General features: G+C 53.5%; 89 protein-coding genes and 1 tRNA gene (2 of these 90 cut by a window edge). 48 read left to right on the plus strand and 42 right to left on the minus strand.

The features are described from left to right. Together C5Y83_RS21025 and C5Y83_RS21030 are read left to right on the plus strand one after the other, a co-directional pair. Positions 1-284 carry the 3' portion of a DUF1501 domain-containing protein gene (locus C5Y83_RS21025; protein ID WP_233207302.1) on the plus strand. The gene continues 1,186 nt to the left of window position 1, outside the view, so the window shows 284 of its 1,470 coding nt (coding positions 1,187-1,470); its start codon lies beyond the left edge, outside the window; its stop codon occupies positions 282-284. Between the two features lie 78 nt (positions 285-362). Beyond that, positions 363-635 carry a hypothetical protein gene (locus tag C5Y83_RS21030; protein ID WP_105331697.1) on the plus strand — a complete coding sequence of 91 codons (273 nt, stop codon included), beginning with the start codon at positions 363-365 and terminating at the stop codon, positions 633-635. Positions 636-681: 46 nt separating this feature from the next. On the opposite strand, the gene C5Y83_RS21035 is transcribed toward C5Y83_RS21030, so the two are convergent. The 11 genes from C5Y83_RS21035 to C5Y83_RS21085 all read right to left on the minus strand — a co-directional run bounded on the left by C5Y83_RS21035 (position 682) and on the right by C5Y83_RS21085 (position 16,124). Next, the gene (locus tag C5Y83_RS21035) at positions 682-1,845 is read right to left on the minus strand and encodes a TlpA family protein disulfide reductase (protein ID WP_105331698.1); all 1,164 of its coding nucleotides are present in this window, start codon (positions 1,843-1,845) and stop codon (positions 682-684) included. A gap of 204 nt (positions 1,846-2,049) precedes the next feature. After that, positions 2,050-3,240, minus strand: coding sequence for a TlpA family protein disulfide reductase (locus C5Y83_RS21040; RefSeq protein ID WP_199195084.1), 1,191 nt, complete (start codon positions 3,238-3,240; stop codon positions 2,050-2,052). Between the two features lie 237 nt (positions 3,241-3,477). Further along, positions 3,478-5,652, minus strand: a complete 2,175-nt coding sequence (locus tag C5Y83_RS21045; protein WP_105331699.1) for an alpha-amylase/4-alpha-glucanotransferase domain-containing protein — start codon at positions 5,650-5,652, stop codon at positions 3,478-3,480. A gap of 165 nt (positions 5,653-5,817) precedes the next feature. Next, positions 5,818-6,837, minus strand: coding sequence for a galactose-1-phosphate uridylyltransferase (gene galT, locus C5Y83_RS21050; protein ID WP_105331700.1), 1,020 nt, complete (start codon positions 6,835-6,837; stop codon positions 5,818-5,820). A 26-nt stretch (positions 6,838-6,863) separates the two neighbouring features. Then, positions 6,864-8,345 (minus strand): glycogen synthase GlgA, encoded by a 1,482-nt coding sequence (gene glgA / locus C5Y83_RS21055; protein WP_105331701.1) that lies wholly within the window; start codon positions 8,343-8,345, stop codon positions 6,864-6,866. Between the two features lie 407 nt (positions 8,346-8,752). After that, positions 8,753-9,418, minus strand: a complete 666-nt coding sequence (locus C5Y83_RS21060) for a potassium channel family protein (protein ID WP_105331702.1) — start codon at positions 9,416-9,418, stop codon at positions 8,753-8,755. 7 nt (positions 9,419-9,425) lie between these two features. Continuing rightward, on the minus strand, positions 9,426-10,805 hold the full coding sequence (locus tag C5Y83_RS21065; RefSeq protein WP_105331703.1) for a TrkH family potassium uptake protein: 1,380 nt from the start codon (positions 10,803-10,805) through the stop codon (positions 9,426-9,428). A 101-nt stretch (positions 10,806-10,906) separates the two neighbouring features. Next, positions 10,907-11,563 (minus strand): DUF6580 family putative transport protein, encoded by a 657-nt coding sequence (locus C5Y83_RS21070; RefSeq protein ID WP_105331704.1) that lies wholly within the window; start codon positions 11,561-11,563, stop codon positions 10,907-10,909. Positions 11,564-11,726: 163 nt separating this feature from the next. After that, positions 11,727-14,153, minus strand: coding sequence for a VIT domain-containing protein (locus C5Y83_RS21075; RefSeq protein WP_105331705.1), 2,427 nt, complete (start codon positions 14,151-14,153; stop codon positions 11,727-11,729). A gap of 239 nt (positions 14,154-14,392) precedes the next feature. Next, positions 14,393-15,073, minus strand: a complete 681-nt coding sequence (locus C5Y83_RS21080) for a hypothetical protein (RefSeq protein ID WP_105331706.1) — start codon at positions 15,071-15,073, stop codon at positions 14,393-14,395. Positions 15,074-15,830: 757 nt separating this feature from the next. Next, positions 15,831-16,124 carry a hypothetical protein gene (locus C5Y83_RS21085; protein WP_105331707.1) on the minus strand — a complete coding sequence of 98 codons (294 nt, stop codon included), beginning with the start codon at positions 16,122-16,124 and terminating at the stop codon, positions 15,831-15,833. 469 nt (positions 16,125-16,593) lie between these two features. Here C5Y83_RS21085 and C5Y83_RS21090 point away from each other — a divergent pair, with 469 nt between their 5' ends. The 3 genes from C5Y83_RS21090 (at position 16,594) to C5Y83_RS21100 (ending at position 18,112) form a co-directional block, all read left to right on the plus strand. Continuing rightward, positions 16,594-16,941, plus strand: coding sequence for a hypothetical protein (locus tag C5Y83_RS21090; protein WP_146117859.1), 348 nt, complete (start codon positions 16,594-16,596; stop codon positions 16,939-16,941). A 142-nt stretch (positions 16,942-17,083) separates the two neighbouring features. Continuing rightward, on the plus strand, positions 17,084-17,662 hold the full coding sequence (locus C5Y83_RS21095; RefSeq protein ID WP_105331709.1) for a hypothetical protein: 579 nt from the start codon (positions 17,084-17,086) through the stop codon (positions 17,660-17,662). Positions 17,663-17,713: 51 nt separating this feature from the next. After that, positions 17,714-18,112: a hypothetical protein gene (locus C5Y83_RS21100; RefSeq protein ID WP_105331710.1), complete on the plus strand. Its 399-nt coding sequence runs from the start codon at positions 17,714-17,716 to the stop codon at positions 18,110-18,112. A 13-nt stretch (positions 18,113-18,125) separates the two neighbouring features. On the opposite strand, the gene C5Y83_RS21105 is transcribed toward C5Y83_RS21100, so the two are convergent. The 6 genes from C5Y83_RS21105 to C5Y83_RS21130 all read right to left on the minus strand — a co-directional run bounded on the left by C5Y83_RS21105 (position 18,126) and on the right by C5Y83_RS21130 (position 24,751). After that, positions 18,126-19,520 (minus strand): PhoPQ-activated pathogenicity-related family protein, encoded by a 1,395-nt coding sequence (locus tag C5Y83_RS21105; RefSeq protein ID WP_158262435.1) that lies wholly within the window; start codon positions 19,518-19,520, stop codon positions 18,126-18,128. A 272-nt stretch (positions 19,521-19,792) separates the two neighbouring features. After that, a complete protein-coding gene (locus C5Y83_RS21110; RefSeq protein WP_105331712.1) occupies positions 19,793-20,647 on the minus strand; it encodes a transporter in 855 nt (284 codons plus the stop codon). 144 nt (positions 20,648-20,791) lie between these two features. After that, positions 20,792-21,916: an HlyD family secretion protein gene (locus C5Y83_RS21115; RefSeq protein ID WP_158262436.1), complete on the minus strand. Its 1,125-nt coding sequence runs from the start codon at positions 21,914-21,916 to the stop codon at positions 20,792-20,794. A 29-nt stretch (positions 21,917-21,945) separates the two neighbouring features. Continuing rightward, entirely contained in the window at positions 21,946-22,275 is a 330-nt protein-coding gene (locus C5Y83_RS21120; RefSeq protein ID WP_105331714.1) for a DUF3302 domain-containing protein, read from the minus strand. Positions 22,276-22,421: 146 nt separating this feature from the next. Next, positions 22,422-23,990, minus strand: a complete 1,569-nt coding sequence (locus C5Y83_RS21125; protein ID WP_199195085.1) for an arylsulfatase — start codon at positions 23,988-23,990, stop codon at positions 22,422-22,424. A 410-nt stretch (positions 23,991-24,400) separates the two neighbouring features. After that, a complete protein-coding gene (locus tag C5Y83_RS21130; protein WP_105331715.1) occupies positions 24,401-24,751 on the minus strand; it encodes a hypothetical protein in 351 nt (116 codons plus the stop codon). Between the two features lie 123 nt (positions 24,752-24,874). Here C5Y83_RS21130 and C5Y83_RS21135 point away from each other — a divergent pair, with 123 nt between their 5' ends. From C5Y83_RS21135 to C5Y83_RS21145, 3 genes are all read left to right on the plus strand, one after another. Then, complete coding sequence (locus C5Y83_RS21135; protein ID WP_105331716.1) at positions 24,875-25,141, plus strand: hypothetical protein; 267 nt, start codon at positions 24,875-24,877, stop codon at positions 25,139-25,141. Between the two features lie 517 nt (positions 25,142-25,658). After that, the gene (locus tag C5Y83_RS21140) at positions 25,659-25,889 is read left to right on the plus strand and encodes a hypothetical protein (RefSeq protein WP_105331717.1); all 231 of its coding nucleotides are present in this window, start codon (positions 25,659-25,661) and stop codon (positions 25,887-25,889) included. A 179-nt stretch (positions 25,890-26,068) separates the two neighbouring features. Further along, positions 26,069-28,204 carry a hypothetical protein gene (locus C5Y83_RS21145; protein WP_105331718.1) on the plus strand — a complete coding sequence of 712 codons (2,136 nt, stop codon included), beginning with the start codon at positions 26,069-26,071 and terminating at the stop codon, positions 28,202-28,204. Positions 28,205-28,310: 106 nt separating this feature from the next. On the opposite strand, the gene C5Y83_RS21150 is transcribed toward C5Y83_RS21145, so the two are convergent. Then, the gene (locus tag C5Y83_RS21150) at positions 28,311-28,766 is read right to left on the minus strand and encodes a hypothetical protein (RefSeq protein ID WP_105331719.1); all 456 of its coding nucleotides are present in this window, start codon (positions 28,764-28,766) and stop codon (positions 28,311-28,313) included. 60 nt (positions 28,767-28,826) lie between these two features. After that, positions 28,827-29,792 carry a DUF1559 domain-containing protein gene (locus C5Y83_RS21155; RefSeq protein WP_105331949.1) on the minus strand — a complete coding sequence of 322 codons (966 nt, stop codon included), beginning with the start codon at positions 29,790-29,792 and terminating at the stop codon, positions 28,827-28,829. An 835-nt stretch (positions 29,793-30,627) separates the two neighbouring features. Between C5Y83_RS21155 and C5Y83_RS21160 the strand changes: the two genes are divergently transcribed. Both C5Y83_RS21160 and C5Y83_RS21165 read left to right on the plus strand, forming a co-directional pair. Further along, on the plus strand, positions 30,628-32,622 hold the full coding sequence (locus C5Y83_RS21160) for a PAS domain-containing methyl-accepting chemotaxis protein (protein ID WP_105331720.1): 1,995 nt from the start codon (positions 30,628-30,630) through the stop codon (positions 32,620-32,622). Positions 32,623-32,845: 223 nt separating this feature from the next. After that, positions 32,846-33,964, plus strand: a complete 1,119-nt coding sequence (locus tag C5Y83_RS21165; RefSeq protein ID WP_105331721.1) for a GTP-binding protein — start codon at positions 32,846-32,848, stop codon at positions 33,962-33,964. Between the two features lie 46 nt (positions 33,965-34,010). On the opposite strand, the gene C5Y83_RS21170 is transcribed toward C5Y83_RS21165, so the two are convergent. Both C5Y83_RS21170 and C5Y83_RS21175 read right to left on the minus strand, forming a co-directional pair. Further along, on the minus strand, positions 34,011-35,306 hold the full coding sequence (locus C5Y83_RS21170) for a TonB-dependent receptor (RefSeq protein WP_158262437.1): 1,296 nt from the start codon (positions 35,304-35,306) through the stop codon (positions 34,011-34,013). Next, positions 35,260-36,258, minus strand: a complete 999-nt coding sequence (locus tag C5Y83_RS21175; RefSeq protein WP_199195086.1) for a TonB-dependent receptor plug domain-containing protein — start codon at positions 36,256-36,258, stop codon at positions 35,260-35,262. The genes C5Y83_RS21170 and C5Y83_RS21175 overlap by 47 nt, the downstream gene beginning before the upstream one ends. Before the next feature lie 401 nt (positions 36,259-36,659). Between C5Y83_RS21175 and C5Y83_RS30185 the strand changes: the two genes are divergently transcribed. The 18 genes from C5Y83_RS30185 to C5Y83_RS21265 all read left to right on the plus strand — a co-directional run bounded on the left by C5Y83_RS30185 (position 36,660) and on the right by C5Y83_RS21265 (position 61,997). Continuing rightward, complete coding sequence (locus tag C5Y83_RS30185) at positions 36,660-36,839, plus strand: hemin uptake protein HemP (RefSeq protein WP_105331951.1); 180 nt, start codon at positions 36,660-36,662, stop codon at positions 36,837-36,839. A gap of 146 nt (positions 36,840-36,985) precedes the next feature. After that, the gene (locus C5Y83_RS21185; RefSeq protein ID WP_158262438.1) at positions 36,986-37,687 is read left to right on the plus strand and encodes an energy transducer TonB; all 702 of its coding nucleotides are present in this window, start codon (positions 36,986-36,988) and stop codon (positions 37,685-37,687) included. Positions 37,688-37,881: 194 nt separating this feature from the next. Continuing rightward, entirely contained in the window at positions 37,882-40,812 is a 2,931-nt protein-coding gene (locus C5Y83_RS21190) for a CHASE domain-containing protein (RefSeq protein WP_105331724.1), read from the plus strand. Positions 40,813-41,186: 374 nt separating this feature from the next. After that, entirely contained in the window at positions 41,187-42,155 is a 969-nt protein-coding gene (locus tag C5Y83_RS21195; RefSeq protein ID WP_105331725.1) for a DUF1559 domain-containing protein, read from the plus strand. Continuing rightward, a complete protein-coding gene (locus C5Y83_RS29630) occupies positions 42,155-44,662 on the plus strand; it encodes a cytochrome-c peroxidase (RefSeq protein ID WP_199195088.1) in 2,508 nt (835 codons plus the stop codon). Before C5Y83_RS21195 ends, C5Y83_RS29630 begins: the two co-directional genes overlap by 1 nt. 317 nt (positions 44,663-44,979) lie before the next feature. Next, positions 44,980-45,684 (plus strand): hypothetical protein, encoded by a 705-nt coding sequence (locus tag C5Y83_RS21205; RefSeq protein ID WP_105331726.1) that lies wholly within the window; start codon positions 44,980-44,982, stop codon positions 45,682-45,684. Between the two features lie 44 nt (positions 45,685-45,728). Continuing rightward, positions 45,729-46,304 carry a DUF1572 family protein gene (locus C5Y83_RS21210; RefSeq protein ID WP_105331727.1) on the plus strand — a complete coding sequence of 192 codons (576 nt, stop codon included), beginning with the start codon at positions 45,729-45,731 and terminating at the stop codon, positions 46,302-46,304. A 142-nt stretch (positions 46,305-46,446) separates the two neighbouring features. Further along, complete coding sequence (locus C5Y83_RS21215; protein ID WP_105331728.1) at positions 46,447-48,021, plus strand: DUF1549 and DUF1553 domain-containing protein; 1,575 nt, start codon at positions 46,447-46,449, stop codon at positions 48,019-48,021. 27 nt (positions 48,022-48,048) lie between these two features. Further along, on the plus strand, positions 48,049-49,383 hold the full coding sequence (locus C5Y83_RS21220) for a DUF1501 domain-containing protein (protein ID WP_233207303.1): 1,335 nt from the start codon (positions 48,049-48,051) through the stop codon (positions 49,381-49,383). Position 49,384: 1 nt separating this feature from the next. Further along, complete coding sequence (locus tag C5Y83_RS21225; protein ID WP_105331730.1) at positions 49,385-51,325, plus strand: hypothetical protein; 1,941 nt, start codon at positions 49,385-49,387, stop codon at positions 51,323-51,325. Positions 51,326-51,699: 374 nt separating this feature from the next. Beyond that, the gene (locus C5Y83_RS21230; protein ID WP_105331731.1) at positions 51,700-52,671 is read left to right on the plus strand and encodes a PstS family phosphate ABC transporter substrate-binding protein; all 972 of its coding nucleotides are present in this window, start codon (positions 51,700-51,702) and stop codon (positions 52,669-52,671) included. A gap of 195 nt (positions 52,672-52,866) precedes the next feature. Continuing rightward, on the plus strand, positions 52,867-55,521 hold the full coding sequence (locus tag C5Y83_RS29635; RefSeq protein WP_199195089.1) for an ABC transporter permease subunit: 2,655 nt from the start codon (positions 52,867-52,869) through the stop codon (positions 55,519-55,521). After that, a complete protein-coding gene (locus tag C5Y83_RS29880) occupies positions 55,518-58,010 on the plus strand; it encodes a phosphate ABC transporter permease PstA (protein WP_233207304.1) in 2,493 nt (830 codons plus the stop codon). Before C5Y83_RS29635 ends, C5Y83_RS29880 begins: the two co-directional genes overlap by 4 nt. Before the next feature lie 49 nt (positions 58,011-58,059). Then, positions 58,060-58,914 carry a phosphate ABC transporter ATP-binding protein PstB gene (gene pstB, locus C5Y83_RS21245; RefSeq protein WP_105331732.1) on the plus strand — a complete coding sequence of 285 codons (855 nt, stop codon included), beginning with the start codon at positions 58,060-58,062 and terminating at the stop codon, positions 58,912-58,914. A gap of 35 nt (positions 58,915-58,949) precedes the next feature. Beyond that, a complete protein-coding gene (locus C5Y83_RS21250) occupies positions 58,950-59,792 on the plus strand; it encodes a hypothetical protein (RefSeq protein WP_105331733.1) in 843 nt (280 codons plus the stop codon). Positions 59,793-59,838: 46 nt separating this feature from the next. Then, positions 59,839-60,534 carry a phosphate signaling complex protein PhoU gene (gene phoU, locus C5Y83_RS21255; protein ID WP_158262439.1) on the plus strand — a complete coding sequence of 232 codons (696 nt, stop codon included), beginning with the start codon at positions 59,839-59,841 and terminating at the stop codon, positions 60,532-60,534. Between the two features lie 87 nt (positions 60,535-60,621). Beyond that, positions 60,622-61,356 (plus strand): response regulator transcription factor, encoded by a 735-nt coding sequence (locus C5Y83_RS21260; RefSeq protein ID WP_105331735.1) that lies wholly within the window; start codon positions 60,622-60,624, stop codon positions 61,354-61,356. A 362-nt stretch (positions 61,357-61,718) separates the two neighbouring features. Then, positions 61,719-61,997, plus strand: coding sequence for a hypothetical protein (locus C5Y83_RS21265; protein ID WP_105331736.1), 279 nt, complete (start codon positions 61,719-61,721; stop codon positions 61,995-61,997). Between the two features lie 97 nt (positions 61,998-62,094). Here C5Y83_RS21265 and C5Y83_RS21270 read toward each other — a convergent pair whose 3' ends face one another. Together C5Y83_RS21270 and C5Y83_RS21275 are read right to left on the minus strand one after the other, a co-directional pair. Continuing rightward, on the minus strand, positions 62,095-63,957 hold the full coding sequence (locus tag C5Y83_RS21270; protein WP_105331737.1) for a sodium:solute symporter family protein: 1,863 nt from the start codon (positions 63,955-63,957) through the stop codon (positions 62,095-62,097). A gap of 3 nt (positions 63,958-63,960) precedes the next feature. After that, positions 63,961-64,248 (minus strand): DUF4212 domain-containing protein, encoded by a 288-nt coding sequence (locus tag C5Y83_RS21275; RefSeq protein ID WP_105331738.1) that lies wholly within the window; start codon positions 64,246-64,248, stop codon positions 63,961-63,963. 65 nt (positions 64,249-64,313) lie between these two features. Here C5Y83_RS21275 and C5Y83_RS30005 point away from each other — a divergent pair, with 65 nt between their 5' ends. Continuing rightward, entirely contained in the window at positions 64,314-64,445 is a 132-nt protein-coding gene (locus C5Y83_RS30005) for a hypothetical protein (protein WP_261341467.1), read from the plus strand. 380 nt (positions 64,446-64,825) lie between these two features. Here the strand turns inward: C5Y83_RS30005 and C5Y83_RS21280 are convergent, their stop codons facing one another. Continuing rightward, entirely contained in the window at positions 64,826-65,644 is an 819-nt protein-coding gene (locus tag C5Y83_RS21280; protein ID WP_105331739.1) for a formylmethanofuran dehydrogenase subunit C, read from the minus strand. 67 nt (positions 65,645-65,711) lie between these two features. Here C5Y83_RS21280 and C5Y83_RS21285 point away from each other — a divergent pair, with 67 nt between their 5' ends. Together C5Y83_RS21285 and C5Y83_RS21290 are read left to right on the plus strand one after the other, a co-directional pair. Continuing rightward, a complete protein-coding gene (locus C5Y83_RS21285) occupies positions 65,712-66,347 on the plus strand; it encodes a molybdenum cofactor guanylyltransferase (RefSeq protein WP_105331740.1) in 636 nt (211 codons plus the stop codon). Positions 66,348-66,399: 52 nt separating this feature from the next. Then, on the plus strand, positions 66,400-66,909 hold the full coding sequence (locus C5Y83_RS21290) for a DinB family protein (protein WP_105331741.1): 510 nt from the start codon (positions 66,400-66,402) through the stop codon (positions 66,907-66,909). Between the two features lie 8 nt (positions 66,910-66,917). On the opposite strand, the gene C5Y83_RS21295 is transcribed toward C5Y83_RS21290, so the two are convergent. Further along, a complete protein-coding gene (locus C5Y83_RS21295; protein ID WP_158262441.1) occupies positions 66,918-68,273 on the minus strand; it encodes a DUF1593 domain-containing protein in 1,356 nt (451 codons plus the stop codon). A gap of 348 nt (positions 68,274-68,621) precedes the next feature. Here C5Y83_RS21295 and C5Y83_RS21300 point away from each other — a divergent pair, with 348 nt between their 5' ends. Beyond that, the gene (locus C5Y83_RS21300) at positions 68,622-70,100 is read left to right on the plus strand and encodes an arylsulfatase (protein WP_105331743.1); all 1,479 of its coding nucleotides are present in this window, start codon (positions 68,622-68,624) and stop codon (positions 70,098-70,100) included. 375 nt (positions 70,101-70,475) lie between these two features. Beyond that, positions 70,476-71,609: a hypothetical protein gene (locus C5Y83_RS21305; protein ID WP_105331744.1), complete on the plus strand. Its 1,134-nt coding sequence runs from the start codon at positions 70,476-70,478 to the stop codon at positions 71,607-71,609. An 86-nt stretch (positions 71,610-71,695) separates the two neighbouring features. Here C5Y83_RS21305 and C5Y83_RS21310 read toward each other — a convergent pair whose 3' ends face one another. Next, the gene (locus C5Y83_RS21310; protein WP_105331745.1) at positions 71,696-72,040 is read right to left on the minus strand and encodes a histidine triad nucleotide-binding protein; all 345 of its coding nucleotides are present in this window, start codon (positions 72,038-72,040) and stop codon (positions 71,696-71,698) included. Between the two features lie 397 nt (positions 72,041-72,437). Between C5Y83_RS21310 and C5Y83_RS21315 the strand changes: the two genes are divergently transcribed. From C5Y83_RS21315 to C5Y83_RS21325, 3 genes are all read left to right on the plus strand, one after another. Then, entirely contained in the window at positions 72,438-73,019 is a 582-nt protein-coding gene (locus C5Y83_RS21315) for a hypothetical protein (protein WP_105331746.1), read from the plus strand. Between the two features lie 377 nt (positions 73,020-73,396). Next, a complete protein-coding gene (locus tag C5Y83_RS21320) occupies positions 73,397-73,711 on the plus strand; it encodes a hypothetical protein (RefSeq protein WP_105331747.1) in 315 nt (104 codons plus the stop codon). Positions 73,712-74,113: 402 nt separating this feature from the next. Next, entirely contained in the window at positions 74,114-78,049 is a 3,936-nt protein-coding gene (locus tag C5Y83_RS21325; RefSeq protein ID WP_105331748.1) for a family 10 glycosylhydrolase, read from the plus strand. Positions 78,050-78,055: 6 nt separating this feature from the next. On the opposite strand, the gene C5Y83_RS21330 is transcribed toward C5Y83_RS21325, so the two are convergent. The 4 genes from C5Y83_RS21330 to C5Y83_RS21345 all read right to left on the minus strand — a co-directional run bounded on the left by C5Y83_RS21330 (position 78,056) and on the right by C5Y83_RS21345 (position 83,113). Beyond that, positions 78,056-79,291, minus strand: coding sequence for a sulfatase (locus C5Y83_RS21330; protein WP_105331749.1), 1,236 nt, complete (start codon positions 79,289-79,291; stop codon positions 78,056-78,058). A gap of 85 nt (positions 79,292-79,376) precedes the next feature. Next, on the minus strand, positions 79,377-80,168 hold the full coding sequence (locus C5Y83_RS21335) for a WecB/TagA/CpsF family glycosyltransferase (protein ID WP_105331750.1): 792 nt from the start codon (positions 80,166-80,168) through the stop codon (positions 79,377-79,379). A 5-nt stretch (positions 80,169-80,173) separates the two neighbouring features. After that, positions 80,174-81,574, minus strand: coding sequence for an O-antigen ligase family protein (locus tag C5Y83_RS21340; RefSeq protein ID WP_105331751.1), 1,401 nt, complete (start codon positions 81,572-81,574; stop codon positions 80,174-80,176). A gap of 63 nt (positions 81,575-81,637) precedes the next feature. After that, complete coding sequence (locus C5Y83_RS21345; protein ID WP_105331752.1) at positions 81,638-83,113, minus strand: hypothetical protein; 1,476 nt, start codon at positions 83,111-83,113, stop codon at positions 81,638-81,640. A 447-nt stretch (positions 83,114-83,560) separates the two neighbouring features. Here C5Y83_RS21345 and C5Y83_RS21350 point away from each other — a divergent pair, with 447 nt between their 5' ends. The 7 genes from C5Y83_RS21350 (at position 83,561) to C5Y83_RS21380 (ending at position 90,488) form a co-directional block, all read left to right on the plus strand. Beyond that, positions 83,561-84,661, plus strand: coding sequence for a GNAT family N-acetyltransferase (locus C5Y83_RS21350; RefSeq protein ID WP_158262442.1), 1,101 nt, complete (start codon positions 83,561-83,563; stop codon positions 84,659-84,661). Positions 84,662-84,770: 109 nt separating this feature from the next. Further along, positions 84,771-85,640 (plus strand): polysaccharide deacetylase family protein, encoded by an 870-nt coding sequence (locus C5Y83_RS21355; RefSeq protein ID WP_105331754.1) that lies wholly within the window; start codon positions 84,771-84,773, stop codon positions 85,638-85,640. After that, positions 85,637-87,166 (plus strand): lipopolysaccharide biosynthesis protein, encoded by a 1,530-nt coding sequence (locus tag C5Y83_RS21360; protein ID WP_105331755.1) that lies wholly within the window; start codon positions 85,637-85,639, stop codon positions 87,164-87,166. Before C5Y83_RS21355 ends, C5Y83_RS21360 begins: the two co-directional genes overlap by 4 nt. A gap of 20 nt (positions 87,167-87,186) precedes the next feature. Beyond that, a complete protein-coding gene (locus tag C5Y83_RS21365) occupies positions 87,187-88,413 on the plus strand; it encodes a glycosyltransferase (protein WP_105331756.1) in 1,227 nt (408 codons plus the stop codon). 119 nt (positions 88,414-88,532) lie between these two features. Further along, the gene (locus tag C5Y83_RS21370; protein WP_105331757.1) at positions 88,533-89,144 is read left to right on the plus strand and encodes a lysophospholipid acyltransferase family protein; all 612 of its coding nucleotides are present in this window, start codon (positions 88,533-88,535) and stop codon (positions 89,142-89,144) included. Between the two features lie 14 nt (positions 89,145-89,158). Continuing rightward, complete coding sequence (locus tag C5Y83_RS21375; protein ID WP_105331758.1) at positions 89,159-90,205, plus strand: phosphatidate cytidylyltransferase; 1,047 nt, start codon at positions 89,159-89,161, stop codon at positions 90,203-90,205. 200 nt (positions 90,206-90,405) lie between these two features. Next, a tRNA-Ser gene (locus C5Y83_RS21380) sits at positions 90,406-90,488 on the plus strand. Between the two features lie 126 nt (positions 90,489-90,614). Here C5Y83_RS21380 and C5Y83_RS21385 read toward each other — a convergent pair. From C5Y83_RS21385 to C5Y83_RS21405, 5 genes are all read right to left on the minus strand, one after another. Next, positions 90,615-90,827, minus strand: coding sequence for a hypothetical protein (locus C5Y83_RS21385; protein WP_105331759.1), 213 nt, complete (start codon positions 90,825-90,827; stop codon positions 90,615-90,617). A 21-nt stretch (positions 90,828-90,848) separates the two neighbouring features. After that, positions 90,849-91,592: a hypothetical protein gene (locus C5Y83_RS21390; protein ID WP_105331760.1), complete on the minus strand. Its 744-nt coding sequence runs from the start codon at positions 91,590-91,592 to the stop codon at positions 90,849-90,851. A 291-nt stretch (positions 91,593-91,883) separates the two neighbouring features. Next, positions 91,884-92,429 carry a hypothetical protein gene (locus C5Y83_RS21395; protein ID WP_105331761.1) on the minus strand — a complete coding sequence of 182 codons (546 nt, stop codon included), beginning with the start codon at positions 92,427-92,429 and terminating at the stop codon, positions 91,884-91,886. After that, positions 92,426-94,063, minus strand: a complete 1,638-nt coding sequence (locus tag C5Y83_RS21400; protein WP_146117862.1) for a hypothetical protein — start codon at positions 94,061-94,063, stop codon at positions 92,426-92,428. The genes C5Y83_RS21395 and C5Y83_RS21400 overlap by 4 nt, the downstream gene beginning before the upstream one ends. Before the next feature lie 8 nt (positions 94,064-94,071). Beyond that, complete coding sequence (locus C5Y83_RS21405; protein WP_158262443.1) at positions 94,072-94,881, minus strand: ABC transporter ATP-binding protein; 810 nt, start codon at positions 94,879-94,881, stop codon at positions 94,072-94,074. Positions 94,882-95,268: 387 nt separating this feature from the next. On the opposite strand from C5Y83_RS21405, the gene C5Y83_RS21410 reads away from it, so the two are divergent. Both C5Y83_RS21410 and C5Y83_RS21415 read left to right on the plus strand, forming a co-directional pair. Then, positions 95,269-97,047 carry a sulfatase-like hydrolase/transferase gene (locus tag C5Y83_RS21410; protein ID WP_261341468.1) on the plus strand — a complete coding sequence of 593 codons (1,779 nt, stop codon included), beginning with the start codon at positions 95,269-95,271 and terminating at the stop codon, positions 97,045-97,047. 59 nt (positions 97,048-97,106) lie between these two features. Then, positions 97,107-98,852 carry a sulfatase-like hydrolase/transferase gene (locus C5Y83_RS21415; protein WP_105331764.1) on the plus strand — a complete coding sequence of 582 codons (1,746 nt, stop codon included), beginning with the start codon at positions 97,107-97,109 and terminating at the stop codon, positions 98,850-98,852. An 18-nt stretch (positions 98,853-98,870) separates the two neighbouring features. On the opposite strand, the gene ppc is transcribed toward C5Y83_RS21415, so the two are convergent. From ppc to C5Y83_RS21440, 4 genes are all read right to left on the minus strand, one after another. Further along, positions 98,871-101,591, minus strand: coding sequence for a phosphoenolpyruvate carboxylase (gene ppc / locus C5Y83_RS21420; protein ID WP_105331765.1), 2,721 nt, complete (start codon positions 101,589-101,591; stop codon positions 98,871-98,873). Positions 101,592-102,307: 716 nt separating this feature from the next. After that, on the minus strand, positions 102,308-102,820 hold the full coding sequence (locus tag C5Y83_RS21430) for a hypothetical protein (RefSeq protein ID WP_146117863.1): 513 nt from the start codon (positions 102,818-102,820) through the stop codon (positions 102,308-102,310). A gap of 175 nt (positions 102,821-102,995) precedes the next feature. Next, complete coding sequence (locus C5Y83_RS21435; RefSeq protein WP_146117864.1) at positions 102,996-104,798, minus strand: GxGYxYP domain-containing protein; 1,803 nt, start codon at positions 104,796-104,798, stop codon at positions 102,996-102,998. 51 nt (positions 104,799-104,849) lie between these two features. Beyond that, positions 104,850-106,643 (minus strand): ABC-F family ATP-binding cassette domain-containing protein, encoded by a 1,794-nt coding sequence (locus tag C5Y83_RS21440; RefSeq protein ID WP_105331769.1) that lies wholly within the window; start codon positions 106,641-106,643, stop codon positions 104,850-104,852. Between the two features lie 655 nt (positions 106,644-107,298). Here C5Y83_RS21440 and C5Y83_RS21450 point away from each other — a divergent pair. The 3 genes from C5Y83_RS21450 to C5Y83_RS21460 all read left to right on the plus strand — a co-directional run bounded on the left by C5Y83_RS21450 (position 107,299) and on the right by C5Y83_RS21460 (position 109,412). Then, positions 107,299-108,276 carry an HD-GYP domain-containing protein gene (locus C5Y83_RS21450; protein ID WP_105331771.1) on the plus strand — a complete coding sequence of 326 codons (978 nt, stop codon included), beginning with the start codon at positions 107,299-107,301 and terminating at the stop codon, positions 108,274-108,276. Continuing rightward, entirely contained in the window at positions 108,246-108,722 is a 477-nt protein-coding gene (locus C5Y83_RS21455) for a PilZ domain-containing protein (protein ID WP_114304694.1), read from the plus strand. Before C5Y83_RS21450 ends, C5Y83_RS21455 begins: the two co-directional genes overlap by 31 nt. A 108-nt stretch (positions 108,723-108,830) precedes the next feature. Then, on the plus strand, positions 108,831-109,412 hold the full coding sequence (locus C5Y83_RS21460) for a phosphonate degradation HD-domain oxygenase (RefSeq protein WP_105331773.1): 582 nt from the start codon (positions 108,831-108,833) through the stop codon (positions 109,410-109,412). Positions 109,413-109,484: 72 nt separating this feature from the next. Here the strand turns inward: C5Y83_RS21460 and C5Y83_RS21465 are convergent, their stop codons facing one another. The 3 genes from C5Y83_RS21465 to C5Y83_RS21475 all read right to left on the minus strand — a co-directional run. Next, positions 109,485-111,428, minus strand: a complete 1,944-nt coding sequence (locus tag C5Y83_RS21465; RefSeq protein WP_105331774.1) for a prolyl oligopeptidase family serine peptidase — start codon at positions 111,426-111,428, stop codon at positions 109,485-109,487. Positions 111,429-111,563: 135 nt separating this feature from the next. After that, a complete protein-coding gene (locus tag C5Y83_RS21470) occupies positions 111,564-112,562 on the minus strand; it encodes a DUF1080 domain-containing protein (RefSeq protein ID WP_105331775.1) in 999 nt (332 codons plus the stop codon). A 98-nt stretch (positions 112,563-112,660) separates the two neighbouring features. Further along, positions 112,661-115,343, minus strand: the 3' portion of a protein-coding gene (locus C5Y83_RS21475; RefSeq protein WP_105331776.1) for a DEAD/DEAH box helicase. The gene runs 1,727 nt beyond the window's last position; the window shows 2,683 of its 4,410 coding nt (coding positions 1,728-4,410); the start codon falls outside the window, past its right edge; the stop codon is at positions 112,661-112,663.

Below are 115,343 nucleotides of genomic sequence, written 5' to 3' on the forward strand. Positions count from 1 at the left end.
CGAAGCCTGGCTCGAATGCCGGTAAGGTAAATGGTCGCGACCACAATCACTACGGTTTCACTTGCTGGTTGGCTGGCGGTGGGATCAAGGGTGGACAAGTCTACGGTTCGACCGACGAAACCGGTTTCAAAGCGGAAGAAAACCCCGTCCACGTCCATGATCTGCACGCCACCATGCTGCACGCATTGGGCTTCGATCACAAGAAGCTGACTTACCGCTACGCCGGGCGTGACTACCGGCTGACCGACGTGCATGGCAACGTGATCCACGATTTGCTTTCGTAGCTGACTGCGAACGGACTGTTTACCGCGCGTGTCTGCCGAAAATGATCGATTCGATCTCGATGCGAAAGGTACGTGGCAATGACATTGTGTGAACTATGCGGAGATGAAGCTTTCAATGAGCATCATCTTATTCCACGTCACTGTCATCGCAAATCGTGGTTTAAGAGTCGCTTCTCCAAAGAGCAGATGCAACAAACGATCGATGTGTGCAACATGTGCCACAAGATGATCCATCGTTTGATCCCTGACGAAAAAGAGCTTGGACGCAACTATCGCACCGTCGAATCCTTAACCGCCCATCCCGAGTTACTCAACTATCTTGAGTGGAAACGAAAACGGGTTCGCACCTAACGCACGAACCCGTTTCCTTTTTGGTGGTAAGCTGGCCGCGGGGCGGTTACTCGGTGGCGGCGGGTTCCGTTTGTTCTGCAGGGACTCTGACATCTGGGAATGCTTCGGCTAACAGTTCTTCTAGTCGCTCGCCGCGAGCTTCGGTATCGATGACGATACCGTCCTTGCCGACGAATATCATTTGCGGGATCGCATTGATCCCGTAGTAGCGAGCGTTTTCATCAGAAAAGCCGCGATAGTCGTCTCCCTCGGCGTTACAGACAATCGTCCAGGGAAGTTCACGGGCGGCGACAAACTGCTCGACATCCGTTTTGGAATCGTCCAGGCTAATGCCGACAATCTCGAAGCCATGCGGATGATAGGCTTCGTACAGCTTCTTCATATTCGGGAACTCGCCGATGCATGGACCGCACCAGGTGGCCCAGAAGTCGACCAGCACAACTTTCCCTTTGTAAGAGGCCCAGTTCAAGTCTGCGCCATCGAGCTTCTTGCCAACGACTTTCATCGTGTTTCCGACAAGGTTAATTCGGCGTGCGAAGCCTTGCATGTCGGTGGCAATCTCTTGGATGGCTTCGTCGGACGACTTCGCGAAATGATTGGCTAGGCTCTCTACGATTAACGAGGCCTGATCGTTGTCTTTGACAATCTCTAGATTCTTGGCGAGTGTCATGCCCAGTTTTGCGGAAAGCGGGCTGATTTCCATCGCTTCGATCTCCTTCGCCTTCTGCTTTACGAACGCGAGTCGCTGCGGAACTGTTTCCTCACGAAGGAGCATCAACTCAAGCGTGAGCGAAGCATCCTTCGCCTCGGCTGCGACTTCCGGATTGTCGATCTCGCCAGCCTTCTTTAGTTCGGCAGCCAATTCGGTGAGGCTTTCCTCTTCGCCCATCCGCGTTAGAGCCATGCGCAGCGAGAATCGCATCCAAATGAGCTTCTTCTTCGGTTCTGCTTCCGAGTCAATGAGCCAGATTTGGTCCAGCATTTTGATGCCCTGTTTCAGGCGATCTTGGATCGAGAAGCTTTCGTCGGATTGGTCACGAAGATAGGCATCGACTTGCGTCAGCCCTTCCTCGACCGAAGCAGGCGAAAAGCCTTTCTCTGTGGTAGCGGAATCTTGATTGGCCACTTCATCCGCAAAAACGGGTGAGCTGATTCCGATCGCACCGATGTAAAGCAGTGCCAATGTGAATACGTTCCAACCGCGTGTCATCGTCTGTTCCTGGGTTGCGTGAAAAAGAGTTGCGAAGGAGCGGAGGCAAATCGAATTGGATCGTGATCTACCGATGCGCTTCGTGTTGCTTGGAAATCTATTCTAAATCACAAAAAATGGCTGCCTATTTTCATAAGCAGCCATTTGAATTATCAAATTGATGCATCGAGGTTTCGCAATCGCGAAACGTCGATTGGGGCGGAATTATTCGCCAGCCCCTTCGGCCTTGGCTTCCGGTTTCTCGTCTTCCAGTTTCACGTCTGGATAAGCTTCTGCCAGAAGTTTGTCGAGCTGGTGACCGCGAGCTGTGATCGATTCAACGTTGCCATCCTTACCAACGAAGATCATCGTAGGGATACCGGTGATTCCGTAACGAACCGAGTTGACATCGGACCAACCTCGATCGCCACCCTTGTCGTTCCAAACGATTGTCCAAGGGATTTCACGTTCTTCAACGAACTTCTCGACGACGGGTTTGGTGTCGTCAAGGCTGATGCCGACGATCTCGAAGCCGTGTGGGTGGTAGGCCTTGTACAGCTTCTTCATGTTCGGGAATTCTGCGATGCACGGACCACACCAGGTAGCCCAGAAGTCGACAACCACGGTCTTGCCTTTGAAGGCCGCCGGGAAGTTGAGGTCTTTGCCGTCCAGCGTGGTGCCGGTCAGTTCGATTGGATTGCCTGGCAGGTTGAAGCGTCGTGCCATGCCGATTAGGGAAGCAGCGGCCTTTTCAACTTCTGAGTCGCCAGAGTCTTTGAAGTGGTCGGCTAGATCGCCAATTTCCTTCGCCGCATCTTCTGGCTTCAGCATGTACGACAAGCTGCTCGCCAACTGGGAGGCGAGGTCGGCCGAGCTCACGGTCGGTTCACCTTCCATGATCTCACCCTTGATCTCGTCGATCGCTGCTTGTTGTTCGGCAGGTGCCATCGAGCGAATTTTACCGATGCGGATGCTGAACATCATTTTGCGAGCTTGCGAGGCGAGTTCGGGATCACTTCCTTCGCTGGTCTTGGTCAGGAATTCACTGGCTTGCTTGCCGGCTTCCGCGTCACCCATTCGTTCAAGTGACATCAGCAATTGAACTTTCAAGGTGAACAGTTGCTTGGATTCGGCAGGCGTGCGATCCATGCCCCACATCGTCTCGACCATGTCGACCGCTTTGGTATAGCGTTCCTTCGGCGGAAGCTTGGCGTCACCACCAGTACGAAGGAGCGAAATCAATTCTGTCGTACCTTCTTCGACCGACGTCGGAGCGAACTCTTCCGTCTTTTCTTCGGTGGCTGCCGGTGTGTCTTCGGCTGCTGGGGCTTCATCTGCGGCCCAGGCTGGGCTGACGTTTCCGACGAAACCGACGGCTAAAAGTGTTGCTAGTCCGATCTGCCAAGCGAATTTCATCGCTAACTCCCTGTTATGTGTGTGGGTCGAATTCCGCGCTAATTGATACGTATTTTAGACTTCTCAGAGGGCTCGGAAAACCGAAATCTCGCCATCCGCTGTCAGATTACGGTCAGAATTCGACAAGATGTTAATCAGCTTACAAACAAAAACAGGTGCGGATCATTTTGTGACCAGCACCTGTTCGGATCATTTAATATTGATGCGTTTAAGGCAACTTGGCGGGTGCCAATTCACTTAACCGGCGTTCACGCTCTCGCGAACCACTTTCGGCATGCGGCTTTCGGCCATGGCCGTGTCGATTTCGAGCTGCATGACAACGCTCCAGCGGCCTTCGGCGTCGCCCTGAACCCACCAGTGTGGCATCATGCAAACACTTTGATGGACCATCTCAAAGCCACCTTCGGACTGGCTGACCGTCGAGATCGGGAACGTCCACAAGCTTGTTGGGCGATCGGCACTCCAGCGACAATCGATTCCGAGCCATTCGTCCTTTAAACCCAAGTCTTGGACTTCGTGCAGGTCCAGTTGCGTGCCTAAGTGGCCCAGTTTTTTGCCGTCGGCTTGGTGGAAGTAACGATCATCCGCACCCGATGGCAGGCCCGCCAGATTCATTTCCACGGCGAAGTGCAACGCCTGATCTTGTGGGAGGCCTTCCAGCAGGTAGGCAATCTCAAGCACGCTGCTACCAGCGGTCATGGTTACACCCTTGGTGATCGTCAGCGGAATGCCCCAGGCATTGCCGGCTCGCGACATTTGAACCTGGATACGATCAGGATTGCGACGCAGCTTAGCTTCGTAAGGCGTTTCGACAAAGTCGCCACGTTCCATTGCGTTGTTCAGTGCGACTTGCTCCAGCGAAGCGTTGTTGTCGAAGAAGTGATCGACCAACGTCTTACGCTGATAGGTGTCGTACTGGAGCATTTTGTCGAGGCCTTCCTGCTTGAAGACGACTCGATCGTGAATCGAGGCAACTTCGCCACCGGCTGCGGAAGGTCCTGCCAACACCTTGCGGTGATAAGCTTCTGGGCGACGTGACAACGTAGCCAGCAAGTTGTGGCAGATCGAGCGAACGTCGAGTTCGTACAACGTGCCGCCGGTGGCGGGTGCCAACAAGGCGATCAGCTTCTCGTCTTCCAGGCGAACTTCCTGCCGGGCATCCAGGTTGAAGTCGGCCACCTCAGCTTCGATAAACGAAGCAGGTTTGTGTTCGGCTTGGTCGAGCAGGTTGTCCGCTGCGATCAAGTGGTTGTAAACCGCATTTCGAAGGTGAGGCAGGTAGGTGCCGCCGAATGCTCCGTGCCAGTAACTGCAGTTGCATTGACCGCGGTAAAGTTCACGCTTCGCCAATTCAAGCAGACGTGAATCGCATCCGTTGGCTTCGGCAGCGGCCAGGCGATTGCTAATGCTTAACGCACGACTATACATCTCGTCTGTTTCTGGGTAGCGAACCTTGAAGTTTCGCCAGTACCCGCCACGGATGTAACGCTTGATCTTGTCCCAGCGTTCGTCATGCTCCATTTCGTGGACCAGATCTTCGTAGTCCATCTGCTGCTGAGCAGGCATTGCCCACTCCGTCATTTCGCGATAGCTACCTTCTGGGATGTAAACCTTGCCAACGGGCGGCAACGCTTCGGTCGCTTCGGCTAGGGTGGTCGTGATCAGCCAATCTTTATTGGCCGTCAGCAGCTCGAAGAACTGGGCTAACCATCCGCGATCGTAGACGTGAGCCTTCGTATCGGGCCAGGTACCGAACTTCTCGCCGTCGTCACCGAACACGATGACCGAATTGGGGAACTGATCGGCGATACCACGCAGGTAGTTGATGGTGTCTTGGGCGGGAGCGAACGGCAAGAGATATCGCATCTTCTCGCTGCCTGGGAATACGGAAAGCAGCTTGCCGTATTCTTCGGTCACGTAGTAGCCGTACAGTTCGTCTTGCGCGAGTCCAGCATTCTTGAAATGGAAGTCGTCCAGGATCGTGTATTGAATGCCAGCGTCGGCGATGTCGGCGGTGAGCTGTTGTTCCCAGACCCGCTCGGGCATCCACATGCCTTGGATCTTGGCACCCAGGCGATCGGTTAGCCATTTGGTGTAGCTGGCGATTTGTCCAACGCGATCGCGCGGTGGAATCATCGGCAGGATGGCTTCGTAGAAGACACCGCCAATGATCTCGATGCGGCCGCTCTTCACGTGCGCCGCAAGACGATCGAGGTATTCAGGATGATGTTCGTCCAGCCATTCCATCAACGGGCCGCTAGTGTGCAGACCGATCTTGACGTCGGGGTAGCAATCAAAGACATCCAGGAAGGGAAGGTAACTGTCCTGGTAGGCCTGCTCGAAGACGCCATCAAAATTGCCGATCGGTTGATGATTGTGCAGGACCAAGCACAGACGGATCGTATTGCTCATGTTTTTCTCGGGGGGAGTAATCCTGGATTTGGGGAGGTAATGCGGCGGTGTTCGCCTGGGAAGATACAGGACGAATCGGCAGAACCGGTACCCTTTAGCTAGCTTTTCCAAACGACTTTTAAAGCCGGACGGCGGTGACCTGACGGATTATGTCATCCGTATCGATCAGACCGAATTGCGGAGGATCTGAGCAGCTCGCTCGGGAGAGAGAGGGTTCACATAGAGACCCGTCCCCCACTCGAATCCGGCCCTCACCGTCACGCGCGGCAAAACCTCTACATGCCAGTGATAGTGATCCTTTGCGAATGTGTCAAACGGCAACGTGTGAATCAGGTAGTTATATGCCGGGAAATTTAATGCCTTTTCCATTCGTACCAGGAGCGAGCGTACCAATAAGGCAAGCTGTTCTAACAGCGTAGAATTTGCACCCCCGAAATCGGCTTGCCCAGAGCGTGGCAAAATGCAGAGCTCAAACGGCATTCGAGAGGCGAACGGACAGAACGCCACCAAGTTCTCGTCGGCGTGAACGATCCGCGATCCGTCTGCCAGTTCACGCTCGATGAGGTCGCTCCAGTACGACCGATCATGTTTGCGAAAATAGGCCTCACTGGCATCTAGTTCATGCTGGACAATTGGCGGCACAATTCGCGTAGCCATGAGTTGGCTGTGCGAGTGTTCCAGTGAGGCTCCGGCCGCCGGTCCATTGTTCTTGAACAGCTGAACGTAACGGCAACGACCATCCGCCCGCATCGTGTTGAGACGCTGCTGATAGGCTTGGAACGTGAGAATCGCATTCGCTTCCGGCAGTTGGGAAAAGGAGGTAACGTGCCGTGGCGATTCAACGATCACCTCTTGGACGCCACTGGCCGTCTCGACTTGGTAGAACGGATCTTGGTGAGTGGGGACTTCGTCGCTGAAGTCGGGCGAGAGGGAAGGGTAAATGTTTGGCAGAACCCGAACTTCCCAGGGCATTTGATCGGTTGACCGAGATGAATCGGCCGGAAGAGCTAGGCGTTCGTGAGGAGTGGCATCCTCGTGGCCTCCGCAGAAGGGGCATCGCATGGCGGAGGGAGGCGGGATTGATGGCTTCCATTGCTGTGGGCGGTCTTCGCGACCTTCGGCAATGACGACCTGATAGCCGAGCAGAGGATCTCGGCGAAGCTGATTGCCGGAACTAAGACTCACGGCGACTTCCTTGTCGGCGTCCGACGCTACATACTGCGGCGAGCCTTGATCGTTTTCTCGTAGAGTTCGACGTACTGCTGGGCACTACGATCCCACGACCAATCTTGCGACATACCTGTCTCAACGATCTGTTTCCAAGTCTCAGGGTTTTCCCGATAGGTGCCTAGTGCTTGTTCCAGGATATCCTGCAACGCCTCGGCCGAGTACTCACGGAAGCTGAAGCCATTGGCTGTGCCAACTTCTAGCGAGGCGGGCGTCACGTTCGTGATAGTGTCGGCTAAGCCACCAGTCTCACGAACGACCGGAACGGTACCGTACTTGAGGCTGTAAAGTTGATTCAAGCCACATGGTTCATACAGGCTAGGCATCAGGAACATGTCGGCGCCAGCTTCGACCCGTCGAGCCTTACCTTCGCAGAACTCGACCTTCACGCCAATCTTGTTGGGGAACATCGAGCTGAGTTCGCGAAGCATGGCTTCGTGATGCGGTTCGCCGGTTCCGAGGATGACCCATTGGCAATCGCAATTCTTGGCTCGATCGCGAATCACCTTGGCTACCAAATCGAAGCCTTTTTGATCGGCCATTCGACCGACCATCCCAATAACGGGAGCCTTCGGATTGACTGGCAGGTTGAACTCCTCTTGGAGAGCTTGCTTGCACTTCGGCTTGTTGGTTTGCCAACTGCTCAAGTCGTACGTGGCTGCCAGAGCGTCGTCGGTCGCGGGATTCCAACGGGTGTAATCGACGCCGTTCACGATGCCTGCGAGAACCTTACTTCGTTCACGCAGAGCACCTTCTAGGCCGCAACCCATGGGCTGCGATTGGATCTCTTCGGCGTAGCGAGGGCTGACCGTGGTGATCGCGTCAGCGAAGACGATCCCCGTCTTGAGGAAGTTCAGATGGCCGTAGAACTCCATCTGATGCATGTTGAAGTACTTCCAGTCGAGTCCCGTCAGCAGCATGTCCCAGTGCCAGAAATTGCCCTGGTAGGCCATGTTGTGAATGGTCAGCACGCTGGCGATGTTCTCGTAGCCATGCGTTGCCCGGTACTCGATATTCAGGTAGGCCGGGATCAGGCCAGTCTGCCAATCGTTGCAGTGGACCAGGTCAACCTTTAGGTCAAGCAAGCGAATCGCTTCCAGCACGCTGCGCGAGAAAAAGACGAATCGTTCGCAGTTGTCTTGATAGTCGTTCCCAGCTTCGCGGTAAAGTTCGGGCCGATCGAAGTATTCGTCGTTCTTGACAAAATAGATCGGAACATCCGAATTCGGGAGATGCGATTTAAGCAGCTGCCCCGAGGCAATCCGTCCGCCAACCGGTACGTCGAAGTAGATCGGTAATTCTTCGATCGGCAGGCCAGATTTGTAGATATGTCGAAATGCTGGAAGGATCACCGTAACGTGATCGACTAAGCTGCGCAAAGCGACCGGCAGAGCTCCGCCCACGTCCGCCAAACCCCCGGTCTTGGCGAATGGATAGATCTCACTGCTGGCAAAGAGAACGTTCAAGGGGGAGTCGCTCCGTGGCGTTGGCTATCTTCCATTAATCAGCAAGGTTGCGTCAAATAATAACACACAGAAAGTGCGCCCGGGATAGCCTTGTGAAAAAAGGAGGTTTTCGTTGATTGTGGCGATTAGGATCTCTTGGCGATTGGGGCGCAGGCCCCGTTATTAACTCGCATTGCGGGAAGTTCGCACCCCGCAAGGGGTTTAGGTTGTCAATCAAAATTCTTCAGGAAGAGCGGCGAATCGGATTAATCCGACCATTCGGGTGGGGGATAGGCTAGAGACGATCCAGTTTAAGAAATGTGGGCCGTTCTAAGCTGAAGGAGGGAATCGTGGGACTGGCGATATTCTATAGGACACTAACTTATTAGACAAACATTCCGGGCTCGTGCATTCCGACGTTTGTTCTCTTACGATTCGTTACGTAACTGCTCGAGCGAGCTTTGTTTGCCGACGACCAAAAGAAGCTGATCGAGTCCCAGCGAGTAACCGCCATCGGGGAACATTGCCAACTTTCCAGTCATCGGATCTTTCACACCAACAACCCACACGCCGAATTGCTGACGAAGGTTGAGATTCATCAGCGATTTGCCAACCATCGCGTCAGGCACAGCGACTTCCATAAAGCTGTACTCAGGGTCGATCGGCAGAAAGTCAATGATGTTCGGCCAAGTCATGCGATCAGCCAACGTCTCGGCAATTTCTGCTTCCGGGAAGATCACACGCTCGACTCCCAAACTCTTTAGAAGCTTGCCGTGATCCTTCGTAACGCCTTTGACGATGATGCGTTTAGCGCCTAGTTCTTTCGCGTGCAATGTGGCCAAAAGAGACGGTGTGATATCTTCACCCATGCTAATGAAGACGCCGTTTGCTTCTTTCAGATTGAGGTGCTGTAGTGATTCGTAGTCAGTCGCATCGGCGATGATCGCTTCGTACAGATCGTCCTTGATTTCTTCAACGTTTTCACGCGAGCTATCGACTCCGGTAACCCGGCAGCCGTTCTTTTTTAGCTTCCTAGCCAATGCGCCTCCGAACGACCCGAGCCCAAGGATATAGAAGTGTTTCATGGCGGGCATAGCGTACCTATCCTATAAGTGGTTCTTCTTTCGGGTATTCAACCGGAGTCTGTCTTTGGGTGTGCGAAAGCGCAACGAACACCGAGATCGGTCCCAGCCGTCCTAAAAACATCAGCACGATGATGATCATCTTGCCGACGGTTGAGAGCGAACCGGTAAATCCTGTCGAAAGGCCCACGGTTCCCAGGGCTGAAACGACCTCGAACGCCGCGTCCAGGAACACTCCTTGGCTTTTCGGGTGCGGAACGCTTGACTGTTCAAAAACCAGCAAGGCGGTCAGGGCTACGATGGCGACAACCGTAAACAGCAGAGCGGTGGCGGTCGCTTGCTGGATCACAATCTCGGGGATTGTTCTTCGTGCAAAGTTGATCCGGCTCATTCCGTGAAAAGTTTTCCATGCGTGAACGGCCATAACCATAACGGTCGAGACTTTAAAGCCACCCCCGGTCGAGCAAGGGCCTGCTCCGATCAACATCAGCAGCATCGAGATAAAGAGCGTGGCATTGGTCAGCGACGCTAAGTCGATCGTATTGAAGCCCGCCGTTCGACAACTTACCGAATGGAAGCCAGAAACGAGTAGTTTCTTCCATAGCGGCATCTCTTGCAGGACGCCGTCCCACTCAAGCACCAATGTGCCGAGAAATCCACCCAGCAGAAAGAAGGCAGTTCCAATCAGCATGAATTTGGAATGGATGTGCAAGCTCGCCCACCCTTCGAGTACCCCTTTCCGCCAATTCTTGTTCAAGTCGAGTAGAACGGGAAAGCCAATCCCTCCCACGATGATCAGGGCGGAGATCGTCAAGTTGACAATGATGTCTCCCTGAAAGCCGACTAGGCTATCGTTATGAAGCGCAAAGCCCGCGTTACAGAATGCAGAAATCGAGTGGAACAATGCGTGCCAAGCCGACTCGAAGAAGCTGTCGTAAAGATTGAGGTTGCGAGCCAAAAGAATGAAAAAGCCTGCCCCTTCGCTGAAAGCTGTAACCAGAAGGACGTGTCGCAAGATCCATTTTAAATCGGCGTCGTCGCTAGCCCCGAGGGTTTCTGTGAGGATCGCCCGGGCTCTGAGGCTCGGTTTGCTCCCCAGGTTAAACAGCGTGTAAGTCGTAATCGTCATGATCCCAATCCCACCGATTTGGATCAGGATTAAGATGACCAACTGCCCTAGAAAGCTGAAGTCATCTGGCGTGGAACGTACGGCTAGGCCGGTAACACAGCTGGCGCTAGTCGCCGTGAAGCAGGCATCCAATCGCGAAATCGATTCCGCACCTTCGCCCCGGCAGATCGGAAGCGTCAGCAGAACGGTGCCGATCAAGATGAGGGCCAAATACCAAACGACCAAATTCCGGGCCGGATACTTAACGATCGAGCCTGTCAGTTGTGGCATAGCGGCACTGCCCAATAGAGACGAATCTTCGCGACGCAGCTTTGAGGGGCGATCTCTTTATCGAGCACCCGCTTGTCGCCGTCAACGAGGGAAAGACGTAACTACCGCGATGGCGCCTGGCCTGGGCGAGAAACGATTTCGTCCGACTTCGTCGCTGGAGTTGCCAAGGACAAAATCGCCGGGCTAAACAGAATTGCGGAGTAGAAGATCGTTCCCATCAGCATATTGCGGAAGAAAGGAATCGCCATCACGTAGCATTGAATCAATCCGTTGACGTCCTTGGTGTATTCAGGCAAGGCGATCCAGCTAAAGAAGTTCGTCACTACGAAATAGCCAACACTGGCGAAGATTCCCATGGTGATCCCACCGGCCCAGGTGCTGCCAGATCGCATGGTGTAGCCCAGCACGACGATCGCCAAAACGCAGCAATACATTACCGGCAGCGTCGGATAAAACGCCCAACTGAATTGGCCCGTGATGCCCCAGATCGCCAAATCACTTAAGAGCAGCGAGCCTAGAACCACACCACATGCGGCCCAGCGATTCCCGAGCATCGCGCCAACGAACAAGCAAACGGCCAAATAAGGTGTGAACGACCAGAAAAAGCTTTGCGAGAACCACTCGGCTTGCATCCCGGTGGCGGTCATTAAATAGGGGAGCAGCTTTACGGCGATGGCAAAAGCCAAGCACGAACCAACAAGGGCCCAGATGCGTGGCGAGTGAATTCGGTCAGTCGTGGATTGGGGTGCGTCGGCCATACTACTACTTTTGAGGCGTCAACATTTAGGGAACGAATGCCTAAAGTATCGCCCCGAAACATCCCAAACGTCAACCTCGCCACGTTTTCCAACGAAAAGGTGGCCTGAATTTCAAGGATTCAGGCCACCCAAATAGAAAAATCAGCAGTCTTCGAGCCATCGATTAGCGAATGCGGTAGACTCTTCCTCGCAGCTTGACTACCAACGTTTCGTTGTCTTGCTGCTGCGAAAGCACGGCGTTTTCGGCCTTAGTATTCTTTGCCACCAAGTCGAAGTACTCATCACTGAATCGCTTCACTTCGACGTAATCGGGCTTCGACTTCTTCGCCTCCTCGGCGGCTTCCTCGTCGATCCACATTTTGTCGCGATAGAACAACGTGCGATTGCCGACGGTACGAACCGAATTCACGACGCGTACTTCGTCGGTTTCGGTGTCCTCGACCGTCACGCTATTGGACGGGCCTGACATGGCGGCCGGTGCTTCAGCAGCATATCCTCCGGCACCGCCGTAACCACCACCAAATCCTCCACCTCCGAAGCCGCCGCCTCCTCCACCAAAGCCACCGCTTCGGCCCCGCGAGCTGCTAGGGGAAGTCGCCAGTCGGTCGGCAGCCGGCTGGGCTTGCGGTAGGTTCTGGGCATTTTGGTATCTTGCCTTGGCACCTCGCTGCGAAAAGGCCGAGCGACCGGAGGTCTCCGACAGCTTTTGGGTCGCGTCTCGCAACCGTTGCAGGCTCATGTGACCACCAGCGCGAGCATCGGCTAAGGATTCGAGCGATTGGTTCTCGTCGGCCAGGAAGGATGTGTACGGAGTAAGGATTCCGTGGTCGGTTGAAAGCCGAACAAGTTCTTCCATCAACTCGTCGTTCTTTCCTTGAAGATCCATTTCGTCAATGATCTCGCCAATCCTGCGAATCGCCCACAGTTTTTCTACAAATGAATTCGATTGGTCCTTGCTCTCATGGACGAACTCGGCTGGAAAATCGAACTTCTCGACTTCGCCGTTCACTTTACCTCGAACAGTAATCTTGGCATCTCCCCAGGCCTTGTAACGCCCAACCAAGACCAGTTGCTCCCCTTCAAACAGATCGACTACTTCTTTCGGGAGTACGCGATTAACGGCCTTCGATCCACCACGTTCTAAATCGAACTTGATCTTGACGTCGGTCATCAGTGGTGCGTTGATCTTGCGATACAGTCGAGCCACATGCTCTTCGAGATCTTCGTCAGGACGGACGTATTGGCTTTGCCCTTGGATTGCGTTCGAGAGGCGATCCATCAGTCGACTATTGACGTCGTACCCAACACCAAAGTTGATCATCCGGGCATGATGGGCGTTGTGCTTTTTCGCATTCTCGACGATCTGCATCTCGTCAACTTCGCCCGTTGTGGGACGTCCATCGGATAGGAATAAGACGTAGCAAGGGCGGTCGTCGTCTTGCACCATATTCATCGCGGTCGTCAAAGCGCCGTCGATGTTGGTGCTGCCGCCCGCGTAAAGTCCGTCGACGAAGCCGATCGCTTCGGTGACACTCTTTTTGTCGGCTTTCTGGAGTTCGGGTTGAAAGCTTTCGACATCGCTGTCATAGGCAATGATGTTGAACAGATCTTGATCGTTCAGATTATTCAATACGTATTTGGCGGCTTCGCGTGCTTGTTCGATCTTCTCGCCACTCATGCTGCCAGAGCGGTCGACGACGAACAGTACCGTCTTCTTGGGCGGCTCCTTCATGGTGTCTCGTGGGGGTGGTGTGGCCAGCATCAGGAAGAACCCCTCTTCCTCCTTGTCGGGGCGATAACTGATCACGCTGGCTGAGAGTTTGTCGTTGTTGCTCTCGAAGAAGAGACGGAAGTCGCTGTCTGGAATCACGTTGTCGGCTTCATACTTTACGACAGCACGCTTGTTACCGTTGCGAGTGATATCGACGTTATGGGTTGGACTGTAGATGCTCTTTAGTTTCTCACCACTTTCCAAGGCCAACCGAACTTTGATTTTCTCGACAGGGCGATCGGTGTACTTCGCCGTCGACATCGGGAACAAAAAGTCGGTCAGCCGTCCATCCTTCTTCAGCAGTTGGCTGTAAGTAATGGTCACCTCGCGCGACGCCCCAGCTGGGACGGGAAAGACGCTGGTCTGAAACATCCCGGTGCCAGTCCATTCCAACAAGGCAGGGTCTTTGTTTTGGCGGACGATCGAGTTGTAAATCTCGCGAGCCTTCTCTTTTCGAAGTAGCTTCGCGGGGAATTCCTTTCCATCGACCATCAGCGTTAAGCTGTCGATCGCACCGTCATAGGGTAGCGGGAAAAGAAACGAGACCTCCATCTGGCGGCTGCCGGTGTTCTGAAACTGCTGGGCAACTTGAACTTGAGCGACCTGATCTTTGATGTTGGCATTCACCTCGAGCTTGGTGATCTTGTACGACTCGGTCGGCGAGGGCTGTGGCGTAGGACGCGGGATCGGCCGGGGAAGGGGGACTGGCCGGATTGAGTTATGGATTACGATCACGGCCTGAGCCGTAGCGACGTTCGTCGCGAAAAGCGTACAAAGTGTTGCCAGCAAGCAACTTGCAAGAAGAGCTGTCCGAGTCATTGGGGATCTCCCATCCGCTGAAAGGGCGAAGCATGTCTTCCGGTGAGACGAAAGCAACCAGCCAGCGGTTTTCGATCCGCACAGAAAACTTCGCCCGGCAGGTTAAATGACGCTTTAACGTACCTCTTTAGTGTGAGGCAATTCCTCGAAACCGTCGACGAATTGGTGGCGTCCGAATAAGAAGTTTTGTGGGGGACAGAAACCGAACGTGTTGTGGGGCGGCATTGAAGAAGAGCGATCTAAGCTGCCTGTCGGCGGGTCGTCTTTTGATAGATGATCGAATTGCCTTCCTTGCCGACCACGCCTAAAGCGCCGGTTTTCCGCAATGTGTAGACCATTTTCTGGCAAATCCAGCGAGGTCGTTCCAGCTTTTCGGCTAAGAGGCCCGTGTGAAACTGGCGTGGCAGGCTGCGGGGAAGCAGCTTTAGCAGGTCCGAGGCTTTGCGGAAGCGGTGTGAAGAAACGATCTCGGTCAGCGTTTGATCTTCGACAACAAAGTCGTTCTCGCGTCGTCGGCGTCGTTTGCCATGCCCTGGGTAGCGGATCTCTTCGATCTCGATCAGCGGGATCTCAAGCGTCAGGTTGTCATGCGGGAAGACGTTGGTGAAGTGGACCAACTCTTCAAACACGCTGAACACGTCGCCACGCTTTGGGCTATAGCGAGCCGAAACGATTTCGCCCCCCTTTTTATCGCGGCGAACGACCTTCTTGCGAGCGACAATCGGCTTCACAACTCGCACCTTGTGCGAATCGCACAGTTCGCGAATCTTGTCCCGAATCGCCGCCAACCCTGACCACTGCACCTCAATCAATTGCCCACGCGCGACGGCGTCAATGATATACCGCCCCAATCGAACCTCCGTCTCGGCCTTCTTGCCGGCGTAATGTTCCTTCAGGGCTTTGTGGAGTGAGGTTTCCATGAACTAAGGCAAGCAGGGGATTGGATTGACGAACGCGGAAGGCATCTTTTACAGAATGTCGACAATGTGCGGTAGTCGAATCCACTGGGATGCCAAAGTTGGCCGTTTAGGAGGAATGCAATGATTGCCTCACTCTAGGTCCTTAAGAGCCGTAAATCATCTTTGGAAGTCGACTCGCCGCTCCAATCTTGATTACTACGATCGATTTGTCAGGCGACGCGATAGTTGCCGTCGACAATGCTTCTTAAGAGTTTTTCCCTGCAACCTCTGCCAGTACCGTGGCGCCGATACGGTAACTCGCCCCAACGCTCAGTAGGAAAAAGGAAAACGCGATCATCACTGCGGGGAAGATCATCGGAAACTGTAGCAGCATGAGGATGCTGGCTACCAAGCCGAAGCCGCGCAGAAGTAGCAGATGGTCTCATTGGATTTCAGGCGATTGCATTCGGTGGGCAAGCCGCGTGGTTGGTTGTCAACGTTAACCGCGGCGGATTGATCGGCCAGCGGAGCGATGCTGGTCAAGCGAATTCCATTCGTGTCAGCTTAGGCCCGCACGGCAGCTTCGTCGGCGAAATCCACCACGAGGTTAATGAGCATGCCATCGGCACCGATACCTTCGATCGCGTATTTCACCAAGAGTGCTTTCTATTCTGACTTGCGTTTGCAAATCGATATTATTTTTCTTCAAGCGCTGCCACGATGCTGGAGCCGACGCTGTACAACGCTCCGAGCGGGAATAGAAAGAAGGCCAGCGAAATTAACCCCAAGCCAAGAGGTGGAAAAAAAGCGTAATCAGCCCGCCGATTAAGAGAGCCCAAGCCCAGGTAAAGAGGCCACTCGAAACCGATCGCATGCGACCAGAACGGGTTGCAGTGTGGCGAGGCGTGTTCGAGATGGGAACATTCACCGACTGATCTTCCAGCAAGCGAATCCGAGAGAGTGTGATTCCTCTTGAGTCGGCGTAAGCCCGCACCGCGGCTTCGTCTGGTAAATCGACAACTTCGTTGACTGGCATTCCGTTCGATGCAGTGCCAGAGATCGAGTATTTCATGCGATAGTCTTCCTAATGCGACGATGTGCCAAACCATGTGAGGCCGTCGCATAAAGTTAACTGTTGGCCAGCAGCCGAGCAATAAGTTGATGATGATTGGCTCGCTGATAGTGGACGCGGTACACTTCTATTAGCGTGCAAAAGTTACCATGTTTGCGGTTAGCATAGGACCCATTTGTTAGACGGGAAGAAGCAAGAGCCATGAGGACGGATAGGAAAACGCTGAGCTGATTCCCGCGGTGCCACGTAGCACTCGGTAAACCGAGGAACCGGAAGTTGAGTTGTAACAAGCAAAGCAATGTCCGTTAATGTTTCAACCCGTTTTCGCCCTTATCATAGGGTTGTCATCTTCATAGCGGTTTTGTTGCTGCTATCTCTGATCGTGCCGCTCGCGTGGGTTTCGTGGGGGAGTGAGGTCGATATTCACTCTGGGCGCGTACGAAAGTCGGTGTGGGTAATTGGCATCCTTGTGAAACGCGAAGTCGAAGAAACCTGGGTTTCGTCAGCGGCGGAGTCAATCGGTGAGCCGGAGTGGCACTTCGCTGTAACGGATCAATGGTGGGGCGGTGGGCATCCGCATTGGAATTACCATGCCGCGGTGAATCAGATCGAGAGCATCGAGAAAACGTTCGATGTCTTTTCCTGGGAGGAAGAGGCCCGGAGGGGAGCCGCCGATGAGATCTTACGGCGGTGGCAAGCCAGGGACGATCGTGACGCAGATGCCTATGTTCGAATGCTTCTCGACATGCTTTATCAAGAGATACCTGATCAACGGGAAGGGGATCGGATTTCGCGAGATGATCTGCCAGGTTGTTAGATAAATCAGTCCAGCGATACCATGAGGATTATCGTGTTTTGCTTTAAGAAATGGACCGAGTCAGCGAATACATGTTGAGCAGAATGCTGAACCGTTGGAGACGGGTGGATGATGCTTGGTGTTAACGAAATTGAAAACTCCGATGAAATTGATTCCCCTGACTTGTCGCCAGTGCAGCGCTCCTTTGAATGTGCCTGAGAACGTCTTGCTTGTCACGTGCTTGCACTGTGGATCACAACTGGCCGTCGTTCAGGAAGGGACCACCGTCTATACCGAAAGTTGCGACCAGGAGCAGAACGTTTCGCTAGGCGATGCGGTGCAGACGAAAGAAATGGACTGCCAGCTGATCGAGGAGAGCAGGCAGCAGCGGGAGCTCGCCGCGTTAGATCACGAGTGGAAGCAAATGCGTCGGCGATACATGCTGATCGATGCCGACGGGAATGCCCGCGTGCCTAGTTCGGATACCGCGAACAATATGGCAATTATTACGATAGTCAGCGGTGTTTTGTGGATCCTTCCTGCGTGGATAATTACCGACAACTGGTCGCCGTTCCTTGTACTCTGCCTTTTGATTGGAGTGTTCGTCGTCATCGGCCTTGGGCTCAGCCGTTTACATTACCAAAGAGCCGTCGCCTACCACGAGGCCAAGCGGTGCTACCTCCGGCGTCGGCTTGAAGTGACCGAGGTGGCGGAAGCGTATCCAACTAAGGGTTGGGGTTAAGCTGAGTTAGAGGCAAGTTGCGAATGTCTCCGGAGAAGAGCAGTGACATCGATGAAACTGATTCCCTTGAATCGCCGAACGACTGAGGTGGAAGCCAGAGTCGACTCGCTGCAGCGGCAGCAACTGGTCAACCAACTGGACCAAGCTTGGTACAAGGATCGCGAGCGGTACTTCATTCGGACAAAAGCGAGAAGAACCTATTTGCCGTGGAAAATCGAGGCCGTAATCTCTGCTGGCGTTACGTTAGCCATTGCGAGCTTGGTGGCCTGGTTATCCGTTTCTGCCCCCGGGCCGCTAGGAGCCCCACAGGGCATTGGGCTCTCTTTTGCCGCACTAGTTGGCTTGGTTGGCATGAGCAGCAGCTTTCAGCTTTACCGAAAGCGCACCAGTCACGACCTAGCGGAACAGCGCTACCTCCGACGCCGAGCCGAGCTTACCGGGGAAGGTTGAAACGCGGGTTCGATTACTCTCCGCCGCCGGCCATCTCGGTCTCTTTCGCGCCCAGCACACGCATTGTGGTGCTCAAGTAAAACGGCACCTTGTCGTGACTGTAGGTCACTTCGGCGAACGCGGCTCGATAACCGGTTGCAGGTCGAGCGATTTCGCTGATGGCCTTGCCTGCTTCGTCACGAGGAACGACCTTGCTGGTCCACTTCGATTGGCGGAAGTCACGGGTCGGAGCGTCAGCCATCCACAGCTTGACCATGGCCGCTTTCTCGTTGGGGGAAACATCCAGCGTCAGTGGTTTATCACCAGTCGCCTCGGTGTAATTCCAGTCCAGATTTGGGAGCGGCTTCTGGTCGTCAACGTGACGACGGAGTGCGCGGAGGCCGCCGAAGATGCGGAGCCAGTCATTGGCCAGATCGTGATCGGCGTTGGGAACGTAGACTACATACTTTTGCCCCTTCAAATCGTCCCAGTACAAGTTCAGCGAATCGACTGTCCAGTAGGCATCGTTCGTACCGAGGAAGATCAGCTTCGGCTGGGTAATTTGATCGCGATAGCTGTAAGGATCGACGATCTTGCGGAGGTTGACTCCTTCCTCGCTCATCATGCGATGATGCAGGTCAAGCTCGGTGTAATCTTCAATCTGCTGCGAAGGTTTGCCGTAGGAGGCCAGTTGATGCTTCAATTGGGCATCCATGTTCAGCGTGTCGATCACCATCGGGGCAAGACCTTTTACACGCGGATCGACTGCCGAGACTAGCCAGGTTGTCCAGCCACGTTTCGAGGCCCCCGTGACGGTGAAGCCATCAATCTTGATGTCGAGCTTTTGGGTGGCGTATTCTTGCATCGCATCCATCGCTCGGACGGCACTCTTGACCATCGGTAACAGAAGCGGCCAATCACTTTCGCCCGTCTTCAGGTATTGATCGAATGTGAGCGCGATGATCTCGTCTTCTTTTCGGCCATCGAAAATCGGTTGACGCGGGACATTCAACAACACCGCCACTGGGCAACCAATTTGCTGCGCGTAAATCGCCAAGAGTGAAGCCTCTTTCGGGAGCGCTGGTTCGCCATTGGCAGGGGCGTTGGCGTACTCTTCTTTCCACGATCCACCCCCGATCACCAGCACAGCGTCCGTTTCTTTAGCGACGCCCTCGGGTACGATGACGAACACTCGATGTTGCCAAACCAGATCCCGCCAGGTTTGTGAGGTGACCGTCAATTCCGAGACCGAACAGGTCCCGACCTTCGTCTGGGAGCGCACTTTCCAGCCGTAGCTATCGTCTGCTTTTTGTACATAAGTTGCCAATGCCTCGGCAGGTTCGACTGCCTGAGCAAAGTTGACGGCGATAGTAACGGAGAGACAGGCAAAACAGCCGATCAGCAGACGACAAACAAACGAGGAGGGCATCGAGGGTGATCTCCAATCGAAGAAAGGGGAGGAGTAGCCAAGGCGCAGGCTCTTAGTACCTACCATGATTCGCCGTGAGAAGTTTCACCGATTTAGGGCCTGGGGGAACATTCTCGATTACGCGAATCTCAGTATCAAACAAGATGATACCTGATTCGAGTCCAATTGCCTCGTTAAGAAATCAGACAAGTCCGATTCAGGCGTATCAAGTCGATATCAGCATACGCCTTACGACACAGAATCAGCTTTGAGTGGGCTTGGTCACCAATCGATTAGAATCGCACGCCACCACCAAAGTTGGTGAAGAAATTGGGCGATTGGTCGTTTAGGCCCCAGCCGACACGGACACCGATCTCCAGATCAGGTGTCAGCAGGTAATGGATGCCAGGGCTGAAGAAGTGCTGAACGCTATCTGACTCGCGGCCTTCGGTGAAAATACCGAAGTACTCGACGTGTGCTTTATATCGTTCGCCGACGGGAATCTTGAGCACGGTGGAAGGGGCCCAGATGTTGAAGTGGTCTTCGTCCAGACTACCAGTGCTAAAACGAAGTGCAGAGTCCCAGGTCCATCCGTTTTCGTAAACCCAGCCGCTGACGAAGGTAGTCGAGAAGTTACTATCGTTAGCGAGGCCGCTGGTTGGCGTAAAGCCTTGCACGATGATCGAGCTCTCAGGTAGCCAGTCGTCTTGTTCGTTGAGATAAAACTTGGCTCCGTATAGTATTTTGCTCTCGCGCTCGAGCCCGACCTCTTCTTCGTCAGGGCTTTCCGATACGTTTCCTGAAATCGGATTAGCTGCTCCACCCACTTCGTAATTCCAGCCGACACGAAGCTCGATGTTATCAGTAAGGCCGAAACGTGTGACGATCTCAGGGAAGCTATGCGTTTCTGGAACGCCGCGATTGTCGACGAATGAATACGCGGACTCGACGACGGTTCGGTGGTAGCCAACCACGGTCGTAGCTGGCGTAAACGAATCGCGGTCGGTCTCAATTTCGTCCGTTTCTCCCCCTTCTTCAAACGCGTCGTCTGAGATTCCACCGAACGGGAAGAACTGCGCAGATGCCAGGCTGGGCATGCCAAGCAGACAGAACAGGACGATACCTGTGATTCGTTGATAATGCGACATCGTTCTATACTTCGTGGAAAACGCGCGATCATGAGTATAGAAGTCAGTTTCGACCCACCTAGGTTAGTGCGTGAGTCGAATTGTTATCGGGCGCAAAGTCGCCGTAATCGAAGCGACAAAAGAACGTGATGCTAGCACTTGAACTTAAAACGGGATTAGATAATACATCCACGCTTTGATGCGAACGGTGACTTTACTGATGACGTGAAACGGCGAACCGGTCTTAGTGTAGACGGTGCACATGCCCGCGGTACCCATCGGGATAGATTGCATGAGGCTTTCGTCTTCCAGCTTGATCTTCACGGCAAATTTACCACTGGAGTGAATTGCGTCGGGGGTGGTCAGCACGCCGCTAGTGACAAATTGGCCTTCGCCGGTGGCGGGGATGATTGAATCGACCTTTCCTTTCAGGACTTGACCGGGATAGGCTTTCAAGGCGAATTCCACTGCGTCACCCGGCTGAATATTCTTGGTCACATTCTGGCTGAAGACCGCTACGATATCGACGGTCGACGTATCGATAAACGTTCCCATAGGTGCCAGGGGAAGAGGAACCGCCATCGCGCCTTCGCGTACCTGCCAATTGGTAACGAAGCCATCCGCGGGGGCATAGACGGTGCACTGGCTAAGATCGAACTTTGATTTGTCGAGGTTGGCTTGTGCCAGGTCGACGTTCTGCTTGGCGATTTCGAGGGCGACTACCGCTTCGTCCTGGGTTGCTTTCGATTTCGCGACGGTGGCCTGAGCGGCATCGTAACGATCGGTGAGCTGAATGATCTGAATCTTACTCACGGCCCCAGGGGACTTTTCGTTCGTTTCATTCTTCGCATCGAGTTCTGACTTAGTGGCTGCCGCGTTTGCTACCGCCTCGGTGACGGTGGCTTCCGCAACTTTGATGGCGGCCTCCGATTGAGTAACCGTTTGTTGAGCCGCGCCCAGGGTGGCTTCGTTTTGGCGAACGGCGATCTCGTAAAGATCCTTTTGGATCTCGAACAAGATATCTTTGCCCTTTTTAAGTGGTTTGTTCGGCTTGGCATTCAGGCTGACAATCGGCCCTTTGACTTGGGGGACGATCTGAATCGTGTAACGCGACACGACAAGTTGGCCCGATGTTGGCGCCGAGAATTGCCACAGAATGACAATCGCACTCACGGCGACAAACCCAATTACGGTTGCCACGGCCAAGTTAATCGGATTCGGCTTGACCTTGAGCTTGATATAAAAAAGCCAGATTCCGAACGTGTAGAGGATGACAAACAACGCGATCATGGCGGCACCTTTTTGCGGAGAGCGATTCTCTAGGCGGATTGGGCAAGCTGGCTTTTCAAGGCAGCAACTTCCGCCTGAAGATCGGCGATCTGTTGTTGGAGCGAATCGTTCTGTTGGGAGGCGGCTTCTTGCGAATTCGTGCCGCATGGCATCAGTGCCCAGACGAAAGCCACCGCCCAGCCAAGTCCGCCGAAAAGCAAGCCCAGCCAACTGGCCGCCGCGATCGCTGACGCATGTGGATGATTTCGCTTTTGGGCGATGCTGCCTGGGAGCGAGCCGATCGCCACAATCGCCGAGACAATCACGGCGAATAAGACCGTTATTACAAACCAGGCGAACAGCGTAGCGAAATCAATCATGGGATCGGCCTTCCTATAAAAACAAGCAGGACGCCAACCAAAGTTTGGGGCGACCTGCTTGATTTGAAACGAGATTGAGCGCTAGATCAACAGAGCATGTTGTCCGGCATGTTGTCACCGACAACATGCATCTGTGATGCAATCGTCTATTTCCCAGAAGCAGCGTCTTCGATCTGCTTCTGAATTTTCTCGAGGTTGAATGAACCAGGCGTTTGACTTGGCGGATAGTCGGCCATCGTCTTCAGGAACTTACCAGCAACTTGTTGCATTGGCACCAAGACGTAGGCTCGTTCCAGGAACCAGTCATCGTAAGTGTTCGAGTTATGCTGGGCTTTCTCAAATGGATCGCGACGCAAGTTGAACAGCAGCGGAACACGCAGTTCGGTAAAAGGTTCACGCCAGACCCCGAAAGCCTGACCGCGGTTTTCCAGAAACACACCCTTCCATTGATCGAGTCGTAAAGCAACAACCTGCCCGTCATCATTGACGTAGAAGAATTCCTTCCGAGGAGATTTATCGGTCTTGCCCATGAAGTAATCCAGCATGTTGTAACCGTCTGGGTGATTGCGATACTTGCGGCCGTTCAGCTCCACCCCTTCCATCAATTTTTCTTTGATGTCGGGAGCGCCGGCGGCAGCGGCGAAGGTCATCATCCAGTCTTCGTGAGCCACGATGCCGTTCAGTGTTTTACCGGCAGGGAACTTGCCTGGCCAACGAACGAAAGCAGGCACGCGGTAAGCACCTTCCCAGTTCGAGTTCTTCTCGCTGCGGAACGGCGTGGTACCAGCGTCGGGCCACGTGTTGTAGTGCGGACCGTTGTCGGTCGAGTAGAAGACAATGGTATTGTCCGAGATCTTTAACTCATCAACCAAGTCTAGCAGCTCGCCGACCATCATGTCGTGTTCGACCATGCCGTCATGGTATTCGTCACCGGAAGGGCCTGAGATACCTTTGTGCTCTTCCTTGACGTGCGTGCGGAAGTGCATGCGTGTCGCATTCCACCAGCAGAAAAACGGCTTATCGGCTTTCACTTGACGCTGGATGAAGTCCTTAGCTGCCGCGTTGGTTTCTTCATCGATCGTTTCCATCCGCTTCTTGGTCAGAGGCCCCGTGTTTTCGATCGACTGCGTACCGTCGCCGTTGGCTTTGCACTTCAGCACACCGCGCGGCCCATATTGTTCCCGGAAAGTCTTGCCGCTCGGCAGGACAAGGTCGTTGGGGTAATCGCGATTCTCAGGTTCTTCTTCCGCATTTAAGTGATAGAGATTACCGAAGAACTCATCGAAGCCGTGCATGGTGGGCAAGTGTTCGTCGAGATCACCGAAATGATTCTTGCCGAACTGACCAGTCGCGTAACCTTGGCTCTTAAGGATCGTCGCGATCGTCACGTCCGTCTTCTGCCAACCTTCTTTGGCCCCGGGTAGACCAACCTTGGTCATCCCCGTGCGTACGGGAACGGTGCCGCCCATGAATGCGGCACGACCAGCCGTGCAGCTTTGTTGACCGTAGTAGTCGGTGAAGTAAAGGCCTTCGCGAGCGATCCGATCAATATTAGGCGTTTGATAACCCATCATCCCACGGCTGACATGACTGACATTCCAAAGTCCGATGTCATCACCCCAGATAACTAGGATGTTGGGTTGTTCGGCAGCTTGGGCGAAGGTCGTAGTGACCAACGCGCATAGCACTGCGAAAAAGGTCCGTGGCAAATTCATTGCGAGCCTCTCAATGGTGGTTTAAGCGAGCGATGGGTTGAGACAATTTCAATTGCGATAATTCGATTGGGAGTTGCGCTACGATAAGTAAAGAAAGAAGAGTAAGGTCAATCATGACCGCTTCGCCAGGGCATTCCTTGAACTGGAGTCGCCGCGCAGTCCTGCGCGAAGCATAACGTAAATATCGTGAATCGAAGGACCAACTGCAATGAACTTCTCAAGAAATACACAAATGAGGAAAAATGTATTTCATTGATGCGGATTGCAATCTACGCATCACTTCGGTTCTAAGGCGAAGAAGTGCAAGTAGTTCATTGAAAGAGGGGCGTATCAAGAGGTTTTTATGAGATTGTAATGTTTTTGCTCTATACGTGGACTGTGAACGAGAATTGCTTGCCGTGAAGCTTTGACTAAGAATTCTCTTCCTCATGGCGAGCAACGATCACGCGTCCTTGATAGGTCACTTCGAACCCCCGCGCGAAGGCCATCTCGGGCAGCGCCAGGATTCGTTCCATCAGCAAATGGACGCGTTCGTCTGAGAAGTCGTTGTGATGACGGAACTCGATATGCCCGGGCTTCACGATTCCAGCAATCGCATTCCCCTTGGAATCTGGCACGTAGTGAATGTCCTCCTCGCTGATCTCTTCGTGTTCCGTTTCACGAGGGAAGAGGATTAATCCATGGTCGTTCACGGTGATTTTGAAGAGATAACTCTTTTCGTGAAGTAAGGGCTTGATGGACTCGCGGCCGAAAACGTGCATGGTGTTTCCTCTGAGTGTGGCAGTGGTTGCTTCAAATCGATGATATGCGGAAATTAAGACGCGAATCTAGTCGATTGCTACACTGAAAACAGGTTCAGGTGACTTGTCGAAAGGGTACCATCCATGGCCGATCTGAAATCTCCCACGTTGATTTACCTGAAGGGAGTTCTTTTCCTTGTCTTGGGACTGATCGCGGCAGGCATGCTGTTAGCAATGGTCGGTAACTTGCAGATTGCCTTGTTACTGGGAATCGCCATTTGGGCATTCTGCCGAGCGTACTACTTTGCCTTCTATGTCATTCAGCACTACGTCGACCCACGATACAAATTCGCAGGCCTCGGCGCCTTCTTGGTTTATCTGTGGACCAAGCGTCTTCCTCGCTCTGACTAGACTCTTGTCTCATTTGTCGGAGTGGCTAAGGAGACCAGGTAACAATTGCGTTCGCTGCTCGATTATTCTAAACGTACTGCTGCGGGCCTATCTCTAGCAAGCGATCCATGACGTCCTTCTTGGACAAATCGTGGCTGCCGAGTGCTCCGATTACCTTTGCTACTTCCCACCGTCTAACCGGCTTAGGAAGCCGTTCGGCGAATGCGATGTACCAATAATTGTGAATAGATCGGCCTCGGGATGTACAATACTCCGATGCGGCCTTCGACGATCTTTAATCGCCAGTAGATACCTGGGGCGTGTACGAAGTCGCTTTTCCGCAGTCAGGCGAAGTGCAGTCGTCCTAATTCCAGAATGAATTCGTTGCGCTAATTTCTAGCGCGATCGATCCATAATTCGTGCAACCGAGTTCGATTTCCCTCGATGACCTAAATGTGGAGAGGAAGTAGAAGTCACGGCAAGGATGTCCGGAACAGGGATAGGCCCATCAGGGGTGTAAGCGTAAAGGTCCGGTACGATGGATACGATCAGATTTGGTGATTGGGAGGAAACGGTACGAACCTCGTTGGGGCGAGGTGGTCAACTTTTGGCCATGGTCGTCGCCATCTTTCTGGTAGCCGTTTATATGTGTGGTGGTCAATTATTGGAGAATCCCGCCAAGCTGGTGATCGGCGGTTTCTTCATCGGAGCGATGCTCGATTTCACTGTTAGCACAACCTGGCGTCATTGGCTCGCTGTCAAATTCTAGACGAACTCTTCTCTTCTTTTGGTGCTGCACGCATACGTTCTTTTTCTGAAAAACGTGTGATTTGTCTCTTCTCGCGGCAGCCAGATTCCTCGACGCGAAACCAGTTCTCGTTCGGTCGACGATTGATTACGATAGGACATTCTCCCGCCTATCTCCCCCGCCAAGCTAGAAAGCCGTTCATGTTAACGCGTCTCTCTCTCGCCCTGATTGCGAGCTTGCTGAGTTGCTGCTCGGTCGTTGCTCAAGAGCGATTGCCAGAATTCAATGTCCCAGGCCAGGAGTCGATTACCAAACCGCTCGAAGCGATGTTTCAACGCCACCATAGTGCGCGAACGAATTGTTCGTTGTGGGATTCTTGGCTACCGATGTCGACCATGTGGCCATCAATCGGCGACGATCCTTCCGCTCGCGACTGCCGCGAATTCTATCGGCGGGTTTATCTGGGACGCGAGATCGATTCCAGTGGATACGTCACGATGAACCAGCATCGTGGCCACGCACATCCAGGAGGTTGGCCATTTCCGTTGTGGGAGCAAGCTGGCGGGGCCGGTTGGCATTTCACCGTACAGCATGATCCGTATCGTGAAATGATGCAGATGCAAACGATGGATGCTAAGGCAGTCGAATTCGTCGGAGCAGATGCCATCGAGCAAAGCGATCGCCATGGACTTCAGCTGACGACGCGTGGAGAGACGACGTCGCTGACACTACCTGTCCGGCCATTTGATAGTATTGTGGCACCATTTGTCGTGATTGAATGGTCGAGTGACAAGCTGGCGAATGATGCTGCCGTGCAGCTTCAATGGCGTCATCCCGACGATAGCCAGTTCAATGCAGCACAATCGATCGACGTGGTGAGAAACAGCGGTCTAGGCGGTCAATACGGCGCTGGACTCAAGTTGAGTGTTGTGCCCGTTTACACGCACGAGCGATGGAATGGTCGGATCGAGCAGTTGCGTTTCACTTGGACAAACCAAGAGCCACAAAGAATCACGATTCGCAACATTCATACCGCGACCGACTCCCGGCATCCGATCACAAATGCTCTCTATGTTCGCGGTTGCTGCGAGTATTTCGGCTGGACGCAGGACATCGATTTTCTACAGCAGAACATTCAGCGAATGCGTAAGGCGATTCAGTACAGCCTAGATGAATTTCACGTTCGGGAAGAAGGAGCCATGCTCGTAACTTGGCCGGGGCACGATGGGCGTGCTGGCTTTACACGCGATGCCGTGGGACACAAGCTGATGCATCATGGGCATGGCGTGGGAAATAACTACTGGGACTTGTTGCCGTTTGGCCACTACGATTGTTACGCCTCGATAGTCGAATTCGACGCGCTTCAGGCGATGGCAAAACTGGAAAAGGCAGTCGCGATGCATCCCGAATGGGAATTGCCCACGCCATCGATATCGAGTGAGCAGCTACGCGATATTGCCGACAATTTGAAGCAAAGAGCAGGGGAGCGTTTTTGGGACAAGGACAAAGGTCGCTTCGTTGCGTGCATTGATGCCGATGGCATCGCACATGATTATGGATTCACGTTTCTAAACTTGGAGGCGATTTACTACAACTTCGCTACGCCGCAACAAGCGAAGCAGATTCTCCGTTGGATCGATGGCGAGCGGATTGTTTCGGGAGATACTTCGACCGGCGACGATATTTACCACTGGCGTTTCGCACCCCGAGCAACCACCAAGCGGAATACCGATTGGTATTGCTGGGTATGGAACAATCCGGAATCGATCGCTTGGGGAGACCAAGTTCAAGATGGCGGAGCAGTGCTTGGGTTTTCCTATCACGACCTGATGGCGCGACTGAAGATGTTAGGTCCAGACAATGCTGCTGGCCGGTTAAGTGAGATTGCAAAGTGGTACGCTGAAATTGAAGCGGAAGGTGGCTACCGTGCATATTACGCGAAACCAGGAAGAGGCTCGCTGCAGGGAGGCGGAACGCCGGGTGGCTTAGGGGTGGATCACGAATTCTTCGAATCGATTCTGGTGCCACAGGTCATGTTATATGGCTTCCTCGGATTTCAGCCGACCATGGACGGCTTCGCAATCGATCCACAGTTGCCCTCTAGCTGGCCCAGTTTAGAGGTGACTCGCATCGCTGCGGTAGACCACGTTATCGACGTCAAGGCAGCACGTGATTCTGTCGAGGTTTGTTTTCGGAAGGTAGGCGAACAGCCTTTGAGAATCCAACTCCCGAGCGGTTCATGGGTTGCGATCGAAGGCAAAGCAAGTATCGATGGAGACGTGATGTTGATCAATCCAGCCGACGCACCCAAGTTGATACGGATCGAGAAACAGTAGTGCGGACTGACGGATGGAGATCTGTTTGATGTGATCGCTCCGCGCATAAAAACGGGTGGCCAACCCTGCCAAGTCAGCCACCCGATCCGTGCGAATGTTGGTCGGACTAGTTGCCGGCCGACATCCCCTCTGGAACTTTTCCGTCCTTCGTCAATGCGAAGTCGAAGGTCGTATTCTCTGGACTAATTTTGATCCGCAGCTTGGAAGCACTGTTGTAAGCTGGCGGAACAATTTCGTGGCGTTCGGTATCGAGGCCACGCTCGACTTGCTCCTTCGTAGGATTCGGAAGCTTCACGATTTCGTGACCACGAATTTGAACGGCCATCTCTCCCGCGGCAGCCCGGGTCGAGAAGGTCCCATCTTCAAAGGTGCCGCCACCAACTTTGCTGCTCCCGTCGACCGGCGTTAGAGTGATTGATCCTGATTGAACGGGCTCGCCATCCATCGTGACGGTGCCATTGATATCCATCATGCCGTCGCTCGGGCCGCATCCGACCAAACCGACCACAATGCCCAGGATCGCGATGACCTGGAATGCTTTCACAATTTGCTTAGTAACCATAGTTACGATAACTCCGCTTCTTCTTTTGATCTTCGGTACTGTTCCGAAGCCAATCTGGCCTTAGTTGTTGTTGACGACTTCACCACCGTGAGGGGAAGTACGAGCACGCCAAGTCCAGATATCAATCGTTTCTGGAACGAAGCTAACCGAGGCATCGAAGTTAGCGGCATTCACGCCACCTGGATGCATGCTGAAAGCAGCGAACGTGGCGGTGCGCCAGTTATCGCCGGCAGCTTGGTGGCAAGGAATCTTCTGGATGTAATCGTTTGAATTCCAGCAACGCCGTCCACCGTCGACCGAAGCACGGGTGTTCGGGCCGAGGTAGCCAGTGAAGCCAGCTCCCGAAGCATAGATACCGGCAGCGTACATGCCTTGCCAGCCCTGGTTATTGGTGTTCATCGGCAATTCAGAAGCCATGACGGTGTTGCTGGTACCATCGGTGACGATGTTCAAACCGAAATTCTTGTAGCCCATCTTGAAGGCCGTTCCGCCGTTCTGATATGTCCAGAGACCATCCCAGTTGTTGGCATTGTCTTGGTTGTAGTTGGTGTTGCCAACGCAGACACCGTAGCTGTAACGCTGGTGCGACCATTGGTTGTTCGCGCTGTTGGATTCACCCAAGGTGACCTGCTCGGAGGGGCAAGAGTAGACGTCCAGTGGCGTGGTGCGGTACAGCGTGTTATTGCCGTTGTTGGCTTGCTTGTTGTTAAAGTTGATCGTTTCGTACAGGGCGGTCTGTTCGATGAACGGCAAGATGCGTCCGAAAACGGAAACCGTGTCACCGTTGTAATCGTCGAACCCGAGGAATGGCAGCTTCTTGTAAGTATCGTGATAGTTGTGCAAGGCTAACCCGATGTTCTTCAGGTTATTGGTGCACTGCATACGTCGAGCAGCTTCGCGAGCCTGCTGGACGGCTGGTAGTAGCAATGCGATCAAAACACCGATGATGGCGATGACCACAAGGAGTTCGACGAGGGTGAAACCGCGACGAGCGGATCGACCGGAGACAAATTGGGACGGACACATATTCATAGGGTGCCTTTCACCGCCACGCGGTACACAACGGGGGTCGTAGATAAGTGAGGGGGTAAAATGGATGAGCAGAGAATAATTTGCGTAATAGCAAAAACCTATTTTCCGCACTTTTTTCGGCTAAGTGAATGAGAGACTGCGTTTACTTTTTGAGAACTGTTTCGCTATCTCAAATCGGCCTACTGAAGCATAGCGTGAAATTATCCTAGTTAAAGTCGCGGGTTGACGAGACTTCGTTCGCCTTACCGCAGAATCACCAGTTTCTGGTGGAAACTTCGGGTTTGTTGTGGGTATCGGTCTGGCTGCAAAAATAGGGGTTTGTCTAGGTCTAGTATGGCTATTAAGCGGCCTTTTGCCGCTCGTTCTGGTGGTCCACGGCCGTAGTTCTAGAAACGCTGGTGGTTAAATTGAGACACGTTGCTTGCCACTTTGAGCGCTAAGCGATCACCCGAATAAAGACAAAAATTCAGACTTAGTTTGAAATTTCCTGGCTGCTGAGTTTGAATTCTCGAAGCGTTCTGCTGCTTCGACGAGGACACTTAATCGGTACTTCCAGCAATGCTGATAAATCAGGATTATGTGGATCATGACGTATGTGTTGATGTAATTAAGTCCTTTGATGGATGCGGGTTATCGCTAGTGGTGAACCTGCCGTATCGAGAAAGCAACGGTTATCGGACCCCTTCTTTTCGGGAAGATGGTTTGACAATGGATGGGTGAAACGTAAATAGCTGCAAGACTTCGCTGAACCACTCTGTTTCGTTGAAAGTGATTTGTCGGCAAGTCGACTCATTCAGTCATTGCCATCCTGTGGCCCGGAGACATACCCATGCCGAACACCGCAACCATCGAAGCTCCTAGTAGTCCGTCCAAGTCGACACGCACCAATGCGAAAAGCACTGCCAGCCGCCGAAATGCGGTGGAAGCAGAACTTCGTCAGGAAATCGAGCTGCTCAAAGCGGAGAACGCCGCAATCAACCGATCGCAAGCTGTGATCGAGTTCAATCCTGATGGAACGATCCTGACCGCAAACGGCAACTTCCTGGAAGCCGTCGGTTACACCTTGGAAGAGATCCAAGGTCAACATCACCGCATGTTCGTCGAGCCAGAATACGCCAAGAGCCCTGAGTATCGCCGATTTTGGGATAAGCTGGCGGCTGGCAACTTCGACTCGGGACAGTACAAGCGTCTTGGTAAGGGTGGCAACGAGATTTGGATCCAAGCCAGCTATAACCCGATCCTGGATGACAGCGGTAAGACTGTGAAGGTGGTAAAGTATGCCGCCGACGTGACTGCACAGAAGCTGGAATCCGCTAATTTTGCTGGCCAGATGGAAGCCATCAATAAGGTGCAAGCCGTCATCGAATTCAACATGGATGGCACCATCATCACGGCCAACCAAAACTTCTTGAACACGGTCGGCTACGCGTTGAAAGAAATCCAAGGCCAACATCACCAGATGTTCGTCGACGGTGAATATGCACGTAGCCCAGAGTACCGAAAGTTTTGGGAAAAGCTTAACCGTGGCGAACATGAAGCAAACGAGTACAAGCGATTCGGTAAGGGTGGCAAGGAGATTTGGATCCAAGCATCGTACAATCCAATCCTGGATTTGAACGGCAATCCATACAAGGTGGTGAAGTACGCTACCGACGTCACCGATGCCAAATTGAAGAACGCGGACTTTGCCGGTCAGCTGGAAGCAATCAGCAAGGCACAGGCCGTGATCGAATTTAACATGGACGGAACGATTCGTACGGCCAACGACAATTTCCTCAATACGCTAGGCTATTCGCTGAGCGAGATTAAGGGACGTCACCACCAGATGTTCGTCGATAGCGACTTCGCGGCGAGCGCCGAGTATCGCGACTTCTGGGCGAAGTTGAATCGTGGCGAATACGAAGCCAAAGAATACAAGCGTCTCGGCAAGGGTGGCAAAGAAGTCTGGATTCAGGCTTCCTACAACCCAATTCTCGATCTGAACGGAAAGCCGTACAAGGTTGTGAAGTACGCCACGGATGTTACTCGCCAGGTTCGCCTGCGGATGGAAATGGCTGAGTTAATTGCCAATGTCAACGAGAGCGCCAACCAGTTCACTGACAGTGCAACCACCGTCAGCGAAGCCTCGCAGACGTTGGCCGAAGGGGCTCAAACCCAAAGTGCCGCCGTTGAAGAAATCAGCGCCTCGGCCCAAGAGCTGACTCGCTCGATTCAGGGGGTTCGCGATCGAGCGAACGAAACCGACAAGCTCGCTGCGGAAACCAATCGCATCGCGGTTGATGGTGGCCAGGCTGTTACCAAGTCGGGCGAAGCGATGGACTTGATCAAAGCTTCGTCGGAACAGATCGGTGACATTATCCAGGTCATCAGCGAGATCGCCAGCCAGACGAATTTGCTGGCCTTGAATGCGGCCATCGAAGCAGCTAGGGCCGGAGAGCATGGCCTTGGATTCGCGGTTGTGGCAGATGAAGTTCGTAAGTTGGCCGAACGAGCCAGCGATGCAGCTAAGGACGTGTCGGCGTTGATCAAGGAGTCGACCGCTCGCGTTGCAAATGGCGTGGAATTGAGTTCGCAAGCCGGTTCCGCTTTGGAAAAGATTGTTGCAGCTGTCGAATCGACGTCCGCCAAGATTGCCGAAATCGCCTCGGCGACCGACGAGCAAATTAGCATGGCCAACGAAGTCTATACTTCGGTCCAGCAAGTTGCCGGGGTCACCGAGCAGTCGACCGCTTCCAGCGAAGAAATGGCCGCAAGTGCCGAAGAATTGGGAGCTCAGGCTCGCTCGCTGAAGGACTTGGTCGAAAGCTTCGATATGCACGGCTAAGCCGATTGCAACTCGTAAGCTGAATAGTAATTAGTGGGGGCTGATTGCAAGATCGCTCAGCCTTGGGTGGCGGGAGCCCATCTTAACGATGGTCGCTCCCGATCGCCGATTCTTGATCCGCGTTTGCCTGCTTGCTTGAAGTCGCGCTGCGTAAGCATTATTCTTAACTGCGTAAGAATGTTGATTCGCCCGCACGCTCCTACTTCCTGCACAGGTTTTCTTTATGACGACTGCTTCACCCAAGATTCGTTTCGTGATGATTGGTGGTTTTCTGGGAGCAGGCAAGACGACCACGATCGGTCGCTTGGCTAAGACCTACCAAGATCGGGGGTTGAAGGTAGGCGTCGTGACCAACGATCAAGCCGCTGACCTGGTCGATACGAATCTTCTGCGATCGCAAGGGCTTCAAGTTGGGGAAGTCGCTGGCGCCTGCTTCTGCTGCAACTTCAACGAACTGACTTCCACGGTCGATAAGCTTTCGGCGAGTGATCGCCCTGACGTTGTCATTGCGGAACCGGTTGGTAGTTGTACTGATCTCGTTGCTACCGTGGTCCAGCCATTGTTGCGGCTGTTCGATGCGCAGTTCGATGTGGCGCCGTACGGTGTGATTCTCAAGCCGTCGCACGGCCTCCGTATTTTGAGAAAGGAAAGTGGCACCGGGTTCTCGCCGAAGGCGGCTTACATCTTTGAGAAACAGTTGGAAGAAGCTGACTTCTTGATCATCAATCGCATCGACGAATTGGATGCTGACAAGATCGAAGAGCTTGATGGATTGCTAAAAGAGTTCGCACCAAATACGCCTGTCCTGCGACAATCTGCCAAGACGGGGGAAGGGTTCGAGGCATTGGTCGACATGCTCGATCAGCGAGGTGCATTTGGGCAAAAGATCTTAGAACTCGACTACGACGTTTACGCTGAAGGGGAAGCCGAGTTAGGTTGGCTCAACAGCAGTATGAAGGTCACTGCGACGGCGCCGTTCGCTTTGGATAAAATGCTGCTAGGTATCGTTGAAGGCTTACGAGAAGAGCTTGCAACGGCAAAAGCAGAAACGGCCCATCTGAAAACGATCGGACTGTGGGAGGGAGCATACGGAGTTGCCAACCTGGTTAGTAGTGATACGCCTGCCGTGATGTCGCTGCCTTCAAACTGTGAGACGAAGGAGGCCGAAGTCGTGGTTAACGCACGCGTCGCAATTGATCCCCAAATCTTGCAGACGCAAGTCGAGAAAATAGTTCACGCAGTCGCTGCCCAGCATGGCTTGCAGATTGAATTCCACCAAACCCAAAGCTTCCGTCCAGGCCGGCCAGTGCCAACCCATCGCTTTGCGGAGCCCCACGCATGATCGTCGGCTCCGTTGGGAAACCGACGATCCGTGGCCTGACCGGGATTTAGTGCGTCAGCTCGTAAGAGAGCAAGGCATTAATCCCTGGCCCGTCACTGCCGGAGCCATGGACTCGGTACTGTTCATCGAAGATGTTCTCGACATTCAGGGAAAGCCGTTGGCGTGGCGAGATCATTCGGCCATAGCGGAAGTTGAGTGTTACGAAGCCAGGGGTTCCGCCAGCTGGAATGCGGTTGGTATCGGACATGTCGCGTGCCGAGAGAAGGTCCTGTTTGTCGACGATCCAGGTATAGGTATCAAACCAGTCACGACCATTATTCCATCGCTTACGAATACCGAGTGTCCCTTGTTGAGGAGGGATACGCGATAACGGTTCGTCTTTATCTAGGTTCTGTCCGTAGGTATACCAATAATTGCCGTACAAACTCCAGTTGTAGCTCAGCTGGTATTCCGCAGAGAATTCGACGCCGTTTAAATAGGCGTGCCCGTTCGATCGATCCAGCAGTTGCATCGTATTCGGGGCACTGGTGTCGATGTAGTTCTGGAGGTCGTTCCACCAGACGTACGTCTCGGCGCGAAAACGATCCGTATTCATCTTGGCGCCGATTTCGTAGGTAATACTGTTCTCCGGCATCAAATTAGGATTCGGAAGCTGCGTTCCAACGAATACGTTGCCATTGATCGCTGCTAGATCGTCGATGTTTGGCGCTCGAAACCCTTCGCTGATCGAACCGACCAGATTGATTTTCTCGGTCAGCTTATAAGTTAGTCCGATGTTTCCAACCCAGTCCTGGTACTCAGGATCGATGTGATCCGTCACCATGCCTGCGGTGACGGTGGCACCCGCTGTGATATGTTCGTATCGAATCCCGCCAGTAAGCAGCAGGTTGTCGGTTAACCAGCCGTCCCACTGCACATAGCCACCGTAGCGCGAGTAGAACGAATCATCAGGGATCTCGCCGGCGCGATTGTCGATGGTGGGAGGTACCGTGCCGTAATCGATATCGCTGCGAGCCGATCCGATTTCGTCATGATACCAATCGAGCCCATAGGAAACGGTTCCCCAAGAATCGAGCGACTTCATAAATGAGAACGTTAAGCCAAACTGTTCGTCGAAGAAGCTGCGTTCGCTGACAATATTTGGGTCTCTGCCGACGCGATAGTCTCGATCTTTTCGAAGTTCGTCCGTGCGTTGGAACGAAGTCGTAATCTGATAAAAGTCTGCCAGACCGACGTCGCTGACGCCTTGATAGCGAAGGTAGTACAAGTCACGAACTTGCGGATCAAAGATTGACTCACGATCTGCTGGATAGCGATCCGTTCGAAAGATATCCTCCCCCACGATAATGTTGTAGGCCGAAAATCAGTTCCGAAGAATCGTCCACCAGATAGGTCACTTTCAAGTCGGCGGCATTGTAACGCCAACTCGTCGCTGGTTGACGGCCCACATCGAACCCCGCTGGGGCATCGGGCGATCCACCAATGTCCAGGTTGTTGTAGTTTCCGTAGGTTCCGCCGCCATAGAAACCTGTCGATTCGGTGAAGCCTTCGACGCTGACTCGCCCGGTATAACCAAGATCGGCCGAACTGAATCGCTGGATCGTGCCGCCGGTCAGATAGTTAGTACTCGTGTAGTTCGCGCTTTTGGTGACAACGTTGATGACGCCGCCAATTGCATCGCTTCCGTAAAGAACGCTCCCTGGTCCACGTATCACTTCAATGTGATCGACGGTGTTGGGATCAATCGTATTGAAGTATTGGTTGGGGCCACTCCGAAAAGTCGCGTTCGTCATCCGAACGCCATCAACCATGATCAAGACTTGCTGTCCGGTGAGACCTCGAACGTAGGGTGACGATTGGCCACGTCCCGTTCGTTGCACCATCACGCCGACTTCGTTCTCCAGGGCTTGCCCCATGTCCAGAGGCGACTTCTCCATCAAACGCTGGTGCGAGATGATGTTGATCGCACGGGGATTGTCGAAAAGCGAAATCGGGGCTCCCCGCGTTCCATCCGTCCAGCTTTCTAGCATTTGGTCTGACAGCGAAGGAAACAATGCGTCGAACTCGGCTGCGTCGTTGAACAGTGAGTCCTCGTTCAACAGGCTTGGCAATGCTTCCTGAGCGGGCTCCGATTCCTCGTTAGGAATGACGTCAACAGGGGGGAGGCGAGGCGTCTCTGCTCCCTCTTGCGAGACAATCGGCTGAATGTTGGGATCGAAGATCGGTTCGTCGCAGAGCGCTGAATGGGTAGCGACCCCCAGCAGGATCAATGAGAACAATCGAATTCGAAACATCACGAGTTTGTTGACTCCAGGCGAACCCAGATCCCATTGGCTATGCAGCTAGGGAATACCGGATTCTGGTGGTGGTGGGGTATCTGTCACCTTCGGCATCAAAGTCGGACGAATTCGGTGGAATGCGTGAATCCGTTAAGAGTTGCCTAGATTGCCGAGTGGGAGTGTCGTCCCAAGCGACATTGGTGTCGTGCGGTGCGACATGAAACGTGCCCATTCGAGTCAGAATCGCGGGAATCAGGGCTGGCGCGCGAATTGCAAGTTGGGGGGATGATCCCGTACACCGAATCGCGGAGACCCGGGGTTTCATCGAAAAGCGATCTTCCGCCAAACCCCACGTAGGGATACGTCCGATTCCTTTAGCAGAAGTGTTCAGTGCGATGCATGGTAGCTATGATGGCATGAGCGGTACTCAATTAACCGAACGACCGCATGAGTATGTTTCCAACGATCGAAGCACTGATTTGCCGATCGCCTCGCAAGATTTGCTGCAAGGCCAACGGCAAGTTTGGATTGATCACGGTGGCACACTTTACTGCCTCAAGGCGACCTCCAATGGGCGCCTTTATTTAACGAAATAGAGTTCTCACCAAGCTTGTTAGTTAAGTTTGGGGGACTCGTTTAACTGGGCCAAATTCCCTCGGTTGTCGGTGCCGTGGTGTGGTCAATTTACATGCGGCTATTAGCAACCCGACAATTTGCAATCCAATTTTCTGTGTGGACGCATATGGTGTTCTTGCTGGCGATTGGGTGGCAAAGTTCTTCCAATTGGGTTCACACCGAATTTACCGGCGAACGTCAAGCAGTAAATATCTCGGCCACGTTTGTGCCACCAACACCTCTCAGCGAACCTGAGCCGGTGGAGTTCTTACAGAGCGAAACGGACGCGGAGAAGTCGAGTGCCGACGTCGCTCCTGATGCAGAAGTTGCGAAATTGTCACTCGATTTGCGTCCAACCGTCCAGGTCTCAACACTGCTAGTCGAACAGGCGGCAACACCAGACGTTCAGATGGCGGAGCGACGGGAGTTCAAGCATCAGCCCGAACCTGTCGAGCCAACGGCAAAGCCTCTCCAGCGGAAGTCACGTACCTTGGCAGTTGCCTCCTTGGCTCAAGCCAAGCCAGTTGCACTGGGTACGAGTAAGAAGACGCCCCCTGATTTCTCGATGAATCGTCCACCCAGCTATCCAGCAGAAGCATTGCGCAAGGGTTGGAAAGGGGAGGTTCTACTGAAATTAACGATTCACCTGGATGGAACCGTCACGCAGGTTTCGATTGTGAAGAGTAGCGGCTACCCAATTCTCGATGAAGCCGCAGTGCGGGCCGTGAAAACTTGGCGCGGCGTCCCCACCATGCAAGGTGGCGAACCCATTATCGCTCAATGGGAGCTTCCAATTCGCTTCCGCTCAACGCCCTCTAGTTCACGTTAGGCGAGTCTCTGCAGCTTCGCAAAACCGGAACAATCGCACCAGCAGTGCGCGCTAACGTTTGCGAACCACCTAAGAAGACCACGACTGCGGTAAGGCGCGATAGAGATTGCTGGCTAGGGAGTCGATAAGGTGTAGGTTGACTGGGTAGAGTAGCCCGATTTAATGATCAACTAGCGACAGGGGCAACTTAGGAAATGCACTCCGGCAAATTCCTATTGCGGGTCGTCGTCGAATTGGTTTTGACGGTTGTCCTGGCATTTTTCCTCTCCGGTATTTTGCTGCCCTTTGTGGCGCCGAAATTCCCGGAAGGTCCAACTCGAATCATCTTTATTTGCCTGGCCGTGTTGCTGGCTGGGCCGGTGTTCGCCTATCGCGGATTGACCTTTTGGTCGCAACGAGAGAATGGTGACAAGCTTTCCGTAACGAGTGATGTTGTCCGTCCTTTCATGGGCATCATGATTTTCGGCGTGATCTTAACTACCTTGGCGACCGTCTGGATGGCGAGTGAATCTCGCTCGGATTCCGAAACCCGGTTCGATGCGCTCGCTGAACGTGTAAAGGTGGAAGTTGCTCGCCGTATGGCAAATTTTGAGTATGGCTTGAAGGCTTTACGCGGTTTGCACGAAGCTAGTGAAGAGGTGAGTCTCGACGAGTTTCGTGACTATTGCCAGGTGGTGGATCCCGTAATCAACTTCCCTGGGGCGATGGGGCAAGGTTTTATCCGCCGGGTTCATCGCGATCAACGCGATGCCTTCCTCGCGTGGGCGTCGGAAAACTTGGGCGAAGACTTTCAGATCAAAACAGCTGGCAAGATCAATGATCGCGAAGATTACTACGTAATTTGTCACATTGAGCCGATTGCGAATAATCTAGCCGCTTGGGGACTTGATGTTGGTTCGGAAAAGAATCGCCGTGAAGCTGCTAACAAGGCGATCGCATCAGGGCTACCAACACTCACCGCAAAGATCAATCTGGTACAAGATCAACTGGACCATAACGGCTTTCTCTACTATCTGGCAGTCTACGAAATTGGAATGCCACGCAGCACGCCGGAAGAGCGAGAAAAAGCGTTCCTCGGTTGGGTCTATATGCCAATTACGTCAGAGCTTGCTCTGGAAGGAATCATTCAATCCGCCGACGACCTCCTCGATGTGGAGGTCTACGATCATATGGCATTAGATCCCTCGGCAAAACTGTTTTGTGGTCATGGTTATCACTTCGCAGAATCGGATCGAGCCAAGGCAAGTTATCGCCCTCAGTTCGTGAAAGCGTTTCCGGTGAAAGTCGGTGGACGAAATTGGACGGTTCAGATCAGCAGCAATCCGAATTTCGATTCGACGAGCACATTTTTGCCACCGATCTTGACCATCATCTTCGGTGGTTTGCTTACATTGTTGATGGCTGGCGTTATCTGGAACATGGGAAGTTCGCGACGACGGGCAATTCAGTTGGCCGAATCGATGACCGTCGACTTAAAGATCGCGAAGGATGAAGCTGAGGAGAACGCACATCGCTTCACTGCCATCTTTATTAACGTGCCGGTCGGTGTAGCCCTCCTGGATACCGGCGCTCACGTGCTCAATGCAAACCCAGAAGGGCTGAAGTTGTGGGAAGCTTATTCGCAGCGACAGTTGCGAGGTTGCTCACTATTGGATCAAGTCCCTCAGGAGGCTCACTCCGATGTTCTCTACGCCCTGGAAGAGGCAATGAGCGGACGCGATGCCCAGGTTGAGTTCCAGATGGTGGGCTTGCGCGGAACCGTTCGCCTAATTGAAATGCACGCGGTGGTCGTAGGTAACGTCAAGCAAGACGGTACCACGATGCAGATTCTCACGGCGATGCGTGACATTACGAGTCAACGTCGAACTGAAAACGAATTAAGAGAAGCGAGTAGCCGAGCCGAGACTGCGAACCAGACCAAGAGCGAGTTTCTCGCAAACATGAGTCACGAAATTCGCACGCCAATGACCGCGATTCTCGGGTATACAGATCTCCTCGCCGAAGAACAGTATCGAGATGTCTCGCTGGATGACCGGATTGAATACATCAATACGATCCGCCGAAACGGCGAGCATCTTTTGATGATCATCAACGACATTCTCGACTTGTCTAAAATTGAAGCGGGCAAGATGACGGTCGAATCGGTGCCAACCCGTATCGATACCGTCGTGCGCGAAGTCATCGAACTGATGCAGGTCAAAGCTAAGGGTAAGGGCCTGGCGCTCGATGCAACTATTGAAACCAAGATCCCGAAGGTGATCGCCAGCGATCCCATTCGGTTACGGCAGATTTTGGTCAACTTGGTTGGTAATGCGATCAAGTTTACCGAGATCGGACGAGTTCGCATTCAGTGCCGCTATGATCAGTCTACTAAATCGGTTCTGATCTCGGTCGAAGATAGTGGCATCGGGATGACCGAGATGCAAATGGAACGACTGTTCCAAGCCTTCGTTCAAGCGGATAACTCGATGACGCGCCGCTTCGGCGGAACCGGCCTCGGGTTGCGAATTAGCAAACGTTTGGCAGAAATACTCGGGGGTGATATCACGATCACCAGCGAAGTCGGGATCGGTAGTACGTTCTGTTTGTCTCTTATGGTCGAGAACGTTGGTGAGAACAATTGGCTGGAACCAACGGACCACCTCGAGACGATCGAAAAGGCGAGTTCGAGCGACAAAGCTAAAGCGAAGTCCGACAAGCGACCACTCAAGGGAATGAAGATCTTATTGGCGGAAGACGGCCCGGACAACATCCGCCTCATTTCGTTCCATCTCCGCAAAGCAGGTGCTGAAGTAGCAACGGTTGAAAACGGGAAACTACTCGTCGAACAAATGACCGACGACGGTACGATCGATGGTGAACTGAAAGATCCGCCACCCTGCGATGTCGTGCTGACCGACATGCAAATGCCTGAAATGGACGGGTACGAAGCGGCTCGACTTCTTCGTGATAAAGGAGCGACGCTGCCAATCGTTGCTCTGACCGCCCATGCAATGTCTGGGGACTTAAAGAAGTGCTTGGACGCGGGATGTTCCGCTTATGCTACAAAGCCAATCGATCGCGACCGGTTAATCAAAGCCGTCCAACGCTTTCATCCTGACACGATCACCTCTGCCGCGTTATAGCATCGGCAGTGCGAGGAATCAGATTTCCTTGTACCCTCCTGCGTGCCACTCGCGCCGCCATTCTGTGGGTGGTAATGTCACGCTCTGATTACTGCTTAAATCTTGTTTCGTTGTACAGCTAAACCTTAGAAAGCCTTTTGGCTGCCCTTCGACAATTCCTCAGACAGGTGGCGAACGGATAGGGTGCCGTCGTCTAGGGCCCCTTTCTTGGCAAATTGAAGCGGTTTTACTGCGATAGGGCGTTGATCTGATTTAAAAAGGTTCGTATTCTAATTAATTCCTGTTGAGACTGTGTCTCTGTATTGGTAAGCCCGCATTTGCCAGCCAACCAAATCCCACCCACCTGCTTATTTACCTGCCTTGGGATTGCACAAATGATTTACCGCAAAGGGTTTACGCTCGTTGAGCTATTGGTCGTTATTGCCATTATTGGAATTCTAATCGCCATGCTTCTCCCTGCTGTGCAGCAGGCTCGGGAAGCAGCTCGGCGGATGCAGTGCTTGAATAACCTTAAGCAGATTGGCCTGGGCATGCAGAATTTCCACGCTGCTCATAACTGTTTCCCGACAAGCGTCTCCGGCGACGGTGCGGCTCACTATTGGTGTGCTCAGCTGCTCCCGTACATGGAACAGAATCCGCTGGCCAACATCTACGATTACACCGTTCGGTTCAACGACATTAAGAATCGCGAGGCGGTTCAATATCCAGTGCCGTTCATGCTTTGCCCGAGCACTCCTGGCGGTCCAATTGAGCATCCCAAGTTCAAGCGATCGACCTCGTCGAGTCCGGATGAATGGAGTTCAATCGGAACCGATTACGCTGGTTCTGCTGGACCTCTTTCCAGTTTATGGAATAGCCCATCGGTGATCTCGTATCCCAAGCCGGGAAGTATTGACGGACTGTTCAAAGGTTCGGTGAAGCCGGGAGAAAAAGGGCGACGTATCCGTGACGTAACCGATGGGACTTCAAACTCCATCGGATTTGTTGAGTCGGCGGCGCGACCGCAGAAATGGCAAGGTAATAAGCAAGTTCCGGAATCGGGGCTCTACACGAGCGCTTCATCGAATTACGTTTCTGTTTGTAGTTGGGCAGAAGGCAATCTGTTTGCCGTTCGAGGATTTGAGTTTGATGGGAACGAGCCCGACGAGACCAAGCAGTGGAGTTACCCAGGGCCGGTTATGGTCAACGGTTCCAACTACTACGGTATCTACGCATTCCATTCTGGCGGGGCGAATGTCGCCTTGGTGGATGGTTCGGTACGATTTCTCGCCGAAACGACGAGTCCTGATATCGTCGCTTCCTTGCTGACAATCGCCAGTGGCGAAGTGGTAGGAGCCTACTAATGCGTTACGATTCGACAGACGCGATTCGAGCTCGACGTGTCGTATTGTTTGGTGCTCTGGTGTTGCTCGTGCTTTGTGGTGAGAGACTTTTTGCCCAGGCAACTTCGGCAGCGGTTTACCCCGTAGGACATACCTGGGAAGGCCTGCCAACTTCGGGCAAGCCACAGCCGGTGTATCATGCAGACAAAGACCATCCCGCAAACCGCCTTCACGCTCTGTTGTTTCTTGAGCATGTCGTACCGGCAGAAATTCAGTCGCAACTTCCCGCGGAAATGGAGCGTAGCGGTCTAACTGCGGAAGCTTTCTATCAACCGAAGTGGTACTTCGGTAAACGAGAAGGAACCAAGGAAGATCGAAAGTGGTTTGGGGGCGATGTTCGTGTCAGCCCGGTCCGTGAGTTCGAGGGTGAGCGGCGTGCCGAACTCCTGAAGCTATTGAAGCAACTTGTCGCCCTTGATCCTGCCGAACGTAAGCAGTGGTTCGCGCAACCACTGCATCAAGTGCTAATGCAGTGGGATTTGATGAGCGTCTGGTGGCAACTGGAAAAGAAGGGCACCGACGATCCTGAATTACTTGCTGCGTTTGCCAAAACGATTCAGGTATTGGCTCTTCCAGCCAAAATATTGCAAGAGTTGCCATCTGGATATGAATCCTTGCAGAAGCATTTCGCTTCGGACCAGTTACCGGTCTCTACAAAAGAATTCTATCTGCCACGCGATCTGCAACTTGTGGATCGATCTTCTGATTCCCCGTGGGTCGAGATTGCTCGAAACAGTTCCGTCCTGTTTCAAGCTCATCGTTCTCTTCATGCCTCACGTGTTTATTTGAAGGCTGGAAGTCGCAGCGAAGCGGAGCAGTTGGTTGCTGCGGTTGGCGAAGTCGATACGAAAGAAATCGCTCAACGGCTTCTGGACGACGTAAAAACTGCCTTGGTGCAATCGATCGTCGTTGTCGATGACCAACTGAAACCAGTGGCGACGCCCGTAGTGGACGAAGTCCGCGTGCGCGTAGTTAACAAACCATTCGAGCTTACGGCAGATAATAAGAGTAGTAGTCGCGATGGCTCCTCGCATTGGATCTATCATCGCACTCGCGCCGGTTCGGTACTTGGGTCAGAGCAGCCGTTTCGTTTCGTGCCAGATACAGGTCAATCGCTATTCGTAGAATATGGCAGCTTGAAGCACGCGACCTATGCAGCTCAATGTGCCTTGTGTCATCGCATGACGAATAATGGAGGCCAGTCTCCGTTCTCGATTCGCTCGTTGTCGACGCACATGCAACCCCGCGTCGCCGAGCCAAACCAGCGATTTCAATTGGCCGAAGCCGAGATGTCGGACGTGGTCGAAGCCCTTAAGAAAAGACTGGCAGGCTCTTCACCAATTCAACCAGTTGCGAGCAATGGACGCCTGAAGCCTCGTCCCGAAACTTCCGAGCAGGAGCGAACCAAGCGAGCTGCAGAGCTCCGAGAGATTTACACGCAACCATCGGATAAGTGGCCGGCACCAAATGTCGATGCTGACGTGTCATGGAAGGAAATCGGTTTGCTGCCGGAGGTCACCCATCCAGAAAGCAATCCCTACAACGAAGCGAAAGAAGCCTTGGGACATGCGTTGTTCTTTGATCCTCGCCTATCAGGCAGCGGACAGATGGCGTGTGCATCGTGCCACGATCCTGACTTGGCTTGGAGCGATGGACGCACAACCAGCTTCGGTCACTCGCGGAAGATGCTTACTCGCAACGCGCCAACGACTCGTTTCGCGGCCTTTCAAGATCAGTTCTTCTGGGATGGTCGCGCATTGACGCTGGAAGAACAAGCGGTGGCGGTACTGTTGAATCCTGATGAAATGCACGCCAGTCCCGATCATGTGCGAAACGTCGTCGCTTCGATCACGCCGTATCAAAAGCTATTCGGTGAAGCGTTCGGCAACGAGGAAGTTACCATCGAGCGGGTCGGTCAAGCGATTGCTTGCTTTGAACGGATGGCCGTGCATGGACGCACGCGATTCGATGCATTCATGAAGGGTAAGACCAACGTGATGTCAGATGCGGCGATTCGCGGGATGGATCTCTTCCGTCGTGATGCACGCTGTATGAACTGCCATCACGGGCCACTGTTTAGTGACGGCCAATTTCATGATGTCGGGCTCAGTTACTACGGTCGCAAGTTTGAAGATTTGGGACGCTACAACATCACCGGCCAAGCCGAGGATGTCGGACGCTTTCGTACGCCAACATTGCGCGATGTCACCGCGACGGGGCCGTTGATGCACAATGGTCTTTTTCAGTTGGCTGGCGTTCTGAATATGTATAACGCTGGGATGCCAACACTGAAGCGGAAAGATCATCAGCAGGACGACGACTTGTTTCCGACGAAATCACCTCACTTGAAACCGTTAGGCCTGAACAAGCACGATTTGGAAGACTTGGCCGCGTTTCTATCGACTTTAGAAGAACCGAAGTTACGTGTGCGACCGCCAGAATTGCCTGGGTTGCATCCAGCTCCATAAACGTATTTGTTCCAGCGTACTGCCGAACCAATAGCCGCTTTGTCGTTCGATCAAGCGGCTTTTCTTTTTGCTTGGTGCTTATCTCGTGGAACTTCGAGGGCTCGTTACCATGGCTCCTCTAATGGATTGTTTCCAAGAAGAGTCTCCATGACGCGAATACACAGATGAGCCGAATGCTTTATCGGTCAAGGGAACTCACGGAAGGCGCAATCGCAAGAATTCACAGAGAAATCGGTGTTTCTTCATGCGTGTGACTCTAAAATCGATGCAGCGGCGTTCCCCATTTTGTGCGGTTTGTTTTTGGAAAGGCCGAAGTCATGTCTCGCCCGGTAGCTTGTTTGTCCCTGTTTATCTTGGCGTTATTTGTGTTCTCGCCTCCTGCCTGGGCGCAAGACGAGTCAACGCCGGAAACCCCTTCCACGCCCATGGTTGAAGATGCTGCAGCACCGGAAGCTGACACGGCCGAGGAAGTGGCGAAGGAGCCTGCGGCAGAAGTTGAAACGGATGCTGAGGTTGCTGCCCCCGAACCTAAGGAAATCAAAGAGCCTCCAACGGAGATGCCTAAGGATATTGAAGATTTGGCCGACAAGGTGGATGGATCGACGACAGCCAAAGAGACATCCGCGGGAATCTTAACACCGATTTACATGTTGGCCGAAGCATTTTCGTTTCCGCTGTTCCACTGGGTGGCGTTCTCGTTGATGTTTGCTGGTGTGGTCAGCTTTGCACTCCAGTTGGTAATCGGTAAGCTGGTCGTCATGGCTCACCTTGGATTCAGCCCTCGCGAGATCATTTCCGATGTGTTTGGTTTCGTAATCAGCGTGATTGGTTTGGTACTGACAACGCAGGCAGCCGCTGAGAATTCAAGCTTTACGCAGAGTCCTTTCCTTGTGATTTCAGCGAGTATCGTCGGTGCGATCTTCGGTTTGTTGATGTACTTCTGGGGGCAAGCTCAGGAAGTGGAAGCTGTTAGGGGCCGTAAAGCGGTCGCTGCTGAGCTTAAGGCGAAGCAAGCAAAGTAAGTTTTTGAGTTACGCGAGAAAGTATCGGTTGCAGGTTTTGCTGAATGAATGATGTTAATCCCTGGACAGATGCTCTTCGCGAATCGGTCAACTCGTATCGTCAAATGATCGATGCGACCCTTGATCAGCTAACCGACGACGAATTCTTTCAACGTCCCGCGGCGGAAGTCAATTCCGTCGCGGTTTTGCTTCGTCATCTCGGAGGGAATCTTGCCAGCCGTTGGACCGACTTTCAGTCAACCGACGGCGAAAAAGAGAGCCGTAATCGTGACGAGGAGTTCACCGACTGGCCGGGCGACCGACCGTCGCTCATTGCCTATTTCGACGATGGCTGGCAAACGCTGCTCTCCGCGATCGACGAGGCCAACTCTCTTGATCCACTCACGCCGATCTTTATTCGTGGTGAATCGCAAACGCTAGCAAGTGCTTTCGTGCGATCTCTGACGCATCTCTCATATCACGTTGGGCAGATATCGCTCATTGCTCGTACGGTGCATCAAGGAACCTGGCGTTGGCTGACGATCGCACCCGGCGAAAGCCAACGGCACAATGAGCAAACTTGGGGAACTCCGCAAAGTCGCAACATTCACGGCGAGAGGAAGGACGAGCAGGGGAATTGAATCCCGAGAAAGAGGGCATTTTTCTTACAAGATCGATGCCAGATTGGTAGAATAACGTTCCGCTGGGTGGTGTCCGCTACCTGCGGAATCTTGTTCGGCACGCTTCTTCTCACTGAATTCTCTCGTATCACAAGGCGGAACGATGTTTCGCAAAACAAATACGGCGGCAAGTTGGGGGTTTGCTTTCAGCTTGTCTTGGTTCGTTATTGGCTTCCCTGCTATGGCCGGCGCGGAAGAATTGTCGTCGGACGAAACTGCCCAAATGCACGCGATGGCGGCACGCATCGACGAGTTGATCCTGGCAAAGCTGAACACGGAAAAGACCCCGCCTGCACCACTGGCCAGTGATGGAGAGTTCGTCCGTCGAGCCTATCTCGATTTAGTAGGTAGTATTCCATCGGTCGCTCAAACCCGAGCCTACCTGGAGGAGGCTTCACCCGACAAGCGGGAGAAGCTGATCGCTCAACTGTTGAAATCGCCCGCCCACCCAACCCACTTGGCCAACACATGGCGGGCCTTAGTTCTCGAACCAACTGACGACCCGGCCAGTTTGCAGAATGAACAAGGGCTGCAGCAGTGGCTTCGTGGAAAGTTCAGCGAGAACGTCCGGTACGATCGCCTGGTCGAAGCGTTCCTCACGGCTACCCAAGGGAACGACGGTCCTGGCTATTTCTATGCCGCTCAGGAACTGAAGCCAGAATTACTCGCTGCGGAGACTTCGCGAATCTTTTTGGGGCTCCAGCTTGAATGTGCCCAGTGTCACGATCACCCATTCGATCGCTGGAAGCAGCGTGACTTCTGGGGAGTTGCCGCGTTCTTCGCCCAGCTGGAACGACCTAATAACGACAATAACCTAGGATTGGGACGGTTCGATATTGTCGACCGCAGCAGCGGCGAGGTGACGATTCCGGAGACGGAAGAAGTGGTGAAGCCGTCGTTTCCTGGGACCGACGCCGACTATGCTTCGTTTGGTGGGACGCGACGCCAGCAATTGGCGATCTGGATGGTTTCGCGAGACAACCCGTTCATGCCTCGCCGAGCGGTGAACTGGGCCTGGGCGCACATGATGGGGCGTGGAATCGTTCATCCAGCCGACGATATGTCGCCGCAGAATCTTCCGAGCCATCCTGAACTTCTCGACGAATTGACAACTTATTTCGTCAAGTCAGGTTTCGACATGCGATTGCTCCTTCAGACGATCGCGATCACCGACACTTACGCTCGCAGTAGTGAGGCGGTTTCCGAATCGGAAGCCCCGCCTGAACTTTTCGCCCGAATGGCGGTCAAGTCGCTCACGCCCGAGCAGCTTTACGATGCCTTACTCAAGGTGGGCTTGTTACGGACTGGTGTCGAGGCCAACCTCAATGATGGCATGCGGGTGCAGTTCGTAGCTCGGATGCGAACTTCGGGGAAAGATCGCACGACATTTGATACTGGTATGCCTCAGGCTTTGGCGCTGATGAATGGTCCGCCAGTTTCCACGGCAACCAGCCCGGAAACGAGCGGACTGTTGAAAGCGATGTCGGCTCCTTTCCTATCGGATGAGCAGCGATTGAACGTCGTGTTTCTGGCAGCCTATAGTCGCGAACCGAATCAGCAAGAGCTTGCTCGTTATCAAGAATTTCTCAAGTCAGCTTCTCCCTCAGAGAAATCCAAAGCCTTGGGTGATGTCCTGTGGGTTTTGGCGAACAGCGCCGAATTCATGTTGAATCACTAACTCCATTCTTTCAGCCGAGTAATGCGGATGAACGTTTCCAACTTCTCCAGGCGACGGTTTCTTCAGACTTCTGCAGCCATGCTGGGGGCAGCCAGTTGTGCTTGGTTGCCACAGTTTGCCGCAGCGGCAGGACCAGATCCTTCCCGCAAACGAAGCTGTATCTTGCTGTGGATGGCTGGTGGACCAACTCAGACCGATACCTTTGATATGAAGCCTGGACATGCCAACGGGGGTGAATTCAAAGAAGCTGAAACTAACGTTCCCGGTTTGCGATTTAGCGAGCACTTCGGTGGCCTTGCACGTCAGGCCGACAAGCTGGCAGTTCTACGTGGAATGAGCACCAAAGAAGGAGATCATCAACGCGGCACCTACTTGATGCACACCGGGCAGCGGCCTGGCGGGCCGCTTAATTATCCGTCGATCGGAGCCTCGCTGGCCAAGGCAATGGCCAACCGTGATACCACGCTGCCCAACTATGTCGCTGTAAATCCAGGGGCGTTCCTCAGTGGCGCGGCCTTAGGACCAGGCTTCTTAGGACCACGTTACGCGGCCGCAACCGTCGGTGCACGGGGAAATCGTCCGACAGGTCCTCAGCCGATAGAAGATTCAGATCAACTTGCTGATCTTGGCGTTGATTTCCTCTCGTTACCTCCAGGCATTGATCAAGATCGGCACGATGCTCGACTGGCGTTGTGGAAGCAGCAGCAACAACAGTTTCTCTCCGGTCATCCTTCCGGAGCCGCGGAAGCTCAAGCAACCATTTTTCAATCGGCCGTGAAGATGATGCATCCCGAAGCAGCCTCTGCCTTCGATCTGTCTCAGGAACGCACCGAGGTTCGCGAATCGTACGGTCGTGGAACTTTCGGACAAGGCTGTTTGATCGCTCGCCGCCTGGTTGAGCGTGGGGTTCCGTTTGTAGAAGTCACCTTGGGCGGTAACGGGTTAGGCTGGGATACGCATCAAAACAACTTCAATACGGTCAAGCGTTTGTCAGAAGAGCTCGACCAAGGTTGGAGTACCCTGATGACCGAGTTGGCAGATCGTGGCTTACTGGAATCGACCACCATTTGCTGGATGGGTGAATTCGGGCGGACGCCGAACATCAATAACAACGCAGGACGTGATCACTTCCCTGACGCATGGAGCTGCGTGCTTTCCGGTGGAGGTATTGCTGGTGGCCAGGCATACGGTAAGACGGATGAAGCTGGCATGGAGGTGACCGAGAACAAGACAGAGGTGCAAGATCTGTTGGCGACCCTTTGTCGAGCCGTTGGCGTTGATCCAACCACGGAGCATTACTCACCCCAGGCTCGGCCGATCAAGATATCGGAAGGGTCTCCGATTGATCAGGTGTTGGTCTAACATGCTTCGTTCTTCTTCTATTCGTTCCATCGTTTCGTTGATGCTCGGCATGCTCATAGTGGCGATCACAGCCATGGGATGTCGTCCGCAACCTGTCGGTAAACCTGTCGCCTCAAACACGACAGTTAATGCGCCCGTGACCGAAATGCCTGTTGATGAGGCGGTCGTAGACAAACTCAACGCGGAAACGTCCGCGGAGACTCCGTCCGAAGAGGGATCGCTCGAGGAGCCGAACTCGCCGAAAGAAGACGAGGCCGAGGAAGTCGCAACCGAAACAGCCGAGCCGACTGAGCCCGCGAAGCCTGAGGTTCCTCCCCAAAAGTTGATTGTCTTCACCACCCACGGACCGATTCGGGTTGATGTTCGCTTGTGGATCGACAATGAAGCGTTTGATCATGCGCTAGAATCGTTGGTTGACCACGTCATCGAAATCGCCGACACGAACAAGGATGGAACAGCGACCTGGGAAGAACTGGCCGATCAGCCCGACTTGAAGAGCGGCCAATTCGGCAATCTTTCCTTCGAGGACCCGAAGGAGCGAAAACGACTGATCAATCAGTACGATACTAATCGCAACGGTTGGGTGGATCGGAGTGAAGTTCCTCGCTTGGTCAGTCGCAATCGGGGCAATTCCGAGGCATTCTCGGTTCGGCAAACTTCTTATGCTGCGGAACGAAGTCGTGCGGATTCACCCCTGCGGCAGTTAGTCGACGAAAATGGAGATGGTACGATCCAGGCCAGCGAAATGGCCTCTGCTTCGCAGCGAGTTCGTTTGCATGATCTCGACGACGACGAGATCGTCACGCCGAGGGAACTGCTAACAGCGACCGGCATGAGCATGAACGATATGCAAGGTCGCACGAATGACCGCCGTCGTTTTTTCGGTAGTCAGGCGATGTTCACGCTCGACGACTCCACGCCGTGGGAAGAGGTGCTGTATGCGATACAGCAAAACTACGAACACGGGGGACCTATCAATCTGAATCGTTTTCCTCAGACCAACCTGTTGAATCAGATCGATTCGGATCGGGATGGTCGACTGGCTCGCGACGAATTGAAATCGATGCTCGAAACACCCGCGGAAATGGTTTTAGATGTTCGATTTGGCAAACGCGACGAAGGAGTCAAGAGTCTGACCCTGGTCAATGCAAGAGATTTAGGTGACGAGTCGCCGAATGGCACTCAATTGACTGACGACCAAGAGATTGCCGTGGATGTCGGCGGTGATTGGCTCGTCTTTCGGGCACGCGACAGTGTGGATAGCGCGTCGGCAAAACCGCAAGCTGAAAATTTATTACGGATTTACGATGGGAATCAGAATAACTATCTGGAGCCGGATGAAATTCCAGAGGGAGCGGAGCAAACATTGAATTTTGACTCCGCCGACAAAGATGACAACGATATGTTGTACGTTGAGGAAATCGAAGCCTATCTCTTGCAAAGGAATTGGATTCGCCGCTGTCAGATCCGCCTTCAAGGAATCGACGGCGATGATCCATTGCTGCGAGTGATTGATCCGAACGGTGACAAGCGGCTTTCGGCTCGCGAATTGAACTTTTTAGAGCAGCGTCTGGCATCCGTCGACGGTGATGATTCCAACGCAATCGAATTCGACGAAATCCCCGCGACGTTGATCTTCGAGTTCTTTCGAGGAGATCAAGATCAGACACCGCAACCTCTACAGTTTAATGCCATGAACATGACGTTGCCTGAAATGGATTCAGCGACGCCCGCCTGGTTTACTGGTATGGACTACAACGGCGACGGAGATATCAGTCGCCGCGAGTTCCTTGGTACGCAACGTCAGTTTGAAGAGTTGGATCAGGATCAGGATGGTTTTATTACGGTGGCCGAGATTGCTCCGCCGGGCGTGGCAGCTCAGGAGCAAGATGTTGAAGCGGACGACGCTTCCACCGAAGAAGGCTCTGATATCGAAAAGTAAGACGCTGCGATCAAAGTTGAAGCCGAGGACACTACCTTCTCGGATGCGACAACTTCTTAAACTCGCGTCTTTGCTCTGCATTCCCTCTCGTGGGGGAGGTGTTTGCGGCTTGGATATTAACGTTGTGTAAATATCTGGCCTCTCATGTCGTCGGGGCTTTTCTTTCAGAGGGCAATTCCTGAAGATGCTTTCTTGGTGAAAATGCCCTGTTTCTTCGAGTAGAGGCCGCCCTGAAGGGTAGGGATTCAGGCCGCTGAAAGTTTTTCGAGTGTTAGCAGTTTGTTAACATAGAATTCGCTTCCATGCGGGATGCTGGTTTCTTTCCCTGCTCATCGATATTCACGACAACTCCGTAACTGCAAGGACCAGATCCGATGTTCCGCAACCTCGTGTTTTCCCTCGCTGCCATTTCGGCGTGCCTCTTTCCCAATCTCGCATTCGCCCAGATTCAAGTCGATACGGATCTTCCGGTTTACCAACGTGTTTCCGGTGTTTCAGGCACGATCAAGAGTATCGGTTCCGACACGATGAACAACATGATGACCCTTTGGGCAGAGGGGTTCCAAGAGATCTATCCAAACGTTCAGATCGAAATCGAAGGCAAGGGATCGTCTACTGCGCCTCCGGCTTTGATTCAAGGGACGGCGACGTTTGGTCCGATGAGCCGTCCGATGAAGGCTAATGAAATCGATGATTTCGAGAAACGTTATGGTTACAAGCCGACTGCGATGGGCACGAGTATCGATATGTTGGCCGTCTATGTGAACAAAGACAATCCGATCAAGGGGCTTTCGTTACCACAAGTCGATGCTCTGTTTTCGACTAATCGCAAGGGTGGGGTCAAAGAAGATATCACTCGCTGGGGCCAGTTAGGCGTTGGTGGAGCCTTAGCTCAGTCACCAATCAGCCTTTACGGTCGTAACTCGGCATCCGGGACTTACGCTTTGTTCAAGGAAATTGCCCTGTTTGGTGGCGACTACAAGCCGACCGTTAAGGAACAGCCAGGTAGTTCTTCGGTCGTTCAGGGTGTCGCTACCGATAAGGCGGGAATTGGTTATAGTGGCATCGGCTACAAGACTTCCGACGTGCGAGCATTGCCTCTTTCGGTCAAAGGGGAAGACTACGTGGAGCCAACCGCCGACAATGCCGACGACTATCCTATGTCTCGTTTCCTGTATATCTACGTGAATTATCGCCCAGGTAGTGAACTCGATCCGCTTCGCCGTGAATTCCTTAAATACATCTTTAGTCAGCAAGGTCAGAAGGCCGTCGTAAAGGATGGTTACCTTCCGATCACTGCTGCTTCGGCAACCGCCCAGTTGGAAGCGGTTGGTATTAAGCAGTAATCGGGCGTAAAGGCCATTTCCAGCTTATACGACTTAGCACGCCCTCGCTGATTGAGCAGCGAGGGCCTTGCTCGTTTTGATGTCCCACCTGGCAGTCACTTCGGTACGCCAAGCTTAGAAATCGCAATTGTCTCCATGAGCGGCACCCAGCCAAGATTTACCGGAAGAAAACGAAGGCTCAAGACGCCCTGGAGCGTGCGATTTTCCGATGTCTTGTCAGAAGGGGTGATCACTGTGGGCGGTATCGGCACGATCGTGGCGGTATGCCTGGTGGCGCTTGTGTTGGTGATGGAAGTTGTGCCGCTATTTCGTAGTGCAACGGTGCGGATGCTTAGCGAGCGAGCCACACCTTGGCTGCCAGGTGAGATCGTTCATTTTGAATTGAACGAGTATCAGACAATGGGGTGGCTGCTTACGCGCGACGGGACTTTGCAATCCGTGCGTTTGACCTCTCCTAAAAGCGAAAGCCAAACCGCCGGTAGTCCTGTTCTCAGTGCTTCATTCGAAGTCGTCCAGGAATCGAAGCTGGTCACCGGTGCAGAAATAACGGCCGTATCAACTACCACAGGTAAGTCTGACATCGTTCTTGGGTTGGCCGACGGGAATGTGTGCACAGGCGACGTCCGCTTTGAAACCACCTTCATCGATCCGATCGAAATCAAGGATTGGTTTTCGCAGCAAGCCGGCGGTCTATCGGCTGCCAAACTGAAAAGCCCTGGCGATACGGCGATTTTCAAACAGGGTGTGGTTCAACTGACTTCCCAAGGCCAATATCGGGTTCAGCAGCTTGTTTGGACTCTGGACTATCCGATCGAAGTGAGCGACGCACCTATCGATCTTATTGACCATTTACCCGTGGATGGAAACGCAGGTGGGATCGGCGCTAAAGAGCGAGTATTCGTGGCGTTGAGCGGCGACAAGCAATTAAAACTGGGTGTCGTTTCTGAAAAAAAGAGTCTGCTTACCGGCAAGGTCAAACGGACCACCAAGATTCATGATTTGCCTAGCGCGGAAGGCTTAGGTGATCCCGCTTTCATCTTGATTTCGGGCTTGGGTAATAACGTACTTGCCGCCGATCGTGATGGTCATTTGGCTCGTTTCAGTATCCGTGATTACGACGACATTCAACTGGCAGAAGAAGTCGACTTGCTGCCTGATTCCGATGCGAAGCTCTCCAAGTGTGATTGGATTCTGGGGCGGGAAACGCTCTTCTGCGGTGACAGTCAAGGCAACTGTTCTGGCTGGTTTCAGATTCGTTTGGAAGATCGAAAGGACGATGCATTCGCGGATCGAGAAAGCACCGACGGATTCGTACTCGTTCAGGCTCACAAGTTTCCTACTGGACCAGCCGCGGTAACCGCGTTTGGTGCTTCTTCGCGAAGTCGAATGTTCCTGGTGGGTTACGAGTCAGGCTTATGTTCGCTCTTTCACATGACGACCGAAAAGCATGTCGCTGATATTCGTGTGTCTGATGACCAATCGATTCAGTTAGCACGGATCGCTCCACGAGATGATGGATTACTGCTGGAATCAGGCGGAGACATCGCGCATTATGCACTCTCTCCTGGATTCCCCGATATCACGCTGTCTTCTCTGTTCTTTCCCGTGTGGTACGAAGGATATGCTGAGCCGTTGAATATTTGGCAAAGCTCTTCGTCAAAGGTGGAGGACGAACTGAAGTTCTCATTATTTCCTTTGATTTCGGGAACCTTTAAAGCGACGTTCTACTCGATGTTGTTCGGCGCACCCTTAGCATTGCTGGCAGCGATCTATACCAGTGAGTTCGCGACACGGCGAACCCGCACTTTCGTCAAGCCGGCGGTCGAAATGATGGCCAGCCTGCCGAGCGTTGTGCTTGGTTTCGTCGCCGCTTTGGTGTTTGCACCTATCGTGGAGAACATCATTCCGGCCTGTTTGGCATCAATATTCATTGTCCCGTTCGTGGTTTTACTTGGGGGCTTTCTGTGGCAGATGCTGCCCCACAGCGTGTCGCTTCGTATTCAGCCGTTTCGCTTGGTCTTTCTGGTGCCGATGTTACTGGCAGGCATCTATTTCGCCTATTTGTTGGGGCCTGCCATCGAAGCGTGGCTCTTTCTGGGAAATATTAAATATTGGTTGGTGCATCCAGAAGAAGGTACGGGGCTTGGAGGCTGGTTATTGATTCTGCTGCCTGCTAGTGCGCTGGCGATGCTCGCCCTGGATGGATACGGCCTGGGAAGTTACTGGCGAAGCCGTGTCGCAAAGTTGCCACGCTCTGTCTTTGCGGTGATCAGCTTTGTGAAATTCTTAGCGTTGGCGGTATTAACGCTACTGTTGGCGGTCGTGGTTGGTAGCGTATTCGACTTCGCCGGATGGGATCCGCGGGGAAGTTATATCGGCGAGTACGATCAACGCAACTCGATGATCGTAGGCTTCGTCATGGGATTCGCGGTCATTCCGATTATCTACACAATTGCAGACGATGCGCTCTCGACGGTTCCCTCTCATTTGCGTTCTGCCTCATTGGGCTGTGGAGCTACCCCTTGGCAAACGACATTGCGAATTGTGATTCCTACGGCAATGAGCGGATTGTTCTCCGCGCTAATGATTGGCCTGGGACGAGTCACTGGTGAGACGATGATCGTTCTGATGGCTGGCGGCAATACGCCGATCGAAGACTGGAATCTTTTCAATGGGTTTCGCACCCTTAGCACGAATATCGCTATTGAACTACCAGAGGCCGTTCAAGGAAGTTCGCACTATCGCGTGCTGTTTTTGTCGGCGTTGGTGTTGTTCATGCTCACGTTCCTGATCAATACCGTAGCGGAAGTAGTACGACTTTACTTCCGGAGGCGTGCCGTTCAGCTATGAGCGAATCCTCTCAGCAAGCGGCCAGGAAGTACCGACGGGTTTCTCGACCTGGTCTTTCCGTGTTAGCTCAAGGAGAGCCAATAATCTGGCTTTCCGGCGGTGCATTAACGATGGGCTTGCTGATGATCTTCGGCCTTTTGGCTCTGATTATCTATCAAGGCATGGCAAGCTTTTGGCCTGGTCGGATCTATCGAGTGACGTTGAACAACGGTACGGTCCTAATGGGAGAGTTGATCGACGAGGAAGATTACACACTTGAAATTCCCGCATCGGAAGGAAAGCCAGAAGAAACCGAAGAGACCCATCGTTGGCAGTACCGAACTGACAACTTTGAATTCAACGGTTCACAAACTGGGACATACCAGTGGGTCACTCAGAACGAACTCTCTGAAGAAAAACCAACGTTACCGGAATGGGCCATGCTTTTCGAAAGGACCAAGCTGGGCCGATTTATCGGTACGCCCATCCGTTTCGAGATTTCGAAGCCTCGCCCGATTGCGGCGGAGGAAGAAGAACTAAGGAATATTGAACGTTTCTTCGCCGATGGTAAATTCCGCTTGGCCTCCCCATCCGATCAAGATGAAGCCGCGCAGGCGAAATGGGTGGCAACCTTGGCCAAGCTTGATGACGAACTGAAACAAATCACTGACAAGCTTAAAACAATTCAGGCTGAGAACTCCAATGCTTTTGTCGCGGAGGAAAGGCAAAGTGGAGAGAACATGCATGCCGTTATCGACGGCGGCGAACTTATTCCCTTAGCCGATCGAAAGCCTGGGCAGAATGTTATCGATATTCGCGAAGTTCTCGACGGATCGTCAGCGACCTACGCTGCCTATCGCAAGTATCACGCCACGGCCAGAGAACGTGTGTACGCGATCGATCGTATCGCGGAGTTCGAGGTCGGCGAAAGTAGTCGCCAGCAAGAGAAGGCCCGACTGAAACTTCGCGAGCAGGAACTTCAGCAAGATGTCTTCGTGGAAGGTTTAGCCAACGAAATCTATAACCTACGTGTGGAACAGAATGCCATCGAAGCCGAGAAGCAGCAAGATGCCCGATTGGTGCAAGCTGCCGAGCGGATCCTCGGCAAGGAATCGACAATGGCACAGCTGGGACCAGACGTAGTCGCGGCAATCAACGCGGAACGTGCCGCCAGCGAACAACGCATTCAAACGCGACTCGATGAGATCACGGAATTGCTCAATGAGGTTCCTGCATCGACTCGAGGTGCGGTCCGCGATTATGTGGAAGTCCGTTTTGAAGTCGATCATCAAATCGCGACTCTGCAAGAGCGAATTTCTCAAATCGAAGAGCGAAATAATCGCTATCGCATGTTTGCTGAGACCGCTCAGGGTGTTGAAGCGGAACTCAAACTAGGGGAAATCGTCCGAGCGTTTCCTGCCAATCAGCTCGATGGGTTGGAGCGGCTTCAAGTGTACTTCGATCGCTGGGGCGAATTTCTCATGGCTGATCCCCGAGAGGCCAATTCCGAAGGTGGCGTGTTTCCAGCGATTTGGGGGACTGTGGCGATGACTATGATCATGTCGCTAATCGTTGTCCCATTCGGCGTTCTGGCCGCTCTTTACTTACGGGAATACGCCAAGAGCGGACCAATTGTCAGTATCATTCGCATCAGCATTAATAACTTGGCTGGCGTGCCGAGTATTGTTTTTGGAGTATTTGGCTACGGATTTTTAATTCTTGTGGTTGGAGCTTACATCGACGGTGGCCCACCCAACGCGAACTTACCGACCATGCCCAGTACGTGGTGGTGGTTGACCGCCGCTGGTCTGGCAATCGTGGCGTTTGCGGCTTTCATGACAACGTCGTACTCGTTGGGTAGCCGCAAAGTACTGGCCAAAGTTCGTACGCAGCATCTTGGCACAATCAGTTTGCTGCTGTGGGTTGTGGCGACCGGTGCGTTCGTTGCCTTGATTGCATTCACACCAGACTTCAACGGTTTCTATCGCCCCGGTTTACCCAATCCGACTTTCGGCAAGGGGTGTTTGCTGTGGGCTAGTTTGACCTTGGCCTTATTGACACTTCCCGTCGTTATTGTGGCTACCGAGGAAGCTTTGGCGGCGGTTCCGAATTCCCTGCGGGAAGGTTCTTATGGTTGTGGAGCAAGCAAATGGCAGACGATTCGCCGAATTGTCCTGCCGCATGCACTGCCAGGGATCATGACCGGTATGATTCTGGCCATGGCACGTGGGGCAGGGGAGGTCGCACCATTAATGCTTGTCGGTGTATTGAAACTTGCTCCAGAGCTGCCGATAGATCTTCAAGCTCCCTTTGTGCATCTAGACCGAAGCTTCATGCACCTCGGATTTCATATATTCGATCTTGGTTTTCAAAGTCCCAACAGCGAGGCGGCGAAGCCAATGGTATTCACGACTACCTTGTTATTGATCGCTGTAATTGGAACGTTGAATATATTCGTGATCTGGCTCCGAGCTCGACTGCGAAAGCGTTTTCATTCGGGCCAGTTTTAGACGTACGCATCGTTCCTTGTTTTTGTTACCGCGTTAGCTAAGCAGCTTCATGAGTCAATCGCATCCAGGTTCTTCCGAAGTAAGTCGACTCGAATTGATCGCCCAGGGGCAAGACTTCGCCCCGGTGGTGCATGATTCCGTGTACCAGGAAGAGAAGGTGCTGGAGATTAAGAACTTCAATCTGTGGTATGGCGACAAGCAGGCGTTATTCAATATCAATATGCCGATTCCGCGAGGTCAGGTGACTGCATTGGTTGGTCCATCGGGCTGTGGTAAGTCGACGCTGCTTCGCTGCGTGAACCGGATGAACGACTTGATCGATACGGTACGAATTCACGGTGACATCTACCTCAACGATCAATCAATTTGCGATCCCGGTGTCGATGTGATCGAACTCCGCAAGCGGATGGGTATGGTCTTTCAGAAACCGAACCCATTCCCAATGAGCATCTTTGAAAACGTAGTCTATCCGTTGCGAATCGATGGTGAACGTAGCCGTAGCGTGCTGGAAGGAGTTTGCGAGCATAGCCTGAAAGGGGCCGCGATTTGGAGCGAGGTGAAGGATCGCCTGCACGAAAGCGGGCTGAGCCTGTCTGGCGGTCAGCAACAACGCTTGTGTATCGCGCGAGCGATTGCCAGTGAGCCGGAAGTATTGTTGTTGGACGAACCCTGTTCGGCACTCGATCCGATTGCCACCGGCAAGATCGAAGATTTGATTCGCGAGTTGCGTGGCGAGTACTCAATTCTGATCGTGACGCACAACATGCAACAAGCTTCGCGTATCAGCGATTACACCGCGTTCATGTACTTAGGTCGACTGGTGGAGTATGGTCCGACGGTCGACATGTTCACAAAGCCCAAGCTTTCCGAAACCAATGCCTATGTCACTGGGCGTTTCGGCTAACCCACTCCCTTGTCTAAATTGCGAAAAGGAAGCTGATGATGATGTTTCGAGCGCGACTGGAATTTGGAGTCCGCACGCTGCTACTCGTAGCCGCTTCGCTCCTTTGCTTACCCACTGCTTCGATGGCTGACGACGAGATTCGTACCGCGGATCATCAGAAGTACGCCGACGACTTCTGGGCTTTCCTGGGAGATCGCTATACGAAATGGGAAAAGCTCGACCAATTTCCCGCTGGCGTGCCAACCCCTGAGGCTGGCATCGAAGGAAATGTTTACGCAAACAAAGTCGCGATGAAGGATTCCTCGAAGTTTGACTACGGATCAATTCTGGTTGTCGAGCATATCCGTGACGGTAAGCCGTATGCCATATCGAGCTTGTATCGATCGCGACTCGACGTGAACAAGAAGAATGATGATTGGTACGAAGTGCTCTATTTGACCGACGGAAGCGTCGCCAAGACGTCAGGGGACAACGCGAAGTTCTCGCACGAGGGATTCGTGGCGAAACTGGTTGATGGTCGACTGTGGGTTTTGCCTGTCGACAGCCCAGCATTGGCCGAACTTCTCGAAGGGAACGCCCCCGAGAAGCACGTGACGTTGCCTGGGGCTGGTCCTGACCGGAAGACTTTGAAGTCCGATTCTCGTGAAACGGCCGCGGCTTACATGGTCGCTAGACCAGGGTTTGTCACCTATTGGGAAGATGGTCGAGCGTGGGTGTTTGAAGAGGGAACCGAGGCCGCGACTTCATTCAGCGAGAACGGAGTACCTGAGAAGCACGTAACGGTGATCGGTGCCGGGCCGATGCGAACCACGCTGAAAGCTCCCGATCGCGAGACGATCGATGCGTTTCTCGGTGTCTCACTCGAACCAAAGCACTAGCCTCGCGTTTACCACTCATTCTTTCAGGAATCGAAAGCCACGCAGAATGACGCAGCATTGGATTCGTCAGATCGAAGAAGTTCGTTCTCATCTCTTATCGATGGGAACAAATGCAGAGACTCAGGTCAGCGAAGCAACTCGAGCGTTGCAAGACTTAGATCGCGAGCGAGCTCTCGACGTTATTTCGGCGGATGATGAACTTGATGAGATGGACGTTTCCTTGGAAGAAGAGTGTTTGCATTCGATCGCCTTGTTTCAGCCGGTTGCCTCTGATCTGCGCTTGATCGTGGCGGCGATGTCGGTCGGCCACGAGCTAGAGCGGATTGGTGACCTAGCAGTGAACATTGCCGGTGGGGTTGTTCGACTCCGGGATGCGGGCAAGATGCCAGGGCAGATTGTCCTTCCATCTTGCTTGCAACAGGCGAATCAGATGGCAATGGAGATGCTGCGGAAGAGTCTTGATGCATTCATCGCGCAAGACACGACGGAATGTCGCGAGTTGATCTATCAAGATCGCGAACTCGATCGGCTTCATCGAGCGATCTTCCAATGGCTCAAGGAAGGAATTCAAAAAGATCCGAATGACCTCGATTGGATGATCGAGATCACTGGCGTCTCAAAGCATATCGAACGGATTGCCGATCACGTTACCAATATTGCCGAAATAGTAATTTATTGGGTCGAAGGTGAGATCGTTCGTCATCGCCAGGTGATTTCCCCAACGCAGAAACCTGAAGAATGATTGTCCTGAGAAAGCCAAGCCAAAGAACATTGCAATTCGCCTTTTGCCCGTTGTCGGTCTGTTTCGATCTAACGAGAAAGCAGGCCGGTGGCTCAGCGTAGTATCCTCATCATCGAATCCGCGCGCGGGCCGTTACAGGCCGTCGCCCAGAATCTGCAGCAGACCGGATGTCAGGTCTACTCTGCGCAAGATTCCCGTGATGGTTTGCAAAAGGCGATGGAGTTCGTACCGGACGTCGTTGTCTTATCGCGGGAATTGAACGATGACGATGCGCTCGATTTGTGTCGCTCGATCATGCGAAACGTCGGCGGAGAGACGGCGCCTGCGATTCTTATTGCACCAACTGGCGCGGATCTGTCTGGTATCGATGATCCTTCACATGACTCGCGACTCGCCGAATCATTGGCCTTGGATCTGCTGGCCCAGTGCGTCAAAACGTTGACCTTCCGAGCCCGACAGACGCATGATTCGCAATCAGTGCTCGAATGTCATGGCGTGCGACTGGATCCTCGCTTCGCAGTTGCGGAAATGGATGGCGTACGTCTTGAACTAACGCCGACAGAGTTTCGCTTGTTACAAGCACTGCTATCACGCCCAGGCCATGTCCTGACTCGTAATGAGCTGGAAAGAGCAACCGGACCGCATGGCAAGGCGAATCCATCGGAAAGCGCGTCGGAGTCTGCCAGTCGGACGCGGCGGATCGACGTTCATATCAAATCGATCCGGAGCAAGCTGAATCATAAAAGTGTGTTGATCGAAACCGTCCGCAGTGTTGGTTATCGCTTTCGTGAGCCCGCTTGGAACATAAACTCTACTCGTTAAATGATTTGCGCGACCATACTCCATTCGTGGAGGGGGGGTGGGCGAAGCCACTTGGGTGCGTGTTAATCTACGCAACGGCTACTTGCGGATTAGTAAACCGTTAAGGTATCGTGAATCGCTCGTGGCGTTCCTTGCCGACTTTCTTAACATGAAGACAATCTAAGTCGCCAAGGAAGTCGTGCTAGCAACTACGGTCCGAAATCGAATCGGGCCGGAACGGATTCAACAATCCAATGGAGAGCGCGACGGAGTAACGTGCAAATCAGGGTGTCATCGAGGACCCCTCGACATGGAACGGATTTCCTTCCCGTAATGATTTTCTATCGCAATGGACGATAGAGGATGGAAGGAAGAGTGAAATCATGGTCGGTTTAAAAGCGAATCGCGGTTTGAACGAAAAGACTCTTTGGGAACGACGTGAGCTTCTGCGAAGCCAAGCGAACGTTCATTTTATTGAGCCGGAACAATTTTGTTCCCTGGCGGTATCTTGCCGTAGGATCACCCGAGCGGATGAGTCGGCCGCTGGATTGAAGGGACTCTACAGCGAAGTAGAAGACGCGTTCTACTATGTCGAAGAAGAGCAGCTCGATCGCTATCGCGAAGGACTCTGCGCACCTGCGACTTCGTTGGAGCTCGTTTAAAAGACGCGAGTTCGCGGCTCTCTTGTCGCCCGCGAAAGCCATGACATAGACGAATCGATGCCAGCGCGGGAGCCGACATCGATTCGTTCAAGGTTCATTACGGATTGTCCGCCTCGGCATCCGTTTCATCAAAGTGAGCTTCTGGTGCGTGCGAACCGCGGGGAATACGCACGCTTTCGACCAAATCTTGTACATCCTCTGGTGGCGCACTGGTCAGTCGACTGATAACCAACGCGACAGCAAAATTCAAGATTAAACCGACCGCACCAGCGGCTTCCGGGCGAAGGCCATCTGGCATCCAGCTGCTACCGGCGAGCCATGGCGTCATCAGCGGCTCTGCGGTTCCGAGGATCTTGTCCGACCGGCAGGCGACGATATAGACCGCAGTGAACAGCACGCCGATGATCATTCCGGCAGTTGCTCCTTCGCGGTTCATCCGTTTATCGAAGATTCCCAGGAAGATAATCGGGAAGAAGCTGGCCGCCGCAAGACCAAACGCAAAGGCAACAACCTGTCCGATAAACCCAGGCGGATTGATGCCAAAATAGCCAGCAACAATGATCGCGCCAATAATCATGATCCGGGCAATAAACAGTCGTCGTGGTTCAGAGGCTTCCGGTTCGACAAAGTGGACGTAAAGGTCGTGTGCCATCGAACTGGAAATCACGAGAAGCAAACCAGCAGCCGTGCTTAATGCAGCGGCCAGACCGCCGGTTGCCACGATCGCGATCACCCAGGGAGAAAGCTTGGCAATCTCAGGTGTAGCCAAGACGAGAATGTCCTTATCGATCGTGACTTCCTCGAAGTTGCCGTCGACATTCTTCAGCGATAGGATGCCATCTTTGTTCTTATCATCGATCTTGATGAGGTCTGTTTTTTGCCAGTTGGATACCCACTGCACAACCTGCTCTTTTCCCTCAGCATTCACTTGATAGATCGGGTAATAGTCGACGCCCGTATCTTCGTCCCTGACCATCTCACCGATGTGCGCACCGTTGAGTGTTTCCAAAATCGAGTAACGAGCAAACATCGCCAGCACAGGGGCTGATGTGTAAAGCAGCGCGATAAACAGCAATGCCCAGAATGCGCTATAACGAGCCGCACGAACATTCGCCACCGTATAGAAACGCACAATCACGTGCGGTAGCCCTGCCGTGCCAGTCATTAGAGCCAACATGATGAGAAGTACATTCATCATGTCGTAGTTGGTGAAGGGTTGGGTATAGGCAGCAAACCCCAGGTCTTCTTGGACCTTGTTGACCTTCTCGGCCACGTCGCCCGTTGCAAATCCAACTTGCGGAATTGGATTGTCCGTCAGCATGTACGAAAGAGCGATCGTTGGAATCAGGAACGCCGCGATCAGAACGAAGAACTGCACGACCTGAGTCCACGTGATCCCTTTCATCCCGCCGAGTACTGCGAAGACGCCGACGATGAACATACCGATGATCACGCCTTGCCAGGTTTCTACTTCCAGGAACCGAGCAAACACGATCCCTACGCCGCGCATTTGACCGGCGACGTAGGTAATGGAAATAAAGACCGCGCAGATGGCGGCGACGATACGAGCGGTTTCGCTGTAGTAACGTTTCGCTACGAAGTCAGGAACCGTGTACTGACCGAATTTGCGGAGATACGGCGCCAACAACATCGCCAACAACACGTAACCACCGGTCCATCCCAATAGATAGAAAGAACCATCCGAGCCCAGGCCACTGATTAAGCCGGCCATGCTGATGAACGAAGCAGCGCTCATCCAGTCGGCGGCAGTCGCGGCACCGTTGGCAATTGCCGGTACGCCCTGACCGGCAACGTAGAATTCGCCCGATTCCTGTGCACGGCTGGCCCAGCCGATGTACAGATAGATCATGAAGGTGATGATGACGAACAAGAAGGTCCAGGCTTGGGTCGAAGTGAATGCCAACCCCAGCAACGGCAAAGTGATTTCTAAGAATTCCATGGACTACTCCTTCACGTCATGTTTGCGATCGAGATAGTCCATCACCAGGGCGTAGACCAGAATCAGTATCAGGAAGACGTACATCGACCCTTGCTGGGCAAACCAGAAGCCGAGCGGGAGGTTGCCGATCTTGTACTGATTGAGCCACTCAATCCAGAGAACCGAGCAGCCAAATGAGACGAACGCCCAGATGAAAAGCAGAATTCCGATCACAATCAGATTCTGCCGCCAGTAGGCAACTTTGGGCTCGGGGCGCGCAGAGGAAGGGTCGCGCGGAGGCGTGGAGGACATGCAGGATTTCCAAGGGGCTTTTTTCGAAAAAAATAGAAAAGTTGCCGCTAGGAAAATCAATTCCGATGCGTCTGTCAACTAGACAGACCGAAGTTATCCCTGAGAAGGGAGCTCAAAAAGAAGGGGGTGAAGAGCTGCAAGTCGAGAACGATCCGGGGAAAGCGTCTGCTTTGGTGTCCTTTCCCGATACAATCTGAGTTGCAGCTAGTTCCGCTCCATGGTCACTTGACCAATCATTGCCCAGGTGGCGACAAATGCGACGCCTAACCAAGCGTGGAGTAATTCGACAGGCATTGCTACGGTCCCAGCATTCTGTGGTTTCGCGTGCCCATCCATGAGAAACTTCACCCATCCGTGGCTAGGAAAAGTTATCGACCAGCAACGCCACGATTTTTCTAAGTTTCTTCCTGCTCCGGTTTTAAAGGATTAAACCGTACGCGTGGCCCGGCCCGAGAAGACGGCAGGTCCGCTAGGTTTTACCCGGACGATTTCCCCCGTGGACGATTCTAACGGTCAGTCAGATTGTCCTGGGGCGAATGAGGGACGAGCAGCAGTGACATCCCAATGAAGGGGACGATCACACCGGAATCAAGATCTCGCCGCGTCCCATTTGCGCCAGGTCGCCGTGGAAAAGATCGTACAACGGTTGCTTGAACAAGTGTGCGACTTCAGGGACTTCCTGGCGGGCGAACTCTTTGGCTAAAAGTGGCAACATAATTGGGCGGAAGCGACAAGCGTGCGCAAAACCAGCCAGAAGATCGCTTTGATAGTTGCCGTTGAGCACGATCGTGCCGCGTCGCATCGAGAGCCCAGCCGACGCACCAGCCTTACCGCCGACGACGATCGTCCCTGCAAGCATTTCATAACCGGCATAGTTGCCGCAATCGTTGGTGACGGTGAGTGTCCCACGCCGCATCCGGTGGCCCAACTCGTTACCGGCCGAACCCAATATGAACACGCTTCCGCCAGACATGCCTCGCTTCTCGCCTGGTAGGGGGGCACCGACTCGATCGCCGACGTTTCCCAGCACTTTTACAAAGCCACCTTTCATGGACTCTGCAAGGTTGTTACCGACGTGGCCATGAATGTACAGCGAACCACCTCGCATCGCCTGGCCGGCATGATGTCCGACTTTACCTTGGATGAAAAGTTTACCCTCTTCCATGCCAGCCCCGATGTTGTCGACTTTAGAGAGGTCGCCAATAAGCCGCAGCATCCCCGCGCTGCGTTCATCTTCCAGGACAATCTCGAACAGTTGGCCCAGTTCAACCTGGCGATTCCCTTCCCATACTGTGACACGGGCGACTTCGTCCGCGGTCATTCCCAGCAGACGCGTTGGCAAGACACCTCGAAGATCGAGTCCAACCGTGATATCGTGAACGAGTCGCAGCTTCATAGTAAATCTGAAAACTTGGGCAGTGAGGGCAGCGTTCTAATATAACGGACGAGATCGCACACGGCATATGGCTACGGTCCCCATTACAAATCGCGCGGCGTTGATTATCTGTGGGGGTGAAAGCCGCCGGATGGGTCGTGCGAAACCCCATCTTCCATTTGGTGATGAAACGATGCTGGCTCGCGTCGTGCGGATTGTTTCGCCCGCCGTGGAGGAAGTCGTTCTGTTAACCGCGAAGACGCAGGAACTTCCAGATCTTCCTTATGCCTACACCGAACTGCCAGACCGAGTCGAGCAACAAGGCCCTGCCGCAGCACTGTACGAAGGCTTGAAGTGTGTCGCCGGTTGGGCCAACGCGGTCGTCGTACTAGGATGCGATTTGCCCTTGGTTAATGAAGCAACCATCGAGTTTTTGTTCGAGAAGTTACAAAATTATGAAGCCGTGATCCCTCGCCATGAGGGACTTCCCCAGCCACTGGCCGCAGTTTACTCGATGCAGGCCCTCGAAAAGCTAGAGAATGTCCTTTATTCAGGTAACCAGCGATTATTGTCGTGCATCGAACCCCTGGACACTTTCTGGGTTGATCCGCGCGAACTCGCGCTCGTTGACGCACGTCTGGGAATATTGCACAACGTCAACACGCCAGATGCGTATCGCGAAGCACTCGCGATCGCGGGCCTATCTCATCCACTTGAGGAATGAGACGGCCAATTGTGTTTAGGCAACCACCACCATCAATCAGGATAAGAATCGAATGGCTGACGCAGCTCAGTGGGAACTAACCAAGCAACGGATCGCCTTCACCGATAAGATGTTTCGCGACTTCATTGACGGTTTGGAACCAGAATTGTGGTTCCGCATGCCGAACGAAGGTGTCACGCACATTGCCTGGCAAGTCGGTCACGTTACGTTGGCGAACTATGGACTGGGAATGCTGCGAATTCGCGGCAAGAAAGCGGAAGACGCTTCACTCGTTCCTGAAAGTTATTCCGAACTATTCGGACGAGGTAGCACGCCGTCGGCCGATCAATCAATTCATCCATCGGTCGAACGAATGATCGAGATCTATAAGAAGGTTAATGATCATCTTCTAACCGAGTTGGAAACCTATACGCTCGAGCAACTCGACGAGCCAAGCTTGCCGGAACACCCTCTGTTCAAGACGAAGTTCGATACGCTCATTTTCCTGCCCTATCACGTGATGATGCACTTCGGTCAGATGGGGCTACTGCGTCGTCTTTCAGGCAAGCCACCACTACGCTAAGGTCGGGCCTACTCAATCGTGATAACAATACGGCGATACGAGGTCAGCTTCGGATCGCCGTTGTCTTCAACCGTGAGAATCACGTGAATCTCGTCCCCTGGTTCCCCTTGTGGGATCACCTTAGCGGCGGCCGAAGTCTCGATGATCGCTTTGCTGCTACTTGCTGTGTGATCGACTTGCCAATTGTATGTCAAGTCGTCTCCGTCTGGATCGATGCTGCCGGCATGCGAAAGTTCGACCGGTTGGTTCGACTTGCTGGAAATCGTGACGACCTCTTGCCCCGCGATACCAATGCAAGTGATTTTCGGAGGGTGATTGGCTTCCTCTTTTGATCTCACGCACCAATCTGCCCGTGCGGCAAAATCATTCTGAAAAGCAGGACGCCAGCGAGCAACCGTCCAGCGGGCTGATAACCTTCCGTCGTGTTTGTCCAGCGCATCGCGGTAGATGCCTTGTTTGTCTTTCGCGAAGCGACCACCCCAGCCACCCCATTCCGGATGCTCTGGAATGTTCAGACCGTTGGGAAGAAAGAAGAACCACGAGGGTGTATCCCCTTCTTTCATCACGCCATGCGGATTAGGCGAGGTCCAGGTCTTCATGGGAAAGAGAGCACCAAGAGGGCCGTGCTTTTGATGGATGTGACGCTCAATCCACTGACGAGACGTTAGATCGACGTCTCCTTCGAGATACATGCCCCGAAATGCCGCATCTAGTCGATTTCCATTGCTCGACTTGTTGAGGACGTAGAACAGGCCAGGGTGCTGCGTCATCATCCAATCGAAGATTCGATCCTGATCGGCAATATCATAAACGCGAATGCGATTGAGGAAGGCTTGGTAATCGGCTTCGCTGCGATCGTTCTTGACGCGATAGAGGGCCTGAGCAAGATCGGTTTGACCTCCCCAGATTGCGATATTTAGCGGTCGCTCGTCCAGACGATCGGCGGCCTTTATGATCCAGCGCGATCCTTCGGTATCGTGCCCTTCGCCAACGGCCGGCTTACCACGTCGCGGATTACCTGATTTGACGAGCTTATGAAGTCGGTCTGCCGTTGGATAGCCATCGGCGTGTTGCGCGAGATTTTCTCGGACCTTGCCGTAGGCATCGATCATCTCGTGAATTAGGTCAGGTCGGGTGATCGCTTGTTTGAGCTCGCCCGGAGTTCCGGAGGCAGAGGCAACCAAACCCTCCATTTCAAATTCGTTGGCGTAAAGCAGGAGCCGCACCATTGACTGCTGATCGTCTGGGTCACCCCCGATATCCGTGGTTATCAACAAGCGGGGTTTCGCAGCATCACAGAAAGTGCCTCCACCAAGGACGACACTCCATATCACGGCGACGATCAACACAAGCGTATTACGCATCTCGATAATTCTCATCCACTCTAGCATTGGCGTTCCCACGTGGGCCTGTTCCTATTTTATTCAATGCCATCAGGAGGAACGCGAGAAATTCCGAATCCATAGGACCGGTTCAGCTCACTCTCCCTAGGAGGTCGCGATACCCCTTATGGATCGATAGAAAGTGACGAAAATGGCTTGCGGCTGATCGAGAATTGAGTAATCCTATAAATACTCTGTATTTCGCGAGATATCTCATGGGCGGCGACGCAGGGAATGGCTTTTCGTTGACGCTGCTACATCGACCTCGCATACTGAATCGTCCTTCGTTCAATCAACCAGAGCGTCCCCGTTCTGCTGGAGTCCCGCCGAATGTCCTTGTCCACCGCTTCTGTCCGTTTACTTCTCGGATTTTGGTTCGCAGTATGTCTGCTGATCTTCACCGCCCCTGCATTGGCTGACGAAGCCAAGCGTCCGCCAAACATCGTCTTCATTCTGGCAGACGATCTCGGCTATTCCGAGTTGGGATCGTACGGGCAGGAGAAGATTCACACGCCCAATCTCGACAAGTTGGCTCAAGAGGGGATGCGGTTCACGGACTTCTATTGTGGAAACGCCGTCTGTGCCCCGTCGCGTTGCGTGTTTATGACGGGGAAGCATGGTGGCCATGCCTACGTCCGGGACAACGGCGACCCAGGAGAAATGTTGCCGGAAACGAAGGCACTAGGAGCTGAATTCCCAGGCCAGAATCCGATTCCGGCCGAGGAAGTGACCATCGCGGAAGTGCTGAAGCAGAAAGGCTATGCGACCGCTGCGATTGGTAAGTGGGGCTTGGGACACTTCGGTTCGACGGGCGATCCCAACAAGCAAGGCTTCGATCTTTTTTACGGTTTCAACTGTCAGCGTCACGCCCACAACCATTATCCCAATTACCTGTGGCGGAATCGCGAAAAAGAAGTTCAGCCAGGAAACGATCGGACCCTCAAGGGCGAGACCTACTCGCAGTCGCAATTTCGTGACGTGGCGATTGAGTTCATTGAAGAGAACGCCGAAAAGCCGTTCTTCCTTTACCTTCCGTTTGCAGTTCCGCATCTTTCGATTCAGGTGCCCGACGAAGATCTGGAAGAATATGCTGACATGAAGGAAGACGATTACGAGCACCATGGTTACTTGAAGCACCCGAAACCGCACGCCGGCTACGCAGCGATGATCAGCCACATGGACCGAGACATCGGCATGATCCTGGATACGATCAAAGCCAAAGGATTGGAAGACAACACGGTGGTGCTCTTCAGTTCGGACAACGGGCCAACCTACGATCGCCTCGGTGGAAGTGATTCCGACTTCTTCGTCTCCTCTGCCAATTTCAAAGGTCTGAAAGGAAGCCTGTACGAAGGTGGTATCCGTGTGCCGCTGATCGTGCGTTGGCCAGGCAAAGTGAAACCAGGCAGCGTATCGGATCATCCAGCCGCGTTCTACGACTTGATGCCAACCTTCGCTCAGATCGCTGGTGTGAAAACCCCAGAAGGAATCGACGGAATTAGTCTCGTGCCGGAACTGTTGGGGCAAGACCAGCCAGAACATGACTACTTGTATTGGGAGTTCCGAGCATACGGCGGTCAACAAGCGGTTCGTATGGGGGATTGGAAAGCGATCCGCCAAAACATGATGAGACCACGTCAGCCCAACGCGGGCAAATTGGAGCTTTACAACCTGAAAGACGATCCTAGTGAATCGAAGGACGTTGCAGGTGAGCATCCTGAAATCGTCGCCAAGGCAGAAGCCGCCATGAAAAAGGCTCACACGCCCTCGAAGCTGTTTCCAATTCCGATGTTAGGTGATCCGAAGTAAGGCGATTTGCAGACGTTTATGACGTCGCGGTTGACAATCTTGTGATCCCCTCGAGACCAGGGGATCACCCTATAAAGGAAACGCAGCTGATCGTAGCTTTAGTAAAAATCACGGGCTAGCAGGCAGTTTTGCGGGAATTTGGTCTTTGAGACCCGCGAGGATTTGGTTAGCCTTTGAAAACTTTACAAGTCGGCGATACGAATTCCTCTGGCTGAACGGATTGATGCCGGGATGCGTATCGAATCGGGCTACAGTGCTCCGGCAACCCAGCAACCACACTTGGGATACACTGCAGCGGAAATATGAATGCGGTTTCCGTTGACCAACGCATGAGGCGCCAGGTCGATCGAAACCTACCAATCTTGGAGCCTGCTAATGAGCATGGATGCTCGCGCGATTCGTCGCGCTTCGGTGACGCTGTTCGTATGGACACTGCTTCTGGGCGTTGTGTCCGCTGCTGGTGTTCGCTCGGCCAATTTTCTGGTGAATGCCGACGATCCGCAGCTTGCTCGACAGGTTTTAGAGTCGGCTGAGAAATATCGCCGCGAATTGGCCCTCGAGTGGCTTGGTCGTGAACTACCACCTTGGTCGCATCCGTGTCCCATTCGCGTCACGGTTGGTGGCGGAGCAGGGGGCGAAACAAGCTTCGCGTTCCATCAAGGTGTTCCATTTAATTGGAACATGAAGATCTACGGCCCGCGTGAACGCGTTCTCGACAGCGTTCTTCCGCACGAAATTCTACACACGATCTTCGCCACACATTTTGGTTGTCCACTGCCACGCTGGGCGGACGAAGGCGCCTGCACCACGGTCGAGCATTTCTCGGAAAAGGACAAGAACACGCACCTCCTGTACCGCTTCCTGAAGACGGATCGCGGAATCGCGTTCAATCGCATGTTCGCGATGCGAGAATATCCTGCGGACATCCTACCGCTGTATGCCCAAGGTTACTCCTTGGCTCGCTTCCTGATTGGTCAGGGGGGAAAGCAAAAGTACGTGCAGTACGTTGGCGAAGGAATGAAGACCAACAACTGGACCGCTACCACGAACAAGTATTACAGCCACCCGAACCTGAGCAGCCTGCAGGTCGCTTGGCTCGATTGGGTTCGCGATGGTTCGGATGAGGGCATGATCGGTAATTACTCACCGAACCTGATCGTCGCTAACCAGCAGAATAACAATGTCGCCGTGGTTCGAGGCCAAAGTCCGGAAGCACCCGGCGAGCAAGTTGCCTCAGCTCGTGAAGAGAGCGATCGTCCGCTTCCTTTGACAGGCCCTATAATGCCGGTCAATTACGAACAAGATATCACTCCCCGTGAGCCGGGAGTGAGTGGTGGTTTTTACTCCAACGGAGGCCGCCCGGTCACAGCAGAAGCCGAAACGCGAACGTCGTCGCTGCCTCCCGAACATCGCCGTGGCGCTCCCCCGGTTGCCGCCATGCCTGTTTCGAGTAAGCCAGCTAATGCTCCTACGTTTTACCTGCCCGGCGGCACTTCGCTCTATCGCTAAGCCGACAAAGCAACCACACGTGATCGAAACGGCCGCCATGGGAAACCGGGCGGCCGTTTTGCGTTCTTGTTGATGGGCTCGCTCGACTAGCCCGGCGGCCAAGTCATCTTGCGGCCACCCAGCAAGTGATAATGCAGGTGCGGCACTTCCTGCCCGCCTGCTTCTTTGCAATTGACGATCACACGGTAGCCTTCTTCCAGGCCCAGGTCTCGCGCTAGGTTGCGAATGACAATCCACATGTGACCGATCAGGGCCGCGTCTTCATCGGCGATGTCGTCGACCGTCGCGATCTCCTTTTTAGGGATGATCAGCACGTGCGTTGGAGCTTTCGGGGCAATGTCTTTAAATGCCAGACAAAGGTCGTCTTCGTAGACGACATCCGCCGGGATCTCTTTATCGATGATGCGTTTGAAAATTGTCTTATCGGACATTGGTGTGCCTCTTTTCAGGGGTGCCATGTGCCAGTTTAGGCTATCAGCTGTTGGTGCGGCTTCAAGCAGGTGAAGGAAATTTTCGCACAAGCGCCAATCGATGCGAAGGGTAGGTGATTAAGCACTCGTTGAGCGAAGGTGAGGCAAACGGGCAACTTAGATTCCATCGATAGGAATCGATGCGGAAACGTACACGAAAAGCTGGCAAGGCTAGCTCCGTAATTTGAGTGAACTTGGGTGAAAAGACATGCCGAAACGGTTATCTGGAGAGCCAGGTGAATGCGGCAAGATGCGTGCTTCCGGTGCTCTCGCGACTTTCAGGCCAGCCCTTTCGCAAGGATGCGACTGAGCCGGCTTGCAATCTCTTTCGATTCATGGACGCATGGGAGAACGCAGGATGCGCTGCCGCGGACTTGTCCTGAGCTTGTTTTTCATCGGGACCGCTTCGCCACTTCTGGCGGAAGACACTCGTTTCGTCGAACGTAACGGGATCACTTATAAAGAGGTCGTTCAAACGATCAAGAAACCGGTTAGCGAAACGACTTACCAAACGCATACCGAAAAGTTCTACCAAGAGCGATTCACGACTGACATGGAAGAATCGCAGCGAGCGTATTTTACACCGGTCACCGAGTACCGCTGGGAAGCCTACACTCCGTTTTCGATCAATCCTTTTGCTCCACCGCGCGTTGCATATCGCTGGGTTCCGAAAACTCGTTGGGAGCAGCGGACCGAAACGGTTCGTACCCCCGTTACGCGCCGCGAACTGGTCCCAGCGGAACGGACTGTCTCACGCCCGGTGACAACGTTGCGAATGGTCGAACAGGAACAGGTGACGCGCATCGCCATTGCCCCGCCTGCTCAGCCGGCTGCGAGTGTTGCCTCGCGAACGGCGATCGGCGGAGTGTCTAACTTGCAAAACGATCCGCCACGCATCGGAACGACCTACATGGGACCGATGGAGAACATTCGCCGGTAAACGACTGGCTGAATGGCGATTGCCCAAAGAAAAAAAATTGGCTCGTCAGCGAGTCAGCATGATTCGAGCCGGCCTGATGCTGCGGGTTTTACGGCCGTTTGAGAGGAACTCCACCGTCGTCTGAGACCCTTCGTCGGTGCCGTCTGAACACCCATTAGGTGAGAAAACTGGACCTGATTAGGTGTAATTGTAAGGGCCGCGTGAACTACGCGGCCTATTCTCTAGCGGAACTGCGCTATTTACCGGCTGTTCTTGCTATGCCTAAAACGACTGATGTAACTCCGCTTCAGAAAAAGGTTTGTCTTCGCTAGCACTCCCGCCGATATCTACCCATGTCCCAAGGCGATATGGAACGCAGGCACTAGGAGGCATTGAATATGGCAAAGAAAGACACCTTCCGCGTTGTTACTCGAGGAGCCAATGGCGAAATCCGTATTAAGGATTACGACTCGGCCGAGCCACTGTTGAAAATGCATTCTCAGGTGGGCACCGAAGATAGCAGCACCGACTTGGCCCTGCGTGGAATGCCTGTGTTCCGTGGCTTGATCGGACCGATGCCAGAAGGCAAAACGATCATCCGCTACGAGTCGCCAGAAGTCTTCGAAACGCTAACCAAAGAATGGGGAGCTGCCAAACCGAAGCGTCGCCGCCGTCGTACTGCAAATGCTGAATCGGCAACCGTAGAAGCCTAATGGCAGCTTTGCCAGCTTCCCCAAACTGAACCCTCGTGGGGAAGCGAACCTGAAATATCTAACGAGTCACCCTCCCGGGCGTCGCTGCCGCTTTCCTGTTGTCGGCAGGCGACCCTTAGCGAGAAGCGCGGATCACGGGTGATTGAGAAACACTGAATCGAGAATTCTCCAGAACTGGGTATTGGAGAGTCTCTCTCCTTTACCCTGTTTCTCAATCACCCGGCGCTCTCGCCGATCGGTTTCATTGGTGACCACCTTGCTTGGGATCGTCGTTATCCCGCTTTGGAGATCTGCATTTCTCCATTGAATTCGCTCTAGTCGTGGTTCTCGATCTCTGTCTATAATCCGCGGCCATTGTCCAATCAGGACACGTTATTCCGTTCTTCAGAGAAACGCAGCGTCATGCTGGCACGACTGGTACAGGGAAGTCCCGGCCGACAGCACATGGATGTCCTGCTCCGTCACGTGTTTTCATTTAGCACGCAGCGGTGTGCCATCCTTTGTGCGCTGATCGCCGCATTACTGGCACCTGCTCAGCTAGTTGCTCAGACGGAAGCTCCAACGGAAATGATTCGGAGTAAGCTTCGAATTGCCTGGGGGGGCTCCACCGAGCACCGGTGGCAAGGTTCGATCTCGCTGACCTCTGGCAAGATTCGCTTAATCAACTTGCTAGGCATGGAAGCGGACGAGGCCCGAGCCGTTCAGCCAGCCCAAGGCCGCATCGAGATCAACCATCTCTCGCCGCGAATCTATGACGGATTCGACATTCAGATCGAAGCTCCACCCACGGCTCAGCTAACGATTCAGCTTTCGGCCAACCAAAACGAGCAAATCGCACCGATCTCGATCCCGGTGAACTCATTAATGCAACAGCCATATCAGGCTGCCCTTGATGATGTCGGTTCGCGTATTCTCGTTCAAAGAAACCCCGGCGATGTAATTCGCACGTCGCTTAATCGAGATCACCTGGTCTTCTCCCCCAGTGAGTCATTGCGGGTTGGTTTGAGTGCCTATCGCACGAATTTCCCACCGGGAACGAGTGTGCAAACCGCGATCAAGTTAAAACGAACGCGGACGACCTACGCCACGTTCGAAAAGACAATCGATGCCACCGTCGATGCCCAAGGAAATATCAACCTCGGCGACGCGCTAGACATTCCGATGCCGGAGGAAGAAGGCGTCTACGATTTGACGATTAACTTGACCGAGCAGCGTTTGACGAGTTTGGTTTTTGCCTCCAAGCCGGCGTACCAACGAACGCTTCAGTTGGTTGTTATCGATCCAGAGCTTCGCTATGCGCCTCCTCAAACCGAGCCTCGCCCGATTGCTTCATTCGATCCTTCCATGGTCGACTGGTGGCCTCGTCTCTCGAAGTTGGCTTACTACAATCCATGGCAGAAGTCGAAAACCTCCGAGTTGCACAACAACTCGACGAAGACTATCGAGCACTTGGGTCGCAAATGGCAGCAACTCGGTGTCAATGGTTGGCACGCTTACCCACTACCGATCGAGGCGATTGGATCGCCAATGGTGGTCGAAGTGGAGTATCCATCCGACCTGGAGCAAAGCTTGGGGATTAGCATCATCGAGCCAGATGCAGCAGGCATGATCACTCCGATTGGGCTCGATTCTGGAGTCGACGTCACCTTGCCGCAGCCCGGTGAGAAGCCCGGCGAGAGGAAGCATCGACTCGTCTTTTGGCCACGGACATCGACACCGATGTTATTGCTGACCAGTCGTGATAAGAACAACCCGGCGACTTATGGTCGGATCAGTGTCTTGGCTGGTCTGCCTCAGATGCCTGATCTGACGAATGCCCCTGAAGATTTTGGTCCGCAGAAGGCGGAAGACCGACTGGCAATCGCCTTCTGGGATAAGCCGTTGTTTGCAAAGGGGTTTGGTGCACCAGAAGATTTGAACTATGCCTCGAATCGTTCGCTCGAAGATTGGCTGACCTTCCTAGAAGGAAGCAACCGTGTTATCGAACATCTAAAGCGTGTTGGATTCAACGCGGCATGTATCAGCGTAATGAGCGAAGGGGGAGCTCTCTACCCTAGTCCGCATTTCCGCTCGACTCCTAAGTTCGATAAGGGCCTGTTCTTTGATGATGGACGCGATCCATTTAAAAAGGACGTTGCCGAATTGCTGTTTCGACAGTTTGACCGGGCGGAACTTCGTTTGATTCCGGCGATGGAATTGAACGCTCCGCTGGCGAAACTCGAGGATGCCAGGATCAATTCCGCAGATCCGAATTTTGCGGCCTTGTTCGATCACGTCGGTCGACCAGCGATCGATGGTCAGGGAGCGTCCTCGGGCAAAGGCAACTACTACAATCCCCTCGATGAGGAAGTCCAACAGGCAATCAGCGATTTAGTGCTCGATTTTGTTTCGCGTTACGGGCATCATCCTTCTTTCGCGGGACTTTCAATCAATTTGGATAGCGATGGCTACGCCTTGTTGCCGGGACCTCAGTGGGGCATGGATAACGAGACATTGGCTCGATTCGCTCAAAGTCTGCCGCCTGATCAGCAGCAGGTGTTTGCTAATCTGCCCAACGACTTGAATACTCGACGCGACTGGGTGCTGCAGAAACCGCAATGGGAGTACTGGCTGAAGTGGCGTGGCGAACGGATGTTCCAATTGCACGCTCGTATGGCAACGATCCTTCGTAGTGCGAATCCAAATGCTGTGCTGTACTTGAATACCGCTGGTTGTTTTCATGGATCGCATGCTAAAAAGCGTTTGATGCCGGAATTGCCACGCAACGTTTCGGCTACAGATGTTTTGCTCGAACAGGGAATCGACGCCCGACGTTATAAGGCCCATCCCAACATCGCTTTGTTAGAGTCCAACTTCGTTCGGCCTCGCGGAAACGAAAAGCGGGCGGCTTGGTATAAGAATTATCAGGCAGCAATCGAAGACGAGACTTCGTATGCCGACGAAGATAATCGAGGTGTGCTTCATTTTCATGTCCCTGACACTTTACACGTCGCCGGTTTCGATCAAGCCAAGCCATTTGGTCGAGAGGGTAACTTTACTTGGTTAGCCTCCGAATTCGTTGGCTCTGGGGCGGCGGTTCGTAAGCCGTTAGTCGAACATTTGGCGAAGGAGGACGATCTATCCGTCTTCTATGGCGGATGGATGTTGCCGATGGGTCAAGACGAAGCTTTGCATGAATTCTTGACCATTTATAAGATGCTGCCAGCAGGCAATTACCATCGACTGAATGTGCCTCAATCACAGCCGCTAGTCATTCGGAAGATGACGACCGGCACTGAAACTACGTTGTACTTCGTTAACCCGACCCCGTGGGATTTGAACGCAACGTTAACCGTACAACTTCCCAGTAACGGGACGATCACGCCGTTTGCGACTAGTCAGATTTCGCGCGGTCAGCAGTCGAAAGGGGAAGGGCAGTGGAGCCTTTCCGTCCCTGCCTACGGGCTGATCGCCTGCAAAGTCGATGTTTACGACGTTGCGATTTCGGGGGCGAAAGTTTACTTGCCAACCGGCGTCATGCGTTCGATGAAGGAACGGTTGGACGAACTAGCATTCCGTGTGCAAAGCATCCGTTCGATCGCGCCGATCGCAATTCTTGAGAACAGTGATTTCGAGTTGCCGCTTACCGAAGGGGAGATTCCTGGTTGGCAGACGAGTAGCCAGCCAGGGACGTCCGTTTCGCTAGACAAACAGAAAATTTACGAGGGGCAGCAGTCGCTACGCTTGAAGAGCAGTGGACCAGTGGTTTGGGCACGGAGTGAAGAGTTCACGGTACCTGATAGTCGCCGGTTGATGGTGAAAATGCATCTGCTCAGCGAAGGACCTCCTGAGCAGCCAAGCTTACGGATTGTGTACGACGGATACGTCGGAAACCAGAACGTTTATCTGCATGTATCGGTCGGTGCCGACACAGACTACCCGTTGCAACCTTCTTGGAGTGAGTTTGCCTACCCGATGGTTAACTTGCCGCCAGATCTAGAGAATGTCAAAGTCGGGTTCGACATGATGGGCGCCGGTAATGTTTTGGTCGATCGTATCGAGATCTATGATCTGGCGTTCCGTGAAGAAGAGATCAAAGAACTGAACAAATTGGTGACGCTTACTTATTCTAAGTATCAACGGGCGGAAGTTGGCGACTGCTATCGATTGTTAAACAGCCACTGGGTGAAGTTCCTGGAAGGGCATGTGCCAATTGCTCCGGCACTCGCTCAGCAACTTCAGGAAAATCGTGCTGCTGGTCTGGCGAAGCGGAATGTTCCGAAAGAAGAGCCAGAGAAGTCAAAGACATGGCTCGAGACGTTCCGAAGTTACACGCCCCGCTTCCCCCGATTTCAATAGCGAAATTCATTCTACTGGCGTGAGCAACTCTTCCGGAATATTTGGGCTTGGTTCTTCGGATCGATAAGCCTGTTCAATGGAGATTGCCGTTCTAAGGCCGAGTTCCGCGATGTTCTTACAACGATCGGCGATGTTGTTGATTTCCCAACGATCATCCGGCTTCACGAACAGCTCGGTGACAATCTGATCAAGTTCGACTTCGTCGAGTGGCGTCTCTTGATCCGGCAAGTGATAGCGGAGGCTCCAGTGCTTGGTGCGGAAGCAGCGTTGCTCGCCGAGACCTGACAAAACGCAATCACGTGCCTCGTCGAGCTGAACGTGAAGGAGATCAAGATCGTCTTGGCGATTCTTCGACAGGCCAAATGCGTGAACAATTGTCGGCAGAATATCACCCAGAGTGGCTAATCCTTGTAAACGCGTGAGTCCTTCTTTTGCTCCGGGCTGCCGAATGAGTAATGGGACATGCAGCGTGTCGCTGTATAGCCGCAAAGGTGTATCCTCCTCGCGACCAATTTGTCCGTGTAATCCCAGCGGATATCCGCCAGTCGAAGTCAGCACAACCAGCGGCTGTTCGTCGATAGGAAGTTCTTCAATGGTTGCCAGCAGTTCACCCAACAGCATATCGAGAACTGTGATTTGGCCGGCGTACGCTTGCGTCATTCCGAGAACGTGGTCGGAATCAAACTCGCGATTTTCTCGCTCGAAGGGAGGATGAACAAGATCGGGCGGGGCGGGGTCGTCTTCGTCAGCGAAGCTTTCTCGGAAATTGTAGGGAGCGTCCCAAGGACCTTGCATACCGCGGGCATGGGCCCAGATTACCTCTTCTCGAGCGGGCTCTTCCAGCCAGGCCAAAAGCACGCTTGCAAACCGGGCCAAGTTAGTTGCTTCGGCGCTTTCGGCTGCCATATCGACAACTTCTGGAAGGGTTTCTACCGACGTCAGTCCGGTCGTTTCGCGTAACTGAGCTAATCGCGGATCGTCGGAAAGCAAATGAATAGGAATATCTGCATCCGCGAGAACACTCACAGGACCGTCTGGGGCATTCTGGCCAAGTGGATGCGAGCCATCCAGTAAATGCGGATAAAGTGTTAACGCGTCGGGACATTCGCTCAAACATTGTTCGAACAGCACCGACTGACAAGCCCATTGATCGAACGCAGGCGTATCGAGCCAAGAGTTCCCGTAACAACCGAGGAAACCGGCTCCCCAACCATCGATTACTAGTACCAGCGCGCGACGCACGTCGATCCTTCCCAAAGCGAAACGGAAGCAATACTCGCTCCCGTCTGAAATACGACTACCTTGTCGCAACTATAGAGGGGACGTGCTATTTGGAAAAGCCGGGGCGGTGTGCGTACGGCTTCGCAAGCTCTTGAAAGAACAACTGTGGGAAAATCACGGCGTCTTTCGCGTAGCGTCCCAGAAGTCGCTTCGGATCGGTTCCGATACGGAACGCCCACTCTAATCCTGTTCGCTGCATCCAGCGTGGGGCGCGTTTCTTTTCACCTGCAAGGAAATCGATGGTTGCACCCGCACAGATAGCCACTTTGGCGGCAACTTGGTGGCGATATCGATGTATCCAGGTTTCTTGCTTTGGAGCTCCGAGGCCAATAATCAACAGATCAGGTTCGACCTCAGCGATACGCGACAAGATGTTGTTGTTCTCCGCGGTATCGTTCTCAAAACCGAGTGGCGGGCTGTATGTACTGACAACTTGAACGTTTTCATACTGACGATGAATGTTCACAGCTGCTCTTTGCGCCACACCAGGAGCGGCACCCAACAGAAATGTTTTCAACGGAGCCTTGTTTTGGGCCCCGGCGAATAACGCTGGAACCAAATCACTTCCCGTGACCCGCTCAGGAAGCGGCTTTCCGAGTAGGCGTGAGGCCATCACAACCGGCCAACCATCGGCCAGGACGACATCCGCATCGTGATAAGCTGCCCGCAAAGGGGCGCTCGATTGCAAAAGGACGGTATGGTCCACATTCGGCGTGACCACATAGCGAGCCGTAGGAGAGCGTTCGTTGGTCAGCCAACCTTGTAGCATTTCCACTGCTTCGGGCATGCGTAAAGGATCGATCTCGATGCCGAATAGAGGGATTCTCTTGTATTCCATTGGAGTTAACCTCGTAATGCGGCCTGGGGTTGCCAAGACCGAGGGGATGGAGTGTTGGAGGTGTTTGAGACGAGCCCGAAGTCGCTCACGAGCGCGGCGTTCATGCCGGCTACCAGAAAGATCAGCGACTGTTCGTAGGGCATGAATGTGATTTCATGGCCAACCATCTGGCAGAAGGCAATCAACACAGCGCCAACGCCCAAGGTGCCAACATCTTTAGCCCAAGGAGGCGAATTACTGCGCGCCATACGCCAACCGTTGCGTAGCCATAGGAAGTACATTCCTAGAAATGGGACGAACCCAAGAAGCCCAAGGTCACACAGGACACTCAGGAAAGTATTGTGATGGTCATATTTGCGGATCGACTCGAGAATTAAATCGACATCGCGATCCGCCAGGTAAGGTAGCTTGGCGGTTTTGAATTGACTGAACCCATGTCCCAGAATCGGTCGATCAAGAAACATTTCCCAGGAGACATAAGTGAAACTCGCCCGCATGCTCACCGATCGTTTCGTGTCTTCGGCAGAACCTTCTCGTTTGAGTCCCATGATGGCATCGGACTTTCCCACCACCGCCAACATGGCACATGCCAACATGCCTGTAATCATCACAGTGCGCGCTTTGCCCTGCATGGTCAGGAACACGCCAGCCAGCAAACACAAGCCTCCGCCCATCCACACGGTACGTGTCTTCGTGAAGAAGATGGCGGCCACGAACATCGGAACCAGTCCCAGTAACAGCCATCGAAACTTGCTATTCATGCGGTGCCAAAGCAGGCATGGCGCTAACATGCAGCCACAGAGATAAACTCCGTAGCTGATCGACTGCACCATCGGGCCTCGAGCACGGCCAAAGTGCAAGCCAACCTTGGGGTCTGCGATATAGCGAGGAAAGACGAAACTGTAGAGTCCGAGTCCTTCAAATATGCCTGTGATCGCCAGGTAAACGCCGAAAACGGTCATCGCGATGAGAAACCAGTCAAGCTGCTTTTCGTCATATTTGATGTTGCGAGCCACGATATAAATCGCCAACGGGATTAGGTATCCGTTGATCAAGTGCTGGACTGGTGGCACCGCGTCGGGCGCGATATTGCGGAAGTCATGCGAGAACGTGTTGATGAATAAGACGCCGAAGAAAACGGCCATCATCGTATCGAGCGTCATCCAGGGGCGGATCTGAACTTTCCCTAGCTTCCACTGAATGGCGAACGCTGTAACCAGTCCGACAATGCCTAAGCGGTCGAGCGAAAGGGTGATACCGCCAACATCGAATTGCAGGAAGTAGACGCCGAAGACCGACGTCACCACTAACTGGGCGACGCATGCCAGAAGCAAGTTGCCGCGCACTGCCAGAATGGTGCCCCACACCAATCCGACGAGAGCAAAAATGGCAATAAGAATTGGCATGAGATAAGGGTTCCACCGAACGCTCTCAGTGCCAAGTTGAACCTGAAAACTGCGAGCTAGGGGCTAATTACGTGAAGGGGGACGGCGCGCCAGGTACGCCAACGCTTGTTTCAAAGATAGGCCATGTCCTGCGGGAGACGGCTCGGATTGGTTCGGGCTAGGGTCATTGCTGACACCTTTGGCCGACTCTGTCGGTTGTAACGATATTGTCGAGCTGTCACCCCACGGTAGGCTGATTAGTAAGAGGCCTACCCCCAAGCCGAGACCTCCAATGAGTCCCATGCCGGCGATCATCTTGCGGGATGGGCCCACGGGATAATCACTCACTTCAGGGCGATGTACTTTCGTGATCAGGCTGGTTGTGGTTGCTGCTTCGACCGATGAACGGGCATCGGCCAGGTCGGTTCGAATCGAGGTCAGCTTCTCACTCTTCTCACGAACTTCCGATACCAGGTTGTTGTAGCTTGCCCGCATTGAGGCCAGCGTCGTCATCCGGCCGGTTACATCGTCGAGCATTACTTGTAATTGTGTAATGCGACTTTCAAGAACGATGTGCTCGGCCTTTAGTCCACGGATTGCCAAGCTGATTTCTTGGTGCAAGTGATCACGGATCTCTTCCTCGGCGTGACGAGCTGCGACGACGCCGGGATGGGTTTCAGTACGAATGCCTTGGAGTTGCGCCGATTGCAACTGCGCATCGATTAAGCCCTCCTTCAGGCGTCGCAAGGCTGGCTGGGAATCGAGTAGTTGATTTGGCGTAGCAACCAATTCATTCGGATTGTCTTGGGCGGCGGTTAGGATCTCAAGCAATCGTTCGGAGCTTTGCTGCTTTGCCATGGCATCCCGTAGCTCGCTCTTAATCTGTACCATTTGCTCTCGTAAATTACCGTTGCCAGAGCCAACTTCGTTCAAGATGCGAAGCTCAGCCAAGTCTGTGCCAACTTCTGCTTCCATTTCAGATAGTTGCTGCGTCACGGTTAAAAGGGCAGCATTGGCTTTCGCCTCACGTTGGCTTAGCTCTTCGACCAGACTAATGGCTTTGTTGTTGCGCATTTCGCCCAGATGTGCTTCAAGTTCCCAGCAGAGAAGGCGACTGAATTCCATGGCGCGATCTGGGGTGTCTGACTCCGAACTGATGTAGAGCATTTCGGTCGTGCCGAATTCGGTTCCACTGGGAGAATGAACGTTGATTGTTTCACGGGCCTGGGAAATATCGTCCTTGCTAGGCCAAGTCGAATTCGACCAATGGTTCACTGGAGGACCGAGTTTGGCGAGCGCCGCGCCGACCACTTCCTTCGATCGAGTTAGCTGTAAGACCGTTTCCTGGGCGTGCTTCATTTCTTCCACGCCGGAGAAGGCTCCCGGTCTGCCAAGACTACTGACGGCTTCATCTCGCAAGACGATTGCTTGCGTTGCTTCCCACGAACTTGGCTTCATGACCGCATAGCCCAGCGTTGCAATGGCGATGACCACGGTGGGAATCAGCCAACGAAGAGGGTAGTGAATCAATGCGAAAGTAACGTCGGCCAGGTTCCACATAGCTAAGAACTCGCGAGTGCGTGTGCGTTGTGGCAGAAGAGAAAAAACGTGTGGGAAGCAAGACACAGCCAGACGGCTGGAGGTCCTGCTTCCCACAACCCCGATTCGCTGAACCTATTAGGCAAAACCAGTGCCAGGAACGCTGTGTTGACCGTGTGGTGTCGACGTAAGTGACTTGATGAAAGGAGGTTGCGTCGTTGGTGCTGCCCAGGTCTGGCCATGCAGCGAATGTTGCAATTTCGCCATGTCTGTCGTGAAAAAGCAACGCGAGTTGCTTCAACGAAACATCGTTTTGAAAAGTCAAACCGCGTGGACACAAACCAATCAAAGTTCGTTTGCTTTTGACTAACGGTGGGGAATGTTTGAGTGCCTGTGTTTCGCGGTATGCGCATTGTTGCGCCTACGAAGACGCCAAGCCCCAGCGACCGAATTGCCCTGAAGAATCCCATGCGCGTAGAACTATTTTCCAATGCCGATTCACTTGCCCCTTATCGCGAAGCCTGGAATGCGCTCGCTGGGGATGTGCCGTTCCGTCGATATGATTGGTTGATGCTGTGGTGGCATTCCTTTCAAGATACACACGAGCTTTATGTTCTCGGCGTATTCAACGGGGACGAGCTGATCGGCCTGGCTCCTTGGTATCGAGAAGCAGGGACCACAGGTGGACGGACCCTGCGTTTTCTGGGGGATGGAGACGTTTGCACGGATTACTTGGACGTTCTCGCAGCTCCAGAAGAATCAAGCCGTGTGGCAGGGCTACTCGTTGACTGGCTACAGGAAGCCCTCACCACTTCTAACGCGTGGGATGCGATGGAGTGGGATAACCTCGAAACAGATGCTGCCATGACGGGCGAAGTCGCGAAGAAGCTAAGCCAATGTCAGGCCATTATCAGCAAGCGAGCCGCATTGAACTGCTGGCGACTTCAGTTGCCGGACACGTGGTACGACTTCGAAATGACGCAGTCGAAATCGCATCGGAAGCAGATTCGACGGCTTATCAATCGCGTGCTCGATACCGATCGATGTCGTCTCCATGTTTGCGACGATGAAACAACACTTGATTCGGCAATGCCCGTCCTGATCGACTTGCACATGCGTCGACGCCAGATGTTAGACCAAGACGGTTGTTTTGCTTGCCAACGATTCGAAACCTTTTTGGCTGAGGCGGGACGCGAGATGATGGCGACAGGGCACTGCGAGGTGCTTTGGCTTGAACTTGACGGTACACCCGTCGCTGCTGAGATTCATTTCCCCTCAGAGACGACCATTTATGCCTACCAAGCCGGTATCGATCCCGAACGGATGTCGGAAGAACCCGGTAGCTTGATGCAGATCGCGATGATTCGCCGAGCGATCGAGCAGGGTAAAGAAGCGGTCGACTTCATGCGTGGCGACGAGCCTTACAAAGCGCATTGGCGGGCAGAACCTCGCACTTGCGAAACCATTCGAATTGTTCCAAACACCACGTTCGGATTGATTCGCCACGGGATTTGGACCACCAAAACACAGGTAAAAAACTGGTTCAAAGCCTCGCTGGGAAACATCTAGCGGGATAGAAGTAACAGGCCTCAAGGCAGCGAAATAACTCAAGAAGCGGGTTCCCGGTTCGCCGATCACAGTGCAGCTGAGATGAGCCTTGGCGAGAGAACAAGAGAACATGAGCGTATTGAAAAGTGCGATGGTCGAGGCGTACACGGCAACAACTTGGCCGTGGCGTGCCCGGTTTCGTCTAGTGCACTCCCGCGTCGGCTTAGCCCCGTTGATGGTACTGTTCTATCATCGTGTGGCCGACCATGACGTTACTCCGTGGACGATTACGACGGACGATTTTCGCCATCACTTGGATTATCTGCAATCGAAGTTCGAGATTGTCTCGCTCGCTGAGGGGCAACGGCGAATCGCCATGCGTTTTAATCCGCATCCGTGCGTCGCCATTACGTTTGATGACGGCTATGGCGACAACAGTGAATTCGCGATCAAGGAGTTAAACACTCGTTCACTGCCAGCAACCTACTTCGTGACGCTCGACAATGTGCTCACAGGTGAACCGTTTTCTCACGACGCCAAATTAGGCATCAACGCACGGCCGAATACGATCGACGAGCTCCGTCAAATGATCGCTTCAGGAAACATCGAGATAGGCGGGCATACTCGCACGCATGCCGATGTAGGTTCGATCCACGATTCCGCCCGCCTTCAGGACGAAGTGATCGATGCCACTCACGAGCTGGAACGAGCGATTGATCAGCCAATTCGCTACTTTGCGTTTCCATTCGGTCTGCCGGCAAATCTCAACGATGCGGCAATCAACTTGCTACGGCGAAATGGCATCTTAGCATTCTGTTCTGCCTACGGTGGCTACAATTTTCCAGGCGACGATCCGTACCACATCCAACGAATTCATGGTGATCCAGAATTGGCTCGCTTGCGAAACTGGCTGACGATCGATCCCCGAAAGGTACAAGGGATACCGCGGTATCAGCCGCGCTACACCCGTTTGCCGGAACCGTCGGGAGTTCAGCTATGAGCGCGGTGACTAGCGTCGATGCGACGACGGAAACGATCGACATTCCTACCTATCGCACCACCTCACTGGCCGAAAGCATGTTGCTTCTGGCTTTGTTGACGGTTGTGCAGCGGGGCGTGGGATTTGTTCGTGGCGTGCTTTTTTGTCGTTGGTTGAGCGCCGACCAACTCGGGCTCTGGGACCTAGTGTTCGGTTTTCTGATGTTGGCTGGACCACTCGTCGTACTAGGAATCCCTGGTTCATTCGGTCGCTACGTAGAACACTTTCGCCAGAAGGGGCAACTGCGGACATTTCTGTTTCGCACAACGATTGCGACGGTCATTCTCTCTGCGGCTGGTTGCTTACTACTTTGGTTATTTCACGAAGAGGCGGCACTCCTCTTATTTCGAGATGCCTCCCTCGCTTCGCTGATTCCACTAATTGCGTTGACCTTGACCTCCGTGGTCGGCTTCAACTACTTCATCGAACTATTCATCGCCATGCGGCAGATGCGGACGGTCTCGGCTTTGCAGTTCATTAATAGCGTTCTATTTGCCGTGGTCGGCTTAGGACTCTTGCTGGCATTCGAGACTTCGGCACGTAGCGTTATTCTGGCATATGGAATCTCGTGTGCTGTGGCGTTGGTCCTGGGAGCGATTCTGCTGATGAAAGATTGGCGCAAACTGCCTTTGTGCAGCAATGTGCCACTACAAAGTGAATTCTGGCGAAAGCTGATGCCTTTTGCGGCTTGGTTGTGGGCAATCAATTTGCTTTCCAATCTGTTTGAAGTGGTCGATCGTTACATGATTGTTCATTTCAGCGGATTGACTTCGGAGCAAAGCATCACGCTCGTCGGTGACTACCACAGTAGCCGTGTCGTGCCTTGGCTGATGGTTGCTGTGGCGAACCTGTTTGGCGGAATCTTACTGCCTCACTTGTCGGCCGATTGGGAGCGAGGCGAGAAGCAGAATGTTTCGCGACAGATCAATCTGCTCATCAAAGTCGCGAGCCTGGTGATGATGGCTGGGGCAATTACGATTGGTATTACCGCGCCTTTTCTATTCGAGTATGTGTTCGCCGGGAAATACAACGGCGGGCTGAATGTGCTTCCCTGGACACTGACCTACTGCGTGTGGTACAGCCTGACCGGATGCGCGATGCTTTACTTCTGCTGTGCGGAAAAGACGCATGTTGGAGCGATTGTGTACGGCATTGGACTATTCGCCAATGTGGCTCTCAACGCGATGCTACTTCCTACTTTCGGGCTGACTGGCGCAGTGCTCGCTACGGCACTTGCTAACGCGATCGCTGTTTCGCTTGCCATGCTACTTAGTGCGCGGCATGGCATGGAGGTTCAACGCTCGACGCTGGTATTGGTTGCGGTGCCGCTACTATTGGGATTGGGCTGGGCAATTGCTCTCGTGGCCCTCTTGGTGCTGTTGTGGCAGGCGTACGCGAGCGAGCGTCTCTTCGATTCCAACGAGAAAGAATCACTCAAAGCTGGGCTGGGCGAGTTAACCAAGCGTTTCCGTCCGCGACCCGCTTAAATCTAACAGGGTAAGAGAAAATGCGACGACGAACGAACTTGCCGATCGAGTCACGCGGTCCCTTGAGAACGATGTTTATCATGACTAGTATGCCGTTCGGCGGCGCTGAGACACTGCTGGTCAACTTGATTCGGCGAATGGACCGGGATCGTTTCGCTCCAGAGATTTGCTGTCTGAAAGAACTCGGTCCTCTCGGCGAAGAGATGGAACACGAGATTCCTACGTTCCATCATATGCTCACCGGCAAATATGATCTTCGCGTTGTGCCTCGCTTGGTTGAACTCTTTCGGTTACGCGAAATCGACGCCGTGGTCACCGTCGGCGCCGGGGACAAGATGTTCTGGGGGCGTTTGTGTGCATGGTTGGCAGGCGTGCCGGTGATTGCGTCAGCGATCCATTCAACCGGTTGGCCGGATTCGATCAATTGGCTCAACCGACAACTGACTTCCGTGACCGATCGCTTTATCGGCGTCGCTGCGCCGCATGGCAAATATCTAGTCGATGTCGAACGATTCCCAGCGGAGAAGGTGGTCGTTATTCCGAATGGAATCGACACCGATCGCTTTATACCCAACCGGGAAGCCAGGGAGCAGATTCGTAGCGAACTACAAATTGCGGAAGACGCGCCCGTTTGTGGGATCGTTGCGGCGCTGCGTCCCGAGAAAGATCATGCATTGTTTCTCCAAGCCGCTAAACGGGTGAAGGAGAAATGTTCCAATGCTCACTTTTTGATCGTGGGCGATGGGCAAGAACGTGGCACAATCGAAAAGCTTCGTACCCAGTTAGGTCTGGAGAATAACGTGACGCTAACGGGCAGTCGGAGTGATATCCCCGATCTGTTGGCAGCGATGGATTGTTTCGCATTGACCTCGAAGAATGAAGCTAGTCCTGTTTCAATTCTCGAGGCCATGTCGACGGGGCTTCCGGTGGTCGCTCCCCGAGTGGGAAGTATACCGGACGCAATCGACGATACGGTCAACGGGCTGTTGGTCGAAGCGAGTAACTTGGATCAAACGGCCGCGGCAATTACGAGCCTGATGCTCGACCCGCAGCAGCGTAGCCAGATTGGTGAGGCCGCTCGGATCAAAGCCAAGCAGTATGGTTCGCTGGAAACGATGGTTGCAGGGTACGAGGATTTGATCACCGGAATCTACCGCCAGAAGGTTCAGGCAGCCCAGCAGCCGGTTCGCCAGCCAGCGACTCAGCCGATTTTTATGCCTCAATCGTCGAAGATCAACGCTCCGTAAACCAAAGTCACAACAAGAGTTTCGGTTGCCCGCCCGCTAGGCTTTGGCCAGCATGTCCGTTACTATGAATAGGCTGGAGTTACGTCGCAAATACGGTTGGGTCAGGGTTCTGAAGCAAAGTGAAGTTCAATCTCACGGGTCCGTTCTTGGCCGGCTTGGCGAAAGTTGTCGCCGGGAGTAGCGTGCGTTGGGTCGATTGCCACCCAGACACCTGCCAGCGGATCTACTTTGCCAATCACACCAGCCATATCGATGCCGTGATCATCTGGGCCTCTTTACCGAAGCCAGTTCGGGACTTGACCAAGCCTGTGGCGGCCAAAGACTACTGGAACAAAGGCTGGTTTCGACGTTATCTGGCCCGCTCGCTGAACGCGATGCTCATTGACCGTGAGAACATCAAAGTTCACCGTAGTCCAGTCGAATCGATGCTGAAGGAAATCGGCGATAAATACTCGGCGATTATCTTCCCGGAAGGGAGTCGAAACGATGGAACGAACCTTCGCGACTTCAAAAGTGGGTTATTTTACCTGGCAAAGAAGCGACCCGACCTGGAATTGGTACCGGTCTATGTCGACAATATGACTCGCATTTTGCCGAAAGGAGAGTATCTCCCAGTTCCACTTTTGAGCCGGGTGATCTTCGGACCTCCGATTTGGCTTGAAAATGGCGAGCCAAAGACTGAGTTTCTCGCGCGTGCCCGGGAATCGGTCATTCGACTGCGGGATATGTAATACGAATCGACATCATGGATTTGCTGCAGGTTACATTCAGCGTTCTAGCCCAGGCACCACTGCCCGCAAAACAGTCGGTGTTCCTGTTGGATGGCGCGACCGGTATTCTGCTGGGCGTCGTGATCAGTTGCCTACTGATCGCCACAGGAGCCGGTCAAATCCTACGTCGACAGCCAGATTCGAGCGTCAACCCAGCGATCGTTCAGGCCTTCATTCGTCGCGTGAGAGCGTGGTGGCTGATGACCGCGATTCTGGCTGTGACGTTCATGATTCCGTCGCCGCTGGCCACCGTGATTCTGTTCTTCTTGATCTCGTTCTGGGCGCTTCGCGAATTCATTACCCTCACACCTACCCGCTTGGGGGATCACCGGACGCTGTTTTGGGTCTTCTTTGCGCTGACACCGGCACAATACGTGTTAGTAGCAATGGGCCAATCGCAGTACGAGCTATTCAGCATTCTGATTCCGGTATACGGCTTTTTGTTTGTGGCAGCTCGGATCGCAGTTGCCGGAGACTACAAGCGATTTCTCGAGCGTATCGCCAAGATTCAGGCTGGCCTCTACATCTGCGTTTACTCGTTGAGCTACGCTCCGGCATTGTTGTACTTGAAGGGATGGACCGATCCCCAGTACGAGCAAACGAGCACGGCAGGGCTGCTGTTCTATTTTCTGCTGATTGCCCAACTGAGTGATTTGCTGCAGTTCGTATGTAGTCGCCTGCTTGGCCGGAACGTGATTGCCCCGAATATCAATGCCAGTCGTACCTGGGAAGGTTTTCTGGCGGGAACTGGCGTCACGGCGGTTGTGGGAGCGATGCTGAGCCTAACGGGAGCCACACCGTTCAATCCTTGGCAATCAGCCGTCATGTCGATCGTGATTGCCATCATGGGAGCTGCCGGCAGTCTGGCGATGAGCGCCATCAAACGCGATCGCGGTGTCCAGGACTATGGCACACTGGTCGAAGGGCACGCTGGCGTATTGGATCGCATCGACGCTCTCTGCTTTGCCGCCCCCGTTTTCTTTCACCTGACACGATATTACTTCACCACGGCCGGCAGCTAAGGACACACGTGTTTATCGCCTGGCGACCAGCGGCTTTCGAGCCACCGTCTATACGCTAGCGAGTCCAAACGGAAAGAAATCCCGATCCGATAGCGAACCCAGGCCCAGTTCTCACGGTCCTCAAAATTGTGGAACCGAGAAGGGCCCTGGCCCGGTTGATCAGAATCGAACAGACGATAAACTAGAGAGTTCCAACGCCAGGAGGATACGCGAACTGGCTAGCAGCTTGACTCGAAATCAAGTGCCGGGTAACCGGTTGAGGGTTCGAATCCCTTGTCCTCCGCTACGGCGGGTGACCGTTAATACCGTCTCCGCTTGATGGCAAGATTCGAACAGAAAAGGACTTACGTCGAAATGATGTATGTCCTTTTACTGTTTCTTGCAGAGGTTCGTTGCCATGTCTTCTTGGTTAGAACTCTCCATCTTCCCCGGAATTCTCTTTTCGTGTGAAGAAGTAAGTCGCACACCATCCGGTTCCCACTCCCACGACTAAGGCGATTATCAGTCGGATGATGTGGTGAATTGGGAGGTTTTCTAGTAGCAAGTAGGTGACGATGATTCCGCCGAAAAGACCGGTGTAGTAAATCAAGTCGTCGATCGTATAGCCGGGCCCTTTGGCCATGGTAAATCTCCTGCTTAATGCCTACGTGACGAGGTTGTTTTCAAGTGCCTGCCGGACCGCTTCCAGCAAGTTGTATTTCAGGATGCCATCGAATACGAGAAACCCGAGGCCTATTTGCCATCGAGTTATCCTTCGCCATCGCGTGCTGAGGTGAACACGGGAGAGGCGTTCTAGCGAATAGCTGACGATTTCGAAGGTCAGGACCAAATAGCCCAGCCCACGGCAGACGGACCAAATATGCCATCCCACTAAAAGTGTGACGGCTGGGTTCTGCGATTGATTCAGCATGTTTCCAACATAGCAGTTCATTAAGTCGACTTCCTGGAAGCCCTGCCACAAGGTGACGAGACCAAGGGAAGTAAATGAAAATAGCGATGATGCTGCGATTAACTGAATGTGGGCCCAAAGCCAAAAAGTGAGTTCATACTCCGGGCTTTCCCCTGTGACGACCCACTGATACGTCTGTTGCCAATAGGCCTCTCCACGAGGGTAGATTTCCGCCATCGCTTGGGGATCGTGTGAAGCCAAGCTAATCACCATCACGCAATGGGCGAAGAATGCCAACGCCAGGGCTCCCAAGCCACGCGGCAGTGAATCGCGCGCGACGGCTGCAACGAGCAGCGGCGTAAGCAAAAGTGATGAAACAAGTTGTCCGCCAGGAAGCCCCACCAGATAGCTGAGCAACATCGGAATCGCGCCAACCAAAATCGCCATGGGATACCACAGGTACCATGGCGCGAGGGCGCGGTCCAATTTGCGAGCCATCCTAAGCGTTCGAGCACCTAGGGACCGAGGGATTGATAATGGCCAGATCCAGTAATGCCGGCCAGAACCCACTTCCTGGTGTGATGTCGAAGGCGTCTCTGTTAATGACACTTCGTTATCGTCTCGGGAAAGGAATGATGAAAATCCCGGTGGTCATGTAAAGAATTAGATTTCCCACACCAAAGATTAGGATGAAGATTACCCAACCCATGATGCCGCTATCGTCGTCACTCATGTTGTCGATCCTTTCTGAATCTCGAAAGTCAGTTCGTTTCTGAAAAAAGGAAATGCTCAGGGAGTCGTTCCCTGGGGTATCTGGGCAAGCAGTTGGTCTGCCACAGATACCAAGTCATCTTCGCTACGTCGCTCGGCCTTCCGCCGCGCATAGTCAAGCAAGCGACGTATCTCGGTGGGGTGTTGGTTGATGTTGGCAAAGGAAAGCATGCGTAAAGCGCGCCGGCGCTGATCGTAGTCGCCAATTACCAGCGTACGACAACATCTTTCGAATGTGTGTTCGCTGTTGGTTGCAAATAATTGGGCAGCGAGTCGACCTTTGGGATCAAATTTTTGGTTCTGGAGGTAAAAGTCATACAGTGCATCAACTTCGTTAGCGGAAATCGGCTGTGCCGTTACCGGAGGTGGAAACTGAAGAAGGTGTTCTGCCCGCTCCGAGATGTTTGTCGTAATAGGAGGAAAGGTTTCATGGACATACTTTTCGAAGAAGACCTCTCGGACCATGATCGCGACGATTGCCAAGACTGCGGCTCCAACGATCGCCCCAGCCATCAAAGAGACCTGAAATTTCGCCGAGCGGATTGCTGGTTTATTTATCTTCATAGGGTTCCTCCGACCAAACGCTGGAAACGATTCCTAGCTTTCTGCCGAAGAGGAATGGTTGCCGCGATCATCACGGCGAAGGCGACCACCCAAAACCAGATTTCGGAGGCAAACAAGTAATGCAACGCCCCAAAACTCATTGCCACACAAGAAAGGGCCACGGTCACCATCACGGGGCCGCTCGAACCACCTCGGTCTGGCGGACAAGAGAACGGCAGATCGGGGACGGCCAGCCACAGCGCTGCCAAGGCCATTCCCCAGGCAAAAGTCCAAGCCAACACTGCATGCAGCAACGCCGCCCAGGGATCTTGCCACACCCAAGCCGCCACGCCAGCCAGGCAAATACAAGTCGGCGTGATTACCCAAAGCATGACCGCCTTGCAAACGCCTAAGCCTAAGCCAACCGGACGCATCATCGGAGCGCACCGCAACAGCCAAGCGGCGTGATGATCTTCGTTGAACGTCAGGTTATAGATCATGTGTGGGACGCCGAGGCCGATCAGGTAAACAGCAAGAATTGGCAGCGTGACTAATGCAGGGTCATGTTCCCGCATCGGGTTAGCAAACTGGTGCGTGAATATCCCTAGCACGGTCACTGCTAGTGGCATGCTGAACGGGAGTAGGCTTCTCATGCGAAGATTCCCGTCTCTCCATAACAAACGCCCACATAGCCAAAATCCGGCTCGCTCTTCCGGGCCTTTGCTTAGGCGATGACCTAAGCCAAAAGCCAAGCCTCCGATATGGGCTTCTCCCATTGGTCGATTCCGTATCGTTACGGTCAGCGGCTGCATCGTCTTGTAAAGCCGTCCTACTACCGCAACCGTCGCACAGAGGCAGATTGCTGAAAACAAGAGCAAAAGGCCACCGATAAGAAAGGTCGCTTGCGTTGGCGCTACAGACGCTTGCTCAACGAAGCGAGCTAGCCAGGTAGAAGGAAGGTAGACGATCCAATCAGGTGGAAAGGCCCCCCATAACTCAAAACGGGATAACTTGTCGCGGAACATCATCTGCGCGCCGTATCCAGCCACAAGGATCAACACAATTTGCGTCCACGCGAAGATGGTCTTCCATCCTTCAAGTGTCTCGGAATTGCCAATCGCTGCTAGCGAGAGGATCACGAGGCAAACTGTTGCTGAGCTGCCGGTGAAGGCCGCGACTAAATAGGCTGGGCCATACCCAAGACCCGTATCGCGAAGTCCCATTCCCACAATCGCCGGTTGAATGGTTAACGCCAAAAACATAAGCACGACATAGAACAACATGTTCGTAAATCGAGCTGCGGCATAGGTGCGAGGCGCGATAGGGCGTGGTCCGAGGATTTCTAAGTCTCTGGGGTTGAGAACGACTTCCTGAAATTCAACCAGCACGGTCGTGGCGATGACAATCATGCCGAGCGAGAGATTCACAAACGAGAAGAAAAAGACTTCGACTCGCATGAAGAGCACCAAGCTGGCGATCGCTGACAGCGTTAAGCACTGCCCGACGACGAAGAACAAGGGACTAATTACGTGCTTTGCTTGAGTCCCAGTGGCCTTCGTATAATGCAGTCCGCGCATGTCCGACGTAAGAAACGCTTTGACAAGTGCGATGTACTGCCGTGGGTCGATCCCTTGGGCCTCCAGGAATTGATTCATCGTCTCCTTCATCCGATTCGAGTTCCCGACGAAGAGTCGTCTCGTTTCGGCATCTCTGGGGCTCGCCCTTCTGCCAAGGCGGCTCCCCATTCGATCTCGGGGCCGATGCGTGTTAATTCCTGGAATACCGATTCAAGTGAGCCTTTCGGAGTGGAAGCGAGGAGATTGGCCGTTTCGTCGTCCGCTACCACTTCTCCCGAATTTAGGACAATCACCCTTTTGCAAAGACGTTCGACGACATCCAAGATGTGCGAACAATAAAAGACGGTCTTACCCTGGCTGACTAAATCTTCAACAATCCGCCGAAAAGTGAGAGCGGCATTCACATCAAGTCCATTCAATGGCTCGTCGAAAATCAGAACCTCTGGATCGTGTAGTAGCGCGCTGCTGATCAAGACCTTTTGCCGCATGCCCTTCGAAAGTGAGTCGATCTGACGATCCGCTACGTCGGTCAAATGGAAGGCTCTCAGCAGCTTGCCGATCTGCTCGGCAGCAAAGTCACGATCCAAATGATAGAGTTCGGCGACCAACGAAAGATATTCGTTGGCCGTCAGACCGGTATACATTGCCGCTGTTTCAGGAACATAGCCAATCCGCTTCTTCGCTTCGAGTGGTTCCGAGGCAAGCGAGTAACCACAGATCCGAACCTCGCCCGAAGTTGGTCGTTGCAGGCCCGCCAATGTTTTCATGATGGTCGATTTCCCCGCGCCGTTCGGACCGAGGCATCCAGTAGCCTCGCCTGATCGTACGGTGAAGCTGACTCCCTTCAGCGCGGCGTTATCACCAAAGTTTTTGACGAGGTTAATAACTTCAATCACGAAGAGTTCCCAGACCCAGGCAACGAACAACGAGTAATGCCCAGGTTGAATCGCGAATCTCGCGCGAGCAAATCGAAAAGGGCGATAACAAATACGCGAGGACATCCCCCCCGAGCGGACCGCTATGATAAACCGATGTGATGGTGTGTTCAAATCTGCAAGGCAGAATTTCTGCAAAATAGATCTTTGGGCTTCACTTTAGTTTCGTGCACACATTTCTTCCGTTAATCCGAAGCCTACGGTGACTCGTGCTAAGAACGGTTTGTTTTTGTGTTATTTCGTCATTATCTGTATCGATTCGATCGTTGAGACGGTGATTAGGACTCATGAGAATAGGAAGCTCGTGTTTTTGCGAATTGTGAACGAGCTTTGAGTTGAGGAATCGAGATGAGTACGCAAGTCACCACTGAGGGAATTGGGAAGACGCCGAATCGGCGTCTTTCTTTTTGGGTGAGTGTCCTGAGTGCGATGTTTTCGATGATTGGCCTCCAATCGGTCGATGCGCAGGATCAATCGTCGCTGCGCCCAAACGTGTTGTTCATCGCAATGGACGATCTAAACGACTGGATCGGTTGCATGGGGGGTCATCCGCAGGCGAAAACTCCGAATCTCGATCGGCTGGCCAAGTCAGGCATTCTTTTCACGAACGCTCACTGCGCAGCCCCGGCCTGTAATCCTTCGCGAACCGCAATCTTCACCGGCATGGCCCCCAACGTCTCTGGGGTCTATACCAATTCACAGCAATTGCGTGAGGTCTTGCCAGATGCGGAACTGCTTCCCAAGACCTTCTCACGGCATGGTTATCATTCGTCTGGCTCCGGCAAGATGCTGCATTACATCATCGATGCCCGCTCGTGGGATGATTACTTTCCCGCACCCTCGACGGAGATGCCTATTCCAGAAACGTTATATCCCGAGCAGCGACCCGTGAGTTTGCCGCGGGGTGGCCCATGGCAATACATCGAAACCGATTGGGGTGGACTTGACGCGACCGATGAAGAGTTTGGTGGTGATTATGCGGTCAGTGAGTGGGTTTCCGGTGAGTTAGCCAAAAAGCATGACAAGCCATTCTTTCTGGCGTGTGGCATCTATCGACCGCACGAACCGTGGTTTGTTCCCGAAAAGTATTTCAAACCGTTCCCTCTCGATTCGATCGAACTTCCACCAGGTTACAAAGAAGATGATCTGGACGATCTACCACCGGAAGGCAAGCGGCAAGGGCCCAATCGCTACTTCGCTCACATCCAGAAACATGGTGAGTGGAAGCACGCGATTCAGTCGTATCTCGCCTCAATCTACTTTGCCGATGCGATGTTGGGACGCGTGCTCGACGCGCTCGATCAAAGTGAATACGCCGACAATACCATCGTCGTGTTATGGTCGGATCATGGCTGGCATCTGGGAGAAAAACAACATTGGCAGAAGTATACGGCCTGGCGACGATGCACCCGTGTGCCGTTAATTATTCGAGTACCCGAAGCTGCTCCTGGTTTGCCTCAGGGGACCAAGCCGGGAGTGTGCGATCAGCCAGTAAATTTGGTCAGCTTGTTTCCAACATTGCTCGATCTATGTGGGCTGCCGGCCACCCAAGTTCATGATGGACCAAGCCTTTCTCCGCTGCTAGATAATCCGCAAGCGGAGTGGCCACACGTTTCGATCAGTTGTCTCCACCACGCCGGTGACTACGGACTAAGCGCGAAGTCATGGCGTTATATTCATTACGCTAACGGAGACGAAGAGCTTTACGACATCGAGAGCGATCCGTTCGAGTGGAACAATTTAGCAGCCGATCCTAAGTATGCCAAGAAGCTGGCTGAGTTGAAGGGAAAGGGGCCGAGCGAGTTCGCACCACTACGTCCACCGAGCATTGCATCGCTCAATTCGTTGAAATGGACTAAGATCAAAGAAGCTGGGCCGCCACCTTCAAAACCAGATGGTTCGCCGTTCCCCGTTTTCTTCATTAATCGGACGGAAAACATGGTGAAACTTTATTGGATCGACCGCGAAGGCCAATCCAAGTTTTATCGCGACATGGCTCCTGGCGAAACGGCTCGACAGCAAACTCGCCCCGGTGCGGTGTGGCAGATTTCGTCGACAACGGAAAAGCCGCTTGGATACTTTCGGGTTGATGATCGCTCGGCGAAAGCGATCGTTCCCGCTGAGTAGATCCACCGGCATCGACGGGAAGGGCATCGATCCGAATTGAACAAGGTTAATGTTTCGCAGTGGACATTCTAAAACTTAACGCGATATGCCTCTTAGTAATTGCCTCGGTGGCCAGCGTCCCTGTTATTGCTCTCGGTGACGCACCTGAGGATCGCTTGAACGTTCTGTTGATTTGTGTCGACGACCTTCGGCCTGAGCTGGGGTGTTATGGGATGCCGTATGTGCATAGCCCGAACATCGATCGTCTGGCTGCAAGTGGCGTCGCGTTTGATCGATGTCACGTACAAGTGGCTGTCTGTAATCCTTCGCGGGCGAGTACCTGGACAGGGATTCGGCCTGATCGACTCGGGACGTGGACCTTGACTATACACTTTCGTGAGTCGATGCCTGACGCAGTCACACTGCCTCAGTATCTCCGCCGGTTTGGTTATACATGCGAAGGGTACGGCAAGATCTTTCACAATCCGTGGCAAGATCCTCGTTCGTGGGATAAGCCACATCAGTGGGGTAACGCTGGTTTCGGAAATTACACGCCAGAGCAGAGGGCCTTCACCAAACAGGTAATGGAGACGCTGCCGGAATCAGATTGGCGATACAACAATCTTCGAGGTCCGATCACTAATGCACCAGATATCGCCGACGATCAGCATGCGGATGGTGCGATGACTCTGCTGGCGATTGACCGATTGAAAGATCTCGCCCAGAAAGATCAGCCATTCTTCTTGGCGGTCGGATACGTTCTTCCTCACTTACCTTGGACGCCTCCGAAGAAATACTGGGATAAGTACGACCGCAACACGCTGCCACTTGCCGAGAATCCAAATCCGCCAGAAGGTGCGCCGGAGTACTCCATCGGCAATAACGGCGAGCTGTCTCATTACGCTGATATGATTGATATGCCGACACCCTATTCTGGTAGCTTGCCGGAATCCGAATCGCGGCGCCTGCGACATGCTTATTTCGCTGCCATCTCCTATGTTGACGCCCAGATTGGCAGACTCCTTGATTCAATCGAGCAAAATGAGCTCGCTGGAAATACCGCGATCGTCCTATGGAGTGACCATGGCTACAAACTTGGCGAACACAATGGCTGGGGGAAGATGACAAACTTCACCATCGATACGCACATCCCCATGATCATTCGTAGTCCTCGAGCGAAGGCAAACGGCCAACGCTGTGATCAGCTAATTGAATCCCTCGATTTGTATCCGACGATCTGCGATGTCGCGGGTGTTCCTGTTCCCGACTTCATCGATGGCAAGAATGCGGCCCATTTGCTGGATGACCCTTCCGCGGTACACAAAGACGCTGTGTTTAGCCAATACATTCGAGGTCAATTGATGGGTAATTCCATCCTTACCGACAAGTGGCGTTACGTTGAGTGGAGATCGATGGCCGATGGCTCGATCGAAGCCCAAGAGCTTTACGATCAATATGCAGATGCCGCAGAGAACAAAAACGTTGTTGACCAATATCCGAATGTGATCACTCGTTTACAGGAACGGCTAAAGAGCGTACTCGCCCCTCATCCGATCAAGCTGGTTCCTCAGGTTCATTCACGCCGCGGGGGAGCGCCTATCAATATTACCTGGGTGAATGAACATCCAGGCGTCGTGCGAGTGACGTGGATCCGTCCTAATGGGCGACGTCATGTGACGTTTGACGTGCCACCAGGTAGCAAGCGTGCTAACTCGACTTTCATCGGGCACGTATTTTCCGTCGAGAGTCTCGACGGAAAATACGATGAGATTGTCACGATTAATAAAGGTGACAACCAACTGCATATCGGGCTGGCCGAGCAGTAATCAGGCTGTGCTCGCGGACTAACCCGTCGAACGCAAACCAGCCGCGATGCCCTGGATGGTCAAGCGAACCATTTGGGCCAAGCTTTCTGGGTCATTTTCGTCGCCGGCACTTCCGTTCTCGCGGCTCTGTTTGATGAGCTGGATCTGGATCAAATTGAGCGGGTCGACGTAAGGATTACGGCTACGAATGCTGCGGTTGAGCCAGGCAATCTTTTCGAGAAGCTCGTGCTGTTGGCGGATCAAACAAATCGCCGCACAGGTCAAGCGATACTCTTCGTCGATCAGCTTCCAGATGCTTTCGGCAGCAGTCCCGGCAAGTTCAGCATAGTCGCGAGCGATCTCCATGTCCGCCTTAGCCAAGGCAAGCTCTGCATTGTCGATCGTCGCTTGAAACACAGGCCACTCCTGGTACATCTCTTGAAGCGATTCCCAGTCGCCACCTTGCTCGTCGACTAGGGTTCGGATACCGGTTCCCATTCCGTACCAGGCTGGCAAAAGCTGACGTGACTGTGTCCAGGCAAACGTCCAAGGGATCGCGCGAAGGTCTTTCAGAGACTTTCGTTCACGGCGACGAGCCGGACGCGAACCGATGGGCAGGCCTTCGATTTCACTAATCGGCGTTGCTTTGTCGAAGTAACGGAGAAAGTCTTCATGCGAGACCAGTTCACGGTATTTGGCCAAGGCGGCGTCCGACATGGCCTCGGTCATTTCCTTCCACGAGCCCATCTCGGAAGACGTTTTCGCAGCGCTCACTAGAAGTGTCGCACAGGTAAGCTGCTCGATGTGGCGGTGAGCAATCACGGCGTTATCGTAGCGTTCGGCCAGGACTTCCCCTTGCTCGGTCAGTCGTAGCTTTCCATCCACCGCTTGCGGTGGCAGGGATTGAATGCCGCGAGCAGCAGGTCCGCCACCACGGCCCAGGCTTCCACCGCGGCCGTGGAAGATGGTCATTTCAATGTGATGCTTCTCGGCAACCTCGGCCAGACGTTCCTGGGCCGAGTGTAGATTCCACGAAGCAGTCAGGTAGCCACCGTCCTTCGTACTGTCGGAATATCCGACCATGATCATCTGTTCCAGGCGTGGCTGTTGGCTCAAGTAATCCCGATAGACCGGATTGGCCAGCATGGCCTCGAAAATGACCGGGGCCCGCTCCAGGTCGTCGATCGTTTCAAACAGCGGAGCGATCGGGAGGTGCGGACGCGGTTTGCCAGGGTGAAGCTGATTCCAGACAAAGTTCCACAACCACAGCACGGCCATCACGTCAGTCGCCTGATGGGTCATGCTGATTACGTAACCACCAAAGGGACGCGAGCCACGTTCGGCCATCGTATCGGCGAGCACGGAGAAGGTAGCCAAAACCTCTTTGGTCATGTCGCTCAGCTTAGATTCGTCCAACGTTGGTGTGTGCTTCAGATCGGACAGCTTCTCGACCCAATCCTTTTCGGCAATCGGCGTGTCTGGGTCGACTTCCGGGAACAAAAGCTCACGCAAAGCGTTGCGATGGACATCCGAGTCTTGACGAACATCAAGCGAGAAGAAATGGAAACCGAAGGTTTGGACTCGGTCTTTCCAAGGATCCAAATAACGTTCGACGACGCGGCGGCCCTGATGTTCGAGCATGCTTTCGCGAAGCAGCTCAACGTCCTCCATCAGTTGATCAGGACGCCGATAAGCGACATGCTCGTCACCTTCGACGAACACCTGACCTAAGGACGCCTCGAGCCGGAACTCGATCATCTTGAGATAACGTCGGTACACCTCGTTTGGCGAGACTTCTTCCAAGCGGGCGTGCAGTTCTTCCCAGGATTCCGCCGCTTCGTTCACGCGGCTACGGATTTCATCAGTCACGGCTGCCTGACGATCGGAAGTTACGAGCGTCTTTTTCAGCTCGCGGCAGTAGTTCAAATGACGTTCGAGTGCCGTCTTGCGGAGGAGTAAGAGGGTGGTCTCGGTGACTTTGGCTGTGACGAACGGGTGTCCATCCCGGTCGCCACCAATCCAGCTGCCAAATGTCAGGAATGGTTTGAGCTCGAACTGATGATGCGGGTAGTAGCGGGCCAAGGCCATCCGCATCTCGCGGTAGATCTGCGGTGCGACATCCCATAATGCTTCGGCGAAGAAGAGGCCGCGTTCGACTTCTCCCATCACCCCAGGACGCTGCGGACGAAGCGAGTCGGTCTGCCAGAGCAAAGTCAAATCGCTCAGGGCGGACTCGTAGTCTTCTTCGTGCGGACTTACTTCCAGGTAGGGCAGGTGATCGCGCAGTCGTCGAAGGAGTTCCCTTGTGGTACGACGCTTGGCTTCCGAAGGATGCGCTGTGAAGACAGGCGTGATCGCTAATCGGTCGAGCCATTCCTGCATCTCGGCAGCTGAGCAGCCATCGGCAGAGAGTTGGCCGATGGCATCGGCGATCGATTCGCGACGGGGAAGTCCTTCCGATTCGGCGACTTCAGCGCGCTGATCCAGGATACGGACACGATGATAATCTTCCGCCAGGTTGGCGAGATCGAAGTAGAGACTCAGCCAACGAATCACACTGCGCAGATGATCTTTCGGAATACGACCGATCTCGTCTAGCAGGCGTGGTTCGGCATCAGGAATACCGGCTCTACGTTCAAGGGCCATGCGACGGATGCGACTCATCGTCTCGGCGAGCGAATCGCCCACTTGTTCGCGCACAACCTGATCAAGCAGTTCGACCAGCAGATTCAGTCCCGGCACGTGCTCTTCGTGATACATGGCAGCCCTATCTCGTGCTTGAGTTTCCCTTACTATTGCTTGGGTAATAACTTACCGCGATCCGTGTCCGATTCGTAGGGGGAGCGCATTCAGAGCGGGGGGATCGTGCGGAGTACTACCGAGGCACGATAAACTAAACCGCAGTGATTTGGGCGAGATAATGCAGCTTCTCTAATAATTCGACTCCGCGGTCTACCAGCTTAGAAGTGAACGCTAAGCCCTTGCTGCTAGAAGGTTTCCGAGTTAAATGGCTATCGCTGGGTTGTGGATTCGATATGAAGAGTTGTTATGGCAACTCAGCTGCGTCTTCTGACCCCACTTTCAGGTCACCTCGAGAGTCACCTGGGCTTGGCCAGCTTTTTGTCGGAGACTTCGTTGTGGACACTCTTTTCGCCTCGGAAGGAATCAACTTAAACTTGCGCGTTGTTCCGTTATAGATGCTGCCAGGAATCTCGCGGTAAAGGTTTCGTGCGACTTGTCGTATTAGTTCTTCTCGAGCTTCGCTTCTCGCTCTTGGTTGTGGTGAATGTTTCCATTGAAGAGCACGGTTTGTAGCTCCTGGCCGTACGTGGTGTTGCTGAAAAACCAAAGACTCAAGACAAGGCACAATCCTAAATTCGCAAGCTGCCGGCACGGGGCGAATGAATAATTGCTCATGCGACTCCATTCTTGAATGAACACCAGGTAAAGGAACGTGGTTGGTCGAGAAAGAAAAATCACTTAGTACTCCGTATCAAGTCCAGTCCTTCTTGAGGGATCAAGTCAGACTGCTTGATACCGTGGAATACAACGTCGCCATGTTCGTTAAAGATACGAACCTCGCACCATACCCGCGCTGATTCCCAGTCGATTTTCTTTTGAGGATTACGTGCAAAGCCAAGGATTCCGACGGTGGTGCCTGAAAATTCTTTAAGCGGCGCTGGTCCGCTGGCCAGGATAAACTGTTTGCCCGCGTGGGACACGAGATAATACATGATCTCGTAACGATGATCCGCGTCACCTGGATGATTGATACGTGCGTTGAGCCAGAGACCTGGAATGCTACCACCAAAGGTAAAACTCAAGAAACCGTCATGAGTTTCGGAAGTTTGCTTGGGCTCGCGTTCCGATTCCTCGGGGGTTATTACGTCCCATTGCATCGTGATCGAATCGATAAGTTCAGGCGCATAGATCGGGGCATCGATGAGCTTATGCGACTGGAAAGTAGAATAGTTGATCGAAACAATCACGAAGAGGATTACCGAGGTGATCGCTAAAACGACGTGTGTTCGAATGGTCATTAGGCGAATAACCGTAGGAGGAAATTCGTGAAAAAGTATCTGTCGTCATCGGAAATCGATTTCAAGATACCATGCCCAAGCGGAAGAATCGAACTTCAACGCAGGAAATCGTTCACCACCGTCGTCACTCAATGTGTCGTTTTGTCGCATCGGGATTATGAGCCATTCGGAGACGCCATAAAAGCTCTTCGATCGTGACCGCACGAACGTTTGCTCCCAGCCGTTGTTGGCACCAATTGGCAACCGCATGACCGCGTCGGGCACCTTGGCGAGATGCCTGCTGCTGAGGAACCTCCTCGAACGTGGGATCGTCTGATTCGCGAAACCAAGACCACGCGTGAACTACGGTCCATGCCAAGCGATCTTCGGGGGATTGCTCGGCAGGAAGCTCTTGTGAAATTTGCGATGCAATCTCGCTGGGCGTTCCAGCGTTGGGACGATTGGCGTGTTCCCAAATCGCATAGCGGCACGTCATGATCGGCACTTGCCCACCGAGGCCATCGTCTTCCCAGAATACCTTGCCGTGGCCTCCCTCGTACGGCGCATACTGCATGGCGATTATGCCGACCAGGCCGGGAATGTTGCGGGCAAACGTGGCATAAGCATGCTTAGCTGCGGGACTATCGAGATCGAGAAGAAGCAAACAGAGAACACGCGTATCGGTGGCTTCCATCCATGTACCTAAACGTGCTGCATACTTCTCAAGTAAATCATTCTCGTTTCGCTTGGTGCCGAAAACGTCGGGGAAGATGTATCCTCCACCGAACTCGACCAGCGATGTCTGATCTGGCTTGGTCCTGGCGAGGTGATCGGCAGCGACCGGAGCCGTTTGCGTCAGCGGAACGATCGGGGCGGTCCAGGAGAAGGGGAATTCGCCACTCGTTGGGGCGTCCCAATACTCATGACGACTGGCTGTGAAGTCGCCTATTGTCCACTGCACATTGTCGCCGTCGCTCATGACGAGGGCCGCGCATGGGCCCTCCCACGACCAATCGATTGCCCTTGGATCGAGCCCATTGATTTGGGGAAGCTTGTTTTCGGGGTTTACGATCGAGAGGAACGGAAGTCCCATGGCCCAATCCGAGACGGTCAGCACGTGGCCGTATTCTGAAAACTGCTTGACTTGCATCCATTCCTCACCGCCGTTCCACCCCAGTACGGTGCTTAATGGGTCTAGCCAGGCAAGGATGCTGAGCACTGGGTTTTCTTGTCCAAACAGCGTGATTGCACGGTGGGCGATCGCTAGTTCTCGCATGTGTGGTTTGCGCGGATCTTGTGCCAGAATGAGATGCCGGTTGAACTTGTCCTTGTGACTTTCGAAGCATTCAGACAAGGACATCTCGCGAGCATCAACCAATTCGTGGAGCCCCAATTCTTGAGCTTGGTCGATGAGGCTGTCCTCGATCAGAACAGCACCCAATACGCCGCATAGGCTGGTGGCGACGTTGACGGAAAGATCGATGCCGTCACGGACTTTGTTTGCAGAGCCTGTTGAATGATCAAGGCGATACCGCACGAATCCATGGACGATTCCTTGATCTCGTAATCGTGCAAGTAGTTGCCACGCGTCCAGTTCACCACGTTGCTCGATGCCGGTTTTCTGCAGCGTTGCACGGTACCAGCGGCGATATGCTTCGTGCGGCGTATCGATCCAAACAAGCTCTTCGCCACGATCTTGGTTGACCGCCTGTGCTGCCAGACCGGAGAGTGACTGCGCGAGCATCGCCAGGGCAGGGGAATGACCTTCCTTGGTTGTCAGGCGAATAATGCCCTTGGGCTTTCGTTGGGTCGGCCACCAACGTGGAAGTTCCTCCACAGGGAATTCGTTGCCGCTTGCGCTATCGAGTGAAGAATTGAACAGCGAAAGACCGCCAGCGGCCAACATATTGGTTAGAAACGATCGCCGGTTGTTGGAATTGCTTTTCAACGTAGTTGTTTCTGCAAGAGGCTGCAAACTGGGTGATCGGCTTGCCGCGGCTTAGTCGTCGAAGTCTTCCAACTGCTCTTGAAACTCCAGCCACTTGCCTTCCAGCTCCGCGATCTCGTCGGCTACGGCCGTGAACTTTGCGTGTACTTTCTGGGCTTCTCCAGGATCGGTAATGGACATCAACTTGGCGTTCAATTCCTTGCGTTCGTCATCCAGTTTGGCGATCTTACTTTCGAGCTTTTGGACTTCCTTGCGGGCCGCACGGGCTTCTTTGTTACGCTGCTTTCTCTCTTCTTTGGCCATCATTGCATCGCGGTTTTCCCCGGCAGCTTCCGTCGCGACTTGATTGCCATCCTCTTCGTCAATTTCCTGGCTGAGACGATAGAGGTAATGCTCGTAATCACTTGGGATGTGCGTGACCTTACCGGCGCTGACCTCAATGATTTGAGTCGCGATACGTCGAACGAAATAACGGTCGTGACTGGTGAAGATCACGGTGCCGTTGTAACTATCGAGTGCCTCACATAGCGAGTCGACCGTTTCGACATCCAAGTGGTTGCCTGGTTCGTCGAGGATCAGAATGTTGTATTTACCAAGGAGAAGACCTGCCAGGCACAATCGAGCTCGCTCGCCACCGCTAAGCACTTTCACCTTCTTGTGGACATCTTCACCTCGGAAAAGGAAGCTGCCGGCGACGTTCAACAACTGCTGGTGATTGACGGATGGATCACGCACGCTAAGCAGGTAATCTTCCACAGTGTCGTTCGCTGGGAGCGAGCTGTAGACATGCTGGGCATAAACACCCACTTCGGTGTTGTGCCCCCATTTGACTTCCCCCGCCTTAGGGTCGAGTGAACCGACTATCGTTCGCAGGAAGGTCGTCTTTCCTTGACCATTGTCACCCACGACTGCTGTGCGGGCACCATGTTCAATATCGAGTGTGATCCCATCCGCCACCATACGATAGGGATAGCCGATGGAGAGATCTTCGCAGCGGACTGCGGTTCCCTTCTTGGCATCGACTTGAGGCACGCGTATGTAAGCAGTCGTTTCTTCTTCTTCAATCTCGATTAATTCCAAGCGGTCGAGCTGCTTTTGCTTATTCTTGGCTTGGGCGGCCGTGTTGGCGCCGGCGCGGTTCTTGTCGATGAAACGCTGCAATTGCTTTTGCTTGGCTTTGGTTGCATCGTTCACGCGTTGATCGTGCAGCTTACGCTCTTCCCGATACTCGATGTAGTCTTCCACGGTCCCCGGGTACAGGGTGAGCTTGCCGCGAGCAAGCTCCAGCGTTTGATTGCAGGTTTGCTTCAGAAAGCCGCGATCGTGCGAAACGACCAGGTAGCCACCCTTGTAGCTCTTGAGGAAGCGTTCCAAGAGCATCTGTGTTCGAATGTCGAGAAAGTTGGTTGGTTCGTCCAGGATGAGGAACGTCGGATCATGCAGCAGCAGGGCAGTCAATTTGACGCGGGTTTGCCAACCACCGGAAAGATTATGGACCGGCGCGTCGAGCATTGCCCCTTTGATCTCGAAACGAGCCGCCACTTCGCCACACCGCCAGTCTGGCTGCTCACTATCGCGCATCAAAAACTCGACGACCGTCTCGCCGGGGATAAACGGATCGTGCTGACGCAAATAGCCCAGTCGAACTTTCGGGTGAAGAACGATTTCGCCTTTTTCCAGTTCTTCGTCCCCCAGGATCGCGCGGCACAGGGTTGATTTGCCGGCTCCGTTGCGACCGACCAGGCCGACCTTGTGATCGTCGGTGATCGACGCGCTGGCTGAGTTAAGGAGCGTTTTGGTACCGAATCGCTTGGTGGCGTTCTGAATGCTGATAACAGGAGGCACGGTCGCAGTCTGGAGTTGAAAGAGTTATTGGTCGAATCGCAGCCGTTAGACGCCGCGGTTGAGCGAACGCCATAACCGATAATTGTTGCGGAATCCGCTTCTGCATCCAAGGTGGGCCTTTACGAAGCTAACTGTTTTTGGAGGCCAGCGGTCTGGAAGGAGCTAGTGGTCGGACTTCCTGCCAGAACTCCGATCTCAAGGTATTGTGATCTTCCCCAATCGATTCCTGAAATCCGCAGCAATTCAAAAACCATCGAGAGAGAGGCTTGTCGCGGGAACGCAAAATCAATCGTCGGTTGGACGTTTTCGTTGATGGATGACGGAGGCACGACTAATTTCCGATGGCTTCACGGCTATGGTGTTATCGGATCTACGGTTGAACGGACCAAGGAACTGCTCAATTTGTGAACTATGAAAGCCACTTTCAAGAGGTATTCGGGTTCCCGAATCGGCGAGAAATGGCGTCTTAATCGGCAAATACGTTACAGGTGAAACGCTATCGGGGGATAGGCATACCCATTCGTCAAACCTGTGAGGCGTTAAGCGTAAATGAGGCTAAGTTGTTCCAGGGCGTAACCTAACCTTAAACAGCTAACTTTCGATGACTCCGAAATGTCGCGACCAGCGGCATCGTGCATTTGCAGATTATTGAACGATGACCTCGACATCCGAAATCGCAATCCAGTGCTTGGGCTACACGCCGATCCCGGTTGCGTTGCTTTCTTGCGACGAGGTACCGATGGTCGACTTGTACCGCAAGGACGTAGAGACTGGGCGTTTGCGTTTGTATCGGGCAGCGAACGTTCCGATGCTGCCAGAGGACTTAGAACGGCTTGAGCAGTCCAAGGTGAGCTGGCTCTATACCCCGGAAGTCGATCACGGCGAAATGCAATTGTATATTCGCCGTAAGTTGGATTATCTCGTACGTGACAACACGCTGAGCGTACGAGATCGATTTCGTCGTTTGAATGAGGTAGTCACCGGAATTCTTGGCTCTGCCTTCGAGGTAGACGAAACCGACGAATTGATGCGTAGTTCGGCCTATGTGGCCAGCAAAGCCGTCCAACTGCTTTGCGAAGACGAGATGACCTCCGGCGATCTAATCGCCCTTCTGCACCACGACTATCAAACGGTCACTCACTCGTTGAACGTTTCGTACATGATGGTCAGCCTAGCCCGTGAGATGCGGATCGCATCGGACAGCGAATTGCAGTCGATTGCCGTCGCAGGGCTCTTACATGATATCGGCAAGCTCTCGGTCAGCGAACGAATCCTGAACAAATCACAGCGACTTCAACGTCGCGAAGAACGCGTCGCCCAGAAACACCCCGCACATGGCTTTCGACGTCTGTGTGAACGCACGGATATTTCTTTCGGCCAGTTGATGGTCGTTTACCAGCATCACGAACGAACGACCGGCAAGGGTTATCCCGTTGGTGCCGTCGGTGACGAAATCCATCCGTGGGCTCGTCTGTGCAGCGTGGTCAATGTGTTTGAATCGCTGATTAGCAATCGACCATACCGTCGCCGTTATCCCCTTACCGAAGCTTTTCAGATCATGGACGGTCCGCTTTCTGCGGGCCTCGATCGGGAGATGTATCGATGTTGGAAACAACTTATTCTCAAAAAATGAAGTTGCTTCTGGATCGGCTTCGCTGTCGCATCAAGCTTCCGGAACAATTCGCCGAGCTAGAGCATCGTCGTGGCGTACTGCCGGCTGAAGCGCTCGACATGCGGCGAAGTGCCCGTGTTTATTGTCCAGGTAAAATGATCGTCGAGTCGTTCGCGACGCTGCCGGCCATCCCACGCAATCACCAGTACGTTGTCGGCTATTCCGTGGACGTATCGGAAACGGGGATTCGCTTCTTGCACGATACCGAGTTGTATCCCGGCGAGCGGATCACGTTGTGGACGTCGGCTCAGCGAATTACTTGCACAGTGATGCGCTGTCGCCGATTGAATGAGTGCTGCTATGAAATCGGTGCTTCGCTGGTGGATGAGGATGTGTCGCTCGAGCAAGCTCAGGATGTCGTCGAACCAGAAAATGAAACGCACGGTGGCAAGGACTTCATGAACTAGACCGTCTTAAATTCACGGTTAAGTTTTAGCACATTTAGTTGACTCGCAGTCACGCGATGTGTATCACCTCAGTGGTTATTCTTCATGAATCGACTGAGGAGTCTACGAGTGGGTGTTGCCAACCGAGATGCCAAATGTGCGTCGGCCGATATCGTGACCGACATACTGCAGTTGTTTCGCGATCGCGGTAATTCCGCGTACGGTTTCGAAGCCGTTTCTCAGTTGCAGCATGCCCTGCAGTCCGCCACCCTGGCCTTGGCTGCGAAAGCACCGTCCGAATTGGTTTCGGCTGCACTGCTGCACGACATTGGTCACTTGCTGCACGAACTGCCTGACGATGCTCCGGACCATGGGATCGACGACCATCACGAAAATTCAGGCTTTCGTTTTCTGGAGAGGCACTTCGGCCCAGCTACCTACGAGCCGGTTCGACTGCATGTCGCCGCGAAACGTTATCTATGTGCGGTTAAGCCAGAGTATCACGAACTCCTCAGTGAGCCGTCGCAAACTAGCTTGCGCTTGCAGGGTGGGCCAATGAATGCCGACGAGGTGGCTGAATTCGAGAGCAACCCGTACTACCAACAGGCAATCGATCTTCGTTATTGGGACGACATTGCCAAGGATCCCGAAATGAAGACACCTGCGTTGGAAGCGTTCGAGGTTCATCTTCGCGAAGCGGTGATCGCGTAGGGTAAGACGCGAAGGCCATTCCATCGAATTAGCCCTCGCGTTTTCCAAATCAATACACCAAGCAAGCAATGACTATGGCTGCCAGGCTTCGTCAAAGAAGTCAGCGGCAATCACTTTACCAGCGGACGAACCATTCGGGGCCTGGCGGATATCCAAGATCGCCCAGTCCGGCAGTTTCGGATTCTGCAAGCTGTTGGTGCGATCATGATCTTCCCGGAAAGTAGGGCCACTGTTCAGTACCAAGTACTTTTTGGGATTCAGTGGATTGGGATAGATCATCACCGGGACATGATTCTTGGCATCGGCCTTGGCGTTGCCAAGAGCCACTTCCTTATCGTCCCAACTCAGCGGCAAGTCACCGATCGTTTTGGCAATCAGCGTGTTGCTTTCCGGAGTACCCCAGCAGATGAGGTTGTACGTCTTGATATCGTCGGCGGTGACATCCTTGTCGAGCTTGGTTCGAAGCTTTCCGCGAAACAATGCCTGCCATCGATCGGCGAGATGCTGTGCCTCGAATTCAACCCACTGTTGGATCTGCTTGTTTGATGACTTGCCGGATGGCATCACGACCAAGAATGGCGACATCAATGCATCGTCGATTGGACCTTGCAGTCCAGGTGTCTTGTGAAGCTCGTCGGACGCATCTGCTTTCAACGACAGCATCCATTGTCCATCGGGCTTGCTAAGAATGATGTCCTGCGGCTCGGGGACGTCCACCGTGAATTCTTCACTGTCGATCTTAACTTTGAAATTCTTGTGCGAGCCTGGATCGATCTTCATCTTCGCGACATTCCGAGTCACGATGTATAGCTCGTCATCCGACTTCCACAACGCACCCACTCGGCTGTCTTCCCAGTGACGGGTTAGTTCTAACAGCTCGACCCAATGCATCTTGCCGTAACGCAACGTGGGCGTTTCGATCGTAACGTTGGTCGGGTAAGGCTCTTGACCGGCATCGCGGGCTGCTTTGATCATTTTCAGCAATTGTTCCAGCGTTTCCGGAGCATACTTGTGACCCATCTTTGGTCCGATCAAGTGCGTCAGCTCATGGCCTTCCTTTTTGAAAGCTTCTTCCATCACACGGGCTGCTTGAATCTGTTTGTCGTTCTCTCCGCTGTAAGCGACTACTGGCAGGTTGAACAGATTGGTAGTGTAGTTGGGTACGTCATATACCTTCCACAACGTTTGTTCATACTCAGGCGGAAAGTTCTCTGGCTTGAGATTTTGATAGCGAGCTGTTTCCGCGAAGCCTGCGCCAGGACTCATGGCGACGAAGTCCTCCGCGTAATGGGCGCCAATGTGCCAGCAGCCAGCGCCCCCCATTGAGAAACCCATCAGCACGATGCGGCGATCGTCGATGTTGTAATGCTTCTTCACTTCCTCGACGACATCCATTACGTCAATTTCGCCGGCTGATTTGAAGCCAATGCACTGTCGACCAAATGGGTGAACAACAATCGCATCGTCTGGAGAAATCTGGCCAGTCTTGGTGGAGCGTTCGTGAATGAAATGCAAATCGGTGGCCTTGTCACCTCGGCCATGCAGCCAAATGTAGAGAGGCTGTGGCTTGCTCAGGTCGAGCTTTTCCGGGATGACCAATCCATAGGGTTGGACGCTACCATCGATGTCGCTGGTGTAACCTCGGACAACCAAGCCCGTTTGCTTTGTCCAAGGAGATTTGCCTTCCTTGAGCTGCTTGCCGCGATTCTGGGCCATGGTTAGACAGGCTTCCGCCTTCTTGATGTCCTTCTCGCTGTAGAATTCGTTGTTCACCAAGGCGAACTCAACTGCCTTTCGATAGATATCGACATCGGCGAAAAGAGGATCATCGGCAATCGACTCGTTCACTTTTTCCAGCTCGAGCACGCGATCCTCGAGCTTCTCACTTATTTCAGCAGGAAGCTTGTAATTGCTTTGAGCAGGCAACCGACGAGGTATCGGCTTGATCGGTTCTTGAGCCGAAGCAGCGGAAGTAGACAGCGTGGCGAGAAGGAGACAGACCAAGGGACGAATCATATTAGGCGGGCTCGTGAGGAAGGAAGGTTTGGGCAGGGAACCGAGAGGGGAAAACCGGCAAGACAGGACTTGGGAGAGAAGTCACATGCTTGCCAGGGTTTTCCCAATTCTCAGCGAGGATCGACGGTTGCGAGACTATTTCTCGACAACCCAGATGTTACGGAACACAACGGGATTGCCATGCCCTTGCAGGTACAAGGCATCCTTTTCCGGGCTTTCCTTATGACGGCCTGGAGTTTCTTTCGGCAGCTCGAGATCGTCTTGGATCACCACCCCGTTGTGCTTGATCGTGACACGGGCATTCTCGGTCTTCTTACCGGCGTCATCATACTTGGCGGCGGTGAAGTCGATATCGTAGGTTTGCCAAGTCAGCGGCGGAAAGCACATGTTGACCTTCGGTTTGCCAACTTGGTAGATGCCACCACATTCGTTGTTTTCGCCCGATAGGCCGAACGAGTCGAGAACCTGACATTCGTAACGACTTTGGATGTAAACACCGCTGTTGCCACGACCCTGGCCACGTCCCTCTGGCTTGAATGGTGTACGGAACTCGATGTGTAGGGTGTGATCGCCGAATTTCTCCTTCGAATAGCAATCGGCAAGCAGCAGGTCCCCCTGGACGAGCTTGCCGTTCTCGAAGTTATCGGCACTGGTTCCATCGAACAGGACGACGGCACCATCCGGAGCTTTCTTGCCGAGTGTTGGGCTTTTGCGTTCGACCTTCTCGAACGTACCAATTTCGTCGCCGTCGTCTGACACGACTTCGATCTTGCCATCGCCGAGCGTAGCAATGAAGTTTTCGCCCTTGAATTCAACTTTACCGTTGCTAGCGGTGCCTTCCGACTTCAAAAGATCGTCGTATGAAAGACCGCCTGAGTAGCCGGCACCCGGCAAACCGCCCGGGTAGGTGACGGCCTGGAACTTGTCGTTACCGAGGGCGATAACCTGCACTCCGTATTTGACTTCGGCACCATCCACACTGACTTTGCCGACGTATTCGCCTTGCAGGGCGTAATCTGGACCAGCTTCTTTGGGATTGGTGTACGTCTTCAGATCGTCAGCCGCCATGACCGCTAATGGCGTGGTGATCGCCAGCAATGCGGCGCAGAATAATCGAGCAAAGGGACGCTGCATGATGAACTCCCAGCAGTAGTCTAAGGGTGAGTGGATTCGGAGAGGGAGGTTCCATTTTGGTTCGGTCCGCAGTCAGATGCAACTATCCCCCGAGGGAACTACCCGGCGGTCGAACGCCGCCGAGGAAAGCCAATCGGGACGGTCTGCGCTGGCAAACGTCGGCCGGCGTGCAAAGCTCGCGTCATTTCCATCTGTTCTTCCGGCGGAACGGCATGATGGAAGCTGATTTCGCCTCCTCGTTTTGTCGCAATCAGCTGGCCGTTTTGCCACACGAGCGTATTCGTATGAATGGCCGGGATCTTCGCATCATCGGTCATTACGCCAGCCAAATTCATTGGGTCGTTTCCACTGACGGCGACCCAGGGATCGTCCGGTTTGGCTTCGCGAAGTTTTCTTAATGCGTAGATCGCTTGCTCGGTGCCGTACTGTTCTCCGCCGGCGTTCTTCACGAAGCGACCGCCACGCAGTTCACCCCGGCGCTCCATTCGCCGCAGCATTGGGACCAGTTGTGCCCACGAAGGGGCCGCCGTTTCGCGATGGAGTAAATCTCGGAAAAGTACTCCGTACCTTTGCACCAGCTGTTGGCACCATCGATGCAGGTAATCTTCCGGTGTGACTTCCTCGACAATTCCTGGGAAAAGGGACCATCGGCCCGCCCGCGCGGTGGCATTGGACTTACGTCGACTGCGTGATTTCTTCGCGTGACTATCGTCAACGATTCTTCTTACCGCTGAGAAGCTATCGCATGTCACCAGGCCAAGCGCTGCGAGTTCACGCAGAGCTTCATCCAAATGGGTTGGTAGCAACTTCGTTAACACGCGGATGTCTTGATGGAACAACGCACCTCGCGATTGCAACGCTTCCAGTACATCACGTGCGTTTCCTCTTGCCAATGCTTCCGCAGATTGGCGGACATCTGGAATCAGCCATCCCAAGTTATCTCGCAGCACAATTGCCATCGGAACGCTCCGCCGGAGCGATGCCATGCTCGGGCCTTCTTCTGCGTCCCCTTGCGGAGGACGAAGGCGTCCCCAAATCATTTCCCCTGAGGTCAACTGATTGTCCAGCCAATCGGGATCGTAATCGTCCATGCGAGCCGCAAGCAGGTTACGCTCCCAGCTACCAGCCGACGCCTCGAACCCTTGTAACAGCCCGATTACAGCCGAAAGTCCGCGTGCTCCGGATGACTTCGTTTCACGCTGCAGATTTTGATGGCGTACCAGAAAACGGAGAAAGACATCGCGCTCGACCGGCTGGATTTGTTGCCGTAAGCCGTTCACCGTCAAGCGATGAATGCGTGCCAATAGCCGGCGATCACACCACTGCAGATCTCCTTCATGTTTCGAGCCCTGTGTCGAATATTGCCCACGCAGGATAACTCCTTCCGCTTCGACCGCTTCGCAGGCCGCCATGACACTGGAAGGTTTCATGCCCCAAGTCTGGGCGAGTTCCTCTGTCGAGAACGGACCGAGGCACGGGGCAACACTACGGATGAGTTCCACCCACGCCTGGTGCGTTTCCAGTTCTTTCGCGACTCCTTCGGGGACGGTGACCGGTGGCGAGGCAGTTCCTCCAGGCAAGGCGGCCATCACAATCGGAAGTTTCTCCGTGGCGGTCCAAAGTGGTTCGTGTCCTTCCCGGAGATAGCTGGTTGCTCGTCCGGTTTTGACCAGTCGGTCGAACAGACTCTTCCATTCCTGACCTTGAGAGGCCGGTAGCACGAGCATTGAGCTAAGCACGTCGTGAAGTTCATCAACATCGCGTGCCGTTGGCCAGGCTTCTCGGCGAACAGTCGCTATCGCGTCCGGGGAAAGTTGTCCCAACTCTTTCATCTCGCCCGGGGCTAAGGTGCGGCGCGTCGTCACAGCTCGGGTGCGACGATCTTCGAGACCGGCAGGGTCGAGGAACGAGTAGGGATTTGCGTTGATTCGTTCGTGTGCGAACGGCGACGGCTCGCGCGTTTGACGGGCAATGAATTGGACTTCGCCCGCCTCAACCTTGCGGAGCAGATCCTTCCAACGTTCGACGTCCATCCCTTCAGTCAAACAATCATGCAGCGTCTGTTGAACGAGCGGATGGTCGGGATACTTGATATCTTCGGCGTGGTTTTCCAGGCAGCCGACTTGATCGGGAAACGCGGCCGCGAGAAGGTCGTCCGAGCGGAAGCGGACCATGTGCGGCGGGACCTTCTTGCCGCCCATGTACCGAAGGATCGCCAGCGACCTCGTTGCGTTCCAACGCCAGCGAATCTGGAACATGGGAAATGCCAATAGTGCTTGCTCGAGCAGCGACTGGCCGTTTTCCGAGTTCAGCATCTTAAACATATCTTCCAGTGGAAAACTATGTTGGGGTCCCAAGGAAAGGACGATGCCGTCGTCGTCGGCGCTGGCCTGAAGTTCAAAGTCGAACGAACGACAGAATCGTTTGCGAAATGCCAACCCCCAAGCACGATTAATCCGAGTTCCGAGCGGCGCATGAACAACCAGCTGCATGCTACCAGCTTCATCAAAGAAGCGTTCAAAGACGATCTTTGTTTGCGTTGGTACCAATCCCATGGACGCGTACTGAGCGGCTACGTACCGGACCGCTTGTAGAGCAGCCCAAGCCGAGGCGTGACATTCTTTTTGAACCCAGAGGATGGTTTCGACATCGACCTGGTCTTGGGAAGATTCCAACAGGCCTTCGTTCTGGGAAGGGACGGTCAGCGTCTCGCGAGAAGGATCTTCTGCGGCGGCAACAATGCGATCGGCGATTTCCTCACGCAAATCGGCGACTTCTTTG

Source organism: Blastopirellula marina, from assembly GCF_002967765.1.
Classification (GTDB): Bacteria; Planctomycetota; Planctomycetia; order Pirellulales; family Pirellulaceae; genus Bremerella; species Bremerella marina_A.

Coding starts and splice junctions, on each gene's coding strand:
- C5Y83_RS21030 (WP_105331697.1), top strand. CDS start 363: ATGACATTGTGTGAACTATGCGGAGATGAAGCTTTCAATGAGCATCAT.
- C5Y83_RS21035 (WP_105331698.1), bottom strand. CDS start 1,845: ATGACACGCGGTTGGAACGTATTCACATTGGCACTGCTTTACATCGGT.
- C5Y83_RS21040 (WP_199195084.1), bottom strand. CDS start 3,240: ATGAAATTCGCTTGGCAGATCGGACTAGCAACACTTTTAGCCGTCGGT.
- C5Y83_RS21045 (WP_105331699.1), bottom strand. CDS start 5,652: ATGAGCAATACGATCCGTCTGTGCTTGGTCCTGCACAATCATCAACCG.
- C5Y83_RS21060 (WP_105331702.1), bottom strand. CDS start 9,418: ATGCCCGCCATGAAACACTTCTATATCCTTGGGCTCGGGTCGTTCGGA.
- C5Y83_RS21065 (WP_105331703.1), bottom strand. CDS start 10,805: ATGCCACAACTGACAGGCTCGATCGTTAAGTATCCGGCCCGGAATTTG.
- C5Y83_RS21070 (WP_105331704.1), bottom strand. CDS start 11,563: ATGGCCGACGCACCCCAATCCACGACTGACCGAATTCACTCGCCACGC.
- C5Y83_RS21075 (WP_105331705.1), bottom strand. CDS start 14,153: ATGACTCGGACAGCTCTTCTTGCAAGTTGCTTGCTGGCAACACTTTGT.
- C5Y83_RS21080 (WP_105331706.1), bottom strand. CDS start 15,073: ATGGAAACCTCACTCCACAAAGCCCTGAAGGAACATTACGCCGGCAAG.
- C5Y83_RS21085 (WP_105331707.1), bottom strand. CDS start 16,124: ATGAAATACTCGATCTCTGGCACTGCATCGAACGGAATGCCAGTCAAC.
- C5Y83_RS21095 (WP_105331709.1), top strand. CDS start 17,084: ATGAAATTGATTCCCCTGACTTGTCGCCAGTGCAGCGCTCCTTTGAAT.
- C5Y83_RS21100 (WP_105331710.1), top strand. CDS start 17,714: ATGAAACTGATTCCCTTGAATCGCCGAACGACTGAGGTGGAAGCCAGA.
- C5Y83_RS21105 (WP_158262435.1), bottom strand. CDS start 19,520: ATGCCCTCCTCGTTTGTTTGTCGTCTGCTGATCGGCTGTTTTGCCTGT.
- C5Y83_RS21110 (WP_105331712.1), bottom strand. CDS start 20,647: ATGTCGCATTATCAACGAATCACAGGTATCGTCCTGTTCTGTCTGCTT.
- C5Y83_RS21115 (WP_158262436.1), bottom strand. CDS start 21,916: ATGATCGCGTTGTTTGTCATCCTCTACACGTTCGGAATCTGGCTTTTT.
- C5Y83_RS21120 (WP_105331714.1), bottom strand. CDS start 22,275: ATGATTGATTTCGCTACGCTGTTCGCCTGGTTTGTAATAACGGTCTTA.
- C5Y83_RS21125 (WP_199195085.1), bottom strand. CDS start 23,990: ATGAATTTGCCACGGACCTTTTTCGCAGTGCTATGCGCGTTGGTCACT.
- C5Y83_RS21130 (WP_105331715.1), bottom strand. CDS start 24,751: ATGCACGTTTTCGGCCGCGAGTCCATCAAGCCCTTACTTCACGAAAAG.
- C5Y83_RS21135 (WP_105331716.1), top strand. CDS start 24,875: ATGGCCGATCTGAAATCTCCCACGTTGATTTACCTGAAGGGAGTTCTT.
- C5Y83_RS21140 (WP_105331717.1), top strand. CDS start 25,659: ATGGATACGATCAGATTTGGTGATTGGGAGGAAACGGTACGAACCTCG.
- C5Y83_RS21145 (WP_105331718.1), top strand. CDS start 26,069: ATGTTAACGCGTCTCTCTCTCGCCCTGATTGCGAGCTTGCTGAGTTGC.
- C5Y83_RS21150 (WP_105331719.1), bottom strand. CDS start 28,766: ATGGTTACTAAGCAAATTGTGAAAGCATTCCAGGTCATCGCGATCCTG.
- C5Y83_RS21155 (WP_105331949.1), bottom strand. CDS start 29,792: ATGTGTCCGTCCCAATTTGTCTCCGGTCGATCCGCTCGTCGCGGTTTC.
- C5Y83_RS21160 (WP_105331720.1), top strand. CDS start 30,628: ATGCCGAACACCGCAACCATCGAAGCTCCTAGTAGTCCGTCCAAGTCG.
- C5Y83_RS21165 (WP_105331721.1), top strand. CDS start 32,846: ATGACGACTGCTTCACCCAAGATTCGTTTCGTGATGATTGGTGGTTTT.
- C5Y83_RS21175 (WP_199195086.1), bottom strand. CDS start 36,258: ATGTTTCGAATTCGATTGTTCTCATTGATCCTGCTGGGGGTCGCTACC.
- C5Y83_RS30185 (WP_105331951.1), top strand. CDS start 36,660: ATGAGCGGTACTCAATTAACCGAACGACCGCATGAGTATGTTTCCAAC.
- C5Y83_RS21185 (WP_158262438.1), top strand. CDS start 36,986: ATGGTGTTCTTGCTGGCGATTGGGTGGCAAAGTTCTTCCAATTGGGTT.
- C5Y83_RS21190 (WP_105331724.1), top strand. CDS start 37,882: ATGCACTCCGGCAAATTCCTATTGCGGGTCGTCGTCGAATTGGTTTTG.
- C5Y83_RS21195 (WP_105331725.1), top strand. CDS start 41,187: ATGATTTACCGCAAAGGGTTTACGCTCGTTGAGCTATTGGTCGTTATT.
- C5Y83_RS29630 (WP_199195088.1), top strand. CDS start 42,155: ATGCGTTACGATTCGACAGACGCGATTCGAGCTCGACGTGTCGTATTG.
- C5Y83_RS21205 (WP_105331726.1), top strand. CDS start 44,980: ATGTCTCGCCCGGTAGCTTGTTTGTCCCTGTTTATCTTGGCGTTATTT.
- C5Y83_RS21210 (WP_105331727.1), top strand. CDS start 45,729: ATGAATGATGTTAATCCCTGGACAGATGCTCTTCGCGAATCGGTCAAC.
- C5Y83_RS21215 (WP_105331728.1), top strand. CDS start 46,447: ATGTTTCGCAAAACAAATACGGCGGCAAGTTGGGGGTTTGCTTTCAGC.
- C5Y83_RS21220 (WP_233207303.1), top strand. CDS start 48,049: ATGAACGTTTCCAACTTCTCCAGGCGACGGTTTCTTCAGACTTCTGCA.
- C5Y83_RS21225 (WP_105331730.1), top strand. CDS start 49,385: ATGCTTCGTTCTTCTTCTATTCGTTCCATCGTTTCGTTGATGCTCGGC.
- C5Y83_RS21230 (WP_105331731.1), top strand. CDS start 51,700: ATGTTCCGCAACCTCGTGTTTTCCCTCGCTGCCATTTCGGCGTGCCTC.
- C5Y83_RS29880 (WP_233207304.1), top strand. CDS start 55,518: ATGAGCGAATCCTCTCAGCAAGCGGCCAGGAAGTACCGACGGGTTTCT.
- pstB (WP_105331732.1), top strand. CDS start 58,060: ATGAGTCAATCGCATCCAGGTTCTTCCGAAGTAAGTCGACTCGAATTG.
- C5Y83_RS21250 (WP_105331733.1), top strand. CDS start 58,950: ATGATGATGTTTCGAGCGCGACTGGAATTTGGAGTCCGCACGCTGCTA.
- phoU (WP_158262439.1), top strand. CDS start 59,839: ATGACGCAGCATTGGATTCGTCAGATCGAAGAAGTTCGTTCTCATCTC.
- C5Y83_RS21265 (WP_105331736.1), top strand. CDS start 61,719: ATGGTCGGTTTAAAAGCGAATCGCGGTTTGAACGAAAAGACTCTTTGG.
- C5Y83_RS21270 (WP_105331737.1), bottom strand. CDS start 63,957: ATGGAATTCTTAGAAATCACTTTGCCGTTGCTGGGGTTGGCATTCACT.
- C5Y83_RS21275 (WP_105331738.1), bottom strand. CDS start 64,248: ATGTCCTCCACGCCTCCGCGCGACCCTTCCTCTGCGCGCCCCGAGCCC.
- C5Y83_RS30005 (WP_261341467.1), top strand. CDS start 64,314: ATGCGTCTGTCAACTAGACAGACCGAAGTTATCCCTGAGAAGGGAGCT.
- C5Y83_RS21280 (WP_105331739.1), bottom strand. CDS start 65,644: ATGAAGCTGCGACTCGTTCACGATATCACGGTTGGACTCGATCTTCGA.
- C5Y83_RS21285 (WP_105331740.1), top strand. CDS start 65,712: ATGGCTACGGTCCCCATTACAAATCGCGCGGCGTTGATTATCTGTGGG.
- C5Y83_RS21290 (WP_105331741.1), top strand. CDS start 66,400: ATGGCTGACGCAGCTCAGTGGGAACTAACCAAGCAACGGATCGCCTTC.
- C5Y83_RS21295 (WP_158262441.1), bottom strand. CDS start 68,273: ATGCGTAATACGCTTGTGTTGATCGTCGCCGTGATATGGAGTGTCGTC.
- C5Y83_RS21300 (WP_105331743.1), top strand. CDS start 68,622: ATGTCCTTGTCCACCGCTTCTGTCCGTTTACTTCTCGGATTTTGGTTC.
- C5Y83_RS21305 (WP_105331744.1), top strand. CDS start 70,476: ATGAGCATGGATGCTCGCGCGATTCGTCGCGCTTCGGTGACGCTGTTC.
- C5Y83_RS21310 (WP_105331745.1), bottom strand. CDS start 72,040: ATGTCCGATAAGACAATTTTCAAACGCATCATCGATAAAGAGATCCCG.
- C5Y83_RS21315 (WP_105331746.1), top strand. CDS start 72,438: ATGCGCTGCCGCGGACTTGTCCTGAGCTTGTTTTTCATCGGGACCGCT.
- C5Y83_RS21320 (WP_105331747.1), top strand. CDS start 73,397: ATGGCAAAGAAAGACACCTTCCGCGTTGTTACTCGAGGAGCCAATGGC.
- C5Y83_RS21325 (WP_105331748.1), top strand. CDS start 74,114: ATGCTGGCACGACTGGTACAGGGAAGTCCCGGCCGACAGCACATGGAT.
- C5Y83_RS21335 (WP_105331750.1), bottom strand. CDS start 80,168: ATGGAATACAAGAGAATCCCTCTATTCGGCATCGAGATCGATCCTTTA.
- C5Y83_RS21340 (WP_105331751.1), bottom strand. CDS start 81,574: ATGCCAATTCTTATTGCCATTTTTGCTCTCGTCGGATTGGTGTGGGGC.
- C5Y83_RS21345 (WP_105331752.1), bottom strand. CDS start 83,113: ATGTGGAACCTGGCCGACGTTACTTTCGCATTGATTCACTACCCTCTT.
- C5Y83_RS21350 (WP_158262442.1), top strand. CDS start 83,561: ATGCGCGTAGAACTATTTTCCAATGCCGATTCACTTGCCCCTTATCGC.
- C5Y83_RS21355 (WP_105331754.1), top strand. CDS start 84,771: ATGAGCGTATTGAAAAGTGCGATGGTCGAGGCGTACACGGCAACAACT.
- C5Y83_RS21360 (WP_105331755.1), top strand. CDS start 85,637: ATGAGCGCGGTGACTAGCGTCGATGCGACGACGGAAACGATCGACATT.
- C5Y83_RS21365 (WP_105331756.1), top strand. CDS start 87,187: ATGCGACGACGAACGAACTTGCCGATCGAGTCACGCGGTCCCTTGAGA.
- C5Y83_RS21375 (WP_105331758.1), top strand. CDS start 89,159: ATGGATTTGCTGCAGGTTACATTCAGCGTTCTAGCCCAGGCACCACTG.
- C5Y83_RS21385 (WP_105331759.1), bottom strand. CDS start 90,827: ATGGCCAAAGGGCCCGGCTATACGATCGACGACTTGATTTACTACACC.
- C5Y83_RS21390 (WP_105331760.1), bottom strand. CDS start 91,592: ATGGCTCGCAAATTGGACCGCGCCCTCGCGCCATGGTACCTGTGGTAT.
- C5Y83_RS21395 (WP_105331761.1), bottom strand. CDS start 92,429: ATGAAGATAAATAAACCAGCAATCCGCTCGGCGAAATTTCAGGTCTCT.
- C5Y83_RS21400 (WP_146117862.1), bottom strand. CDS start 94,063: ATGAATCAATTCCTGGAGGCCCAAGGGATCGACCCACGGCAGTACATC.
- C5Y83_RS21410 (WP_261341468.1), top strand. CDS start 95,269: ATGAGTACGCAAGTCACCACTGAGGGAATTGGGAAGACGCCGAATCGG.
- ppc (WP_105331765.1), bottom strand. CDS start 101,591: ATGTATCACGAAGAGCACGTGCCGGGACTGAATCTGCTGGTCGAACTG.
- C5Y83_RS21450 (WP_105331771.1), top strand. CDS start 107,299: ATGACCTCGACATCCGAAATCGCAATCCAGTGCTTGGGCTACACGCCG.
- C5Y83_RS21455 (WP_114304694.1), top strand. CDS start 108,246: ATGTTGGAAACAACTTATTCTCAAAAAATGAAGTTGCTTCTGGATCGG.
- C5Y83_RS21465 (WP_105331774.1), bottom strand. CDS start 111,428: ATGATTCGTCCCTTGGTCTGTCTCCTTCTCGCCACGCTGTCTACTTCC.
- C5Y83_RS21470 (WP_105331775.1), bottom strand. CDS start 112,562: ATGCAGCGTCCCTTTGCTCGATTATTCTGCGCCGCATTGCTGGCGATC.